Source organism: Arcanobacterium hippocoleae (genome assembly GCF_040360365.1).
Taxonomy (GTDB): Bacteria; Actinomycetota; Actinomycetes; order Actinomycetales; family Actinomycetaceae; genus Arcanobacterium_A; species Arcanobacterium_A hippocoleae_A.
Map to the genome: position 1 here is coordinate 1,268,776 of NZ_CP136412.1, position 115,343 is coordinate 1,384,118.

General features: G+C 48.6%; 103 protein-coding genes, 1 tRNA gene and 7 pseudogenes (2 of these 111 only partly in view). 55 read left to right on the forward strand and 56 right to left on the reverse strand.

What is annotated here, in order from left to right; all coding sequences use genetic code 11:
- The 8 genes in view from RQN30_RS06580 to RQN30_RS06615 are tightly spaced (at most 59 nt apart) and all read left to right on the forward strand, a layout consistent with a single transcriptional unit that may run on beyond the window.
- On the forward strand, positions 1–399 hold the end of the coding sequence (locus RQN30_RS06580; RefSeq protein WP_353059788.1) for an alpha-amylase family glycosyl hydrolase. Its footprint begins 642 nt before the window's first position; 399 of the gene's 1,041 nt are visible here — the last part of the coding sequence; its start codon lies off the left edge, out of view; it ends in the stop codon at positions 397–399.
- Positions 362–1,282 carry an alpha-amylase family glycosyl hydrolase gene (locus tag RQN30_RS06585; RefSeq protein WP_353059789.1) on the forward strand — a complete coding sequence of 307 codons (921 nt, stop codon included), beginning with the start codon at positions 362–364 and terminating at the stop codon, positions 1,280–1,282. Before RQN30_RS06580 ends, RQN30_RS06585 begins: the two co-directional genes overlap by 38 nt.
- Before the next feature lie 50 nt (positions 1,283–1,332).
- On the forward strand, positions 1,333–2,070 hold the full coding sequence (locus RQN30_RS06590) for an extracellular solute-binding protein (RefSeq protein ID WP_353059790.1): 738 nt from the start codon (positions 1,333–1,335) through the stop codon (positions 2,068–2,070).
- Between the two features lie 11 nt (positions 2,071–2,081).
- Positions 2,082–2,609 (forward strand): extracellular solute-binding protein, encoded by a 528-nt coding sequence (locus RQN30_RS06595; protein ID WP_353061793.1) that lies wholly within the window; start codon positions 2,082–2,084, stop codon positions 2,607–2,609.
- A gap of 4 nt (positions 2,610–2,613) precedes the next feature.
- Complete coding sequence (locus tag RQN30_RS06600; RefSeq protein WP_353059791.1) at positions 2,614–3,522, forward strand: carbohydrate ABC transporter permease; 909 nt, start codon at positions 2,614–2,616, stop codon at positions 3,520–3,522.
- Positions 3,519–4,343 carry a carbohydrate ABC transporter permease gene (locus RQN30_RS06605; protein ID WP_353059792.1) on the forward strand — a complete coding sequence of 275 codons (825 nt, stop codon included), beginning with the start codon at positions 3,519–3,521 and terminating at the stop codon, positions 4,341–4,343. The genes RQN30_RS06600 and RQN30_RS06605 overlap by 4 nt, the downstream gene beginning before the upstream one ends.
- Positions 4,344–4,381: 38 nt before the next feature.
- Positions 4,382–5,758: a glycoside hydrolase family 13 protein gene (locus RQN30_RS06610; protein ID WP_353059793.1), complete on the forward strand. Its 1,377-nt coding sequence runs from the start codon at positions 4,382–4,384 to the stop codon at positions 5,756–5,758.
- Between the two features lie 59 nt (positions 5,759–5,817).
- Positions 5,818–6,852 carry a LacI family DNA-binding transcriptional regulator gene (locus RQN30_RS06615; RefSeq protein WP_353061794.1) on the forward strand — a complete coding sequence of 345 codons (1,035 nt, stop codon included), beginning with the start codon at positions 5,818–5,820 and terminating at the stop codon, positions 6,850–6,852.
- 668 nt (positions 6,853–7,520) lie between these two features.
- Here the strand turns inward: RQN30_RS06615 and RQN30_RS06620 are convergent.
- The 10 genes from RQN30_RS06620 to RQN30_RS06665 form a co-directional block, all read right to left on the reverse strand.
- The gene (locus tag RQN30_RS06620) at positions 7,521–8,771 is read right to left on the reverse strand and encodes an ATP-binding protein (RefSeq protein ID WP_353059794.1); all 1,251 of its coding nucleotides are present in this window, start codon (positions 8,769–8,771) and stop codon (positions 7,521–7,523) included.
- Positions 8,772–9,476: 705 nt separating this feature from the next.
- Positions 9,477–10,472 carry a LacI family DNA-binding transcriptional regulator gene (locus tag RQN30_RS06625; RefSeq protein ID WP_353059795.1) on the reverse strand — a complete coding sequence of 332 codons (996 nt, stop codon included), beginning with the start codon at positions 10,470–10,472 and terminating at the stop codon, positions 9,477–9,479.
- The gene (locus RQN30_RS06630; protein WP_353061795.1) at positions 10,394–10,567 is read right to left on the reverse strand and encodes a LacI family DNA-binding transcriptional regulator; all 174 of its coding nucleotides are present in this window, start codon (positions 10,565–10,567) and stop codon (positions 10,394–10,396) included. The genes RQN30_RS06625 and RQN30_RS06630 overlap by 79 nt, the downstream gene beginning before the upstream one ends.
- 202 nt (positions 10,568–10,769) lie before the next feature.
- The gene (locus RQN30_RS06635) at positions 10,770–11,591 is read right to left on the reverse strand and encodes a glycerophosphodiester phosphodiesterase family protein (RefSeq protein ID WP_353061796.1); all 822 of its coding nucleotides are present in this window, start codon (positions 11,589–11,591) and stop codon (positions 10,770–10,772) included.
- Positions 11,592–11,676: 85 nt separating this feature from the next.
- Complete coding sequence (locus tag RQN30_RS06640) at positions 11,677–12,861, reverse strand: ABC transporter permease subunit (protein WP_353059796.1); 1,185 nt, start codon at positions 12,859–12,861, stop codon at positions 11,677–11,679.
- 8 nt (positions 12,862–12,869) lie between these two features.
- A complete protein-coding gene (locus RQN30_RS06645) occupies positions 12,870–13,211 on the reverse strand; it encodes a hypothetical protein (protein ID WP_353059797.1) in 342 nt (113 codons plus the stop codon).
- Between the two features lie 20 nt (positions 13,212–13,231).
- A complete protein-coding gene (locus RQN30_RS06650) occupies positions 13,232–13,390 on the reverse strand; it encodes a hypothetical protein (RefSeq protein ID WP_353059798.1) in 159 nt (52 codons plus the stop codon).
- A complete protein-coding gene (locus RQN30_RS06655) occupies positions 13,383–14,408 on the reverse strand; it encodes an ABC transporter ATP-binding protein (protein ID WP_353059799.1) in 1,026 nt (341 codons plus the stop codon). The genes RQN30_RS06650 and RQN30_RS06655 overlap by 8 nt, the downstream gene beginning before the upstream one ends.
- An 18-nt stretch (positions 14,409–14,426) precedes the next feature.
- Positions 14,427–15,329 (reverse strand): extracellular solute-binding protein, encoded by a 903-nt coding sequence (locus RQN30_RS06660; protein ID WP_353059800.1) that lies wholly within the window; start codon positions 15,327–15,329, stop codon positions 14,427–14,429.
- Entirely contained in the window at positions 15,290–15,472 is a 183-nt protein-coding gene (locus RQN30_RS06665; RefSeq protein WP_353059801.1) for a hypothetical protein, read from the reverse strand. Before RQN30_RS06665 ends, RQN30_RS06660 begins: the two co-directional genes overlap by 40 nt.
- A gap of 294 nt (positions 15,473–15,766) precedes the next feature.
- Here RQN30_RS06665 and RQN30_RS06670 point away from each other — a divergent pair.
- A pseudogene (locus RQN30_RS06670) lies at positions 15,767–16,470 on the forward strand (MgtC/SapB family protein).
- A 167-nt stretch (positions 16,471–16,637) separates the two neighbouring features.
- On the opposite strand, the gene RQN30_RS06675 reads toward RQN30_RS06670, so the two are convergent.
- Both RQN30_RS06675 and RQN30_RS06680 read right to left on the reverse strand, forming a co-directional pair.
- Entirely contained in the window at positions 16,638–17,243 is a 606-nt protein-coding gene (locus RQN30_RS06675; RefSeq protein WP_353059802.1) for a hypothetical protein, read from the reverse strand.
- A gap of 957 nt (positions 17,244–18,200) precedes the next feature.
- Positions 18,201–18,554 carry a biotin synthase gene (locus RQN30_RS06680; RefSeq protein ID WP_353059803.1) on the reverse strand — a complete coding sequence of 118 codons (354 nt, stop codon included), beginning with the start codon at positions 18,552–18,554 and terminating at the stop codon, positions 18,201–18,203.
- 360 nt (positions 18,555–18,914) lie between these two features.
- On the opposite strand from RQN30_RS06680, the gene RQN30_RS06685 reads away from it, so the two are divergent.
- Together RQN30_RS06685 and RQN30_RS06690 are read left to right on the forward strand one after the other, a co-directional pair.
- A complete protein-coding gene (locus RQN30_RS06685; RefSeq protein ID WP_353059804.1) occupies positions 18,915–20,297 on the forward strand; it encodes a bifunctional metallophosphatase/5'-nucleotidase in 1,383 nt (460 codons plus the stop codon).
- A complete protein-coding gene (locus tag RQN30_RS06690; RefSeq protein ID WP_353059805.1) occupies positions 20,258–21,172 on the forward strand; it encodes a 5'-nucleotidase C-terminal domain-containing protein in 915 nt (304 codons plus the stop codon). The genes RQN30_RS06685 and RQN30_RS06690 overlap by 40 nt, the downstream gene beginning before the upstream one ends.
- A 229-nt stretch (positions 21,173–21,401) precedes the next feature.
- Here the strand turns inward: RQN30_RS06690 and RQN30_RS06695 are convergent, their stop codons facing one another.
- The gene (locus RQN30_RS06695) at positions 21,402–21,557 is read right to left on the reverse strand and encodes an LPXTG cell wall anchor domain-containing protein (protein WP_353059806.1); all 156 of its coding nucleotides are present in this window, start codon (positions 21,555–21,557) and stop codon (positions 21,402–21,404) included.
- A 26-nt stretch (positions 21,558–21,583) separates the two neighbouring features.
- The gene (locus RQN30_RS06700) at positions 21,584–23,263 is read right to left on the reverse strand and encodes a hypothetical protein (RefSeq protein WP_353059807.1); all 1,680 of its coding nucleotides are present in this window, start codon (positions 23,261–23,263) and stop codon (positions 21,584–21,586) included.
- Between the two features lie 1,249 nt (positions 23,264–24,512).
- Between RQN30_RS06700 and RQN30_RS06705 the strand changes: the two genes are divergently transcribed.
- The 7 genes from RQN30_RS06705 to RQN30_RS06735 all read left to right on the forward strand — a co-directional run bounded on the left by RQN30_RS06705 (position 24,513) and on the right by RQN30_RS06735 (position 29,639).
- Positions 24,513–24,884 (forward strand): hypothetical protein, encoded by a 372-nt coding sequence (locus RQN30_RS06705; protein WP_353059808.1) that lies wholly within the window; start codon positions 24,513–24,515, stop codon positions 24,882–24,884.
- Positions 24,878–25,183, forward strand: a complete 306-nt coding sequence (locus RQN30_RS06710) for a hypothetical protein (protein WP_353059809.1) — start codon at positions 24,878–24,880, stop codon at positions 25,181–25,183. Before RQN30_RS06705 ends, RQN30_RS06710 begins: the two co-directional genes overlap by 7 nt.
- 290 nt (positions 25,184–25,473) lie before the next feature.
- Positions 25,474–26,412, forward strand: a complete 939-nt coding sequence (locus RQN30_RS06715; RefSeq protein ID WP_353059810.1) for an L-lactate dehydrogenase — start codon at positions 25,474–25,476, stop codon at positions 26,410–26,412.
- Between the two features lie 418 nt (positions 26,413–26,830).
- A complete protein-coding gene (locus tag RQN30_RS06720) occupies positions 26,831–27,397 on the forward strand; it encodes a MarR family winged helix-turn-helix transcriptional regulator (RefSeq protein WP_353059811.1) in 567 nt (188 codons plus the stop codon).
- A 162-nt stretch (positions 27,398–27,559) separates the two neighbouring features.
- Entirely contained in the window at positions 27,560–28,651 is a 1,092-nt protein-coding gene (locus RQN30_RS06725; RefSeq protein ID WP_353059812.1) for a DHA2 family efflux MFS transporter permease subunit, read from the forward strand.
- Positions 28,651–29,124 (forward strand): hypothetical protein, encoded by a 474-nt coding sequence (locus RQN30_RS06730; RefSeq protein ID WP_353059813.1) that lies wholly within the window; start codon positions 28,651–28,653, stop codon positions 29,122–29,124. The genes RQN30_RS06725 and RQN30_RS06730 overlap by 1 nt, the downstream gene beginning before the upstream one ends.
- Positions 29,079–29,639, forward strand: a complete 561-nt coding sequence (locus RQN30_RS06735; protein ID WP_353059814.1) for a CBS domain-containing protein — start codon at positions 29,079–29,081, stop codon at positions 29,637–29,639. Before RQN30_RS06730 ends, RQN30_RS06735 begins: the two co-directional genes overlap by 46 nt.
- Positions 29,640–30,475: 836 nt before the next feature.
- Here RQN30_RS06735 and RQN30_RS06740 read toward each other — a convergent pair.
- Positions 30,476–31,152: pseudogene (locus tag RQN30_RS06740) on the reverse strand (Crp/Fnr family transcriptional regulator).
- A 371-nt stretch (positions 31,153–31,523) separates the two neighbouring features.
- Here RQN30_RS06740 and nth point away from each other — a divergent pair.
- The gene (nth, locus tag RQN30_RS06745; RefSeq protein WP_353059815.1) at positions 31,524–32,282 is read left to right on the forward strand and encodes an endonuclease III; all 759 of its coding nucleotides are present in this window, start codon (positions 31,524–31,526) and stop codon (positions 32,280–32,282) included.
- Between the two features lie 351 nt (positions 32,283–32,633).
- Here nth and RQN30_RS06750 read toward each other — a convergent pair whose 3' ends face one another.
- Together RQN30_RS06750 and RQN30_RS06755 are read right to left on the reverse strand one after the other, a co-directional pair.
- Positions 32,634–33,095, reverse strand: a complete 462-nt coding sequence (locus RQN30_RS06750; RefSeq protein WP_353059816.1) for a hypothetical protein — start codon at positions 33,093–33,095, stop codon at positions 32,634–32,636.
- A 2-nt stretch (positions 33,096–33,097) separates the two neighbouring features.
- Complete coding sequence (locus tag RQN30_RS06755) at positions 33,098–33,925, reverse strand: hypothetical protein (protein WP_353059817.1); 828 nt, start codon at positions 33,923–33,925, stop codon at positions 33,098–33,100.
- Between the two features lie 249 nt (positions 33,926–34,174).
- On the opposite strand from RQN30_RS06755, the gene RQN30_RS06760 reads away from it, so the two are divergent.
- The 10 genes from RQN30_RS06760 (at position 34,175) to RQN30_RS06805 (ending at position 40,811) form a co-directional block, all read left to right on the forward strand.
- Positions 34,175–34,303, forward strand: a complete 129-nt coding sequence (locus RQN30_RS06760; RefSeq protein ID WP_353059818.1) for a hypothetical protein — start codon at positions 34,175–34,177, stop codon at positions 34,301–34,303.
- A 411-nt stretch (positions 34,304–34,714) separates the two neighbouring features.
- The gene (locus tag RQN30_RS06765) at positions 34,715–36,052 is read left to right on the forward strand and encodes a CpaE-like family protein (protein WP_353059819.1); all 1,338 of its coding nucleotides are present in this window, start codon (positions 34,715–34,717) and stop codon (positions 36,050–36,052) included.
- Positions 36,052–36,507, forward strand: coding sequence for a hypothetical protein (locus tag RQN30_RS06770; protein ID WP_353059820.1), 456 nt, complete (start codon positions 36,052–36,054; stop codon positions 36,505–36,507). Before RQN30_RS06765 ends, RQN30_RS06770 begins: the two co-directional genes overlap by 1 nt.
- Before the next feature lie 5 nt (positions 36,508–36,512).
- Complete coding sequence (locus RQN30_RS06775; protein ID WP_353061797.1) at positions 36,513–37,289, forward strand: TadA family conjugal transfer-associated ATPase; 777 nt, start codon at positions 36,513–36,515, stop codon at positions 37,287–37,289.
- Entirely contained in the window at positions 37,289–38,014 is a 726-nt protein-coding gene (locus tag RQN30_RS06780; RefSeq protein ID WP_353059821.1) for a hypothetical protein, read from the forward strand. Before RQN30_RS06775 ends, RQN30_RS06780 begins: the two co-directional genes overlap by 1 nt.
- Positions 38,015–38,311: 297 nt before the next feature.
- On the forward strand, positions 38,312–38,803 hold the full coding sequence (locus RQN30_RS06785) for a hypothetical protein (RefSeq protein WP_353059822.1): 492 nt from the start codon (positions 38,312–38,314) through the stop codon (positions 38,801–38,803).
- Entirely contained in the window at positions 38,776–39,030 is a 255-nt protein-coding gene (locus RQN30_RS06790) for a hypothetical protein (protein WP_353059823.1), read from the forward strand. Before RQN30_RS06785 ends, RQN30_RS06790 begins: the two co-directional genes overlap by 28 nt.
- 457 nt (positions 39,031–39,487) lie before the next feature.
- Entirely contained in the window at positions 39,488–39,718 is a 231-nt protein-coding gene (locus tag RQN30_RS06795; RefSeq protein ID WP_353059824.1) for a DUF4244 domain-containing protein, read from the forward strand.
- 260 nt (positions 39,719–39,978) lie between these two features.
- Positions 39,979–40,344 (forward strand): TadE/TadG family type IV pilus assembly protein, encoded by a 366-nt coding sequence (locus tag RQN30_RS06800; RefSeq protein WP_353059825.1) that lies wholly within the window; start codon positions 39,979–39,981, stop codon positions 40,342–40,344.
- Positions 40,345–40,469: 125 nt separating this feature from the next.
- The gene (locus RQN30_RS06805; protein WP_353059826.1) at positions 40,470–40,811 is read left to right on the forward strand and encodes a hypothetical protein; all 342 of its coding nucleotides are present in this window, start codon (positions 40,470–40,472) and stop codon (positions 40,809–40,811) included.
- Between the two features lie 108 nt (positions 40,812–40,919).
- Here the strand turns inward: RQN30_RS06805 and RQN30_RS06810 are convergent, their stop codons facing one another.
- Positions 40,920–43,448 (reverse strand): DEAD/DEAH box helicase, encoded by a 2,529-nt coding sequence (locus RQN30_RS06810; protein ID WP_353059827.1) that lies wholly within the window; start codon positions 43,446–43,448, stop codon positions 40,920–40,922.
- Between the two features lie 245 nt (positions 43,449–43,693).
- Between RQN30_RS06810 and topA the strand changes: the two are divergent.
- The 6 genes and pseudogenes from topA to RQN30_RS06840 all read left to right on the forward strand — a co-directional run bounded on the left by topA (position 43,694) and on the right by RQN30_RS06840 (position 51,245).
- A pseudogene (gene topA, locus RQN30_RS06815) lies at positions 43,694–46,527 on the forward strand (type I DNA topoisomerase).
- 313 nt (positions 46,528–46,840) lie between these two features.
- The gene (gene tmk, locus RQN30_RS06820) at positions 46,841–47,491 is read left to right on the forward strand and encodes a dTMP kinase (protein WP_353059828.1); all 651 of its coding nucleotides are present in this window, start codon (positions 46,841–46,843) and stop codon (positions 47,489–47,491) included.
- 225 nt (positions 47,492–47,716) lie between these two features.
- Positions 47,717–49,303: a DNA polymerase III subunit delta' gene (locus RQN30_RS06825; protein ID WP_353059829.1), complete on the forward strand. Its 1,587-nt coding sequence runs from the start codon at positions 47,717–47,719 to the stop codon at positions 49,301–49,303.
- 143 nt (positions 49,304–49,446) lie between these two features.
- Positions 49,447–49,767, forward strand: coding sequence for a hypothetical protein (locus tag RQN30_RS06830; protein ID WP_353059830.1), 321 nt, complete (start codon positions 49,447–49,449; stop codon positions 49,765–49,767).
- A gap of 26 nt (positions 49,768–49,793) precedes the next feature.
- Positions 49,794–51,038, forward strand: a complete 1,245-nt coding sequence (locus RQN30_RS06835) for an alpha/beta hydrolase (RefSeq protein ID WP_353061798.1) — start codon at positions 49,794–49,796, stop codon at positions 51,036–51,038.
- Positions 51,039–51,169: 131 nt separating this feature from the next.
- A tRNA-Thr gene (locus tag RQN30_RS06840) sits at positions 51,170–51,245 on the forward strand.
- A 376-nt stretch (positions 51,246–51,621) separates the two neighbouring features.
- Here the strand turns inward: RQN30_RS06840 and RQN30_RS06845 are convergent.
- The 14 genes and pseudogenes from RQN30_RS06845 to RQN30_RS06910 all read right to left on the reverse strand — a co-directional run bounded on the left by RQN30_RS06845 (position 51,622) and on the right by RQN30_RS06910 (position 67,717).
- Positions 51,622–51,810, reverse strand: a complete 189-nt coding sequence (locus RQN30_RS06845) for a helix-turn-helix domain-containing protein (protein ID WP_353059831.1) — start codon at positions 51,808–51,810, stop codon at positions 51,622–51,624.
- 380 nt (positions 51,811–52,190) lie between these two features.
- Entirely contained in the window at positions 52,191–52,559 is a 369-nt protein-coding gene (locus RQN30_RS06850) for a hypothetical protein (RefSeq protein WP_353059832.1), read from the reverse strand.
- A 285-nt stretch (positions 52,560–52,844) separates the two neighbouring features.
- Positions 52,845–53,792 (reverse strand): YcaO-like family protein, encoded by a 948-nt coding sequence (locus RQN30_RS06855; protein WP_353059833.1) that lies wholly within the window; start codon positions 53,790–53,792, stop codon positions 52,845–52,847.
- Between the two features lie 437 nt (positions 53,793–54,229).
- Positions 54,230–54,436 (reverse strand): hypothetical protein, encoded by a 207-nt coding sequence (locus RQN30_RS06860; protein ID WP_353059834.1) that lies wholly within the window; start codon positions 54,434–54,436, stop codon positions 54,230–54,232.
- A gap of 750 nt (positions 54,437–55,186) precedes the next feature.
- Positions 55,187–55,708 (reverse strand): nitroreductase family protein, encoded by a 522-nt coding sequence (locus RQN30_RS06865; RefSeq protein ID WP_353059835.1) that lies wholly within the window; start codon positions 55,706–55,708, stop codon positions 55,187–55,189.
- Between the two features lie 245 nt (positions 55,709–55,953).
- On the reverse strand, positions 55,954–56,778 hold the full coding sequence (locus tag RQN30_RS06870; RefSeq protein ID WP_353059836.1) for a lantibiotic dehydratase C-terminal domain-containing protein: 825 nt from the start codon (positions 56,776–56,778) through the stop codon (positions 55,954–55,956).
- A gap of 1,293 nt (positions 56,779–58,071) precedes the next feature.
- On the reverse strand, positions 58,072–59,223 hold the full coding sequence (locus RQN30_RS06875) for a YcaO-like family protein (RefSeq protein ID WP_353059837.1): 1,152 nt from the start codon (positions 59,221–59,223) through the stop codon (positions 58,072–58,074).
- A gap of 441 nt (positions 59,224–59,664) precedes the next feature.
- Entirely contained in the window at positions 59,665–61,866 is a 2,202-nt protein-coding gene (locus RQN30_RS06880; RefSeq protein WP_353059838.1) for a hypothetical protein, read from the reverse strand.
- Between the two features lie 355 nt (positions 61,867–62,221).
- The gene (locus tag RQN30_RS06885) at positions 62,222–63,472 is read right to left on the reverse strand and encodes a hypothetical protein (RefSeq protein WP_353059839.1); all 1,251 of its coding nucleotides are present in this window, start codon (positions 63,470–63,472) and stop codon (positions 62,222–62,224) included.
- Positions 63,469–64,263 carry a hypothetical protein gene (locus RQN30_RS06890; RefSeq protein WP_353059840.1) on the reverse strand — a complete coding sequence of 265 codons (795 nt, stop codon included), beginning with the start codon at positions 64,261–64,263 and terminating at the stop codon, positions 63,469–63,471. The genes RQN30_RS06885 and RQN30_RS06890 overlap by 4 nt, the downstream gene beginning before the upstream one ends.
- An 86-nt stretch (positions 64,264–64,349) precedes the next feature.
- Positions 64,350–65,090 carry an ABC transporter permease gene (locus tag RQN30_RS06895; RefSeq protein ID WP_353059841.1) on the reverse strand — a complete coding sequence of 247 codons (741 nt, stop codon included), beginning with the start codon at positions 65,088–65,090 and terminating at the stop codon, positions 64,350–64,352.
- Positions 65,065–65,789, reverse strand: a pseudogene (locus tag RQN30_RS06900) (ABC transporter ATP-binding protein). Before RQN30_RS06900 ends, RQN30_RS06895 begins: the two are co-directional and overlap by 26 nt.
- A gap of 70 nt (positions 65,790–65,859) precedes the next feature.
- Positions 65,860–66,072, reverse strand: a complete 213-nt coding sequence (locus RQN30_RS06905; protein ID WP_353059842.1) for a thiazolylpeptide-type bacteriocin — start codon at positions 66,070–66,072, stop codon at positions 65,860–65,862.
- Between the two features lie 397 nt (positions 66,073–66,469).
- Positions 66,470–67,717, reverse strand: a complete 1,248-nt coding sequence (locus RQN30_RS06910; RefSeq protein ID WP_353059843.1) for an IS30 family transposase — start codon at positions 67,715–67,717, stop codon at positions 66,470–66,472.
- A gap of 191 nt (positions 67,718–67,908) precedes the next feature.
- Between RQN30_RS06910 and RQN30_RS06915 the strand changes: the two are divergent.
- From RQN30_RS06915 to RQN30_RS06925, 3 genes and pseudogenes are all read left to right on the forward strand, one after another.
- A pseudogene (locus RQN30_RS06915) lies at positions 67,909–68,112 on the forward strand (ATP-binding cassette domain-containing protein); the annotation flags it as partial.
- A gap of 17 nt (positions 68,113–68,129) precedes the next feature.
- Positions 68,130–68,834: an ATP-binding cassette domain-containing protein gene (locus tag RQN30_RS06920; RefSeq protein WP_353061799.1), complete on the forward strand. Its 705-nt coding sequence runs from the start codon at positions 68,130–68,132 to the stop codon at positions 68,832–68,834.
- Complete coding sequence (locus RQN30_RS06925) at positions 68,831–69,634, forward strand: ABC transporter permease (RefSeq protein ID WP_353059844.1); 804 nt, start codon at positions 68,831–68,833, stop codon at positions 69,632–69,634. Before RQN30_RS06920 ends, RQN30_RS06925 begins: the two co-directional genes overlap by 4 nt.
- A gap of 746 nt (positions 69,635–70,380) precedes the next feature.
- Here RQN30_RS06925 and RQN30_RS06930 read toward each other — a convergent pair.
- The 3 genes from RQN30_RS06930 to RQN30_RS06940 all read right to left on the reverse strand — a co-directional run bounded on the left by RQN30_RS06930 (position 70,381) and on the right by RQN30_RS06940 (position 73,902).
- Positions 70,381–71,829, reverse strand: coding sequence for a cation:dicarboxylate symporter family transporter (locus RQN30_RS06930; RefSeq protein ID WP_353059845.1), 1,449 nt, complete (start codon positions 71,827–71,829; stop codon positions 70,381–70,383).
- 512 nt (positions 71,830–72,341) lie between these two features.
- The gene (locus RQN30_RS06935; protein WP_353059846.1) at positions 72,342–72,755 is read right to left on the reverse strand and encodes a hypothetical protein; all 414 of its coding nucleotides are present in this window, start codon (positions 72,753–72,755) and stop codon (positions 72,342–72,344) included.
- Positions 72,756–72,771: 16 nt separating this feature from the next.
- Positions 72,772–73,902 (reverse strand): ArsR/SmtB family transcription factor, encoded by a 1,131-nt coding sequence (locus tag RQN30_RS06940; RefSeq protein WP_353059847.1) that lies wholly within the window; start codon positions 73,900–73,902, stop codon positions 72,772–72,774.
- A 413-nt stretch (positions 73,903–74,315) separates the two neighbouring features.
- Between RQN30_RS06940 and RQN30_RS06945 the strand changes: the two genes are divergently transcribed.
- The 7 genes from RQN30_RS06945 (at position 74,316) to RQN30_RS06975 (ending at position 79,469) form a co-directional block, all read left to right on the forward strand.
- The gene (locus tag RQN30_RS06945; protein WP_353059848.1) at positions 74,316–75,518 is read left to right on the forward strand and encodes an ABC transporter substrate-binding protein; all 1,203 of its coding nucleotides are present in this window, start codon (positions 74,316–74,318) and stop codon (positions 75,516–75,518) included.
- A gap of 294 nt (positions 75,519–75,812) precedes the next feature.
- Positions 75,813–76,724, forward strand: coding sequence for a carbohydrate ABC transporter permease (locus RQN30_RS06950; protein WP_353059849.1), 912 nt, complete (start codon positions 75,813–75,815; stop codon positions 76,722–76,724).
- Positions 76,725–76,727: 3 nt separating this feature from the next.
- A complete protein-coding gene (locus RQN30_RS06955) occupies positions 76,728–76,919 on the forward strand; it encodes a hypothetical protein (protein ID WP_353059850.1) in 192 nt (63 codons plus the stop codon).
- A gap of 74 nt (positions 76,920–76,993) precedes the next feature.
- Positions 76,994–77,386 carry a carbohydrate ABC transporter permease gene (locus tag RQN30_RS06960; RefSeq protein WP_353059851.1) on the forward strand — a complete coding sequence of 131 codons (393 nt, stop codon included), beginning with the start codon at positions 76,994–76,996 and terminating at the stop codon, positions 77,384–77,386.
- Complete coding sequence (locus tag RQN30_RS06965) at positions 77,386–77,568, forward strand: ABC transporter permease family protein (RefSeq protein WP_353059852.1); 183 nt, start codon at positions 77,386–77,388, stop codon at positions 77,566–77,568. Before RQN30_RS06960 ends, RQN30_RS06965 begins: the two co-directional genes overlap by 1 nt.
- Before the next feature lie 81 nt (positions 77,569–77,649).
- Positions 77,650–78,342 carry a sugar-binding domain-containing protein gene (locus RQN30_RS06970; RefSeq protein ID WP_353059853.1) on the forward strand — a complete coding sequence of 231 codons (693 nt, stop codon included), beginning with the start codon at positions 77,650–77,652 and terminating at the stop codon, positions 78,340–78,342.
- A gap of 71 nt (positions 78,343–78,413) precedes the next feature.
- Complete coding sequence (locus RQN30_RS06975; protein WP_353059854.1) at positions 78,414–79,469, forward strand: glycoside hydrolase family 2 TIM barrel-domain containing protein; 1,056 nt, start codon at positions 78,414–78,416, stop codon at positions 79,467–79,469.
- An 89-nt stretch (positions 79,470–79,558) separates the two neighbouring features.
- Here RQN30_RS06975 and RQN30_RS06980 read toward each other — a convergent pair whose 3' ends face one another.
- Genes RQN30_RS06980 through RQN30_RS06995 form a run of 4 tightly spaced genes read right to left on the reverse strand, consistent with a single transcriptional unit; the run spans position 79,559 to position 81,169 of the window.
- Positions 79,559–79,870 carry a response regulator transcription factor gene (locus tag RQN30_RS06980; RefSeq protein WP_353059855.1) on the reverse strand — a complete coding sequence of 104 codons (312 nt, stop codon included), beginning with the start codon at positions 79,868–79,870 and terminating at the stop codon, positions 79,559–79,561.
- Positions 79,867–80,217, reverse strand: a complete 351-nt coding sequence (locus RQN30_RS06985) for a response regulator transcription factor (protein ID WP_353059856.1) — start codon at positions 80,215–80,217, stop codon at positions 79,867–79,869. Before RQN30_RS06985 ends, RQN30_RS06980 begins: the two co-directional genes overlap by 4 nt.
- Positions 80,214–80,720, reverse strand: coding sequence for a sensor histidine kinase (locus tag RQN30_RS06990; RefSeq protein WP_353059857.1), 507 nt, complete (start codon positions 80,718–80,720; stop codon positions 80,214–80,216). Before RQN30_RS06990 ends, RQN30_RS06985 begins: the two co-directional genes overlap by 4 nt.
- On the reverse strand, positions 80,690–81,169 hold the full coding sequence (locus RQN30_RS06995) for a hypothetical protein (protein ID WP_353059858.1): 480 nt from the start codon (positions 81,167–81,169) through the stop codon (positions 80,690–80,692). The genes RQN30_RS06990 and RQN30_RS06995 overlap by 31 nt, the downstream gene beginning before the upstream one ends.
- 695 nt (positions 81,170–81,864) lie before the next feature.
- On the opposite strand from RQN30_RS06995, the gene RQN30_RS07000 reads away from it, so the two are divergent.
- A complete protein-coding gene (locus RQN30_RS07000; RefSeq protein ID WP_353059859.1) occupies positions 81,865–82,242 on the forward strand; it encodes a hypothetical protein in 378 nt (125 codons plus the stop codon).
- Positions 82,243–82,585: 343 nt separating this feature from the next.
- Here RQN30_RS07000 and RQN30_RS07005 read toward each other — a convergent pair whose 3' ends face one another.
- From RQN30_RS07005 to RQN30_RS07070, 14 genes are all read right to left on the reverse strand, one after another.
- Positions 82,586–83,638 (reverse strand): phosphatidylinositol-specific phospholipase C, encoded by a 1,053-nt coding sequence (locus tag RQN30_RS07005; protein WP_353059860.1) that lies wholly within the window; start codon positions 83,636–83,638, stop codon positions 82,586–82,588.
- Positions 83,639–84,477: 839 nt separating this feature from the next.
- The gene (locus RQN30_RS07010; RefSeq protein ID WP_353059861.1) at positions 84,478–90,027 is read right to left on the reverse strand and encodes a SpaA isopeptide-forming pilin-related protein; all 5,550 of its coding nucleotides are present in this window, start codon (positions 90,025–90,027) and stop codon (positions 84,478–84,480) included.
- A gap of 98 nt (positions 90,028–90,125) precedes the next feature.
- Positions 90,126–90,767 (reverse strand): thioester domain-containing protein, encoded by a 642-nt coding sequence (locus tag RQN30_RS07015; RefSeq protein ID WP_353059862.1) that lies wholly within the window; start codon positions 90,765–90,767, stop codon positions 90,126–90,128.
- Between the two features lie 818 nt (positions 90,768–91,585).
- Positions 91,586–91,852, reverse strand: a complete 267-nt coding sequence (locus RQN30_RS07020) for a hypothetical protein (RefSeq protein WP_353059863.1) — start codon at positions 91,850–91,852, stop codon at positions 91,586–91,588.
- Between the two features lie 26 nt (positions 91,853–91,878).
- Complete coding sequence (locus tag RQN30_RS07025; RefSeq protein WP_353059864.1) at positions 91,879–92,202, reverse strand: hypothetical protein; 324 nt, start codon at positions 92,200–92,202, stop codon at positions 91,879–91,881.
- A gap of 34 nt (positions 92,203–92,236) precedes the next feature.
- Positions 92,237–92,845 carry a hypothetical protein gene (locus tag RQN30_RS07030; RefSeq protein ID WP_353059865.1) on the reverse strand — a complete coding sequence of 203 codons (609 nt, stop codon included), beginning with the start codon at positions 92,843–92,845 and terminating at the stop codon, positions 92,237–92,239.
- A gap of 206 nt (positions 92,846–93,051) precedes the next feature.
- Positions 93,052–93,570 (reverse strand): aspartate/glutamate racemase family protein, encoded by a 519-nt coding sequence (locus tag RQN30_RS07035; protein ID WP_353061800.1) that lies wholly within the window; start codon positions 93,568–93,570, stop codon positions 93,052–93,054.
- Positions 93,558–93,776: an aspartate/glutamate racemase family protein gene (locus RQN30_RS07040; protein WP_353059866.1), complete on the reverse strand. Its 219-nt coding sequence runs from the start codon at positions 93,774–93,776 to the stop codon at positions 93,558–93,560. Before RQN30_RS07040 ends, RQN30_RS07035 begins: the two co-directional genes overlap by 13 nt.
- Before the next feature lie 206 nt (positions 93,777–93,982).
- Positions 93,983–95,884 (reverse strand): asparagine synthase (glutamine-hydrolyzing), encoded by a 1,902-nt coding sequence (gene asnB, locus RQN30_RS07045; protein WP_353059867.1) that lies wholly within the window; start codon positions 95,882–95,884, stop codon positions 93,983–93,985.
- A gap of 450 nt (positions 95,885–96,334) precedes the next feature.
- Positions 96,335–97,264 (reverse strand): discoidin domain-containing protein, encoded by a 930-nt coding sequence (locus tag RQN30_RS07050; protein ID WP_353059868.1) that lies wholly within the window; start codon positions 97,262–97,264, stop codon positions 96,335–96,337.
- Positions 97,265–97,272: 8 nt separating this feature from the next.
- Positions 97,273–100,641, reverse strand: coding sequence for a glycoside hydrolase family 20 protein (locus RQN30_RS07055; RefSeq protein ID WP_353059869.1), 3,369 nt, complete (start codon positions 100,639–100,641; stop codon positions 97,273–97,275).
- Positions 100,642–101,799: 1,158 nt separating this feature from the next.
- The gene (locus tag RQN30_RS07060) at positions 101,800–102,009 is read right to left on the reverse strand and encodes a hypothetical protein (protein ID WP_353059870.1); all 210 of its coding nucleotides are present in this window, start codon (positions 102,007–102,009) and stop codon (positions 101,800–101,802) included.
- Complete coding sequence (locus RQN30_RS07065; protein WP_353059871.1) at positions 102,006–102,263, reverse strand: hypothetical protein; 258 nt, start codon at positions 102,261–102,263, stop codon at positions 102,006–102,008. The genes RQN30_RS07060 and RQN30_RS07065 overlap by 4 nt, the downstream gene beginning before the upstream one ends.
- Positions 102,264–103,154: 891 nt before the next feature.
- Positions 103,155–106,502: a TIGR03773 family transporter-associated surface protein gene (locus RQN30_RS07070; protein WP_353059872.1), complete on the reverse strand. Its 3,348-nt coding sequence runs from the start codon at positions 106,500–106,502 to the stop codon at positions 103,155–103,157.
- A gap of 265 nt (positions 106,503–106,767) precedes the next feature.
- Here RQN30_RS07070 and RQN30_RS07075 point away from each other — a divergent pair, with 265 nt between their 5' ends.
- Complete coding sequence (locus RQN30_RS07075; RefSeq protein WP_353059873.1) at positions 106,768–107,505, forward strand: phosphoglyceromutase; 738 nt, start codon at positions 106,768–106,770, stop codon at positions 107,503–107,505.
- A 386-nt stretch (positions 107,506–107,891) separates the two neighbouring features.
- Here RQN30_RS07075 and RQN30_RS07080 read toward each other — a convergent pair whose 3' ends face one another.
- Positions 107,892–108,629, reverse strand: a complete 738-nt coding sequence (locus tag RQN30_RS07080) for a LuxR C-terminal-related transcriptional regulator (RefSeq protein ID WP_353059874.1) — start codon at positions 108,627–108,629, stop codon at positions 107,892–107,894.
- The gene (locus RQN30_RS07085; RefSeq protein ID WP_353059875.1) at positions 108,619–109,503 is read right to left on the reverse strand and encodes a sensor histidine kinase; all 885 of its coding nucleotides are present in this window, start codon (positions 109,501–109,503) and stop codon (positions 108,619–108,621) included. Before RQN30_RS07085 ends, RQN30_RS07080 begins: the two co-directional genes overlap by 11 nt.
- Positions 109,504–109,800: 297 nt before the next feature.
- On the opposite strand from RQN30_RS07085, the pseudogene RQN30_RS07095 reads away from it, so the two are divergent.
- Positions 109,801–110,444 (forward strand): annotated as a pseudogene (locus RQN30_RS07095) (ABC transporter ATP-binding protein).
- The gene (locus RQN30_RS07100; RefSeq protein WP_353059878.1) at positions 110,444–111,862 is read left to right on the forward strand and encodes an FtsX-like permease family protein; all 1,419 of its coding nucleotides are present in this window, start codon (positions 110,444–110,446) and stop codon (positions 111,860–111,862) included. Before RQN30_RS07095 ends, RQN30_RS07100 begins: the two are co-directional and overlap by 1 nt.
- Before the next feature lie 16 nt (positions 111,863–111,878).
- On the opposite strand, the gene RQN30_RS07105 is transcribed toward RQN30_RS07100, so the two are convergent.
- On the reverse strand, positions 111,879–112,061 hold the full coding sequence (locus RQN30_RS07105) for a hypothetical protein (RefSeq protein ID WP_353059879.1): 183 nt from the start codon (positions 112,059–112,061) through the stop codon (positions 111,879–111,881).
- Between the two features lie 49 nt (positions 112,062–112,110).
- Between RQN30_RS07105 and purB the strand changes: the two are divergent.
- The 6 genes and pseudogenes from purB to RQN30_RS07135 all read left to right on the forward strand — a co-directional run.
- Positions 112,111–113,537, forward strand: a pseudogene (gene purB / locus RQN30_RS07110) (adenylosuccinate lyase).
- Between the two features lie 10 nt (positions 113,538–113,547).
- Entirely contained in the window at positions 113,548–113,808 is a 261-nt protein-coding gene (locus tag RQN30_RS07115) for a DedA family protein (protein ID WP_353059880.1), read from the forward strand.
- Between the two features lie 50 nt (positions 113,809–113,858).
- A complete protein-coding gene (locus tag RQN30_RS07120; protein WP_353061801.1) occupies positions 113,859–114,263 on the forward strand; it encodes a DedA family protein in 405 nt (134 codons plus the stop codon).
- A gap of 128 nt (positions 114,264–114,391) precedes the next feature.
- Positions 114,392–114,634 (forward strand): heavy-metal-associated domain-containing protein, encoded by a 243-nt coding sequence (locus tag RQN30_RS07125; protein WP_353059881.1) that lies wholly within the window; start codon positions 114,392–114,394, stop codon positions 114,632–114,634.
- A 134-nt stretch (positions 114,635–114,768) separates the two neighbouring features.
- Positions 114,769–114,996, forward strand: coding sequence for a hypothetical protein (locus tag RQN30_RS07130; RefSeq protein ID WP_353059882.1), 228 nt, complete (start codon positions 114,769–114,771; stop codon positions 114,994–114,996).
- Positions 114,951–115,343, forward strand: partial view of an HAD-IC family P-type ATPase gene (locus RQN30_RS07135; RefSeq protein WP_353059883.1) — the beginning only. The gene runs 1,221 nt beyond the window's last position; 393 of the gene's 1,614 nt are visible here — the first part of the coding sequence; it begins with the start codon at positions 114,951–114,953; its stop codon lies off the right edge, out of view. The genes RQN30_RS07130 and RQN30_RS07135 overlap by 46 nt, the downstream gene beginning before the upstream one ends.

The window sequence follows — 115,343 nt, forward strand, 5'->3', positions numbered from 1 at the left end:
TCATATTACCATCACGTTGGCGATTGCCTGTTTAACGGTTCCGAATCGCAAACACAGATTGAAAATTGCGATTTAGGCGGACTCGACGATCTTGATCAGTCAAATCCAGCAGTGTCGGATTATCTTATCAAAACCTATAAAGACTGGATTACGATGGGTTTCGACGGCATTCGAGTAGATGCTGCACGTTCCGTCCCCAAGCCTTGGCTGAAGTATTTTGAAGAGCAGATGGGCGTACCAACATTTGGAGAAATATTTGTTGGCGATATTGACTACGTTTCAGAATATCAGGATTACGAATGGGGAGTGTTGGACTTCCCTACTTTTTCACCGTGCGAGAAGCTTTTCAGCAGACACCGACATGCATCGCATCTCGGAACTTTTTGCGCAAGACGTTAAGTATCAGAATCCTAACCGTCTAGAAACTTTCCTTGACAATCATGACCGAGCCAGATTCTTAACCTGGGCAAATGACGATTACCAGAGACTGAGGTCTGCATTGACGTTTTTGCTCACTTCGCGCGGAGTTCCAGTAATTTATTACGGAACCGAACAAGCAGATGACGGCAACGGTAATGGGAATGAAGTGCCGATTGCAAACAAAGACAATCGCAAGGACATGGTTTCTTTTAATGAAAATGCACCGATTTATCAGCATATTAAACGGCTAACTGCGATTAAGGCTGCATTGCCGGCACTTCAGACAGGGACCCAAAGAGAAATGTGGGTTGACAAGAATGTGTATGCTTTCTCGCGTCGAATTGACACCACCAAGCAGGAAGCAATAACTATCTCTTCAAATAGCTTTGATACTCAAACGCGAACCATCCCTCTTCGCCAGGAAAGTACAATCCCGGTAGGAACGGTTTTGATTAACCAGCTGGACACCAATCAACGAATAACTGTTGAAGCTGGCGGAATTACAGGAAAGCAAATCACCGTCACTCTTGGCGAACACGAAAGCATCGTGCTGGCGCCGGAAAAATCTGCAGGCGATTACACACCAGCTGAACGCAATATAACCAAAATCCGTGTGCATACGAATGCGGGCTGGGGAAAATCTGTTACCGTTCGCGGCAGCGAATATCCGCTATCTTGGAATTCTGGAAGAGCAGCGCGAAATGTGAGCGACGACGTGTGGGAGTACTCTATGGAGCGCATTCCTGAAGGTGACGCATTTGAATTCAAAGTACTAATTAATGACCAGCAATGGTCTACAGGTGCAAACTATGTTGGGCAAGGAGGAAAAACTATAGAGGTGTATCCAAAGTTCGCGAAGTAAGCAATCTTTATTCTCGACACATTAACGAAAATTAGAAAAGGAAACTTGAGATGTTTAGACAAGCATGCAAAGGGGCAGCGGTCGTTTCTCTCGCACTTGTGGGACTAACAGCGTGCGGCAGCAGCTCTGAATCTAGCGAAGGGGCATCAGGCAGCCCTGTTGAAATATCAGTGTGGCATTACTGGGATGGGGTCAATGCAGACACTTTCGATAACATGATAAATGACTTTAATAAGAGTCACGCCAACATTAAAGTAACTACAACTTCAGTGCCTAACGCTGATTATTTAACGAAACTACGAGCTTCGGCTACATCAAAAACTCTGCCAGATATCTCGATTGGAGATTTAGTTTGGGTACCGCAAATTGCGCAAATGGGAGCATCTGCCAATTTGTCTCAGGTACTTCGTCCCGAGCTGCTTGATGACATTAATCCCGCTCTGGCATCATTCGGTTCTATCGACGGGAAGCAGGTGTCAGTTCCTGTTTCTGCAAACAATATTGCCTACATGTATAACCGCACGTTATTCAAAGAAGCTGGGCTTAACCCAGACACACCTCCTAAAACTTGGGAAGAGTTGAAGAAAGCCGGAAAAGCAATTCTTGAGAAAACTGGAAAACCGGGATACGATCTCCTCACCGAAGCTGGAGATAACGGCGAGGGTCTTACATGGAATTTCCAAGTAAATTTGTGGCAAGCGGGAGGAGAATTCCTAAATAAAGACAATTCAGCTGCCGCATTTAACACTCCAGAAGGTAAAAAGCTGCCCAATTCTGGGTTGATTTAATCCAATCAGGGATAAGCCCGTATGCTTCATGGGGAGAATTTGAAAAAGGCCAGGGCGGATCAGCTCAAGAGGGCTCTTGGATGGTCGGGATTTGGGCAGCCGATCCGCCGTTTGAGTTTGATGCAGCACAACTTCCAGTTCCCGACGGCGGTAAGCAGGCCACAAATCTTGGCGGAGAACACGCTGTCGTATTCGATAATTCATCGGAGAAAGTGAAAGCTGCAGGTGAATTTATCTCTTGGTTCCTCGAAGATAATCAAGTTATTAAATGGAACCAAACAACAGGGTTCATTCCAGTGAAAACCTCTACAGCGAAAAGCGCCGAATATCTGGCGTGGGTTAAAGAAAATGAGCCCCGCCTGATGCCGTATGTGGAACAAATGGAATTTGCTCATGCACGCCCAAATACTCCGCTTTATCCGCAGATTTCATTTGCGTTTGCTCAGGAAATGGAGAAAGCGTTTGCGGGTGAAGTGAGCGTAGACGACGCACTGTCTAACGCAGAAAAAGCCGTCAACGAGATTCTCACAGAAAGTTAAGACCGTGGCACAGAGGGCGCTGAAGAAGTCTAAATCCCGATACAGCAGAGAGCAGGTCGTAACTGCATATGCAGTATTGCTGCCGGCTATCATAATCCTGGGCGTGTTCGTTTTCTATCCGATTATCTCAGCTGCATATATAAGTTTGACAAATTGGGACGGTTTCAGCCCTGTTAAAGAATTTATCGGCTTTGATAATTTTACTCGGTTATTGCGTGATGACGAGTTCTGGAATTCTCTTCTCGTTACAGTCCTGTACGCGACCGGGGTTTCAGTGCTCTCTGTGTTCTCTGGCTTGTTGTTTGCTCTCCTGTTGGATGCCCCAATAGGAGGGCGGGGATTCTATCGAACTATCTATTTCCTTCCGGTGGTTACATCTTCTGTAGCTGTAGCTATTGTGTGGAAATATATGCTTGATCCGACGGGGCTAATTAACACTTCGCTCGCCCTCGTCGGGATTGAAGGGCCTGATTGGCTGCAAAATCGATGGTTGGCTTTGATTGCCCTCACGCTACTGACCGTGTGGAAAAACCTTGGTTTCAATATAGTTTTATATCTGACAGCGCTTCAGGCCCTCCCAAGATCCGTGTTCGAAGCTGCCAATCTTGACGGAGCAAGCCGACGGCAGCAAATTCGGCATATTACAATTCCGCTGCTTCGTCCAACAACTTTCTTTGTAGTAATACAAGCATTAATCAACAGTTTTCAAGCCTTTGATTTGGTTTATGTATTCACTGAAGGCGGACCGAGAGGCGGCACAGACGTACTTGGCATGTTTATGTACCGACAAGCATTCCGTTTAGGTGATTTTGGATATGGCACTGCGATTGCTTTGATATCTCTTGTGCTAGTTTTTGCAGTCACCTTTATCCAATGGCGAAGCGGAATGCGAGATAAAGGAGAGCACCGATGAAAACTCAAGACCGTAAATTTACTGCTGCCCGGCACGCCATTCTGATTCTTGGTGCTCTCACGATTCTCGTTCCGTTTATGTGGATGATTACGAAGTCTTTGCAGACTAAAGCTGAGACTTACACCAGCCAGTCAATCATCCCCACATCTTGGAATTGGGAGAACTATCTCCAAGCTTGGCAAGGAGCACCATTCGGACAATACTATTTCAATTCACTTATTATGGCAGCGGGAATTGTCGTAGGACATCTTATTTTTGATTCTTTAGCTGCTTTTGCTTTTTCCCGACTGGAATTTCCAGGAAAGAACACTATTTTTGTATTGCTTTTGACCGCTCTGATGGTGCCCACATTCGTCACAATCATTCCTGCCTATGCGATTGTGGCACAGCTGAAATGGATCGACACATTTGCCGCATTGATTGTGCCGCGTTTGGCCGATGTTTTTGGGATTATTTTACTGAGACAATATTTTTCGTCAATTCCAAAAGATTTGGACGAAGCCGCACGAATTGATGGGTGTTCAAGCTTTGGTATCTACTGGAGAATCATTATTCCGCTTTCCAAGCCTGCCCTGGCAACGTTAGCAATCTTTTCATTCCTATTTGCATGGAACGATTTTTTGTGGCCATTGTTGGTTACTAACTCAGAAGACATGAGAACTATTCAAATCGGACTCAACAGTTTCGTTGGAAGATATGGAACCTCGTGGAACTATCTCATGGCAGGTACTCTCACTGCTACTTTGCCGAGCGTCATGGTGTTTTTGCTGTTCCAAAAGGCGCTCGAAAGAGGAATTGCAAGCACTGGTCTTAAAGATTGATTGTGAAAATTATTCACCTACAAGTAAAGGAACATAAAATGCCGCAGCCAAGCTGGATTGCCGACGCAATCTTCTATCAAATATTTCCCGATCGTTTTGCCAACAACGATCCGAGTGTTAATCCGCCGCAAGTGGAACCATGGAATTCCATTCCGACACCTAATAACTTTCTGGGCGGCGACATCCGGGGAATTATTAATCATTTGCCGTACCTCTCCGATTTAGGCATTAACGCTATCTATCTCAATCCTATTTTTGCCGCGGATACTAACCACAGGTACGACGCAAATGATTATTTTAAAATTGATCCGCATCTCGGTTCAGAGCAAGATTTTGATGAGCTGATTAAAGCTGCTCACGCATTGGAGATGCGTATCATCCTTGACGGTGTGTTTAATCATTGCGGAAATGGTCATTATGCATTCCGTGATGTGATGGCGAACGGAGATCAGTCCGCATACGTGAACTGGTTTTTCATTGAAGATTTTCCTGTGCGGTCAGATTCCGCAGAGTTTAACTACAAGACGTGCACTGACTGCTACTATCTTCCGAAATGGAACGTCTACAACCCTGAAGTCAAAAAACATCACTTTGATGTCGCAAGGCACTGGCTTGATAAGGGAATCGACGGCTGGCGTCTGGACGTGCCCTATTTCGTAAATAAAAGATTCTGGCACGAGTTTAATCAAGTCGTAAAGTCATATGGCGACGATAAATATCTCGTGGCAGAAGATTGGAGAAATCCAAATCATTGGCTCAAAGACGGCCTAATGGATGGGGTAATGAATTATACACTCCGCGATTTAGTTTTAGCTTTTACAGCAGGCGAATTCGTGGATGCCTACCAGTTTGCCGACGGCATGAATAAATTAACCAACGAGATGCCGCTGGCGCACCGGAAAAGTATGCTCAATCTTATTGGCAGTCACGACACTGAGCGCGTACTGACGCATTTGCGCCACAAAACGGAGAAAGTAATTCAAGCTTTTGCCCTCATGTACGGGGCCGAGGGAGCACCGATGCTTTACTACGGCGACGAAAACGGCATGGCTGGAGATAATGACCCTGGGTGCAGAGCCGGAATGCAGTGGAAACAAAGTGACTGGAACACAAAGATTCATTCATCTGCAGCAGGCCTCATTAAAGCACGAAAGACATCCGAGATTCTCCGAAAAGGAGACCAGAAAATTACTGCACTTGACACAGATACGGTCATGATACAGCGTTGGATGGAAGATCAGGGAGCAGTAACCATAGTACATCGCGGGAAAGGCTGCAATATCGCAACAAATAACATTCCACTTAAATCTCCGAAAGCCATTTTCGGCACTCCGAGCATTATTGGAAATTCCTATCGCTTAGACTCCGAGCATCCACTAATGCTCGAGGGAGAGATTAACTCTGAAATATGGTGAAATAGAAGCTGTCCTACCCTTCTTTCCGAGAGGAATGATAGCGTGCCAAAAGAGTAACAATTAGAGACGTCGCTGAGCGTGCCGGCGTCTCTAAATCTGCTGTATCGTTCGCATTAAACGATCCCGGTAAACTCGCAGAATCCACAGTAACCCAGATTCTGCAGGCTGCTGCCGATTTGGGGTATGTACGCAATTCAGCAGCGAGGTCTATGCGGACAAACGCAACAAATTCTCTTGGCTTGCTGCTCCCGCAAGCGATTGATGAAATTGTGCAGAATCCGTACTATTCATCATTAATGCAGGGCATCGGACAGGTTTGCCAGGCAGAGGGTTATACTCTTCTCTTGGTTCCTCCGTTGCGGGGATCTATGCTGAAAGCAATTCCTACGGCATCCGTCGATGGTTTCATAATTTCCGGTCTTGAAGAAAAGCGCCGCGAGGTGATTGAAATTATAAATAAACATACTCCGATGGTCGTAGTAGATCCCACAACTGATATCGATGTGCCAACGGTAGAAATTGAAGACAATGCCGAGATAGAGCGTCTCGTTGCAAAAATAATTCAGCTTGGGCACCGAAACATCGGCATTGCTGCCATCGAAACTGCAACTCACTCAACATATAAAAATTGGCGGGGTGTTGTTGGCAAGCGAATGGCAGCAATAATGCGGGAGTTTGAATCCGCTGGAATGGACACTGATTCTGAAAATATAACTTTTGTGGAAGTACCAAGCACTTATCAGGGCGGGATTGAAGCTTTCCACGCCTTACGGAAAATACCAGTTCCGCCGACGGTGATTATTTGTTTTTCGGATGTTATTGCACTCGGAGTCTTGGAAGCCGCCCGTATGAGCGGCGTGCAGGTACCCGACGAGCTTTCAGTCACCGGTTATGACGATATCCCAATTTCTTCCATATCCGCCCCGAAGCTATCAACAATTCACCAACCAATCATTTCCAAAGGACGTTTAGCAGCACAGATGCTGATTGATGAAATTCGATCAGCAGGACATGCCGCACCTCACCTTCATCAAAAACTTGCTGCAAGCTTTATTTTTCGAGACTCGCTTGGAATGGCAAGAGATTCCGGGTGAAGAATGAAGCGGTCTGTTAGTCTTTTCGCGGCTGGGCTGAGGCGGGTTTTGTTCCGAAGAGTTTATTTTATTTTTTACACATGTGATTCAGGTGCGATTAGCTGGTAAACATTTTAACTCCTGCAAATGTCTGGTATCCATTTTCCAAGGAACCAATGGAAATAATGAACCAATGGAAATAATGAAAATGCCGCTTCAGGCAACTTGTTCAAACTATCAACTCTTTAGTTTTTATTGTTCGCAGGCTTAGGGTAACGACGGCACTCCCGTCGTTACGCAAAACCATCCATTTTGCCATCAGTTGCGTTAAAAAATACGGATTATGCCACCAGTTACGTATACTCACGCAAACTTTGCCGCCAGTTACGTGTGCCCGTGGGGATTATGCCGTCAGTTACGTAGGCTCATGCCCGTATCGCCGCCGACGGATACAGTCCCGCAACCCGAAAATGTAAAGCGCCTTTTTAGTTGAGTACATTTTAGCCGGGTCCAATTTACCCGGTTCCAATTTAGTTAGAGTCTAATTTACCCAGGTCCAATTTACCCAGGTTCAAGCGGTGTTTTTGCACAGCGGTCAGGCTTGATCTATGCAAAACACCGCACCCCCAAAAAACAAACATCAACCCCATCGCACCAACACAAACAAAATACAAAGCATCCTAAATTCGTTAGGCAAAATTTGGACCAAGAACACTCAAAGGAATTACATGTATTCCGCTTGGCAAGGTAAACACTCCTGTTCCTCCAGTAACAATGGCAAGAAATTCGGGAGGAGTAACCATGCGGCTATCCCGCAGACGTAAAAGGTTTCGCTCAGCAAGCGCAAGAGTTTGCGGAGATTCACCAAGCTTCACTTCAATTCCCGCCCACGCACCTTCAGCAAACTCGATAAGCAAATCTACTTCCAAACCAGAATTATCACGATAACTAAAACACGAAGCGTCGATTTGCTCCGAATAAGTGCGAATATCACGGACGGCCATTGATTCAAAGACTTGTCCAAAATATTCTGGATTATTTGCCAAACTATCATCAGTGACACGCAATGCAGCACACGCTAACGACGGATCACAAAAATGCAGTTTCGCCTGTTTACGCAGGCGAGATTTAGAACGAAGCGAACCATCCCATGCCGAAAGTTCTTCGAAAACAAAAATCCGCGTCAGCGCATCTAAATAAACCCTTACCGTAGCAGCACTAAGCATACCGCCGTCAGCCGAAACATCAGCTGAAAGAGTAGCAGCAGTGGCTTCCGAAGAAATATTTCGCGCGACACTACGCAAAAGGCGGCGAACCCGCTCCGGCGCAAAATCGTTGCCTGCCTGTGCAAGATCAACATGCGCAATATTTTCGAGATAATTCCGCACCCAACGGATATAGCCTGATTGCTGTGTAGATATAAGAACGGGCCAACCGCCGCGAACTGCTTCCGTCGCCAAATCCCGATAGCTAAGCTTTCCCATCCGCGGCGGAAGATTCGTTAATGTCCGCAAGTTTGTAAGCGTAATATTGCCCTCATCTGGATACACTTCACCGAGAGCCATTGGCCGCATCCGGATACGCGAAATTCGCCCAGCTCCCGTGTGGCGAGAAACCTCATCCGAAGGAGAAGCCGACCCAGAAAGAATGAACTGACCTGGGATTCGACGCACGTCTATCTCATGACGCACCTCATTCCATATCTGCGGAACAAGCTGCCACTCATCAATCAAGCGCGGAGTTTCACCCACCAAAGCTGACGCAGGATTCAATTCTGCCAGCTGCTTGTTTTGATTACGGTCCAACCGAAACTGGGAGTGAGAATTTTGAATACCAGTTTCAGTTTTCCCTGAACCGCGCGCTCCCTCTATCAGCACAGCACCCATGGAAGCAAGTTCTTCTTGCACTGTTAAATCAATAGCTCTTTTGCGGTAACTCATACTAACAATAATAGCAGGTCAAGCAAGTTAAATATCACTTTTGCAAGATTTCAACTATCACTTTTGCAATATTCTGACTTTCACTTTCACAATATTTGAACTGCCATTTTGCAAACTTTTCACCATCACTTTTGCAAGATTTCAACTATCACTTTTGCAAAATTTGCATTGCAATCTCTACCGGGCGATAACAGCGAGTTTTATCGGACATAAAAACCGCAAAGAACGCGCACCTTTTTAGCTTCCCCAAATACACCTCAAAGCAAAGCAGCGAAAACAGCGTGCACGAGCCACGCAAGACATATCTCCTCACACAACCGTTAGTAAGAACTCGATTTCATCACGTAACTGATGGCAAAAACTTAATTTCATTAAATAAATTAACGACGGACATGCCAACACCACGTGAGTGATGTAAAAGAAGAAAACTTCCCGCAAATGATGGCAGGAACTTAATTTCTTCACGTAACTGGTGGCGGGAACTTATTTTTATTACGTAAGTGGTGGCAGGAACTTAATTTCTTCACGCAAGTGGTGGCAAGAACTCAGACTGCATTTTTCACCGGCGAAAGTGTTTGCGTTTGCGCTGATCACAGGCTCGCGATAACGACGGCATTTCCGTCGTTAATCAAAACCATCCATTTTGCCACCAGTTACGTTAAAAAATACGAATTATGCCACCACTTACGTGAGCCAGAGCAGATTTCACCACCAGTTACGTAAGTCAAACCCAATCCCGCCGCCGCTTGACCCAATTGACGCCGCTTGACACCAATTAGCACCAATTGGCATTAATCGACACCAATTAGCACTAAACAGTTTCCCTCCCTGCAGCACCCCCGAATAACTGATGCGAATTAAATCTGCCGGATCATGCACTTTTGTAATTACGCGCAGCATTGCCTCTGCAGCAGCAGAACAAACATTTTCGAGGGGCATCCGGACAGTTAGCAAACCCGAAAGTTCACTCGCACGCCCTAATCCGTCGCAGCCGCTCACACCAATATCGCCAGGCACGCGCATCCCAATATTTTTTGCGTCCTGCATAAAATTTAACGCCCGCACATCATTCGGAAACATTACCGCTGTGGCTTTTCTATCTTTCATAAGTTCACGAACTTTTTGCAAAAGCAGTTCCCGGCTGCGAATAATATTATCTTCCGTTATCGGCAGCACTTCAGCACCATGCTCGTGCAGCCGATTAATCATCGTTACCGCACGCAGATGTTCAGTATGCGACCTGGTGTCATCTGTTACAACCACGATTATCCGCCGATGCCCGGCAGCCGCTACCGCATCGGCAAGCATATTTCCATGCGCAATTTCGTTATAGCTAACCGCATGCAAACCGTCAATATCCGTCATCCGGCCAAGCACGATCGTCGGAACCTGCGAAGCAAAAGGTGCGATATCATCACTTTGAATCAGACCGGACGCTACATAAATACCTGCCGGCCGAAGCTGCATTAGGCGCGACATTCGAATTAGTTCGCCGCGGTCATGATAGTAGTCTCCTGCCGACATCGTTACCACGAACAAATTCCGTTTAAAAGATTCCGCGAGAATCTGGTCATACAAATATCCATAAGCGGGATTGCGCGTCTCACGCAAAAGCAATCCGATCATATCCGACGATTTCCGTGCCAGCTGCGTGGCTGCCTCGTTACGCACATATCCAAGCTTTTGCGCACTTGCAAGCACTTTTTGCGCGTAAGCTTATTTACAATATCCGGATTAGAAAAGACGCGAGAGGCAGTTGCCCGTGATACTCCTGCATCCTGGGCAACTGCCTGCATCGTCACATTAAGAGAAACAGGCTTATTCACCGCTTACCACCTAGCTGAAAATTTATAAATTATTTTACCTAGCGTAGCATGGTGATTCTTACAAACCCATCACTAAATAAGATCTGAAGTGCAGCTGTTTACACCCATTCGAATTGCCGTTCCGCAGCTAAAACTGCTTAAATTCAAATTCTCGCGTCAAATCAATATTTAATTACCTGCGCAATGTGTCAAGATACGAGCGCAGCAGCCACGGCCAGTCCGTCTGGATAATATCCGCACCGCGCCTGACCAGCTCACCCCAACTTTCATGCATATCGCCGCGGACCGCAGTGAAATCGTCATATCCGGCGCACAGCTTAACTCCATTCTCAAGATTAATCGCATTTAACCAAACCATAAACCCTTGCGAATGAAGTTTTTCGAGAAAACTCGGACTTATTACAGGATCATGCGGAACGGCAGCAAGAATCTCAAATCCGACCAAATTGATATTATTTCCTTTTGCTGCCGTGATAATCGATTCGATTTCGCCGCTATTCCGCACTACCCCCATGAACGGAAACTTTGTACTGCATGCCGCAGCACTTTCAAGATATTCAGGATCAGCATCAGATTTGATTAAAAGATGCTCCGGGTTCCCCCACCGCGCCAGCTGATCCAAAAATCCGTCTTTCCAGTATCTGTACGATCTATCCACATTAACGAGCACCCCAGACAAGCCGGCAAGCGTTTCTGCGAATTTTTCTACACCGCCGCCGGCTAAACCGTGCGCTTTGTGATAAACGAGATTTTCGATTTCAGCAGAAGTCATCTCGCCGATTCGCCTGGATTCTCCTAAAAGAAACGGCTCATAGGTGTCATGAAAGGTAAAATAGACCCCATCTTTACTGCGTGCAACATCTAACTCCACCATATCGCCGCCGCTTGCAATACTGGCTTTTGCCGCATTTGCAGTATTCGAAAAGATTGTTCCGCCAGCTGTGCCGCGATGAACTGCGATTAACGGAATCCGACTAGAACGCGCCCGCGCGATTGCTTCTTTACCGTTTCAGCCATATTTTAATTCTCTTTCTCCGTAAGTGAATACTTACAATTCCGTCGTTTTCCAATAAATGCTTTTAGTTTTTATGTTCCCCGTAAACAGCCCACAGGATAATGGAACCAATAATCATCAGGATTACCGTGTAAACGAAAATCAGTGCCGTTGAGTCTTTAACCGTATCCCCCTGCGTCACTTGCCGAATTACTACCCCCAGAGGCTGCAGCACCGGATGCGAAAGAAAAGTAGACACATTAAAATCTTCAAGCAGCGAGTTAAAGTTCAGCGCACCGACGGCAAGTGCCGTCGGCAATACCATTGGAACTAGAATCTTTCGCGTGATATAGAAAGTTGAAGCGCCAAGCATTGCCGCCGCCTCTTCAAGACTTTCATGAATACCGGCAAACGATGCTTTCAAAAGCCGGAAGCTAAATGGAATCTTTTCCGCAATATAACCGACCAACAGCAGCACCGTCGTACCAGTAAGCACCAATCCGCCGACAATTGCACGGCTGCGCGAGTACGTAACGATTAAACCAAGCGCAATCAGCACCGACGGCAGCACCCATGGAATATGCAGCAGGTATTCAATAAGTACAGTTATCGGATTACGGAACTTGTTCACGATCCGCGCTGTAAACAGAATCATGATAACGACGATTATTGCCGCAAGCGCACTGTAAATTACTGAAACAATTAACGGCTGCAAACCACTCGCTTCTGTGAGCGCGTAACGATAATTCTCAAAAGTAAACGATTCGGAAGTGATATTAGCGGTCTGAATTGCTTTCGCATCGGTAAAAGAAAAAATCGTAATCATTACCGGCGGAATAATATAGATTAAGAACAGGACGTAAGCTGCTATGTGTACGAGCACATTTGCGATTGGATTTTCAATCTTTTGTTTTTTAATTGCTGAAGGAACTTTGGATACCGAGAAATACTGGCCATTGCGCTGAATCTTGTTCAAAACTGCCACCAAAATCAGCGTTGCCGCACCAAGAAACAGTGCCAGTCCCGCAGCTAAATCGCGAGAACCGGATGTGTTCGCAAAGGTGAGCATCATTGGAGCAACAGTCTGAAATTCTTCACCGCCCAAAATCAGCGGGGCAGTCATTGCCCCCAGCCCGCTAAGGAAAGTGAGAGTGGTGATGGCAAAAATCATCGGTTTAAGAGTCGGAATCACCACCCTGAACAGCGTCTTCCATGCAGACGCTCCCATCATTCGCGCAGCTTCAATGGTTTGATAATCCACTCCCGCCATCGAGTTCCCTAAAAGAGCATATGGTTTCCAGTGGTCGCAAAAGTCATTACAAAGACCACTGCAAGCATTCCTGAGAACCATGCAGCATCCATTCCCGGAAATACTTTCAGCATCAGCTGTGTCAAATAGCCGTTTTGCCCATAAATAAACTTATATCCGGAGACGAGTGTTATCCCGCCGTACACGAGCGATGTGGCATAGCCAATCCACAGAATTTTCGCACCTTTGATTGCAAAATAACGAGTAACTAAAACGATAAAAATCCCTGTTATATTAACTGTCACCGAGAGGACTGCCGCAAGCAGAAAACTGTTTTTGAGCGAATTAATCGCTTTCTCGGATGCAAACAAACGGTTAAATACCCGAAATGTTACATCCCCTCCACGGTAAATGCTGAAATTAATACGTTTATCGCCGGCAGAAGCAAAAAGGCGGCAATGAACCACATGACCAGTGCAAGCACAACTGCATTAAACGGGTTCCGCAGCATTCTTCGCATCGAGCGCATCATTTCACTGCGTTTATCCATTATTTTTTCCTTCATAGAAGAGAATATCGTCCCGCTTGATACTCACAGCGCATGAGTCGCCAATCTGGAACGGAGAGGAACCGTCTTCGTTAATAATGGTTTGCATCGGTTCCGGTGCGCCATAATCTATCAGGTAAGTGCTGCTCGTCCCCTCATAGCGCGAACTGACGATTTTTCCTTCAAAAACTATCCGCTCTTTCGGTAAGACGGCATTCATCTCATGTAAAGACACCCGCTCCACACGCGCATACGCCGTATCCCCTGCTGCAGCCATTCCTTGTCTGCGCAGCAGTTCAACCGGAAGTAGATTAGCTTCACCAATGAATGTACACACGAATTCAGTTTTCGACGCAGAATAAACTTCACGCGGCGTCCCAACCTGTTCAATGCGTCCGTGATTCATGACGGCAATACCGTCGCTCATCGTTAACGCTTCTGTCTGGTCATGCGTCACATATACCGACGTAATTCCAAAGTGGCGCTGCATATCTTTAATCTGGACACGTAACTGCTGACGCAGTTTTGCATCAAGATTCGAAAGCGGTTCATCGAGAAGCAGAATCTTCGGCCGCATTACAAGAGAACGGGCAATAGCGACGCGCTGCTGCTGGCCGCCAGAAAGCTCACCAATATTACGCTGCAGCTGCCGCCCGCTAAGTTCAACTTCTTTGGCGATGGCTTTCACCCGATCATCTATTTCATCACGGGACATTTTCTTTACTTTCAAGCCGAATGCAATATTGTCGTACACGCTCATCGTTGGGAAAAGTGCATAGTTTTGAAATACCATTCCGACTTGCCGCTTGTCAGAGGGAAGTTTCGTAACGTCTTCACCGTCGATGTAAATCTTCCCCTTAGTTGGTTCAATCAGCCCGGCTAAAGCCCGAAGGGCGGTAGTTTTCCCGCAGCCCGAGGGACCGAGGAAAGTAAAGAATTCTCCTTCTTTGATTTCCAGGCTGAAATCAGGAATTGCAACGAAGTCCGCGTATGCAACCTCAATGTTCTCAAACTTAATCATGGATTCTGTTCCTAAATATCACTTCACGTAATTGAGTTCAATTTCTTCAATCCAGGAGCCGAGATTTTCCGCAACAAAAGCCCAATCAATATTCTGCGCGGTAAACGAGTCGGTGTATGCAACTACTGCCGGATCACCCTTTGCGTTCATATTGGCAGGAGCCGTACCGAATTCTTTGCTCCACTCGCCCTGCATCTGCGCACTGCCGAACCAGTCGATAAACTTTTCCGCAGCCTTTTCATTCTTTGAACCTTTGACGATACCAAGGAACTGATGCACCATTGGAACACCAATTTCCGGACGCACGGCCTCAGTTTTTACATCGAACTGTTTTTCACGGACGATTTTACCGGCGAGCCACATTTGCCCGCAGTCTACTTCACCTTGCGAAATACGCGCATATAAATCAGTTCCGTCGACCTGACGCGAACCGTGCTCATAATATGCTTTTACCGCTTCCCACCCTGCATTAGAAATACCCAGTTTTCCTTTTGGATCAGGATAGCGGGAAAGAATACCTGAGATTACAAGCTGTGTGGTACCGCCGCCAAGCGAACCGCTGAACTCGTATCTGCCGTTAAATTTCGGTTTTGTCCATAAATCCGTCCAATCTTGCGGCATATCGGCAGCAGTCGGGTAGACGTTTGTGCTGCACACAAGCATGATTGGTTCGCGGATGATGGGCCAATACGTTTTCGCATCACCGGCACCATTGGTATCCACTTCGTCTGCCCATGCCGGCCGATATTCCGCGAGCAGCCCTTGAGCTGCAAGATTATGACCGTAGATATCATTCAATCCAAAAAATACATCTGCAACAGGATTCTCTTTTTCGGCAACTAGTTTGTTGTAAACATCTCCGCCGCCGATATCGACAAGGTTTAGCTCAAACCCGGCTTTTTCGCCTGTTCTTTCAGCCAATCTCCCCGACCGTCTGAAATTGAGTTGGAATAAACGGTAATTGCTCCTTCCGCAGTTGGATCTAGGATGTTAGAACAAGCAGTCATTCCCATAGCTGCCAGTGTGAATGCGGAAATTGCGGCGATAGTTTTGCGGACTTTCATATTGGCTCCTTCGTAACCAATACTGCTTCTTCGCAGTTAAACAGTTTTCTATTTTTGAACGATAAACGTACACTATTACTTAATGAACGCGCGTTCATTATGATTAGAACACACCAGATTTCAAAAGTCAATCATTTAACACCGACATGAAAACTAGAAAAAATAAAATCCCTGCGATTAAAAACCGCCCGCAAAACCTACCGCGGCCGCAGCAACCGCACACTCCCGCCCTGCTCACAAATCTGCCGTAAACACCGCATTCAACAAAGATTCAACAAAGCCAGGAGAGCCAAAATGCCAATATTTGCCGACCTATCCCCAATCGCCCAACAATTCACCGCACTCACAATCTGCTTTACCCTCTGCACGTTTCTCGGTATCGAACGCCAAATACACCATAAAAATGCCGGCGTAAAAACACACATACTTGTCGGTGTAGGCGCATGCCTTTTACCCTTATTTCCGCATACGGATTTACCCCCGCACAAAACACATCAGTTCCCACAGACCCTTCACGCATTGCCGCGCAGATAGTCTCCGGTATCGGTTTTATCGGAGCAGGTGTAATTTTCGTGAATAAAGACGCCGTACGCGGGCTCACTACCGCAGCAACCGTCTGGCTCTCAGCCGCCTTAGGCGTATCATGCGGAGCATCAATGTTCGGCATCGCCTGCTATGCGCTATTCCTGCACTACCTCACCGTGTTCGCAATCGGCCCGCTCACAAACAAGATACCGAGTAAACGGCAAGATATGCGCACCGTAATCGAATACAAATCCGGGCACGGAATCATGCATCGAATTCTTGAAATCGCCTCAGCTCAAGGATACAAAGCAGCTATCACCTCAACCGCCGCTATTAAAACAGAAGAAGGCGACGGAATGCGGATAATCATGAAGTTTGTTGGCCGCCACCCGCAGCACGAGCTGCTTCGCTCAATTTCCCAGATTCCAAAAGTGTATGCGGTAGACCAGATTGACCGCAACGAGCTGGATTAACCCCATTAAAATATTTCCAAAAATATCCCAAAAATATTTCCAAACCCGAAGAACTTATACTTACCGGCAAAATCTGCGCCGACTGCCTGCAGCCTGCTTGCTGCCTGCTGACTATTTTTCCGCTAACCATTAACCCGCCGTCGGCATTGCGTAAGAGACGGCAGATATCACAATTGAATTTCCGGCAGAGCGGCACCGCTGCGAGTACGAATCATCTCAATCCAGCCGTCGTATTCACCGCCGTCATTTTTCCGGATAAAATCCCAACGCACATTTACTTCATATCCGTACTGCGCATACAGCTGCCCAAGCCCTTCGCCGGAGCGGAACTGCAAATGCAGAAATTCTACTTCCGCCGGCAGTAAGGAAAGCACTTCAGGAGAGTGAACATAGTCCAAAAGCAGGCGGCCGAGTTTTTCACCACGCCGATTCCGATCCACCTGCAGCCGCTTCACCGTCGCAATATGGCGCGGTTTACCTTCGGGAATTCCGAGAATCCACCACGCAAAACCGAGAACTGTGCCGAATCCGTCTGCGCCGGCATCATTATTCGAATCTGCGCCGGCATCCGCCATCACAATAAGCAGCCCATTCCCTGAACTCATTGCAAGCTCATGAGCTGCCAGCATTTCTTCATACCGCGAAAGCGGATCGCCCTGGCGCGCACCTAAAGCTGCACCCGCTTCGACATTCCCCTGCCAGATACGGACAATCTGGTTTCGTAAATTTTCCGACGGAATTTCCGTTAAAATCTGAAATCGTACATTTACCACGACAACCATTTTACCTTTCCACAAGTCATAACGAATACCGATACCACAACGCCAAGATTAAAACCGAACTCAGCAGACCAAAAACGCTGCGTAACTAGCAGCGGGAACTTAGTTTTTCTACGTAACCGGCGGCGGAAAGTCAGGTTCGTTACATATATTAACGACGGAGATACCAACACCACGCAACTGGTGACGGGAAGTCAGGCGCACTACGTAACTGGTGACGGGAAGTCAGGCGCACTACGTAAGTGGCGGCAAGAACTCGGGTTGAAATTATTGCCGTCGGAAGCGATTGCATTTCCGCAGGTCACAGGCTCACGATAACGACGGTACTCCCGTCGTTACGCAAAACCATCCATTTTGCCACCAATTACGTATGCTCACAGAGATTATGCCATCACTTACGTTGAAAACTACACATTTTGCCATCACTTACCTAATATCACGGGAATTATGCCATCAGTTATGTGAGATCACGAGCGCTTTGCCGCCGCATACGTAATGCCCGGATTGATTCTGCCGCCACTTACGTGAGTCTGGATTGATTCTGCCACTAGTTACGTGAGCTTGCGGGTACTTTGCCCTCACTTAGGTCAGCCGATACTCGCGGTACAAACAAAATATGCAGCGCCTTTTTAGTTGGGTCCAAGTTTGGCCGGTTCCAGTTTAGCCGGGTTCCGAGCGGTGTTTTTGCACAGCGGTCAGGCTTGATCTATGCAAAAACACCACTTTCCATCCGAACAAACACCAGCTTCATTGCATTAACACAAAGAAAAATGAAGCGCCGCCAAAGCCGATCCCGCCGGTCAGCTCCTAAAAACAAAACACACCAAATCTGCTGCTGATTTCAAGTCCTTCAGCAATACTGCTTCACAACTTTCCCGCCTACAACTTCACCGCATACCACTTCAAAACTTACCTGCAGCTTCACCGCTTCCCGCCTACAACTTCACCACTTCACCGCTTTTTAAAGCACCAAATCAAATACCCGATTATCATACCGACGGTACCGAAACCGGAATATATAACACCATAAATTAAGCCAGAATCGTTATAAAAAATGTACAGTGCGGAAAAGAAAAACAAGAACGGAGCCGCAATCCACCACCAGCAAAATCCATGTCGGATTCCGTCGCTAATTGCGAGAACCGCGGTAAGCAGCGGGAAAACTATCAGCAAAAACAGGAAGATATGTTTCGAATGCGAGTCAACATAACGCGCCCAGGCAATACATGGTATCGGCAGCAGCCAAAAAGCCGCCGCGAGAACCGTAAGGCGCTTTAACGAGTCTTTCTCCGGATAATATCTCATATCTAATTGTCTCACAGCGGATTTGCACGGTAAACCGAAAAATTAATCGAAATTAAACATTGCCGTACGCGAACCATATCTAACAGCAATATCTAATAAACAATAACCAAAAACCACACACGAAAATAAAATCTGCGCAGGTATGCAGCAGCATTAAAGAACCGGATTAAACACACTCAAACCACGCTTGGAATTACCGCCCGACGACGCAAACGAAAACATTTTTTAAACAATCAGGAAACATCATTGCAAATCGCAATTTTCGGTATCTCCGGCACGGAAAAAGGATTAGAATTTTAGCGACACTTGCACTAGCGTCAAAACTTTAGACATAGACCGAAAACAAAACTAGGAAGAGCAATGACGATTTCAATGAAGCGGCTATCTGTTTCAACAGCAGCAGCACTTTCCTTGATCTTGGCGCCATCGGCAGCACTAGCAGCAGAAACAAGCACACCAGGCACTGCTGCCGAGCCGCCAACGGCCGCTGAAACTAATACCAGCACCGATCAAGTAACCATCGACCTATACAATCTTACCGATATCCACGGGCATATTGAGAAAGTAACAAATTCAAAGACCGGAGCTGTTACAGAAGCTGGTCTCGCCGCAACATCCTGCTATATCAACAAGGCAAAAGAAAAGAATCCCGATTCCCAATTTCTCCTGTTGGGAGACAACATCGGCGCTTCCCCATTCACCTCCGGAAGCCAGAATGACAACCCGACAATCGAAGCACTCAATAAGATGGGAGTTTTTGCTTCCACAATTGGCAATCACGAATTCGACAAAGGAATCCAAGCCCTGAAAGACCGCTTCGAAGGAAAGAACGGTTTTTCACGTATCGATTTCAGATACCTTGGAGCAAACGTTGAAGGGCTGAAACCTTACCTTGACGACTACGCGATTTGGACTGCACCATCAGGCGTGAAAATTGCTTTCATCGGGGCAATCGAAGATGATGTGGCAACCAAGCTTGCCCCGGGAACCGTCGATTCGCTGACTTTCAACAAGCCGGCACCGGTTATTAATAAAATTGCCGAGCAATTAAAGACCGAAAAGAAAGCCGATATCGTAGTGGCAATGTTCGATAATGATGTCGAACGCTCCTACCCGCTCATGGGGAAGTACGTGGATGGAATCATGGGCGGCGACACCCACAAGCCATACTACTTCACCCAAGTAAAGGCGAACGACGGGCATGTGCTTTCAGCAACTGCTTCCGGATCCTTTACCGATAATCTTTCAAACCTGCAATTTGTTTACAACAAAAAAGAGGGCAAAATAGTCGCTTCGAAAGCAATTCAGATTCCTGCAGCTGACGTAGCCGCATGCGGTGAAGATGAAGCCGTAAAGAAAGTAGTTGACGCCGCGGCAGCGAAAGCGAAAGAAAAGAAAGCAGAAGTAGTTTCCACAGGCACCGGCTCTTTCTACCGCGGAATCCAGAAAGGCGGCGGTGAGAACCGCGGTACTGAATCCACTATCGGCGGTTTGATTGGCGATTCGATGAAGAATACTTTCAAGGATCTCGACGGAAATCCAATCGATATTGGGATTATCAATGCTGGCGGGATTCGCGCAGACCTTGTATCTGCCGGCGGTAAGCTCACGGTGGGAGACGTCTTCGCTGCCCAGCCTTTCTCAAATGAGGTCGGATATGTGAAGATGACGGGCGCACAGTTTAAGACTTTGCTTGAGCAGCAGTGGAAGCAGCTCGGAAAAATTCTTCCCGCCCAATGCTGAAGCTTGGTCTTTCCGCTAATGTGAAATACACTTTTGATCCGGCCAAGAAAATGGGCGAACGGATTACCTCAATTTTGATTGACGGCAAGCCAATCAATCCGGATAAACTCTACTCAGTCGGTTCAGTTACTTTCCTGCTCGCCGGCGGCGATTCCTTTGACATTCTGAAAGATCCGTCGATTGCAAAGACGCTAACCACTATTTCAGAGGGTCTTGACCGTGAATGGCTCCAGAAGTATTTGACCAATAATCCAACCGTGCAGCCGCGGACAGCCGTTTCTTCCGTCGGTGTAACTCTCGATTCAAATATCGACGGCACTAAGGTGAACGCAAATGTACACCTGCGCGGGCTATCGTTCTCACAAGATGGAGAAGCAAAAACGCAAAAAGTTACGGTTAAACTTGCTGATGCTGCAGTAAGCGCTGATGTGAACAATACTCTTGAAGACGCAAATGCTTCGAAAGAGAATGCGATTGTAACTGCCGACGGCGTCGGATATCTCGATAAGCCGGTTGCAATACATGCAAATGCAAAGTGTGAGAATGGGGCAAAGTCCGCATTCCTGCCGCTTACCGTGCTTAACGAAAAGGGTGCCGAACTTGTGTCTGCTGCAGCCGGACTTGGTGTAACAGTCCCTTGTGCAAACACTTCAGATCCTGCCGCAGCCGGCAAAACTCCTGCCGTTTCGGGTGCAGACCAAAAGGCAGGACCAGTGAATACAGCTAAAACTGCCGCAGCTCCCGCAACTCCGCTGCTTGCGAAAACTGGTGCAGACGCAGCAGGTTTCGCCGGATTTGCCGCAATCGCACTTGTTATCGGCATGGTATCGCTTGCTGCAACCCGGCGTTACAAGATGGAAAATGCATCAGCATAATGCGGAAGCAAGCAGCTAGGCGAAACTTTTCAGAATCTTGTTTATCCTCACGGCAGCTGATTAGGCAGCCAGCCGCCAGCGATTAGATGATGATTCTGGCAAGAACCTGAATATTGTGAAAGCCTCGGCGGTTTAAAACCTGCGAGGCTTTCACAATTCAGGGCAGCGATTAGCTTTCGAAACAGCAATCAGCTTTTGAAACAGCAATCAGCTTTCGCGGCAGCGATTTTTAGATATTTTCACGACGGCGCCGCATTGCCAGACCAACTATTCCCAGTAAAACTGCTGCGGCTGAAACTAGCCCGAGAGAACTGCCGGTTTGCGCCAGCTTACCCGAATATTTACCCGAATATTTCTTTTCAGACTCAACCGAATCATCAAGCAAAATCGGAGTATGCGGTTTTTGTATTCCTAAATTCTTACTGCCCGCAGCAGCATAATCTGAGCCGTCAGAAGATTCTGCATCTTTTTCTCTCCCGACTCCGCAGCAGCTCCTCCAGACTCTTCCGCTTCCGCAATCCCGTCCGAAAGGGAAAGCACGCGATTGTCAACACCGGAAGCATAGCGTACAACCAGTGAACCAACACCATCAGAATTTGCTGCAGAAGCACGGAATGCAAGCATATTCTTTCCATTCGGCAGAACAAAAACCCGCGCAAAGCGATGGGAGCCGTCGTCAGAATTTAGATGGAATGATACCGGAGCGAATCCAGCGAATTTTTTAATCAGCGGATGAGTTAGCGGGATTCTCACTTCTTCACCATCACGCACGCTGAGTATTTCCTCAACAACCTCTCCTTGATTGCCGCGAAAATTTTCATGAATCAAATCAGACACAGCGTCCCACATTGGGTGCTGATACGAAACTTTAATCTTGATTTCCTTACCCAAATTCACTTCCTGCAGGGCATCACGAGCACGTGATAATGCATTAAACTGCGCACTTACAGATTCTGGTGTTGCATAAACTGTGTCAACTAAAAATTCTTTTACATTCTCAAGAACCCGCATAAACGCTTCACGGGAATCGGCAGCAAATCCATTTCCTTTCGCCGGCATCAGCATAATTGCCGAGTTATATGCCGCCTGCAGCGCACTTACGTCTGCGGATTTGAAGGATTCAGTAGGTAAATCAACCAATACACTACGCAGCTTATCTGCCGCACTGCGGAAATCTTTATGCGTAATTTGCGGTTTACCATGTCCGGAAACTTGAATCGAATCATAGTCAGGCGTCTGCACAATGCGAACCGCTTCTTTATAAGCAGAGGAAAGTTTTTCATAAGCAGCTGGCAGATACCGCTTTCCGCCTTTGCCGTTTTGCGCAAATTTCGCATTAGCTTGCGCAATGAGTTCATTCAGTTCGGTACGATCAAACGGCTTCGGCTTCAGCTCACTTGCCGCGATATTCAGCTTTTTGCGTGCTTCGTCTGCCTGTGCCTGACTCGGTTTATTCTCCGTTGCAGCATTCGCAATTAGCGCCCGCGCAATATCAAGTGTTTCCATAAAAGTACGCAAAGTGTCAGCGGTGAATTCCATTCCACGGCTTTGCGCAGCCGAGTAAATATTGAAGTGCTCTGTTACGGCACTTTCGAGCGGTTCCAAATTCAAACCCGCTTCTGCCGCATCCGGTACTTTCAGCTCAACTTCATTTCCGGCGACGACTAATTTAAAAGTGTCTTTGGCAGAGCGAAGCACAGTGTTACTCTTGAACACGCGACTATCCCACTTATTTCCCACTGTCTGCCATGCAAGCCAAGTACGGAGAGCTCCATTAGTAAGTACATAATTACTGTCAAATGGAAGATAGAATTTTCCGCTCTCCTCGGCAACACCTAGTTCTTGCGCAGTATGCGGCAACGCAGTCTCCCCAAAAATAACAAATTCCCGAGAATTATTAAGCTCATATGAACCCGTAGCTAAAATCCAGATTTTAATTTGATATTCGCCAAAGCTTAGAGTCTGCGGTTTCACGTGCTCTTTTGCATATTCAAAAGTCGCTTTCTCAAATTCGACTGCAAAAGCTGCAGGGGAAAAAGCCGTAATCGGGACGAGTCCGCCAACGGATGCAAGCAATCCGAAAACAAGCACACTCAAAAAATTCGTGCCCGAAAACAAGCGCGCCGAAAAAATCGTTCCTTATTTTGTTTCATATGTTTTCCTTTAATGAAAGTTAAGACGCAAAGTCAATACATGACATTATCCAAAATTAGGGTACCCTAACTTATGCATACTACCACACATAGTCGCAAACACAAGAAGACGTAAAACGTAATTACCAGCAGTTTTACAATCACGACATTTTAAAGCAGCAGTTACGTCGCTATCTTTCGGAACTGACGCAAATTCCGCTCACAATCGGCGCATATTTTGCATACAGCCGGAGCACACCCTACTTACAATCAGCACACATAACCTTTCGGACCTATGTAACTAGTGGCAAAGCGTTTGCGGGTTTACGTAAGTGGTGGCAAAACACTTGCGGGGTTCACGTAACTGGTGGCGAAATGCTCGCGATCTCAAGTGGTGGCAAAATGCCCTGTACGGTTACGTAACTGGTGGCGAAATGTACAGTTTTATGTAGCGACGGGAGAGCCGTCGTTATCACAAGCCCGTGACCTGCGGAAATGCAAGTACTTTCGACGGCAATAATAACAGCCCGAGTTCTTGCCACCACTTACGTAAAATTTTCTGCTCCCCGCCACCAGTTACGTAACAGAAAGCTTGGTCTTACCGTCGAATATGCGGCATGACTGGAGTTTGACAGCATGAAATGGTCTGGGTTTCTTCTCAGGTGTTTTACCCTAGTTTCCATTTTCTCTGATGCATTGGCGATGCGCCGGTAGTCGTTTTCAACTTCGAGCGGAGTCGATATTTGAGTACCTGGTAAATACGGGCGGCATCTCATCAGTTCACCCATCCAAAAGCAGCCGTCTCAAACCTCAAAAACATCACGCCACTTACGGATGGACAAGCGAGTTCTTATATCAACCATTAAACTTCCCCGCAAATACATTGCCGCAGGAATCCCAACCACCCACAGGAACGCCATATTCGACGTTAAATAAAAGTCTTGAAAGGCGCTAGAAATGCATTATTGCGGTGAAAAATTCTCTTACTTTCATGCAGGCATGTCTTGAAATACCCACTTTGAAAAAATATAATGATTATTGTTATCAATACTGGTAGGTGTTTTACATTTTTCATTGACATATTCCATAAGGAGTTTCACCCATGAACACCGCTCATAAATTAACCGGGATTGCACTCGTAAGCGGTCTTTTCTTTTCATTTACTTCACCTTCTTCCGCTCTTCCTTTTAGTGCCTCAGCAGCCGACTATGCAGGCACAGGCACAAACAACACTTTTTTCCACGGTTCAAAATAAACCAGACGTGACTGAAACATTTACAGATGGTGCACATTCGTACACTGTTACTTTCAATGCTTCTACTAGAATGTTTGCTTCATATTTAGATGGAGTTTTAGTTAAAGAAATTTCTTATAATGAGCTTAAATCTAAAATTGAAAAAGCCCAGCAAAGCGCTTTGGAAAATCGTGCTGCTAATAAATGCTCGGTAGGAATGGGAGTAGTCAGCATTATTAACGGTGCTTTGCGGACAGCAGCTGGGATTGCTACGGGCGGCGCCGCAGTTCCTGTGGCCGGACTTGTTACGAGTCTTATCCCCACTATTGGAGGTATGTTTTGCTAGTTGAAAAGAAATTAGATGGCGGCTTACGGGGTGGATTATTAGCTGGAGGAATGAGCTTAGCTGGTAGTGCATTAGGTTTCTTTATTGTCTTTCTCGCGAAAGGAATACAAGGAAACCCCGTATTTGAGTGGTATGTAATTACAGTCTTGTTCACTGTTGCATCAGCTATTTTTTTAGTTACATGGTATGCGATTAAGAAAGGTTCAGAGCAGGTAAAACTAACGTTTATAGTAACTGCGGTTGCTGGTATTTTATCAGCTGCAGCTTCTATCATTGTTGGATTTTTATTTATACCTTAAAGTTGCATCCCGAACATTTTAGAGGGGCTGTATCAAAAGCCCCCTCTTACACCTTTGAGTGATTAGATTTTATCAGGTCTGGACGGGTATCTTTCTGCCTCCCTTGACGAGTCGTGATTGGGAATTGGTCTTTACCTTTATCTGACACTCCCGCTAGGCACATGATTCTGCCAGTCTATTCCCTACCCAATTTCGACCCCAGCCCGGAAAATCAAAAAGTTCAATTCATTTTTAAAAAATGAAGGCAAAAGACTCTAGCGCTATTGGAAAAGCAGTGAAATAATAAGAATATGACTGATAAAACATCTCGAAAATTAACCGTGGTTGGCGCCGGATCCGTCGGCACTGCCACCGCATATGCCGCCCTGATTCGCGGATCAGCATCCACAGTTTCTCTCTACGACATTAATAAGCCGAAAGTTGAAGCCGAAGTACTTGATCTCGCACACGGTTCACAGTTCATGCTTGCCTCAAAAGTTATGGGCGGAGCCGATATTGCGGTAACCGAGAACTCTGACGTTATTGTGATTACCGCCGGTGCGAAGCAAAATCCAGGTCAGACTCGCTTAGATTTAGCCGAAAAGAACGTCGCAATCCTTGAGAGTATGCTCTTACCGCTTGCCGAGCGCTCTCCGAACGCGGTGTTTGTATTACTAACCAACCCTGTTGACGTCCTTACTTATGTTGCCACTAAAATTCTCGACCTTCCAAAAGGCCGTATTTTCGGTTCGGGCACAGTTCTCGATTCCTCGCGATTACGTTGGCTAATCGGCAAACATGTCGGAGTGTCAGCCCGTTCGGTTCACTCAATGATTGTCGGCGAACACGGCGATTCTGAATTTGCGCTGTGGTCTTCAGCAACTATCGGTCAAGTACCGATTCGTGAATGGCGCAGCGAAGACGGCACACTCACTTTCCCAGAAGAGAAACTTGACACTATCGAAAAAGAAGTAATCAATGCTGCCTATCGCATTATTGAAGGCAAAGGAGCGACGAATTACGCAATCGGTGTTTCTGCTGCACGTATTGTCGAAGCAATTCTCGGAAACCATAATGCGGTCCTCCCTGTTTCTTCCGTCGAAGACGGCGTATCCATTTCCGTCCCATCGCTTATTGGCCGCTCTGGCGTTACCCGACGTCTTAACATCGCTTTCGACGCCGCTGAGCAGGAACGTTTAGATCACTCAATTGCAACATTGAAAGACTCGATTAAAACTGTTGGATATTAAGTTTTAATCGGCTGTTTTCGCAGCTTGCACCGCATAATTTCCGCACCGCAAACTTTTGCCGGTTAACGTAATTTTTAACCAATTTCGGAAGGCTCGGTTCCTGGGAAACAATTCCAGATACCGGGCCTTCGCTCTTGGCAGCCGCACCTCTGCGTTTCAGTTCACCAAATCAGCGTTATGGAAACCAACCGTTATGGTTTTATAAAATTTCAGATAAACCGCAGAAAATAAAAGCATTACAGCCAAATTAGTTAAATTACTTAACTGTTAATATAATTAACAGTATGACGAGACAGCAACCGGATAAATATCGCGAAACCGCTAGACAACAGCTTCTGCAAAAATTCAAAAAGAACGAATTCTGCGAAAAGATGTAATTTTCGAATTTCACTATCTTTTACAAGAATCGCAACGTGTAATGGGAAGCTACGCACATAACCTCGGGCTTTCACAGCGAGATACCGAAGCAGTGATGCTGATTTGGCGTTCATCCCGCGATAATAAACCCATCACTCCCTCCAAACTCGCAAACTTACTGAATATTACCCGCGCAGCGGCCACATACCTGGTGGAACGCCTTACAGCACAAGGTTACCTAGAACGAATCCCAGATCCGAAAGATCGCCGACGGACATTGCTTTACCTTTCACAGAAAAGCGAATTAGCAGCTCACAATTTTGCTCACCCGTTCAGACTGTCCGCCGATTCAGATTTTGCCAAACACAGCAATGCGGAACTAATTCTTTTCATCAAAATGTTACGCGAACTGACCGCAGCAGTCGTGGAATCAGTACAAAACAACGGACAAGCCGAATATGCGGAATCACAACCTGCACATCCGCATACTAGTAAATCTGCCCACCCGCATACTCGGACATCCGCACACCCGCACACTTCAGCAAAATCCCATCCGTTCCCAGCAGAAACAAAACTAATACACTTCCAGAAACCCCCAGAACATTCCGAAAATACCGGCCGCGGATAATACCGGCTCCCGCACAATCTACAAATTCACATTGCCTGATTCCTCCGCATTTCCACAGTGCAGACTAGAGTAGGCAAGTATCAAATTTTAATGAACACTAGAGCACGCTGAAATCCTTCCTAGCTTTTGTACGTATCGGCGCGCTTAAAAAGAGAGGTTAGCGTGCAGATTACAAAAGAGCAGAAAAGAATGGTCGGCGTACTAATTCTGGCTGCATTTGTGACGATCTTGAACCAGACCGTCGTTAATCCAGCAATTCCGTCGGTGATGCGAGATATGCATGTTGGCGCAGCTACCACACAGTGGCTCGTCTCCGGATTTACGCTTGTAAATTCCATTCTCGTGCCGGTCACTGCCTACTTCTCTGACCGCTTTCCAGTCCGCGGACTCTACATTTTCTCCGTTGCGTCATTCATCCTCGGTTCAGCATTATGCGGATGGGCAGTAAATTTCCCAATGCTCCTCACCGGCCGCATCACTCAGGCAATCGGCGCAGGAATTTTAATGCCGCTCACAATGACGGTGATGATGCTCGTTTTTCCGATTGAAAAACGCGGCACAGCAATGGGATTCTTTGGTTTAGTTATTTCTTTCGCGCCAGCCATCGGCCCAACCGTCAGCGGAATCGTAATCGACGCAGCCTCATGGCGCTGGCTCTTCCGCGGAATTTTTGTTTTGGCGTTGATTATCCTCGCAGCTTCTGGCTTTGTCACCAATAAAACTGCAGGCGGACGAAAGAATCAACGGCTCGACATCCCCTCAGTTATCCTTTCCACACTCGGCTTCGGCGGTGTACTTTACGTTCTTTCTTCCGTAACCGGCACGCCGCTTTCATGGATTGAGCTTGCAGTTGCACTAGTCGGCATCATTTCACTGGTCTCGTTTTTCCTCAGACAGTTACGTCTCGAAACGCCCTTACTGCAAATTCGCGTGCTGAAAATTCGTTCGTTTACTATCAGCACGATAATCGGAATGCTTGTACAGGCATCTTTAATGAGCGGCGTCGTACTGATTCCAATCTACGTTCAGCAGATGCGCGGAATGCCAGCGACAGTTTCCGGTTTATTGCTTCTCCCCGGAGCGCTGCTCTCTGCTGTGATTAATCCGATTGCCGGACGTTTTTCGATCGAAACGGCGCGCGGCGTCTTGCCGTCGGCGGTACAATCGCACTCACACTCACCAGTATTTTCTTCTGTTTCCTCGACGAAAACACCCCGATTCTGCTTATCGGTACCGTATTCGCGATTCGGATGATGGCATTAAATACGGTGAACATGCCGGTAACAACTTGGGGAATGAATGCGTTAGACAACCGCATCATCAATCACGGCACTTCGGTAAACAACACTTTCCGCCAAGTTGCCGGCTCACTCGGAACAGGTTTAATTGTTTCACTTTCTGAGCTAATCACCCGTTCAGCTTCCGCTGCGCAAACTACATCCGAAGCCCATGTGCATGCCCAAATTCTCGGCGTGAATGGTGCGTTTATATTTTCGGCCGTACTTGCCGGAATCTCAGCAATACTTGCAATTATTTATGTTCGCGACAACGAAAGTGCGGCACGAATCGATTCGACGAAACTTCCCGCCGACGCACACGAACTCCCTACACGCCAATCCCGGCAGAGATTCTCTTGCGGGAAGTATATACAGTTCCGGATACAGCGACGGTTGCCGAAGCAGTGCAAATTTTTGACGAAAAACATATTTCTTCAGCACCAATCGTAAATTCCACCGGTCATGCCGTCGGATTGATTACTGAAAGCGACGTTGTCCGCGCACTTTCCAACCGCCACCACCAATATCTTGATCCGATTGCGGCAGTAATCCGTTCCGGTGTTGACGACCGTAAAATCACTGAAAAGCTTGAACATGTGTTGAAGCTGAATGTGCTGGAATTAGGGCGGCGCCATATTATTACCGTGCCGGATAGAGCATCTTTAGAGGATGTGGCCCGAATAATGAGTGAGGATCGATTAACGAAGCTTTATGTCCGCGCAACCGGAAATACGAATAACGGCGCAGACAGCGGCACGGAGAATGGTGCAGACGACCGCGGCGGAAATAAAGAAAGTCGCATTGCAGCCGCAGCCAACGCAGCCAACTCGCCAGTGCCGTCGCCGGCAATAGCGCGCGAACAGGCGGCGAATTCCCGCGGAGTAATCTGCGGGGTAATTAACCGTTCAGACTTAATCCGTTTTGCACTGCTAAAGTCGCATAGCACCGAAGTGCTATCCGGCTGAACCTGCCGCATTTTCATCCGATAGTGGTGCGCGCCGCAATACGCACACCTCTTATCAGCGCTCATAATCTCTTATAGCGCATTGTCTGCCAGTAAGATCGCACACTCAGGATAAAATAGGCTCTGCACATTTTGTTCGGCTGCGGGACTGTATCCGTCGGCACTGAGATGAGTACGAGCACACGTAACTAGTGGCGGGATCTCTGCAGGTTTACGTAACTGATGGCAAGATTTACTTTGACGGCTTATCGAATTTTGTTCGGCTTAGCGGAATAAAAAGCTGGTGTCTGTTCGGGTGGAAAGCGGTGCTTTTGCATAGATCAAGCCTGACCGCTGTGCAAAAACACCGCTTGGAACCCGGCCAAACCAGACCCAACTAACACAACTCGCGGCAAAATGATTGCAAGTCTACGTAACTGGCGGCGGGATCTCCGCGAGCATACGTAAGTGGCGGCAAAATACCCGAGGGATTACGTAACTGATGGCATAATCCGCATTTTTCAACGTAACTGATGGCGAAATGTACGGTTTAACGTAACGACGGGAGAGCCGTCGTTATCACGAGCCTATGACCAGCACAAACGCAATCGCTTCCGCCGGCAATAATTGCAGCCTGAGTTCTTGCCGCCAGTTACGTAACGAAAACAAGTTCCCGCAATCAGTTACGTAAAATTTTCCACTTCCCGCCGCCACTTACGTCACGAACCTGAGTTCTTGCCGTCAGTTTTAATCCGAATATGAAAAGCGGCGGCCGCACCCTCAGAGCACAGCCGCCGCCAAATAAATAGGCAGCTTGCTTTCGCGTTTTATCAGCCTGCTTTTATTAGCATGCTTTTATCAGTGTGCACGGCGCTGCAGACGCGCAACCTGAATCAGCAATACTGCACGGCCTTCGAGACGAATCCAGCCGCGGGAAGTAAAGTCAGCAAGCGACTTGTTTACCGTCTCGCGAGAAGCACCGACAAGATGTGCAAGTTCTTCCTGAGTCAGATCATGCGCAACATAAATACCCTCTGGAGTCCGCTCCCCAAAGCGCTCAGCCAAATCAAGAAGCGCTTTCGCCACACGCCCAGGCACGTCAGAAAAACCAAATCAGCCATCTGCTGATTTGTGTTGCGCAGTCTGAAAGCGAGTTGACGGAGCATTGAGATTGCAAGCTTTGGATGATTCTCAATATATTCACGCATTTCAGCATGAGAGAGAGTAAATAACCTGGTTGGCGCAATAGCCGTCACAGTAGAGGAACGCGGTTCAAGATCAAACAGTGAAAGTTCACCAATAATCTCTCCTGGACCAAGCACTGCAATCAGGTTTTCCCGACCGTCATCTGCCGTATGTGAGAGCTTTACCTTGCCTTCCACTACGAGATAGAGCCGGTCTCCGTCGTCGCCCTCCTGGAAAAGCGATTCGCCGCGCTTCAAAGATGTCTCGTCCATAAGCGCCGCGAGAGCCACGCGATCGTCGTCAGTCAATCCTTTAAATAGTTCGACGTTTGCGAGCACATTGGAATCCATTGGAATTCCTCTCTTCCTAATTACTTTCCGAAATTATTTGTCTCGATTTTCACGATTATTCCGACCTTAAGCCGCTTGCCAATTTTCCATGATTTCCGGAAACATGCACACCTGTGCTTGAGGTCATATCATTTTCAATAATGCCATGTTATTACGGTTTTAGCACGTTGTTAGCACAGCATTTTGCGATAGCCTGAGAGAAGAATCTGAATATTATGTATTTCTGTGGGACTTAAGCTGGAGAATAAAAGCATCTGCACGCACTCATATTCAGATAAAACCCACCCGGCAATAATGAAAACTACGCATATTTTAACAAATCACACCGCAAAGGAAACTAATGGCAATTTCGAGCAGCGACATGGATAATAGTGCCGATAATAAGGAGGAAACCCAAAACTACCAGCACACAGCACTCCTCCCCGCAAAAACTCTCCGGAAAAACCTCGCAGAACCGCAGCAAAAAACTACCGCAGCGGCCGCGTTCACTGAAAGACCGCCGCGCCGCAGCAAAACTGCTCACGGACAGACTCGCAACGGTTTACCCAAACTCAAAGTGTGCCCTAAATCACCGCAACGCTTTTGAATTGCTGGTTGCGACGGTCCTCTCAGCACAAACCACAGACGAACGAGTAAATTCTGTAACCCCAAACCTTTTCACACATTTTCCCACCCCTGAAACAATGGCCGGCGCAAGCCTCGAAACACTCGAAACAATTTTACGGCCGCTTGGGTTCTTCCGGTCAAAAGCAAAATCTGCAAAAGCACTTTCGATTGCCTTAGTTGAAGATTTTGCTGGCGAAGTCCCCAGAACTCTTGAAGAGCTCGTGACTTTACGCGGAGTGGGCAGAAAAACGGCAAATGTGGTCCTGGGAAATGTTTTTGATACGCCCGGAATTACCGTCGATACACATGTTGGCCGGATTGCACGGCGTTGGGCCTGGACTCGTGAAACTGATCCGGTGAAAGCCGAGCTGGAGCTGAACAAACTTCTTCCGCCGGAAATCTGGACTGTAACGTGTCACCGAATTATCGACCACGGGAGAGCAATCTGCCATTCACGCAAACCTGAATGTACACTGTGCCCAATGCGCGATATTTGCCCCTCATTCGAAATACTCACCGCTTAGTTGCGCCGCCGAATTTTGCCGGCCTTAATTAGTTTTCGAAATTTTGCTATTTTTCCGGTCCGGCCTGTTTCCGCTTTTACAGATTTTTGCAGCTTTCATGGCTTTCACAACTTTCAAAGCTTTCAAAGTGTCAAAGATTTCAAGCAAATTGCGCCGGTGTAAAATTTACGGCGAAACTTTTCAAAAATTCGGATTTTCAAACATACGGATTTTCAAAAACTCAAAATATTTAATTCCAAAAATATTGGCGACGGAACCGCACTTCACGAAACCGCCGCCAATACCGTCGTTAATAAACAGTAATTTGCGCTGAACCCGCCTTTTAATACAGACGAACTTCACCCGCCAAGTTTAATCGTCGAGACCGAGAGCTTTCCGACGCTCATACACAGTGGCACGCTCAGCACCGGAACGCCGCGCGAAATGTATTGTGATTCCGCCAGCCAAAAGCACCATCCCAAAAATCGCAATACGTCCGGATCCGAAATCGATTCCGAGATGATGGACCACATTTCCCGTAAACGCATTCAAACTGCCGAATGTCTCATCAAGATTCAGAAGCCATCCTTTAACAGTATTGGGAACAAATAACGCCGTAATTCCCGTAACCGTCAGCACGAAACCAAAAACCTGCAGCCCAAGTGACGAAGCACGGGCAATCAGCATCAAGAGCAGCAGCGATACTAATCCGCCAAAAAGTTCAAGCAGTGCAGCAAAGGAAACAACGCCGGTATCCCACGGGTTATTCTCTACAAGAATCAAACGCACAGAAGCATCAGAAAGCAAATACCATGTAACTGGAACGAGCAGCAATGTCAGGAAAAAATCCCAACATGCGCCCAAATTCGCGAACCTGGAGCTTCAAGATCTATTTCGTCTTCATCCACATATGCCGACGGACCTTGCGCCCAGCGTGCGCGGCGTTCTGCATCAGCATCCGCCGAAACATCCGGATGCATAAATCCGGCAGTTTGAGCCTGCGGCGACTGCCCTGTTTCGGTGCCGAGCGGGGCTGCAATCGAAACTGCAGGCGCGTTCGGGGCGCCGTCGAACATTTGATACCCGGCATTCACATTTCCGGATTCTTGGTTCGGATTGTTTGCAGCTGCGGAAGTATCAAAACGAGCTTCGTCAGCAGAGTGCGCAGAAAGCACGTCTCCGAGATTTGCGTTCGCCCGCTGTCCGGCTGGGATTACGTTAAATCCTGTTTCCGCATTGACTTGATTAACTTTATTTTCCTGATAATTCCGCGGCTCGTGAGATTCAGAAAAGAGCGGCGCCGAATCATTTTCCAACTTCGCCGGATATCCGCCTTGCGAAAGTTCATTTTGCCCCGCAGGCATTTCCGCAGCACGATTCGCTGCAGGTGCATTTTCCTGCTGCGAGTCAGAATCTCCATCCGTTTCTCCCGCTTCCGGCTGTACAAAATCCGGTGCAGCGGCAGCGGCAGCACTTTCAGCCGTAAACACCTTTTCCCACGCAAGCGCTTCCGCACTGCCATAGGAAAGTGACTCATCAGCTTCACTCCGAAAATCTTGCGTATTTGCAGCATTTTCGTCTATTTCGATTGGCGCAAGCACTTCAGCGTCGTCGTCAAACGGCGGACGTGAAGCGGAATTATATGGATCAGTTGGTGTCTGCAAAGTAGTCTCCTAAAGTTATTCCTGTCTAAAACGCTACTTTATTTATCTACCTATTTGGCTCTTTTTTGGGGCGTTTCGCTATTTTTGATATTGCATTACACAATTTCTGATACTGTGCTGCATATTTTTGATACTGTATTACACAGTTTTTGATACTGTATTACACAGTTTTCCAGACACGATACGTGTTTTAGCGGCTCTGCGTTTTTGTTTGCGTTTTTGTTTGTTTGTGTTTTTGTTTGCGCAGGCGTGGCGGGTGTTGCGGGTTTACTGGGGGCTGTGGGTGTGCGGGCAGGCTGCAATTATTACCGTCGGAAGTGCTTGCGTTTGTGCTGGTCACAGGATCGCGATAACGACGGCACTCCCGTCGTTACATAAAACCACCCATTTCGCCACCAGTTACGTCAGCTGATGCCCGCAGCACAAGCAAAATATGCGGCACCTTTTTACTTGGGTCTGGTTTGGCCGGTTCCAAGCGGTGTTTACGCGGCAGTCAAACGTAACCCGCACAAAACACCGCCCCCCCAAAAAAATAAACACCAGCTCCATCACATAAACACGAAAAAATATGAAGAACCGCTTTAATCACCATCCCAAATCCTCTTAACCGTTACTTAACCACTATCTGAAAATTAACCGTTGCTTAGCTACTGTCGGAAAATTAACCGTTGCTTAACTGCTGTCCGAAAAATATTTTCGTTTGGCAAAAACATGTGGAGAAATTTAGACCATCCACATTTTCTTGGCATTTCTAGCGCAAACTTGACTTATTGCGAAATACTCGCACACATGAATGAGTTTTTACGAAAAAATCCGCAGCAAGTACAGCAAATGCAGCAAGTTCAGCAAGTTCGCTGCAGCACCCCAAATACTGCAGCACAGAGCAGTATCGGCCGGCAGAATCATGAATTTTTCACAATAGCGCAAAGCGCAAGCAGAAATCAGCAGCACCGCGCCGAATTCGAACCTAATAGCGAATTATTTCCCCGCGAGCCGCTTGCGTCGGCTGCATATTACGGCACAGAACCGCATCTTTATCAAGAGCTGAGCGATCTGGCTGAGCTAATTGGGGTTGAGATTATTTCGGCACGGAAAAATCGCATGAGCGGAACACAACCGGCAGCAGTCCTAAATTTCACGCAAGAAAACTGTGCTGAAGATTGTGTCCGTGCAAGCTTCCATCCAAGTTTCGCTCCCTATTTTGCCAGCGGCAGTGTGGAGTTAAACGTAAAAACTGACTCCGCAGAAATTCTTGAATTACTTGCCGCCGTCGGCGCTACCCTGCGCGGACAAGTTCTTGGCCTAATCGGCACCCAAGGCGGGATTGGCACAAGTACGACGGCAGTATGGATTGCACGGGAATTTGCACGGCGGCACCATTCAGCAGCGGTAATTGATCTCAACCCATCTTCTGCCGGAATTGATTTAATTTTTTCCGGTGTCGGACTTTCCGGTAAACGCTGGCACGATATCCGCGGTTCAGGCTCCATGCTCGCCAATCGACTCACCAACTCTCTTCCAAGCTGGAAAGGAGTACGTTTTCTTTCTGCAGATTTACGCGGAGGTGTGGATTTAGCTTCCGGAAACGGCGAGAAAGCAATTGCCGCGCTTTCACAAGTACATGAATGGACAGTGCTTGATTTACCTACGCGGGCATTAGATCCAGCAGATTCGACACATAAATGGCTGGAATGGTGCGACGCCCTGCTGATACTCTCCGGAGTGAACACTGTAAGTCTTGCCTGCACCCAGGCAAGACTGGCGGATTTCGGCAGCTGCGCAAATTTTGCGGTTGTTGCCGTAGGAGCGAAAACCCGCGGCCATCTCGCAGATATTTCCGCACAGCTTGGATTAAATACAATTTTCGGTTTACGCCGGCAAAAGAGTCTTCCGGCGGATCTTGATCACGGACTTACACCGGGAGATAAAAACCGCAGCGGAACCGCAAAAGATATTCGCACAATTTGTTCAGCTTTGATTGAGTCCTCCGAGATTGACGAAACCCAGAGCGGATTTCGCGAACCGGAAACAGCGGTAAAAAGTAACGGCAGCGGTTTGGCGGGGAATAGTGCGGAAAGAGATTCGCAGAAAATCCGCAATAAACAATATTCGATTGGGGTAAAATAATGACTCCCGCCTCTGCCCTAACTGCAAGCCCGACTCCTGCTCTGCGCCAAATTCGGAGACGAATCGCTGCAGGAGAAACACTTGCAAAATCTTTTGAGAGCGACCAGCTTATTTACACTTCACAGCTTGCAGCATTAAAATCGACGGTTGCGAACGTGATTTTCGGCGCCGGTGAGACTATCGCACCTTTACTCGATGACCCGGGCGTAACCGATGTGCTTGTAAACGGCAGTGCCGGAATCTGGGTAGACCGCGGAAACGGTCTGGTCCGGATTCCTGATTCCGAAGTAGAACCCGAACTAAAAACTGACGACGGCGTGCGGGCACTAGCGGTACGGTTAGCAGCAACTTGCGGTCAGCGGCTTGACGATGCGTCACCAATTGTTGATGGAACTTTCGAATCAGGTTTACGCCTGCACGCCGTGCTGCCCCGCTTTCTGCGGAAGGGCCGCTGATTTCACTGCGCACTCACCGCCGCAAATCCTTAACTCTTGAACAGCTCATTTCCGGAGGTTCCGTACATCCAAAATTTGCCGCGATTTTACAGGAATTTGTAGAGCAAAAAGCAAATGTGATTATTTCCGGCGCAACCGGAGCCGGTAAAACAACCTTTCTGAACGCAATGCTGCAGCTTGTTCCGCAAAATGAGCGAATCTTAGTAATTGAAGAATCTGCAGAACTTCGGCCGGCACATCCGCACGTAATTCACCTCCAAATCCGTCGTGCAAACGTCCAAGGAGCGGGCGAAGTATCGATGAGCGAATTAGTGCGTGCAGCAATGCGGATGCGGCCAGACCGAATCGTACTTGGCGAATGCCGCGGCAGCGAAGTGCGCGATGTACTTTCCGCACTGAACACTGGTCATGAAGGCGGTTGGGCAACAATCCACGCTAACTCGGCAGCAGACGTTCCAGCTCGGCTGATTGCGCTTGGCGCATTAGCCGGAATGCATGAAGAAGCTGTAGCAGCACAAGCTGTATCGGCGCTGGATGCCGTAGTGCATATTCGGCGCCGCGACGGAATCCGATACGTGAGCGAGATTGGGGTATTACAACGAGTTCACGGAGAATTACAGTGCCGTGAAGCTTGGCGGCTTGCTGATTCGGAAATTGGCGGGGGCACAAGTGAACGCAAAATTCCGGCACATCAGCAATTGCAAAAATCGTCTGTGCGAAACCTGCAGGTTTTGGAGCTGCCTGCAGCTGCGCAACTATCGTTGAAGTTTGGTGTTTCATAATGTTAATTGCACTGATTCCGGTATTCGCCGGCATTTTCATTTTGCAGTATCGTCCGCAGAGCAAATTTGCCTGCGGTAAACGCCGCAAAGAAAATCGCCGTATCTTTCACCGCATACGAAAAAATCAATCACGGCTGCACAGCTTTCGGGTACTCGATATTGGAATGTTGCTGACGGAAGTTTCTACACGTCTCAGGTCTGGGGCAATGCTTGAATCTGCATGGAATCAAACGCTGATCCGATACAAGCTGATTCATCAAATCTCTGATTCTGATGCAGAAAATAAGGATTTTTCCGCATTAAATAACCGAAAAACTCCGCATATACCGCAACAGATGCGCACTCGCCAGGTTCGAGTGCTTGATGACGACGGCGTACCGCTGGCATTGCGGAAAATCTGGCAGGCAAATCGGATTACCCGCATGCGGATGCGGATTCCAGAACATCTCGTGCAGGCACTGCCGGCAGCATTCGCTGTCTGCCGGCTCGGCTATTGCGCTGGAGCACCGATGGCGGAAGTACTTGATTCGTGCGCCCGCGGGGTAACCGAAGCAAACGAAGCGCGTGCTGCACGCAAAACTGCGCTTGCCGGTCCGATTGCTTCCGCGCGAATGTTAGCAGCACTGCCGATTATTGGAATCATTTTCGGCATGGCATTAGGAGCGAATGCAGTAGATTTTTGCTGTATTCTTTTGCCGGAAATATCTGCCTTTGGCTCGGGTTGATTTTTGAACTCAGCGGGATTGTGTATGTCCGACTTTTAGTTCTGCAAGCAATGCGCGATGAGCATTGAATACTGAGCAGCGAATACTCCGAGCAGTGTGTGCTGAGATCCGCACATTAAACATTGGGCGCTGCATATTAAACGCTGATTGCTGTGTAATAAGAGCTGAACGCGGCGCCCCGAAAAATAAGCACTGCCGGAAGCTGCACATTCTAACTGTGCACTCTAACTGCGCATTGCACACTGTACACCGCACAGAATTTAACGCGATAACCGAGAACACTACAGGATTAAGCCCATGCCAAACAGCCTTTTTACTCTTGCCGTAATCTTACTGACCGCGCTCCTCTTCGCACCGCCGATTACGTTAACATATCTTGATGAAATCCGGACACGTTTTTGGGAGACCCGATTTGGTCAGTTATTTCTCCCAAAACCAGAACGGGATTCAATTGAGCAGGTCACGATCCTGGATTTAATGGCAGCAGCATTAAACACCGGCATGGCTATTCCCGCTGCTCTCCGTGCGGTAGAAGTTAGTCTCGGTTCACCTCACAGAAACCGAAAAAATAAGCATGATTCGGGATACGGCAGGAACAAACTGGGATACAATGTTCAGAATAAATCTCAACCAAATATAAGGATCTCCCGCATACAGAATCTCCCAACGCAGGCTGCACGAGTCCGGAAAAACCGCGTCCCCAGCCGCGATTTAAACCAGGTAGCCGCAAGCTTACTAATGGGAGCAAGCTGGAGTGAAGCTTGGGAAGGTGTTTCAAAAAGAATCTGATTCTCTCCGAGATTCTCGCTCCGGCCTGGCAGGATGGCGCCGCACCAGTGCCGTTACTCGAACGCGCCTGCGCCACTCTCCGGTTAACACAGCAGAGCCGCGCAAATGCAGCTGCAGCACGGCTTGGCGCACGGCTCGTCGCTCCGCTTGCACTCTGCTTCTTACCGGCTTTCATGCTAATTGGGGTAGTACCAATTGTGGCAATCGCTGCACAGCAAATCTTTTAAGGTAAAACTTAATCCGGATTTTAGATTAAATTACTCATCCTGGGCAGATTTTTGCTGAAATCGGATTCAAATTTGCCTGACCGAATTTCAGATAACCGGCAGGAAAACAATTCGCCGTCGGGAAGAAACGGCAATTCCGGCGCTCCTTAAATCCGATGAGCAGCAAAAACACAAAGTCCAGTAAGACATATTAATCCGAGGAGCGAGTTTTGCCGCCGCTTTCTGAAAAGTACCGCAGCTAAACCGAATCTTCATGCACACAAAATAGCATTTTGCGAAAGCAGAGTTTACCCACAAGAGCAAAAAATGCACATCCTATCCACAGCAAGACAATTGATTCAGCCGGAGAGTTGCAATTTGCGGGATTCTTGTTTTGTCATCACCGATGACAGCCGAAAATCGGCAAGAAACAAAGAAACAGAACTCAGCAAATGAGTCGGAAAGAAGGAGAAAAACTATGTCTATTCGCAAGTTCCGCAGCTTCGCCCGCCGGCTGCAAGTGAAACCGCAAACCACCAGCAATATGCCTGGAAATCGATTTGAACACGGCATGGTCACCGCAGAATATGCGCTCGGGACCGTTGCCACCACTGGAATTGCCGGAATTATCATCTGGCTTTCGCAACAAGAATGGTTACGTGATTTAATTGCCAACATCTTCAAGCAGCTGCTTTCAAGCTTCCTCTAAGCAGCGTATCCGTCGGAGCGGGTAGATAAATCTTATTCAAAGATAACTCGGCTGCGAGTTTCGTCAGACATGCTCCCTATCGGCGTGCGCTAACGAGCTCGCAGCAGCTCCAACTTTCATCATCAGCAAAGTCAAAATCGATTTTTTCAACTATCATCTGCCTATCATCTGCGCAAACTAAAACTAAAAATCAACACCGTAAACAGAAACTGCACAATACCCAGAATTCAAAACCAGTAAAAGCCAAGAAAAGAAATGAGATGTTTGCAATGAAGCAAGGATTAATCCGAAATCTACGCGAAGCAGGAATGGTGACGATGGAATTCGCACTCACAATCCCTTTCCTCATCGCCGTAGTACTGTTTGCAATCAGCGCCGTCATCCAAACCTCAAATAATGCTTTAGTTAGCGACGGTGCACGCGAAGCTGCTCGCGCCTACTCACTTGGGCAGCCGGAGAAGGAAGCAATCAAAATTGCAAAGAAAATCGCTGGCGAGAACACCGAAGTGAAAATAACTCAGCACGGCGAAACAGCAAAAGTAGAAGTAACAAAAGCGGGAACTGGCGTATTTGCGCTGGTTAACTACGATTTTTCCGCAACACATTCGGTGGTGCTTGAGCCATGAACAAGCGAAATAAAGCCGAAAAATTAAATTTGCACATATTTTATCCGCCATCCCGGAAACAATTTTCCTGGAGAGTACTCCGCCGGAAATCAGAAACTCGAAACTGCAGCCGATTCGAACCGGGAATGGCAACAATATCCGTCGCTGCAGCAATGATTACCGTAGCTCTGCTTGCATTGATTACCGTCCAATATCTAAATTTACCGAACCAGATTTCACGAACCCAGAACTATGCTGATTTAGCAGCTATTTCCGCTGCGCAGCTAATCCAAAACGGAACTGAAATGAAAAAGATCTGCAAACATGTTGGCACCCAAGTATCGCAAGATTCTGCCGGGAAAGTATATGTGAAAGAATGCGGGATTGAAGGTGAAAACGTGCGGATTAAAGTAAAATACGCAAAAATTCTTTCATTCCTGGAACATGAAATTACTGCCGAGGCACGAGCCGGCCCCGCATCCGGATAAACAGAAACACGACGGGCAAACATAATACTCATCCAAACCGGCCGGCCTCACATCCGGATAAACAGAAATCTAATTTTATAACGAAAATTAAAACGTTTTCATGGAATGCTAAAGCTCAGCCGATTCGATTTGCGTGAGTAAAATTTCAAGCAAACGCTTCGCCGCAGATTTCGAAAGCGGTTCATTATTATTTCCGCATTTCGGAGACTGGACACATCGCGGACATCCGCGTTGGCAAGAGCATTTACCGAGCACATCGAGAGCAGCCCGCACCCAATCCGGAAAAACTGTAAAACCGTGCAGCGCACATCCTGAACCGCCTGGAGCAGAATCATGAATAATCACCGTCGGAGCGCCAGTGTCTGGATGCAATATTGCGGAGAGCCCGCCCAAATCCCAGCGGTCGCAAACAGCAAAAAGCGGCAGCAAACCAATCAAAGTGTGCTCAGCAGCATGCAAAGCTCCCGGCAGTTCGGCAGTCGACACTCCGCTTTCACTGAGGAGTTTTGCGTCAAGAGAAAACCATGTGCCTCCCGTCGAAAATTCCCGAATCGGCATTTCGAGCGGCACGTATCCAAGATACATTCCATCACGGAAACGCCGCACATCATAGCCAACAACCTGGTTTTCCACACGCACAGCTCCGGTGCGCAGAATTCCGTTTGCGAAAATCTGCTGCGCATCGATGCGTTCAATCCGTACCGCAGTGCGCTCGCGGGCATAGGTCCGGATTTCTTCCTCACGATGCGGATGCACAAGCGCCGCATCCGGCTCAAGCATATCTACTTTGAACGGTTTGCCTTGATGCAGATAGATTGCACCCGGATAAACAGTAGTATCTGCTTGCCCTTGGGAGACGGTTCCAAGTAAAACGCCCGATTCATGATCAATAATTGAGAGGGTGTTCGCTTCTCCGCGGATATCCGCCAGATCATGTGCACGAACTTTCAATGAAGTATTCCAATACCAGCCTTTTGGACGCTGTTTCAGCAAATCCTGACTTGCGAGCTGCTGAAACAGTTTCGTATTTTCCAAGTCAAAAACAAAAATATCCTGTTCGGTAAGCGGAAGTTCAGCCGCGGCAGCACAAAGATGAGAAGGGAGAATCCATGGATTATGCGGATCGAATACGTTGGTTTCCGCCGGGGTTTGGATAAGCAGCTGCGGATTTTCAAGAATATACTGATCCAGCGGGTTATCGCGTCCGATAAATACAGCAACACCGTTTGCCCCAGACCGTCCGGACCGCCCAATCTGCTGCTGAAATGAAGCATTCGTACCCGGCCAGCCGGTAACCACCACTGCGTCAAGACCAGAAATATCAATCCCTAACTCTAACGCAGAAGTAGTTGCTAACCCGCGAATATCTCCATCACGCAGCCCAGCTTCAAGCGCGCGCCGTTCCTCAGGCAAATATCCGCCGCGGTAAGCGCCGACGGCTCCGGCTAAATGCGAAGCTCCCTGATTGAGATGCTGCCGTGCGATCTCCGCTACTCGTTCGGCAGCTGCACGCGAACGGACAAAAGTAAGTATTTGCGCGCCGGCAGTCACAAGCTCGGCGGTGAGTTCTCCGGCTTCACTCACCGCTGAGCGGCGTTTCGGATCTTCTGCTGCTGAATCGGGATTCTGCTTCCCAAGAGTTTCTGAATTATCACCGCCGCCAGCGGCAGCATAAACTTCGATTCCATCGGAGCTTTCCAGAGCGGCAATACTGCCAAGAGCTTCGGCTTCCGGATCTGCAAAATCAATCTCCCATTGTGATTTTGCAGCTTGGGCGCTCTCAGACACCTCTGGAATCTCACGGCGAAGTATTGTGAAAATATCACGCCGCCCGCGCGGAGAGCCGTCTTCACTCACCCCAAAGACTTTCCCGAAACCACCGCCGAGAAAACGCTGTGCGGTATCTTCCGGATTTGGGGAAGTTGCAGAAAGAAATACAACTTTCGGTACCGCACCATAATGGTGTGCTAAACGTAAGAGTCTGCGGAGGATTAGTGAAACATTCGATCCGAAGTTTCCCCGATAATGATGAAACTCGTCGACCACAATCACTGAAAGTGAACGTAAAAATCGGGCCCACTGCTCATGATTTGAAAGGAGTGCATAATGCACAAAATCTGGATTTGAAAAGATAATATCAGCGTAATCACGTCCCCATGCACGCAGCACAGAATCAGTATCTCCATCGACGGCAGCAAACAACGGCAAGTTTGCCCGCTGCTGTGTAACCGCAAATATTTGTTCACAAATCCGTGTGAGCACATTTTCCTGGTCTTTACTCAACGCTTTTGTCGGGGCAAGATAAAGTGTACTCGGGCGGCGGTTAATATTTTTTAACGAAGTTCTTTCATGAGAAAAACGGAAAAGTTCACTGATTACCGGCAGCCATACGGCAAGCGACTTCCCCGATCCGGTACCGGTAGCCAATACTGCATGCTGCCCCAGCTGTAAAAGTTCGCCAATAAGTACCTGGTGGGTCCACGGCTTTTCGATTCCTTCGGATTGCAATGCGTGCCGAATTTCCGGCGGCACCCATTCCGGCCAGTTTGCATGGCTCCCGGACCGTGCTTCAACTACGATATGTCCAGTAATCTGCCTGGCAGCATATCGATGAATCAAATCCGCTAAATCGACCATTATTGACCTTACTGGGAGTTGCAAATACAGCAATTGCAGCTATCCGTTTTCAAAACTGCGCGAAAACGGGTATGTTTGCTTTTCGAGAAACACCTTTATATTAATAAGGTATAGGTATATTCCATATAACTTCATGAGATGTAATGAAAAAACCGAATAAAATCACGCTTTCCCAGCTCAGGAAAGCAATAACATCAACCCAAGAGTATTAAAACCGTAAATATCGAAGAAACAAGGAAAACAACGTGAGTAAGTTAGTGATAGTGGAGTCCCCTGCGAAGGCTCGCACAATCTCAAATTACCTGGGAAAAGAGTACAAGGTTGAAGCGAGTATTGGGCATATTCGCGATTTGCCGAAACCTTCAGATCTCCCTGCCGAGATGAAAAAGGGGCCGTTCGGAAAGTTTGCCGTCAATATTGAAGACGGTTTCGAACCTTACTACGTGGTTTCGCCGGATAAGAAAAAGAAAGTCACTGAACTGAAAGCACTTCTGAAAGAAGCTGACACACTTTTCTTAGCAACTGATGAGGACCGCGAGGGGAAGCTATTGCCTGGCACCTTCTCGCGGCTTTAAAACCAAAAGTTCCAGTAAAGCGGATGGTTTTCCATGAAATCACGAAAGAAGCAATCAGCAGGGCATTAGAAAATACTCGTGAACTTGACACACAGCTGGTGGATGCGCAAGAATCCCGCAGAATTCTTGACCGGCTCTTTGGGTATGAAGTATCTCCCGTACTTTGGCGAAAAATTGCACCATCGCTTTCAGCAGGGCGCGTACAGTCAGTTACCACCCGTCTCGTGGTAGAACGCGAGCGCGAGCGCATGGCTTTCGTATCCGCAAACTACTGGGATGTGACAGCTAACTTCAGGAAAGACGATACCGACTTTGCTGCGAAGCTAACGGCATTGAGCGACGGTGCTGCAGCCGGGAAGATTTTGCGTATCGCCGTCGGAAAAGACTTTGATGATACCGGAAAATTGAACGAAAAGGCCGCGAACGGCAGCATAGTTGTTCTTGACCGGGAACTTGCCCAAGCTATTGCCGGCGCATTATCCGGCGCTGCCGCAAGAGTCACTTCCGTGGAGACTAAACCTTATCGCCGCCGTCCGGCGACACCGTTTACCACATCTACACTCCAGCAGGAAGCTTCACGCAAGCTGCGGATGAGCTCACGTGACACAATGCGTGTGGCGCAAAGTCTGTACGAAAACGGGTACATCACATATATGCGTACCGATTCGGTAAACCTTTCGACGCAGGCAATTGCGGCTGCCCGTACGCAGATTAAAGAACTCTACGGAGCAGATTATCTGCCGAATAAACCGCGGGTTTATACCACTAAATCTAAAGGGGCGCAGGAAGCGCACGAAGCTATTCGCCCTGCAGGAGACCATTTCCGCACTCCGCAGGAAGTAAAAGGACTGCTGAATCCGCGCGAGTTTGATCTTTACGAGCTGATTTGGAAGCGTACCGTCGCTTCACAGATGGAAGACGCTATCGGCGTAACGGCGTCAGTGAAAATTTCGGCCGATATTTCGGCTGCTGATATTTCGGCCGACTTACATGAAAACACCGCCGGATCTGCGTTGCGAAATGCGATTTTCGCAGCTTCCGGTACGGTAATTACTTTCCCAGGTTTCCTTGCCGCATATGAAGAAGGCAAAGATGTGAAACGTTATGAGGAGAAAGCAGAATCGCGTCTGCCGCAGCTAACACCGGAAGAAGAGATTACTGCGACGGCAGGTGAAGCTGAAGGGCATGAAACTGCGCCTCCGCCGCGTTATACTGAAGCTTCGCTTGTGAAGACGCTCGAAGAACGCGGGATTGGCCGGCCTTCGACTTACGCTTCAACGATTTCGACAATTACTGACCGCGGATATGTGAATCGCAGAGGGCAGGCACTCGTACCCACTTGGCTGGCTTTCTCTGTGGTGCGGCTGCTTGAAGAAAATCTTCCCGAACTTGTAGATTATGACTTCACTGCAGATATGGAACATGATTTAGATCGGGTGGCAGCCGGAGAGTTAGATCGTGAATCTTATCTGCGCGGATTCTATTTCGGGGCGAATGCCGACGGAGAAGTCGTTGGCGCGGGGCTGGCAAAACAGGTTGAAAATTTGGGAGATATCGACGCCCGCGCCTTAAATACCATCAAAATCGGCGCCGGTATCGCCGTCCGCAATGGCCGGTACGGGCCGTACCTTTCCGAAACAACAGCTGACGGGAGTGAGGGGCGGCGCGCATCGCTTCCCGAAGATATCGCTCCAGATGAGCTGACTGCGGAGAAAGCTGCAGAGATTCTCAGCTCTGCAGCACAAGAAGATCGGATTCTCGGTAAAGATCCGGCAACCGGATATGATCTTGCGGTGAAAGACGGACGTTTCGGACCTTATATTTCTGAAGTGCTTCCGGATGACGCGGTGCAGCTTACCCCAACGGGAAAGATTTCCAAGACGAAACCGAAACCGCGCACAGCTTCCCTTTTCAAGAATATGAGTATACAAACTGTGACGCTGGAAGAGGCGCTAAAACTGCTTGCCCTGCCGCGGGAAGTCGGCGAGTCTGAAGGTGAGATGATTACCGCGCAAAATGGCCGTTACGGCCCGTATCTGAAACGAGGTTCTGACTCGCGTTCACTCGAAACTGAAGCGCAGATTTTTGAAATCACTCTTGAACAGGCTGAAGAAATATTCAAACAGCCGAAGCAGCGCGGGAGAGCAGCTGCGAAACCGCCGCTTGCCGAATTCGGGGTTGACCCGGTTTCTGAAAAACTGATTGTTTTGAAAGACGGCAGATTTGGCCCATACGTGACCGACGGAATCACGAATGCTTCCGTGCCGCGTGCGGATGATATAAATCAGCTTACTGCTGAGCGGGCACAGGAATTGCTTGCTGCCCGGCGGATGAAACTCGCGGCACAGGGCGGACCGAAAAAACGCAGTACCGCCAAACGCACGGCAAAAGCAGGTACGCGAAAGAAAACGGCAGCTAAAACGGCAGCTAAAACAACGAAGCAGCCGAAGAATTCGAAGAAGCCGAAGAATTCGAAGAAGCCAGCTGCGAAGAAATCTGATTAAGGTTCTGATTAAAACGAATCTGATTAAGGTTGCTGCGAAAAAGCCGGCCGGCACGAAAAATCTATCGCATAACCTGCTCTTAAAGGAGTTAAGAACTTGTTGTGAGTAAGGAACTTATTAAGTTAAGAACTTACCGCGTTAAAGGCTTACCGAGTTGAGGAGCGCGGAGTAATGCAAAAGCGGATAAATGTACCGCACAAAAGAATCGTGCCGGATGGCAAAATATTTTGCATACAGATTCAGAAATTGAATTAAACTGCAGATTTCAGTACAGATTTCAGTAACAAATACTAAATATTAGATGCGGCAATAATTGACGGGATACAAGATGGCGGGATTGTTCATTTCTTTCGAAGGCGGCGACGGCGCCGGAAAATCTACGCAAGTGCGCGCACTTGCCCAATGGATTGCAGCGCAAGGCTTCGCCGTCACCACTACCCGCGAACCGGGCGGCACCGAACTCGGCGCGCAAATCCGGAAAATGCTCCTCCACGGAGGAGCCGTCTCTGCGCGCGCCGAGGCGCTGCTCTACGCAGCCGACCGCGCCCACCACATCGCCGCAAAAGTCCGGCCGGCTCTTGGGCGCGGCGGCGTGGTGATTTCTGACCGCTACCTTGATTCTTCCGTGGCATATCAGGGTGCCGCCCGCTCTCTGCCGAAAGAGCAAGTGCGCGCACTTTCGCTCTGGGCAGTGGAAGATCTTCTTCCAGACATCACCATCCTGCTGGATGTGCCAGCGGAGCACGGAAAGCGGCGTGTGGGTGAAAATCAAGATCGTCTCGAAGCTGAAGGATTGCAGTTTCATCAGCGCGTCCGGGAAGAATTCCTGAATCTTGCTGCGGAAAATCCGCAGCGGATTAAAGTAATTGACGGCAGTTTGAGTATTACAGAAATTTCGCTGCAGATTCAGGAACTCACCGCGCCTTTTCTGGCAGCCCTGAAACTTCAAACACCGAAAACTTAACGCACCTAAAACTTTAAGCAAAAGCGTAAAGTTTGCAAAAACTAAGCAAACTATCAAATACTGCAGCGAACACATTATCAACTGCATTTGATCGGAGCAGCACAATGAGCAAAACCCGCCTCTGGAACACACCCCTTTGCCATATCCTCCCCCGTAATATCTGCCCCGGCAATACCTCCCTTGCCGTATCCGCCGGAACTCCGCATGAGAATTGGAGTTAGTACTATGAATGAGAATGTTTTTTCCGAACTGGTCGGTCAGGAAACGGCGATCGCCGAAATTCAGCGTGCAGCACATGCCGCACGGCTCATCACCCATCCGCAGTCTGCAAACGCTGCGAATCTGAAAAATACGCCGAATCTGAAAAATAGCGCAACCGAAGATAATACCAGCACCGGCGTTAAACCTGAGACTGAAACCAGAACCAACACTGAAACCAACATTAACGCCGCAACCGCAGCAGCAGCCGAAACCGCAACCGAACCTGAGTATAAATTCAACACTGAAACTAATACCGACGCCAACCATTCAACTGCAGAAAATACCGTATCGTCCAAGATTACGGCTGCCGCAATGAGCCATGCCTGGCTGATTACCGGTCCGCCCGGATCCGGGCGTTCTCTGGCTGCGCGGGCTTTCGCAGCAGCACTCGAATGCACATCCGCCGCGGCTCCCGGCTGCGGGCAATGCAGCGCCTGTAAAGCCGTAATGGCCGGCAATCACCCCGATGTGGAGATTAAGTCAACGCAAACCGTAACCATTAGTGCGCAGGAAGTACGAAACCTGGTAGCACAGGCATATCTTGCTCCGTCGTCCGGAAATTGGCGGATTTTTATTATTGAAGATGCCGACAGAATGCTTTCACGCACAACCAATGTGCTGCTGAAAGCAATCGAAGAACCAGCCGAGCATACCGTTTGGATACTTTGCACTACCGCACCTGCTGACGTGCTGCCAACGATTCGTTCACGCTGCCGAAATATAAATCTTACAACACCCAGTCCGGAATCCGTCGCAAAACTTCTCGAAATTCGCGATGGAGCAAACCCGAAAGAAGCTCTTATTGCAGCACAAGCCGCGCAATCCCATATCGGCGTTGCCCGCGCATTAATCAACGATCCGCATGCAAAAGCATTACGCCAGCGCACTCTCGAAGCTCTCGTCTCGATTCACGGAGTTGGAGATGCGGTAATTGCAGCGAAAGCACTAACGGATGCGAACTATATGTTTACACCCGTCGAAGCTAATAAAACCGAAACTAATAAAACCGGAACCGGTATTCACACCGGCGCTGCCGACGATGCCGCCAATACCAGCGCCGATATCAGCGCTCCCGGAAAATCCGCTGCCCCTGCGCAAAACACTGCACAAAATCCGAAAAAATCGAAAGCTGCCTCGAAAGAGAGCGAAGTAGAAGCTGGCGAAAAAGCACGTATTGCGAAAATGGAAGCACTCGGGCTTGATCCAAACGGAAAAATTCCCGCGGCTCTGCGTGCACAGATTAACGAATCCGCTGACGAAGAAAAACGCCGCAAGACTCGTGCCCAACACGATATGATTGACCGCGAATTAATTTATCTCACCGGTTATTTCCGCGATGTGCTAATGATCCAAACAGGTGCAGGAACCGCATTAATCAACCCCGATTTCCGCAATTCAATTGAACAGCGAGCCGGAGAAACAAAAGCAGTCCAAACACTGAAAGTACTCGCTGCGATTACCGAAGCCCGCTCCCGGCTTGCAGCAAATGTGACGCCGCAGCTGCTGCTGGAATCCGTGCTGATAGAAACGCACCTTTATCTACAAACATAGGTTTACTCACAAGCATCGGCAGGAAAAGAAAATATCAGTGTAAAAGCTAACCGCAGATAATAGAATTAAGATTCAGCAGAAAAGCAAAACTAACATCCGGCAGAAATATAAATAGAGAAATATAAATAAATAGAAATATAAACATGAAGAAGTTATCACAAACTAAACGTCTTACCCGCAATCTTGCACAAGCTGTGCTTGCTGCCGGGCTTATTTGCATTTCACTCAGCGCATGTACTCCCAGTACCGATACTTCCAACAATACGGCTAACACGGAAAGCGAACTCGCCGTCGGCGCGCCGAAAGCAATTTCCGCCGCAATGCCTGCCGTACCGAAAGATCTCGAAACTTTCTATACTCAAACCGCGAACTGGGAAGAATGTAAAAAGGCGCACAGTGTACAAAAATTAAAGTCCCGCTCGACTATCAGAATCCAGCCAAAAAATCGATTGAAATTGCGTTAAAGAAACATCCCGCTGAACACAAACCAATCGGCACGCTCCTCGTTAATCCCGGCGGTCCCGGCGGGTCTGGTCTGGAAATGATTGATGCGGCAAAATATTATTTTCCAAAGCCGATTTTAGAAAACTTCGACATTATCGGTTTTGATCCGCGCGGCGTAGGCGAATCCACCCCGATTAACTGCCTTGACGACGCTGAACTCGCACGAATGCTTGAAGCTTCCTACCCGGACACGGCTGAGGGAGATGCAAAATCACAAGAAAATACTAAGAAAATCGCCGACGGCTGCAACGCCGAATCAGGTGAGCTGCTGCCGTACGTCGGGACCGAGAACGCGGCACGGGATATGGATGTGATTCGCCATCTTGCCGGAGATCCGAAACTCTATTATCTCGGATATTCTTACGGCACGTCGCTCGGCGGAATGTATGCGGAGCTTTTCCCGAAAAATACGGGAAGAATGGTTCTCGACGGAGCCGTATCATCAAAGGCTTCCAATTTTGAGCAAAGTCTTGCACAGATGAAAGGTTTCGAAAAATCTTTAGACGCATATCTGAAAAATTGCATCAATAAAAATAAAAAGTGTCCGTTCAAGGGAAGTCTCGACGAAGCCCGCAAACAGATTTCCTACATCTTGAAACAAACTCTTGCACAACCTGTTGCACAGCCGGATACCAACCGTGAGCTGACGCAGGCAGGTCTGATTTATGGAATTGTGACGGCGCTTTATGACGACGAGACCTGGCCGATACTTACGCAGGCGTTCACTTTACTTTCAAATAAACAGGATCCTTCAATCTTCTTAGCGCTCTTTGATTCTTATATTGGACGCAGCAAAGATAAATTCATCAATAATACGATGGAAGCAAATTGGGCGATTAACTGCGCCGATTATCGGGTAGATGGCGACGAAGCCCAGTGGAAGACGCAGAGTGATCAAATGGCGAAAGAATCACCAATATTCGGAGCCACTATGAAATATTCTGACGCGCTCTGTGCAGCCTGGGCATATCAGCCGGAAAGAAAGATTGGCCCGTTCATTGCTGCCGGATCAGCGCCAATCGTTGTTGTCGGAACGACGGGCGACCCGGCAACTCCTTATGAATGGGCGAAAGATTTTGCGCAAACACTCGATAACGGGCATCTCGTAACTTGGGAAGGTGAAGGGCATACGGCATATGGTCATTCAACCGATTGCGTAAACGACGCAATTAACGCCTACCTGTTAAACGGAGCTGTACCGCAGGAAAATCTTATTTGCCCGGCAAAATGACGGATAGTTGTGACGACTTTCGCGCTTAATCATTTGATATTCAAGCGCATTATCCGATACATTTATGAAGTTGGCTATCTTTCCGCAGTTGCTGATTTTTCTTTACACTGAATTGAAAGCTGCTAACATGCGCCGCCTTAGCTCAGTCGGCAGAGCGTCTCACTCGTAATGAGAAGGTCGTGGGTTCGATTCCCACAGGCGGCTCCATGTGATGTCCCGCGACATAGGTCCGCCTGTGTCGCGGGATTTTCTTTGTTTTTGCGCTGGGGTGTCTCGCGTCATGTGTCCGTTTTTGAGGGTTGTTTTGTTTGGTAGTTGCGGGTCGGGTCGATGGTGAATTCGGCGAGGATTTCTCCGGGTCCGTGTGTGATGATGGTGAGGTGTGGGCCTTTGATGAGTGCGATGACTGGTGTGTTTTTGTGTGCTCGTCCGATGCCTAGGTGGCGGATTTTTCCTGCGTAGCGGATGGTGATTTTTCCGGTTGCGTCGATGATGTCGTAGCGGATGCGCCATTGTTCGTTGTTTATGGTCAGTGTTGGGCTGTCCTTTGGTTGAGCGTTGTAGACCTGTGCGGGTGTTTTGTTTATGAAGCGAACAAAACCCAGTACGCTTCAGATTGGGGCTCAAGCGCTTTGAGTCCTCCTTGGCGGTAACGCGCCATGATGCGTCGGATTTGCCGGTCGCTGACATTGAAACGTAATGCGGCTTGCGTGGTGGTCAATGAACCTTGTGAGATAGCTAAAGCGATAGCTCTATTTCGTGAGTAAGACATGCTTCATGATCATCCTTGGCGGACATATCACGTGAGACATAAACGGACATATCACGTGAGACATAAACGGACACATGTCATGAAACCACACACCGCAGGCGGCTCCATGCGCCGACGTGACTGGAACTGTGAGTTTCCAATCCAAATGCATGTGACGGCCCTCGCGGTTCGAGCGAATCTACTGTTGCCGGCGCTAGGCACGCACAGCTCGGCTCCCCATCTATCGAGTATGAGGTGCCTATGTATGACTAAGGCAGGATGGAGACATCACCAGTTTCATCGCACTCGAGCGCAATTCCACATCCTCACCGCATGGATACAAGCTACGATGGCCATGATAGTAGCAAGAACTACCAACCCAGACTCAAAAGCATCTACACTTAATGTGGTTCTTTTTCAAGTAGCGCGCTCACCGATGAAGAGAAGATTTTCCCTTGCTGCGCCATCACGGACAAAGCTATAGAAGGAACAAACGCTGCAATGCAGTGAACGATAATCAAGATTCTTGAGCCAGCCCCACTCGCCTGCTCCAATATAGCCACAACAACCCACACTGCCAGCACCGGAAGCATTACCAGAACCACATTAGAGTCTAGAACTGACCATCGAGATTCTCCCCATCCGATGAATCGGTCAAGACTGAGTGCTAAAGCAATACTTGAGGCAGCTATCATCGAACCGAAAAATTCATCGCGCTCACTCGATTGGGGCGAGCTTGCTGAAAGGAAATGTTCATCGCCGACCTCCAAATGACCCGACTTGCTCAGCATTACGAAGCATCTCGAGCTCTGCTCGCACCTTCTCGCAACGGCACTCTCCCTGTGAGCAGAACGCCTCATCTCGAAGCGAGGGAAGTTGAAGCACCTTATTGCAGAAGAGCTCGACCAGCATTCGCAGTTCGCGCGGGCCAGCATCTCCAACATTCGTGATTACCATCCTCATCGCCCGTATCACACCGGGGTCGTAGGACGGGTGAGATGCATAGCCCTGAGCCAAGTCTTGCATCGCTACCCGGTCACCCTTAAGAGTAGCGCTTAAGAAAGCCAGGACTCGAGGTGTGACAACACGGTAACGAGAGTATGCCGGCAAGGCATGCGGCAACATGGGAAGGAGCGAAACCATATCATGCTCGCAGTTCCGCTCGACGAAATCCAGAATTGAGTCCACTTCGTTGGACGGAAGAGACCCGAAGTCAGGAGGCGCTTGCGCACCCAGTCAAGCTCACACCTCCATCGTATTTTGTCATGCCCGTTTAGGTTCAGTTCGCTGACGCTCGGGACTAGATAGCGAACCACATACCCCGGGTCAGTCAAGTAGACCCGCTTGAGAACATCGCCACCGATGCATCCTAGAATCGACTGCATGTATTGAACAGCTTCATCATTACTTTTCAGGTATAGCGGCCATGTTGAGGAGGGGTCTACCCCAACTTGAACTAAATACTCCGGTGGGTAATAGCCGTCCCCATTGTGAAGAATTGAGTCGAGGTTACGGTCTTGCCAGTAGACTTCCTCAACGTACGCACGTTCTCGCAAGAAACTGAGATCATCAGTGGGACGCCCCTGGAAGAGTTCTGTCAGGCACCGCTCCGTGGCCACGGATGGGTCGAAATGGGATCCAAACTTCACGAAATACCGACCACTCACCGGGTCCTCCAGCAGCGTTGAAATCACAGGCAATCCATAACCCAAGGATGCGTCACGAATGCGAATGACCAAACCAAGCCGCTCCTCAAGTTCCTCGATGACCAGTCTTAGACGTGGATCTAGAGCTTGGCGCGGGAATTCAGGGAGGGCAAGCCGTTCTGTAATCACGATGCGGTTCGCAAAACGCTCGCACAACTCTGCCAGAGCTTGCTGATCCGCCTCAGATTCATCGTTGCCATATGCCATACCATTGGTGCCAATCAGCACGTCGGCCAGACTAACAGGGACCAGACGTTCTTCACCAGTCTGAACCGAAGTGAACGTCTCGCACCGCACGCCGCTCGTGTCCAACGGAAAAAGGTCGACTGAGTTGCCAGCGCCTCCTCGTAATCGAACGTGTCACATCCAAAGTGTCGGTGCACATGATTCGATGTGAAAGATTCGCTAGATAATAAGACGCAATCAGATACGAGCGCCGGTGAGACATCTGTGCGCTCATCCACGAAGCGGAACCGATGCAGGGCACGGCTCGCTATTCTCTCCATGAGCTCTCCATAAGCGCTGGCCCAGCAGTAATCTTCCGAACCTCCTTTGCCATTAACGAAGAGATAACCCCCGCCTAGCGTTAAGGTCGACGCGACACATCCGCCGGTGTGTGTCGCCGCTGATTCGTTAACCTTGAGCCCGACGCTCTCAAGCCAGGCCTTGATTCGCTCGACAGTCTCGACCGGTGCACACGTCTTCCAGCGAGATGCATAGTTCATATTATCCTCCTACTCTTGTGTGAAAAGTTGTTCGATCTGTTCGGCAACGACCGGGATTGAATTCGTACGAACGCCTGGAAGCATCTCAATCTGATGACCAGCCATTGATCTCAAGTCGAGACAAAACATACTTCCGACGGCAAGAGTGATATCCCGCTTCTGAGCTTCGACAATACGGCGTAGCGTAAAGGGGAGTTCCGATTCCACTAGTCCCATGGCAATCCTTTGACCCCAGATAGGCAACAAGGGGCGAAGAATTTCTGTAGGGAATCCTTCAAGCAAGCCCTGAATATTCCACGTGTCACAAGGGAAGAGTGTTGGCCCCACGATAAGGCTTCGACCCGTAGTCCACACCGGCAGCACTGTGCCCCCTCGGCTGGACACAAGTTCGAGCGCAGACCTAGCCCTTGCCGCCCCCGCCTCTGTAAGGTCAATGACAACTACGACATCTGTGCCTCGGTCATCGAAGTATGCCTCCAGTTTCGGGGGCATTTCATTCTGTTCAATTGGCCAATGAATGCAGCGGAAATTCCATCCGACGAAGTCATACGGCTGGGCGCTGTCCCACATCGATCCGATGAATAGGAATCGGGACGAGGCAACGGCCTGCCGGACAAGAGAGATGAGCGCCCCCGGGCCCATGTTTGTAGACCCCTCGAGACGTTGAATGACTTCTCGAATCCGTAAGGCACGTTCTTTCACTTCCCGGGCGGCTACGGAGTCCTCAGGGATGGTACGAAAGAATGCGGACATATGCTCAGCGAAGGGTACTGACCTCAAAAAACGTCGAGCACGGAATTAGTCCCCACTGTATATGGAAAGTTCAGCGCAATTAGCCTGCGAGCTAGGCTAGGACTCCTTAGTCGAAGCATCACCTCATATCTGTGGCTTTTCTCCGAATATATCCCTAAAGAATACTCCTCAGCAATTACAGTGAAATCTTCATCCAGATAGACGATGGTCCCGTCAGCCAATGGGGATTGCATATATACACACCTCTTCAGGAGAAAGCGCCAGAGACGCACTGATAATGTCGTCGAAAAACCCACCCCAAGGGATTGCTGCCCTGCCCTCCGCGCAAGCAGTGAGAAGTAGGTTTTGAGCAAGATGGCCAGCCTCTAAGTGCCCCAGCCGGTAGGCCCGAGCGCCGTACTTGATGCTGAGCACGTTGAGGCGCAGCGTAAGGAAGCACATAAGAGAGATACGGTCGAGACTAAGAGCACCAGAGTAAGTTACAGCGAAACCTCGTTCAATTTCCTTCAATGTTAAGGGGCGACGGTCGGTGAGCCCATGGTACTGAGGTATATAGCGCCAGAGGGCACCATCGAGTTCCGAGCCTGTTCCTTGGACCCAGACGTGCAATGAAACTGCACCTGCTGCCCCTGCGCTGGGATAAGCCAGCTGGCTAACTTCCTGTCCGGCGAAGGTTGTGCGGTTCGTCTCCCCAGCTGCAAGGCGCAGCAGGCCCCCAATCTCTTCTTGGGTCATCCCACCGTGAAAATCAGTGCTCGATCGACGTTTCTGCAAAACCTGACATAGAGATACTCCCACGGCCGTGTTGCTTGGTTCTGGCAGTGCTATGAGCTTCCCCTCAGCTTGGTGTGGGGCAGAAACTGAACGCACTCCGACGAATGACATAGTGGTTGGCGAGTGGCTTGAAACTCCGTGGAAATCCAGCGTAGTCTCCAAATCCCAATATGCTCGTCGTGTCGGGAACCATGTCTGCCGTGCCTTCATAAGCCATCCCTCTCCAATACTCGTACGAACCCGTATGCCAGAGCTGCCTCAGCGGCAGGCAACACGGATAGTCGGTTGTTTGTCATGTGCATATGCGAAGCAATGAGCAACGTCGCCTCAGTTGGTGTTATGTCCGCTATAACTGGGGCGAGTTTCCCCGTCATCGCTGATACACATCGGTCTACACGAGCGAGACGTGTTTGGCCTGAAACAATCCGGGAACATATGGTGTTAGCCGACTTTGGAGACAAAATCCTGTCTGTTTCTTTACCGGCAATATGATTCCAGAACTCCGCGTACCGCTGGAAAAAATCGGCGGTCGCTATATCATGCGCTTGGGCTAGACCCCATAATGTGAGTCCGCCTAGGGCTACACGAGCGGAAGGAGAATGAGGTGTAGCAAAAGCAGCCACTGCGAGTGCGGAGGAGTGTTGGAAGGCCCTTTCTGAAGCAGTAATATGGTTGAGCCCCATGTACCGATCTAGCTCCGGGTAATAAGGCATTTCGAGTACTGTGCCGCTGGGGAACCATGGAAGCTCATCTACATCGTCGATATCCTCACCGAACAAATTCACACGCGAATAGAATTCGTTACGATCGAGCGACGGAACTTCCTCGCGATCTAACCATTCCTGAGCTTTCCGAAGTAAGGCTTCGTGCACTCGTTGACTTCTGGTCCTCACTCGCAGGTGCGGACCACCGACCCAGTACTTGATGAAGAACCAATCGGAGTCAAGTTTATGCCCTCCAAATAGGTGAACTGCAAGCCGTTCCTGTGCCTCAATGGAGTGGCACCAGGCGTGGAAAGCGTGCCATTCCATTAGCACTCCTCCCTAGCCGCTGCCGCGAGACTGTTAGAGGCCGGATAGCCTGCAACAATCATATGCATAGGGACGCGGCTCTCTGCCAAGGTTTCCATGATACGGCGCTCATCGAGATCCTTAAGTGGCCGAGTACATAAGCCTGCTCCGGCTGTCGAGATGGAAATAGCCTGTGCCACCTCCCCAGCGCGTATGATACTTGCGGCCACCGCAGCCGCCCCCTGGCGGCGAAGGGTCTCGACATCGACCATGACTAATGCGGCTAAAATCATGTCCTCAAAGGCGATACTCTCCCCGGATGCCGGAGCAGGGCAGAGGGAGCAAGGGGCCATATCCCTATCTTCCGGGTGCCAGAGGCGTCTAAGTCCAAGACGGAGTACTCTTTACCTTCGCGGACCACCAACACCACAGTTACGGCTTCATCCCCTTCCCACCATTTCGCAGTCTGTACTAGGTCTCCTAGGAGTTCTTCCGGGAGCGGTCTCAAAATGAAAGCGAGCCCTTGGTCGGTGTGGCCTGATCCCCGAGAGCGCCGGGCAACAGACCGCCCACTGGCAGGCAGGGGCACCGATGTAGCAGAGCTACGCGGTCCCCTCCGGAGATGGCCTCGACAAGGGCGCGCGCCTCGGGCCCGAGACACCACATATTTGTCACATCAGGTCCCGAAACAGTATGCGGAACGGGACATGGGGAGTCAATATCCGACATAAGCGGTGTCCCTTGCTTAACTAGAGGTGTTAGGTCAATCTGTACAAGCTGAACACAACGGAACCCCTGATTCTGACGTGTGCCCGGCAGATAGGTCACCCGGAGATCATACCCGAGTTCCTGCGCAACTTCACGCACCCCTGGACAAGGTGCCCTGCGTCTAGAAGTGCCAGTGTAATTGCGAACTCTCCGTAAATCGGTCCCAAAACAAGAAAATCACTTTCAACTAGTAGTAGGGTACGGTCGCCGTGTACAGAATCTGGGAGAGGATTGATTACCTTATGCCATGCCGTGGTGACGGGACAGTAGCGCCAAGCGCTTTCTGCGTCCACCAATATCAGATGATTAGCCATACGTCCACGGACGGAAGGAACCGCCGTGTGCAACACATAGGGATTCTCTGGTTCGATTCGTATGGGCGCTATGGTCTCAGCCACCAAGAAGCGCAGGGGAAACTGCTTCTCATGAAGCTCACGCACAGAATCGCCAGGCGAGCTCGTAGGGGCTTGCTTGGGTAATAACTCATCCACGTACGCCGTGTACCTGTCGTAAATGAATCGATGGACGTAGGCATCAATGAAAGATTCATGCGTAGGGGTGGACAATGGGTACCTCCTGTCCTTCTGACAACGAGCCGTTGTAGCCAGCGGCACGCAGACGTGTACGGAGTGCCCGTTCATTGACGCGCCTGTGCTGAAAACCGAACCACATAGGGGATACGTCTGGTGAAATGACCCGCCAAACTCTGCAGCCGATGCTCTCTGATAAGGGGGTGGACAGGTTGACCCCAATGAAGTTAAGGTCAGCGAGCGGGTCAGACAGCAGACCGTCGAGGAGCTCACGTGCGGATAACGCGGATGCGCAGCTCGGTATAACAACAGAACCAGTGACATGGTCGAAGTCTACGGAGTCTGCTTCAGCCAGTGCCCAGTCGTAGATGTGCTCTTGGCGACGATGCGCTGCCCACCTAATATGGTCGTTGAGATCCGTGACTTCTTCTGGCTGGAGTGCTAGACCCGGGATTTCCGGGTTGCGCTCATACACACGAAAACCGACGAGGGCTTCGTCTAGGGCGTTGTGGAGTGCCTTGACGGGGTCGGGGTGTGCGGCTGTGCTCTGAAAAGTCGCCACAGTGGAATTACGCCCCAACACCACTACCATGATGACGGCCAAACCGGGGAGAACGGAGAGGTCTAACACATGCACCTCATTCCCATGATCTGTCATCTCCGTAATGCGAAGGTGTGCATCAGAAGGCAGTGACGCTATATCCACTTTCCTCGGAGTCCGTCTACCGAACCAAAACGTCATGAAGGCGTCCCGTTCAACGAGCTCCGCAAGAGCAAAGAGCTGAGCCTCGGCATCTGTTGCACCCAGTGCCACGCCATTTGAAGTCTCCAGCGCCCATGCGGACTCACCTTCCACGGTCAAGTAAGCGAGTTGCGCAGGTAACCACAACTCGTTGCCTTTCCGTAGGTCCATCCCGCCAACCCAACAAACCTCAGCGCGAGGGTCGAACGGGTGTCGGGATCCGGGCACGAAGTCGACGACGTAATGTAAAATATCATCAGGGTGTAGGATGCGGTATTGGGACTCCATAGCAGCCATAGTGGACTGCAGCAAAGGACGGTGTGGTGTATACATAGCATGGCGCTCCACCAGCTCCAAGAGGCAAAGCCGCTCGGCCTCCTCAAAATTTGCCCCCTCCCATACGCTGTTATCCGGTGCCCTTGACATGCAAATTCCGCCCCCACAAGAGCATCGGAGGTGGACGTGAGATCCCGATAAACATTGGTCACCAGGCCATATCGAGGGTCTAGAAGACCGCGAATTGAGCCGGTATCAGGACGGGGCACCACGCGGTATCCTTGTGTGAACGGAGCATCGGATATGCCTCCTACCGCAACTTCATCGTCCAACTTACACGCTCTCTGGGCCGCCGATAGCCGTCGTACTGAAAGATTTGCGTGCCACAGCTCGCGTGGGCACGTGTCCTGTTGTTGAACAAGCCGGGCAATCGAGTCAAGAACCGGGTCGTCCGAGGGTGAAATCTCCTTCGGTAAGGACGACGCGAAAGTGTGCCCAGTATTACGTGCGTACGCATAGTCTAGGGCCCCCACGTCAGCAGGACCGCACAGAGTCCGATCCGAAAACTGCTTGACTTGTGTAGACAATGTTCTAGTCATCGGCTTGGAGCGAGGAGTTGGGAACAAGAGCTAGTCCCGACTGGGACAATGCATGAATAGGCCAGTGTTCTGTTGGATGGATATCTGCTCCGGCAACCACTCTGGCATCTGTTCCTAGCGCAGCGCCGAGCCTCATAAACGCCTCTGAGACCGCAGCAAGAACAGAAGTCCCAAGATCAGCTCCTTGCCCTGTTGCAGTGACCATAGCCCGAGGGGTGGCTAAGCGGATCTCAACTTTAGTCCCATTAGAAAAATAATTGGGTTCAATTAAAATTCCTGTTGAGCCATTTCTGTTTTTCATAAGGGCGTCGACGCTCTCGTGAACCGATAAACCCGTTAGAGTTTCACTGGGGTAATCCCTCACAGGTTTAGCACAGAACGGCGGCTGCTCCAGACAGAGAGGTGCCACCTCGAGATCGGGAGAAACGGCGTATGCTCGGGACAAACGAGGTGCAACAGAGAGCGAATCAATCCACATCAAAAGGAGATAAAAAGCCACAAGCCTACTGACGTGAGGGCGTCCAAGTGCTGCCCGCGCAAGAACAGGCTCAGGCGAGGAATCACGAAACTCGTGGAATTCCGAGTAATCTTCACTTCCGAGAAGGAGAATTTCTCCCGGATAGCGCCAAGACGGGCAAGCCATCGTATAGAACGCATTAGAGAGTGTCCTCTTACCGCATTTTTGGGCATTATCATCCACTAGAGTTAGAATAGGGCCTGCCGAGCTGGGAACAGCAGGAGGCAGAAGCTCGTGCATCAAAGCCCAAAGATCCCGGGCGAGCCGGCTGCTGTCGGGCGCGAACTGAGGACAGCGAGATCGTAGCAACACATCAATCTTCGCAGGATCTGGATAGTTGCGGATCAGGTAGGTTGCCACCGGACTTGCTGTCGGCAGTGGGCCACGATACACGCTACCACCTGCTGAGAGGAGTTTGAGAGCACGTGGAGACAAATCACGCAGCCCACCGTCCGTGGCTGGACGAGGAGTAGCCAGAAAACTGAGAACAGCCCGAATCTCTTCTTCAGAGACGAGGCCGGCGGGAACGTTGAACTGCCGTCCTCCAGTTCGCAGAAGAGTACCTGCCGATGTCGTGGTGACGAAAGTGTTCTGTCGTGAGACAAACCACACCTGTCCTTCAACGCTACAGTTTTTCGACATTGATTTCCCCTCCATCAATGCGGTAAGGATATAACTTGCCTGCACCCGCTTTCGCGAACTAACACCCATTGCTGGGAGAAGTAGATAGACAAAGTTCACGAGCATACGGAATGTCGAAAACTCCACCCCGTCCATCAAATGTGATTTCTTCGAGAAGGCCTCCCTATGAAAAGCACTCATTCCCCGAAAACGGCGCCGCGCCATTCCGTAGCGCATAGCCCGATAGGGGTTCACCCAAAATCCGCTGGCGCGAGCACGTTGATGTTCATCGAAAATCTTCGAGAATTCAACTTCCCAGCGCTGCAACAGCTCAATCATAGGATCGTTTTTGCTATTCTTTCCGCTTCCGAGACGATTCAAAAACGAGGTAAACATGTCACGATTTAAATCAAAATAACGAGAAAAATCTCGAGCGTACAGTTTCATGTCAGCATGTTCGTAAGAAAGGAAACCAATCATGTGAGACTTAAACGACTGGTATCCCCTTAGCGCACATCTGCGATCTAGCTGAATGCTCGCCACATAAAAGAGACCAACAAGGAAGGGTATCTCCAATGATGACCCTCCCATTGTGAGAAGCCGTAGCGATTCCTCAACGAGAGGCTGCACGCGATACAGCTGTTCGTTATAGAGGTCTCGTTCGATTTGGGCAATATACTCCCCTCGGCGGGGAATTCCCGCAATCTGGTGCCACGTCACCTGGAAGTTGTTCGGGGTATCTCCTGTCTCTCGAAGACTATTCATTTTGCGCAGGTCGTCCCAGCGTTCAGTATATACAGCGCTCCCCTGCAACTCTTGCTCGTTGAGTGTCGAACAGTAGTCATCTACCTGTTGCTGAAGCGCTGTTACTAGAGCTTGAGTCTGTCTCAGGGAGCCGACCGTATACACCACAAGGCAAGGAATAGAACGCACCTGCCAGGTAAAGTAATACCGAGACGGAATTAACTGATGCAGCGTTGATACAAGACGTTCAACAACGAAACGTCTTTTCGCTGGACTAGAAATATTCAGGGCCATCGAAATCTCAACTATCACAATCCATCCTCCTGTCCGGAAACGCATGCCATGACCTCAGTCAAGAACTCTGGTGCGTATGCATTGGGTAGCTCCTCCGAGATCAGCACCTCTGTTGCATGCATTACTTCGCTATAAGCTAGCTGTGTCAGCCAGAGATCGTTGACATCAAAGAACTGTGGCTTCTTGAACTCCTGAGGGATGTTGTGTACGGGACCAGAGAAGGCAGACCTCCGTACTTGCAGATAGAACCGGGAAGGCAAGTCGTGACTGTAGAGCCAGGATGCTACGGCAAGAGGCGCATTTGGCCCTCCCAATGCTGCTCGGAACGCGCTGGTAGCCGAGCGACCTAGTAACCACCGACGACGTTCAAGAATCAAAGATTGGAAACGCACTCGGGGGATAGGACTATATCTTTATTTCCTTCCTCACTAAGGAAAAGTCCTGCTAAATTATTGATAAATGAAATGTTGTCAAAAAGCGAAGCGAAGAAGGCCACCTGACCTGGATAGAGAACTCGAATTAACGAACTCGGAAGGATGGGTACGCGAGTCAGACCATCATACCCTTTGAGTCCGATTCCCGAACCTCGTGGGACGAGCCGACATTGACCCAGGGGAATCTGCCGAATGAATCGACCACCATCACTCCGGTCCCTGCTGGCATCAAACAGAAGCCGTTCTTCATAACAGGGACGATGTATATTGGCATTAAACCCCATCGTCTCGTAAATCTCAATCGGGACTTGGCCGGCCCTGTGGTAGAAAGCGCGAAGCCGGTTGTTGATTTCATCCCCTAAATCTAAGTGGCGCGTGTAGCGGTGCATAAAACTCATGTGGCCCGGATAGAAATTATTTACGACGAGCTTTCCATCAGGGCAGTGCTGTCCGAACACTGAGTAAACATACCCGTGGGCAGTAACCCCGTCCGGAAGCATTCCTTGAAGACGATTGACATCTTCAGAAAGAATCTCAACTTCGGACGTCACGCCGGCCGTAAACCGCCCACGAATTATTTCTATGAATTCCTGCTTAACGCGCTGCAATGCATCCACATTAGGGCATTGACTAGCGAAGTGTTCGAAAGGGTCACTCCAGTAGTGCGCATAAGCAAGGTTGACTTCTGTTAACAGTCTGAAGAAAGCACCATCCGCTAAGTCTTGCTGCTCGAGTTGATCATATCCTCCTAAGCGATATATGAGCTCTTGCTGGATAAGGGTGTTGACGTCAAAGGCGGGGGCTAAAACTAAAAGAGTATCAAGATCGTCAAGCTGGTGTTTGGTTAGACCATCTTCGCTGCCGGTGGCAGACACCTGATCAAGGAAAAGAGCATCACGTGTATCGAATCCGAGTATACCCAGTCTTTCGTTAATACATTCAAAGTAAGTAACGTAATCCTGATGGTCGCTCTCTGAATAACGGTCCACCAATCGCATCCACAAAGCATGCATGGTCCGCAAATCTGCAATTGTTTCGGCAACAGGCCCTTCTACCGGTAGCGCGTAACTTTCCATTCTTTCGAGAAGGGCGGACATACCATCGAGCCGTTCCGTCAAGTGTTCTTCTATGTTGACTAGACCCAGACCAACCATCGTGCGCATGGCATCACGCGCGTCACTGACGCTCATGCCCAGTCGGCACTGTAAGTAGGCAACGTCGATGACAGAGTCCCCGCGGAGAGTACCGCCCTGATTGGTGCGTTGATAGTGGCGCGGAATAAGCGGTCACGGTGCCTGAACACCTTGCGGTTGACAGAATCAGTGGCTTGAGCTACCACATGCAGGGTATGCCCATCGTCCCAATAATTTGAATTGAGCTGAAAATGCACCTGATCGATAATGGCATCATTCAAGACCAGCGCCTCAAATACACACAGCTGATGAACTGTATTCGGCGTAATAGCTGTCACAAGCTGTACAGGAAGACGCCCGTCCACCTTAACCTCAACTTCATTGAGCATAGCAAACGGACTGCTCTTGGTATTGCTTCGTAGGAGCACGCGCCCCAAACCGCGTGTCATCTTTCGTGTCTTTTTTCCAGTCAAGTCAAATTTATTGCTTCTTTTGACAGCCCGAGATAAGTCCGGCGAAACAAAGTTAAGCGATATTCCCAACGGACCAAAGGAGCGAAAAAGCTCGATGGCTGCCTTTTGATGGGTTGCGCATTTCTTCGTGACCTCTTCTATGTAATTTTCAGCGAAAGTGTGATGGTCTTTGAGATTCTGTAAGAAATCTTTGTATGAAGCGTTCCACGACCCATCGGCACAACTCCACGCTTCCCAGTCTTCGAGATTCAACTGACGTAGATGTCGAATAAATTTTTTCCGTTTATTGTCTCGAATGCGTTCGGTTCTGCCAAGCCAATCCGCAAGTTGCGATGCACGCCGGCGCAAATCTTCTTCGGCGGTGGCGAGCTGCATCGTGTCGGGGCCACGAAAGTCCCATACTCCCCAGCACGCGCCAAATGAGAGCTTCTTACGAACTATAGTAATGGGGTGTTTGCGAATCACCGGGGCGCCCTCCAGCGCAGGTATGCTGCAGTCGATGCCACCATCAGAAGTAGCGCCAAGACCGCTATCGACTCCAACAGAGAGCCACTGGAAACAGCGTGAGACGCTGGATCCCAAGCTGCTCTGAGTAGGAGATTGAGTCGGTAGAGAGGGTTTACCTGAGCAATTGTCTTAAGATATCCAGGCATTACTTGCAGAGGAAGTGTTGCATCACTCAAAAGTATCAGTGGAGTAAATATTGCCATTCCTGCTGCTGAGAATTGGTTGGTCTTGTCGAATAGCGCTCCGAAGGTGAATCCGAATACGAGGGCAACGAGTACTGTTGCCAAGAAAGCTGGCACAAAGAACCACAGGGCTGGAGGGGTAATATCAAAAACAAAAAAGGCTAAGAGCAGTATTAGAATGAAAGAAAGCACAGAAACGAGAAACACTTTAAGGACAACAACACACATCACTCTTAGCATGCTAACTGGCGTGACTGACAGCCGACGGTATATTCCATGCTCTCGTTCCGAAACTACCTGATTGGCAACATTGAATACACCGGTAGCAAACAAAATAATTACACAAAAACCTGGAATATAGGCAGCAAAGAAGTCTAGTCCACCATATGAAGCATCTTTGTAAATTGACCCAAATATCCCGAAGCTCACAGCAGGCATTACAACGCTAAACAAGAGGTAAAGCGGTTGCCGAAGGTAAATCTTCAGTTCAATCTTGAGCTGCTCGAGAAGCACGAGTGGACCTCGATTCCTTTGCTATACGTATGTAGAGACTATTCAAATCTGGCACCCCGGCTTGCTCAAGTAGAGGATCAATCTGACCCGCGTAACGAAGCCTTCCGCGGTCTAAATGCACTAAATGTGTACAATTCTCTTGAATCTCAGACATGTAATGAGACGAGACCAAAACCAACCGCCCGACGCAGAGGTCACGTAGCGTGGCCCAGAAATCCAGACGGGCAAGCGGATCCAGACCCGTAGTGGGCTCGTCAAGAACCACTACGGCGGGGTTGTTTAGAAAGGCGAGGGCAAGGTTAACCTTCTGTTGCATACCTCCAGATAGTGAGCCGTATCGTTTATTGATGAACGGACTCAGGTCAAGGAGATTGACGAGATCATCAATAGGAAGCACCGGACCTGAATAGTAGGTGGAGAAAAGACGCAAAAGCTCCAAAGCTGTGGCTGATTCGTAGAAGTTATTTTTCTGCAGGACGACACCGATTTTTCCTTTAGCGGAGCGCCTGACAACTCCGCAGAGAGATCGATTTTCCCCTCGCTTGGGTGCTGAATCCCCATTATTGTCTCAAGAAGCGTCGTTTTTCCGCTGCCGTTATGCCCGATCACCGCGACAGTCGCATCGGTAGGCGTTGTGAAAGAGACTGAGTCCAGCGCCTTGACGGAGCCGAAGTTTTTCGATAAGTTTTGAACGTCCATTCGACCAGTAATCTCTCAAAGTCTGGCCGCCGACGGAAAAGAAGGCAGACCGGACAGTTGTGCTGTGGTATCAACCGCCGATGTGAACGCTACAGCAAGAAGTCGAGACGCAGCACGAGCAACTATTACAAGAAGAAATGCCCGATGAAGCAGCAGTTTCGGAGAGCGTCATAGTCTCGTCAAGTTCCACGACCTCGATACCGTCGAAAGCATCAGATAGGTCTTGGAAGTCTAAATCAGAGAAATCCTGAAAGTCTATGTCGGTGGTAGTTGGAGAACTCATGGCAGTTTCCCTTAGCTAGGTTTGAATATTACTAAGGTGCATTTACGCCCCCAAAGAGTGTCCCTACTTGCGACCAACGCCGGATAATCTTTCGAGTACATGGTAGCGCCTGTGGTCATTAGAATAACTCACTATCTTGGCTTTGTCAAATCGTCGGCGTACCTTACATATATTGAGCGCGTAAACATGGTGGTGCCTCATGTTGTTTGAGCGCGAAAAAATGTTGGTATGAGTGATCGGATTATTTCTATGGGTACGCGTGTGGAGGTGGCGAGCCGGTTGCGTAAGGCGTACCGGAACGCTACAAAGGGTGAAAAAGGCCTGGTGTTGGATAGTTTTTGCGAGGCTACGGGTATGTCACGTTCTTCAGCGCGGCGTTACCTGACCAGGGTGGCTTCTAGGGGTGGTTGCAATAGTTGTTGTTGATTAGTTCGATTATATGCTCGCTTGATTTGTGCCAGTTGAGGGTTTTCTTGGTCTGTCGCCCCCGTTCTTCAGCGACGGTGTCGAGGTAGGTTTCGGAAAATTGGGATAGGTCGATACTCTTGGGGAAGTATTGACGTAAGAGTCCGTTGGTGTTTTCGTTGGTGCCGCGTTGCCAGAGCGAGTGCGGGTCATAAAAATACACATCAATGTCTAGCTCGGTAGAGATTTTCGTATGGAGTGCCATTTCCGAGCCTTGATCCCAGGTAAGAGAATTACGTAAAAGTTTAGGAAGGTGCTGCATTTTCTTCACGATAGCTTCTTGCACGCTACCAGCGTCATGACGATCAGGAAGATGTAAGAAAATAGTGAACCGTGTTGTGTGTTCTATGAGTGTGCCGATAGCACTCTTGTTGCCAGCACCAAGGATAAGATCGCCTTCCCAATGCCCTGGAATCATACGTGTTTCTATATCGTCTGGGCGGTCATGAATCAACACCATTGCTTCACGCAAACGAGGCTTACGCGTTGATATATCAGAGCGTGTTTTACGCACGGCTCGACCGCTTCGCAGAGCGTTTTTAACCTCAAGTTTGAGGCTGCCGCGAGCATGAACATAGATCGCTTGATATATTGTCTCGGCACACACATACATCGACTCATCATCAGGGAACATCTGTTTTAGTCTGCCACTGATCTGTTGCGGCGACCAATGCTTACCCAAGCACTTTTTAACCAGAGTGAACAAGACAGGATAAGCAAGTATTTTCGCTATCTTGGGGTGTTTGAGACGGCAATGAGATAGTTGATGAGCCCGATACGGCTCACATACCCCGTTATCTGGATTCGTATTAGCTCTTATTTCACGGCTAATACTCGATGGAGCACGTCCTAGATACCGAGAAATACTAGGGATAGCCTGCCCGTGATGAAGTATGTCGGCAATTGCGATGCGTTCGTCTTGCGAAAGATAACGAGAAGAAATCGGCTGGGGCTTATCCATATCAACACGGTACCAATCCGCGCTCGGTTTCTCGTTACGCCCACTGTTTCTGGTCCGCCCATTACTCCAGACCTTGCCCGTACGTTTCGAAACCCCAACAGCCCTGGCTGCTTGCGTGAAATTCAATCCCTCGTTTAATAACTGAACATAATAAACACGACGAGCAGCACACATCAACGAACGCGACGCATACGCAACACCCCGATACTCCCGCAACACCCGAAAACACTCCCTCACACATCAGGTGCTGCAACGATCCCCAGATTCCAAGCTGGTGTTTATTTTTTTGGGGGGGCAGTGCCAGGGATATTATTTTTCCAGACGGACTTAAAGTCCTTGCGAGAACCAATTTTGGACGAATTCAAAATTGATATTTCTGAATGTTGCGGAGCTGAGCGGGGTGAATAGTTGTGAATAATACTGGCATTTTTCTTAAACTTGAGCATGTTTCTGTTGATTATGGCGGTACACGCCCGGCCTTGTCGGAGATCACGGTAAACTTGCACGGCGGCCGCGTTATTGGTTTGCTCGGGGCGAATGGTGCAGGTAAAACCACGTTGATTAACGTGAGTGCAGGTGTGCGCACGCCAACCTCTGGGAGTGTCACAGTAAAGGGAGGGCCGCTAGGTTGGTGTGCCCAACAACTGATGATCGATTGGTTCGTGAGTATTCGCACCAATGTGTGGATGGGAGCCTCCTCGCCGGTTTACGCGGAGCTGAAGCCTGGAAACGAGCTGATGAGGCGTTGGCAAGTGTCGGGCTCGAAAATGAACCGATTCATGAAACTCCCGAAATTTTGTCTGGCGGTCAGCAGCAGCGCCTCATGATCGCGCGAGTGCTCGCAATGCGTCCGCAGATTATGCTGCTTGATGAACCAACAGTTGGTTTGGACTTGGGGCACATCGCACGTTTGTCGCAAGCGATACATGCCAGCCGTGACCAAGGGAACCTGGTCGTGATTTCTTCGCATGATTTTACTGCGATTGAGTCTCTGATCGATGACGTGTTGCTATTGGATGGCGGCATCTTACGCTTTATGGGGACTAAACAAGAATTCGTGACACGGTTTGCGCAGCATGAAAACATCGCGATCGAGCTGGCAGATCCGGTAGCAGATCTTTTCCACCTCGCTCTTCCTCATGATTACAACATCACTATTGATGATGACGGGCGGCACCTCACACTCACAGTTCCGACTGGGACTCCTTTCGGCGGTTTGCTGCGCAGTATCGAAGCCGAAGGAGGCATTGTGAAAGATGCGGTACGCCGCGGAGTGACCTTGGGCGAAGCATTTTTAGCAGCGACCGCAGGCGAGCAGAAGGAGCAGAGCCGATGAGCCAGCGTGCATATAAATCTGAAACCAATGCTGATTCGCGATCCGCGGCATCTTGGTTCCACTCGCTCGCGATTATGATGCGGCTGGAATGGCTCGGAGCCGAACTGCACACCTGGCAGCGTTGGGTGTCCCTGGCGGTATTGCCGATGACATATCTTGGACTGCTCGGTGTTGGGCTTGCCTCCGCCTTTGGGGACGGCACCTACCTCAATTTCGTTGTTCCTGGCGCAATCGTCATGCAAGCTCTCAGCGGTCTGAATAGAGTTGTGGCGCGGACGGTCACTGAACGGCGCTGGGGTCTTGCCGCATTCAAACTGCAATCAGGCGTTCCTAAGTCGGCTTATCTGTTTGGTCTGATTTTTCCTGGAATCGCGATATTTACGGTGCAAGCTCTCATCTTATTGGTCTTTGCAGCGATTCTCGGGGTGCGTTACAGTCTGCTGACTATTGCGGTGATGATGTTCGCTGCCGTGCTGGGCGCGCTCACGTGGAGTCTGCTGAGTTTCGTAGTGGCGTCTGCAGTGCGTAATTATCAGACTCGCGATTTCATTCTGACCATCACGATCATGCCGCTCACTTTTGCGGCTCCCGTATTCTATCCCCTTGATAGTGCGCCGCTTGTACTCAAGATGTTGGCGCTCATCAATCCGCTCACATATCAGGTTCACTTGGTACGCGGCGCCGCCTACGGGCAGATCGAAATGCTCCCAGTATTCGTCTGCCTTGGCACTCTTGTGGTGGCTGCAGTAATGGCATTATTTGCCGCCCGGAAAATGCAGGAACTATCTTTCGAAGGATAGAATCCCTCCAGTCCGCAAGGTGCCGATCCATTCTTGCCCCAAAATAAAATCACGTAACTGGCGGCAAAGTTCACGTGATTTCACGTAACTGATGGCAAAATTCCCTATATGGTTACGTAACTGGCGGCGAAATGCGCGATTTTATTTCCCAACGGGGAATCGTCGTTACTTTGAACTCGTGACCAGCATAAACACAAATGCTTCTGACGGTGAAAACCACAGCCTGAGTTCTTGCCGCCGCTTACGTAACAAAACCGAGTTCCCGCCGCACAGGGCATATTTTATCGCGGTTTTCTTAACTCTCCGCAGATGAAATGTCCGACATACGGAATAACGACGGCAAGCCGCGAACTAGCGCATAAATCTCACAAAATCAGAAAGTATGCGAAGAACGGCGTGCTGCCGGCGTTTTATTAAGTTTTATTAAACCGAAAATCGTCGTGATTAAGGAAATAATGTTGGGATTAAGGAAATAATGTTGGGATTAAGGAAATAATGCAGCAAGCTAATTCCAGCAATCAGAAACTATACTGGTAAGCCTGCATCTAATCCCAAAGTGTGCCAAATAGCAGATCAAACAACGCTGTGAGAAAAATAAGTACGCTCAGAAATGATTATCTTTCTGAGCGTACTTTTAGAGAAATTTAGGGAGATTTCGGAAAATTTTGAAAGACCGCGCGGCCTTAACCTCCGCCCGAAACCACCATACCAACCGCTGCCCGAACCGGATCCCGGTTCTTTATGCTTTATTTATCCGCTGGCAAAACCGGCATCGGGGTTGGAGTGAGACGATCGGCTGGATTAACAGGAGCCGGCGGCACGCCTACAGACACCTTTGTGTCTTCACCGGAAATACCGTGAGCATCATCGGTCATCTTAGCGTAATCGAACTTATCGCTGCCATTCAGCACAGCATTCGCCTTATCGTAATCGATTGTGCCGGTCCATTTACCGACGATTAATGTCGCTACAGCGTTTCCCGTAAAGTTGGTCAGCGCACGGGCCTCGCTCATAAAGCGGTCAATACCAACAATCACACCCACACCGTCAAGCATCTCAGGGCGGAAGCTTTGCAAGCCGCCGGCGAGAGTGGCAAGCCCAGCACCGGAAACACCGGCTGCACCTTTGGAAGCAATAATCATAAAGATCAGCAACCCCATCTGCTCGGGAATACTCATCGGCATATGCATTGCCTCGGAGATAAACACAGCACTCATCGTCAGGTAAATCGCTGTGCCGTCGAGATTAAACGAATATCCCGTCGGCACCACAATACCGACAGTAGATTTATCCACACCCGCATGCTCCATTTTTGCCATCAGATTCGGCAAAGCAGATTCGGAAGAAGATGTGGCAACAATCAGCAAATATTCACGCGCCAGATACTTAATCACCTTGAAAATATTAAGCCGCGCAAAGAACGCAAGCGCCCCGCCCATTATAATCACGATAAACAGTACGCACGTGATGTAGAAAGCAAGCATCACTAGACCGAGCGACGCTAATGCCGCAGCTCCCGTTCCGCCAACCACAGCAGCGATAGCACCGAATGCGCCGATTGGCGCCACCCAGAGAATCATGATGAGCACCCGGAAAACAAGTTTCTGGAAAGCGGCGACAGCGCCCAGGATTGGTTCGCCTTGTTTCCCCATACGCTGTACCGCAAATCCTACCAGTAAGGCGATAAACAGTGCCTTGAGGACGTCGCCTTGAGTGAGGGCAGAGACAATGGTGGTCGGGATAATGCTCATCACCAGCCCTTGCAGCCCGGCAGAGCTTTTATCTGCGGAGCTTGCATACTCGTCGCCGCTGCCCGGAGTGATCACGAGCCCTTCGCCCGGCTGAATCAGATTTCCGACGGCAAGACCGATGAAAAGTGCAAGTGTAGACATCACGATAAAGTAGGCCAGAGCCATACCGCCGGCTTTCCCGACGGATGCAGCGGCTTTAACAGAGCCGATCCCAAGCACAATGGTGCAGAAAATCACGGGTGCAATCATCATTTTGACGAGTCCGACAAATGCTGTGCCGAGCCATTTCATTTCTTTTGCAGTCTCAGGAGCGGCAAGCCCAAGCCAAATTCCAGCTGCGACAGCGATAATGACCATAATGTAGAGCCAGTGGGTCCGGTCGCGGCGGGGCTTTTTCGGCTCTACCACCACAGGGTGTTGATCCTTATAAATCATTGCAGCCATTGTTTCCTCTCATCGTTTAGCGTGCAGCATCTTCACGGATGCGGTACAGTGAGTGTTTTACACGGGGGGCTTAGCGGTGCGGTAGCTATAATCTACGGGCGTCATTACCCATAGATTTACATTCGTTACCGTAACACTAAGATATTGCTCTCAAGCCAGGCGTGACTTTCAAACTAATCGGCTTTCAAGCTGGGAAGCGCAGTAGAACTAAACTGCCGCAGCAGAACCAGGTTCCGGTTGCGACGGTTGTACTAAACCGTAATCATCAAATGTGAAACTTGCTCTGCTGTGTGCTGTTGCTACTGGTTGGGGGCACAGTATGCCGGGTGCGAACCGCTGTGCCCGGCTTGCAACGCCGTACAGCGACACACATTAAAGCATACATATAGGTACTATAGTCCTATAATCTGATTTTGTACAGCGATTTTGTGGCATATTTTGCTGATTTTGTGCTGAAATTACAGATAGCCTGTATCGATTCGCTGCACAGTTAATAGTTAGTTGATAGTCGGTTAATAGTTACCGCCGAGATCTTTTAAGACATTGGAAATATCGCTGTAACGGAATGTATCCGATTTTGAACCAATTGACACTACGAGAAATTCTTCCGCTCCGACGGAATATAACACGATGAGGTTATAGTCCGATCCGAGGGAACCATTTTTCACTCCGCGTACACCGGGGTTGAAAAATCCGCTTTCCGGGTCGAGAAACTTGTTCGTGTTTGCCCAGGTTTGGCTCTCTCCGCCAGGCAGCACGGCAGTGTAGGAAGATTGGGAAACAATATTGCGGATCCATTGCTGTTTCAGAAGTTTCTCACACACGCTTCCCAAATCTACGACGGATGCGGAACCGATAAAATCATAACCGCTTGGATCGTGAATTTTTGCCGCATTCCATCCCTGCACCTGCACAAATTCATTCAAATCTTCAAGGAAAAATCTATGCGCTGTGCCGTGTCTGAAACTTCAGGATGCGCTCGGGAAGCCACAAAATCAGCCAACACATAGGCAGCATCATTCCCGGAAGGAACCAGCATTGCCGCAACCAAATTCTCCACCGTATATTCGGATAAACACAGAAAGCGTGAATCAATCCGAGAATACAACCAATCACAACGAAAGAATCAAGCGTAAAAATCAGGCTGCTTTTCCCCGCCCGGTGTATGCGAATAATAGAGCGTGACGACGACGTCTTGCGGATGATTGCCGAATTTTTGCCGAAAATCGTCACTCCGCCATTGTTTCGTGCTTTTGGCGCTACACCGATCCGAAGATTAATGAAAGGCGATTTTTCAAGATGTAAATCGTCAATAGTCACTAACGACACTTCCTCACCATCCACACCCGTACCTTTCTTATTAATCCGAACATGTTTCAGCAACCCGTACTGACTGAAATTTTCACTCCACCAATCTGGGGTGAGCCTGCCGCGAACATCAGAAAAATTTCCCGGGCACGTCCACGCGGCAGCGTCCACACCGTTCACGCTAAAAGCAATATCGCTTTTCCATTCATTATTTGATTCCGGAAATTCACTCGATAGCTCCACTGATATTTCAAGCATTTCCGGGCGAAAACCCGGATTAATCGGATTCGGAATACGGTATTCCACAAAACCGTCGTTAAACCATAAAAGCGATGCGTGAACGCGCTCATTTTCTCCAAACGAGCGCGGCTCATCAATTTTTCCAATAATCCTCTTCTCCGTCAGCAGCCCGCATGTTGGCTCCACATGAAAATCAGAATAAAATCCGACGGGGATTTCTTGCCGTACAGATTCAAAAGGCACATATATTTTCCGCGGGAAAATTATTTCCGCACGATCCACATTCATTGAATAATATCGCCGCCGTAAATCTGAATCATCCCCGCTCCGATCTTCCCGAATCAGACCGCTTTCTTCGAGTTGAGCTAAATGGCGCGACATCACAGCTTTACTTAAATGCAGCTTGCATGAAAGCTCGGTAGCCGTCAGGGATCCAGCTGCAAGCGATGTCAAAATATCAAGCCGCGGCTGGGACGCTAAAGCCTTGTAAACATTCAGCGATTTTTCGTCAAAGCTCAATTCCATGCTGTCTCCATACTGGTGATAATTTTTATTGGCGGCAGTTTCTGTTCGCGCCGGTGAAAAAGTTTCACCGCCGAAAAACTTTGCTTTTCAGACTGCCCGGCCCGCCAATCGGCAGACTCTCCAGTCGGCGCAGCCTGCAACTGCCGCGTTTAAGATTCGCAGCCACCACATAAATCTAGTTGCTAACTCACGCAACTATCTTACGTGATACAAGCAACTATCTATCAATATTTGCAGAAAATTGCACATATATCCGGCAAATATCCATTGTTTAGTACACATAAGAGTGAAACAATTTCAATATGTGAAAGCCTTGCAAGGCACATCGCACACCCACTACACATTCCGCATCGATTCAACGGAGAAGAAATGTATCAGGAAATTAAAAATTTGCACTCCGATGCACAGCAGGAGTGCTGGCTCTCGGATTGGCGGCTTGCGGGGCACAACCGTCGTCAAACGCCGATATCGCAGAAATCATTATCTGGACACAAACATCAGGCCCTGACGCTGAAGCGCAGCAGGCAACTTTCAAAGCCTACAACGCTGCTAACCCGCAATATAAAGTGAAGATGATTTCGATGAAGAAAGAAACCTTCAATGCCAAACTCGCAACCGCCGCACGAAGCAGCAAAGACGTGCCGGATATTGCAGTAGTCGCTTCGGAAGAAGTTCCCACCTGGCAAGCCCAAGGAATCCTGGTTCCGTGGGGAGAATCTTTGCACGGAACGAAAGTAACCGCAGACGCATACGTACCAGCAGCATGGAAAGTCGGAGAAATTGCTGGTGAACGCTATGGAATTCCCGGAACTATGCCCACATGGATTTCCTATTACAACAAGAAGCTCATAGACAAATACGTTCCTGGAGCTTTAGACGACGGAATCATAACTTTCGACGAGATTGACACCGCCGCACCGAAAGCGAAAGCAGATGGGGTTTACGTTTACGCAAATGCCTGGCCGTTCCAGAATTACGATAATCTCTATCTGCAAATGGGCGGAAAATGGCAAAACGATCAAGGAAATATTTCCGTCGCCAATAACATTTCAACAGCAGTATTTAAAAAGCTTCAGCAGCTGAACCGCGGCGGATACATGGTTCCGCACGGCAAAGATGCCGACAAGGAATTCTTAAACGGCAAACTAATGGTTATTCCGCAAGGAACATGGATGCTGAATACTTTCAAAAAAGCAAAATTTGAATGGGGTGAATCTCTCGTACCGCAGTGGGATATAAATAATCTTGTGCAAGCCTCAGGCACAGATCAATACGTGGTGATTAAATCTGCGCAGGAACGCCCCGCAGAGAAACTGAAAAGCATGGCAAACCTGATGGAATGGCTGCAAAGCAATCAGCTGGAAATGTTGAAATCCGGAGCAAATCCCTCAGCTGTTGCAATGCTGGAGAATGAAGAATACTCCCGGATGCCGCAGTCTTTTCTGTTGAAAGACCCCAAAATGTTTAACGCAATCAGTATTATCACCACTCCCGGGCTGAGCTATGTGAATACAGAAATCGATGCTCGAAGCTGGGATATGATCGACGGAAAAGCAGATATTGCCAAAACGCTGAAAACTATCCAGAAAACTGTCGAGCAGAAACTGCAGCAGTAGTTTCCCAACGCTCCTTTGTGTTCCTTTCAATTCATTATTCCCTTTCGATTTTCTCCTTTAAAAAATGCGGGTTTTGCAGGCGCATCCGCGGTAAATTCGCTTGCCCCGCAAAACTCGCATGAACTTAAAATCGCCGGCGCAAGAGATACACGAGAGGTAAGAGCCGTAAGCAATGTAAGAACACCGAAAAATATAAGAAACGGAAGAGCGCAGATACCGGCAATGCAATCAGAAAACTTTCGAGATTGAAACAAATAAAAGTCACTTAAATCGGAAAAACAGGCAGGTACGGAGATGAATTCACCAATGAAAAAGAAAAAGCTGCGGCGTTCGGGGTATCGTCCGACACTGTGGCCGGCTCTCTTTGTAGGGCCGCACGCAATTATTTTCGTACTTTTCTTCCTCATTCCGGCTCTCTTCGGAATTTATATTTCTTTTACCCGATGGACCTTGTTCGACACTCCGCAATGGGTTGGGTTTGCTAATTTTCACGAGCTGCTTTTCGACACCGATTCCATCTATCACCAGCAGCTTGTCAGCGGTCTGGGCGCCACAGTATTTTTCGCCGCACTCACAGTGCCGTTGTGTATTGCTATTCCACTGTTTATCGCAGCACTCCTGCAAAAAGTATCCCGGATCCAAAAATTTTTCCAGGCAATTTTCTATCTTCCAACTCTGTTCGCCGTATCTGCCGTCATGCTGATATGGGTATTCTTGCTCAGCCTTTCTTACGGACCGCTTCCGGCATGGTTCGGGCTTAGTATCAATATTTCTTCCACGCAGCCCTGGGCGTGGGCAGCTATTATCGGAATTACAGTGTGGTGGTGTATCGGCCAAAACCTCATTATTTATGCGGCTGCTTTCGGAAGTGTACCGCGAGAACATATCGAGGCAGCCCTCTTGGATGGAGCAAATTCGCGGCAAACGTTTTGGCACGTCCAGATTCCCGCTATTCGTTTTCCGCTGTTTTTCACGATTGTAACGACAGTTATCGCCCAGTTTAACGTCTATGGCCAACCGCTGATGTTCACAGCGGGAGGACCTAACAATTCAACAAAAGTTTTGCTGATGAATATTCAGGAAAATGCTTTTGGAGCAGGGATTCCGGCAGCCGGAATGAGCTGCGCAATGGCCGTCATTTTAGGAGCGTTCATCATTGCAGTCTCAGCAATCCAATTTGCAATTCTCAGGCGGAAAGGTGATTAAAAAATGATTAGCATAAAGAAAAATCCGGCAGCTCGCATCCTTGCGCTAATACTTCTTATATTTCTTGGCATACTGTGGATTTTCCCGCTTGTGTGGGCATTTTTCACGGCTTTCAAATCAAATAACGAGATTGCAACTTCTGATTTTCAGCTTCTCCCCAGCAATGGTCTGCCGAAAATTTTTCAATTCTGCTAAATAATAGTGAACAGACACCAGTGCTGCGCTGGTTTGTTAATTCATTTATCATCGCTTCCGGGCAAACAATTCTCGTGACGGTTTTAGTTGCGCTCGCATCTTACGGCTACACCAGATTACAGTTTCGCGGACGAGATGCTTTATTCACATTTTTACTCGGAACCATGATGTTTCCAACCGTTTTGAACCTTATTCCAAACTATAAAATCGTGGATATGCTCGGCTGGATAAATACCCCGCTCGCCGTCGTTATTCCAGGAGCGGCCGGGGTTTACAACATTTTTCTTGTGCAGCAGTTCGTCAAAGGAATTCCGTTGGAACTTGATGAAGCTGCCCGCGTTGACGGCGCGAATCATTGGCAAATTTTTACCAGAATTATTCTCCCTTTGATTAAACCGGCTTTAACGGTTGTGGCTCTTTTACGTTCACAGGAGCATGGAATGATTTCCTCTGGCCGTCCATCGTGATGACAGACGTAAATACTATGCCGATCACTCCCGGATTACAGCTTTTACAAGGGCAATATGAAACATTCCCCGGCATCGCAATAGCGGGCGCCATAATTGCGCTAGTTCCGATGTTTCTCATGTTCATTTTTGCCCAAAAATATTTCATGCAGGCACTGGCGCTTACCAGCGGAATTAAATAAAAATCCGACGCACTTACTCATTCTCCGCCCCCGCCCTTATCCGGCATTGGATACCAGCGAAACTACAAAGAAGGTTATTTTATGAAACGTAATGAATATCCGCGCCCCCGATTTCGCCGCGGCAACTGGATTAATCTCAACGGCCAATGGCATTTCGCATTTGACGACGGCAATATTGGATTGACAAACAAATGGTATACCGGTTCAGTAGATTTTCCGCTGCGGATTAATGTTCCATTCGTTTACGAGTCTCCGCTGAGCGGAATCAACAATCAAGACCGCCACGATACAGTGTGGTACAAACGCGAATTTACCTGCCCGCATATTGACGATACAGAGATTGTCTTGCTGCATTTCGGCGCGGCAGACTATCACACTCAAGTATTTATCAACGGCCATATGGCGGCTGAACATCATGGCGGAGAAACTCCTTTTTCCGCAAATATCACCCCATATTTATCTGGCATATCGGATAACAATTCCCAAATTCTTACAGTCCGAATTGCAGACAGATTAGATGATGAGACTCTTCCGCGCGGCAAGCAGTTTTGGCAAACTAAATCAGATGGGATTTGGTACACCCGCAGCACGGGAATTTGGCAAACTGTGTGGATTGAAATAGTTCACAAGAAACATATAGATTCAGCTGATTTCCAATGCGATATTGACCGCGGATACGTTGAAATGGAGGTAGTGAGCGAATCTGCACGAGCAGGCGATAATTTACGCTACACCGTCAGGAAAAAGATATTTTCGTCGCCCAAGGCGTTCTAACATGGCCCGATTCTGCTTCAAGTCTGCGCTGGCAGATTGATTATGCTCAAGAACATGTCTTTAATCTTGGGGTGCATGGCGAAGGAAACTATCTGTGGAGTCCGGAATACCCAAATCTTTTCGAGGTCACTCTTGAATTAACCGACGGCGAATCACAAAACATTATTGATACTGTACATACCTATTTTGGTCTGCGGAAAATTGAAGCAAAAAACGGCATGATTTATCTCAATAACCGTCCTTACTATCAAAAACTCGTGTTAGATCAGGGATATTGGCCGCAGGGTTTGTTAACAGCCGCTCATGATGATGATTATCGGAAAGATATTGAACTCGCGAAAGCAATGGGATTTAATGGCTGCAGGAAACATCAGAAACTCGAAGATCCGCGCTTTCTTTACTGGGCTGATACTCTCGGGTTTTTAGTGTGGGAAGAAGGATCTTCAGCTCCCCTGTTTTCTCCGCGTTCTGTACAGCGTGTCAGTCAGGAATGGACGGAAATCATTCAACGCGATAAATCACACCCGTCAATCATCGTCTGGGTTCCGCTTAACGAAAGTTGGGGAGTTCCGTCGATAAATAACAGTTCCAGCCAGCAGCATTATTCGCAGGCTCTCTATCATCTGGTGAAATCGCTTGACTCCACCAGGCTTGTTGATTCTAACGACGGCTGGGAGCAGACAGTGACGGATATTTGTGCGGTTCATAATTATTGCCACGGGGAAGTGGGAGACATAAAGCAGTATGCGGAGTTTGCGCACTCAATCTCTGATGCGCATGCGCTCGTTAATTATTCGCTTAATGGCCGTGAAATTTTTGCTTCCGGATTCAGCTATATGGGGCAGCCGATTATTCTGAGCGAATGCGGCGGAATTGCTTCTGCCGAGGATACGGACGGTTGGGGATATACAACAGTGGCAACAGCGGAAGCATTCTTGGAAGAATATCGGCGGCTTATTGGGGCGATTTATTCCTCGCAAAGTCTTTGGGGATTTTGCTATACCCAGTTGACGGACGTTGAACAGGAAAAGAATGGACTATTGAACTACGATCGGCAGCCAAAATGTTCTTTAGAAGAACTTAAGAAAATTAACACAGCTCACCATCCGCACTCTTTAGGGCGGTAAGAGGTGCCGCGGCAGCTGCTGCAGGCTCCTGCCGTCGCCGTTATAAAGAGAAAGAAGATTATTGCGCTCCTATCGGTGAACAGCCCTAGTTAGTATCCGGCTTTGATTGCGGTAACTGTAAGTTCCGCCCTGCTGCTGAAGCCGGTGGCGCTGAATATATCGCTAACATATGAGCGGATGGTTGTTTCGCTCAAGCCGAGTTCTCCGGCGATGGTTTTGTTTGTTTTCGCTTTGATAATTCGGTCAAATACGATTCGCAGATGGGATGGAAGCTGCTCTACTGCGTCGATAAAATCCTGATAGTTTTCGTGATTAATCTGCGCTTTCAGATAGATGTCTGCGACTAGTTGCGCAGGTCTGGGACTCATAACATTAATACCGGTGTAAACTTGCTTAATCAACAGGGCAAGCTGTTCTCCAGAAATGTCTTTAGTGAGGAAACCTTCACATTCGCCGCAAGAGATTGCGCCAACGATTCTTCATGTTCAAAAGCGGTAAGCATAACGACGGCGATGTACGGATAGTCGCGCCCTAATATTTTTGCAACAGCTATTCCATCCAATACCGGCATATCCACGTCGATAAGCGCCACATCTACGAGGTTGCGTTCAACAGCAGCGAGAGCTTCTACCCCGTTAGCGGCAGTAGCGCTTACAGTAATCCCGTCTTGATAATTAAAAATAGCAGCCAGCCCATCACGAACAATTGGATCGTCGTCAGCTATCAGCAGGTTAATTGCGCCGCTCATAATTCTTCTCCTTGCGCGATGGCAGCGATAATTATCCACTCGTCGTTGTCACCGAAAAACGTTAATTCTGCGCCGCTGGATTGGAATCGCTGCTGGAGATTTACCAGCCCGAAACCACCGGTAATACCTGAAATATGGTCGCGTTTTATAATGTCGTTACGCATCGTTAAGCGCAGGATACGGGAATCTTCTTCCACAATGAGGTCTACCGTGCTTGAGTCTGGCGCGTATTTGAGAGCGTTTGCGGCAGCTTCGCGAATAAACAACGAGGCCAGTATAATACTGTGACGGTCAAGGCGCTGATCAAGGAAGGTATCAGCTTCAACATTGAGTGTAATGTTGCGGGTGGTGAGCATAGTTGCGGACATGCTAATGGCTTCATCGAGGCTTGGATGAGATTCGCGCGAATCAAGATTCAGAATCATCGGACGAATCCGCCGTGAAGCAGTTTGCGCCATCTGCGCTAGCGGGCTTAACTCATCTTGCAGTTCAGGATGCCCCAAAGCGATTTTTGCGCCGTGATTGCCACTTGAGATAAATCTTTCGCGATTGTGTCATGCAGTTGGACTGCCAATTCTGAACGGATTCGCGCACTGGATTCCTCAGCGCGATTCAAATCCGCAGCTGCGGTACGTAAACGGGTTTCTAACACACGCAATGCAGCACCTATTGACGCAACAATAACTAGTACAATCAAAGATCCCAATGCTTGCCTGGCAAAATCATCACTCGTCACAAGATGCACAATTTCGCACATCAACAAAGCACTTGCCGCAGGAAGAAACCAGCCGCGCATCCACCAGATTACGCATACAAGATATACGCCAAAGACGTGGAAATTAAGCATATTGCCAAACGGCGTCAAATACAGCACTATATACAAGACCGTGTACACAATTTCGCATGGACGCACAAAACCTGCAGCAATCAAAACGCCTGCAAACACCAGCAACAGCAATAACTGCGAGCTGCTGAAACTCACGCTTTCAAGTGTTACAAGCAGCTCAAAGAGCAGGATAATGCCAGCGCACACAAAATATACACATCGATATATTGGTATCAGTATTGAGATATCTCGCCGTATCGGAAGCAGTATTTTTACAGTCATCGGCTATTGGGCCGGTTTAAGACTCTCCATGCTTACATATTGGCATGAATGGCAGGATTATACATAGCAGGTCCATACTTTCCGGCAGAGCTGTCTCGGATATTTGACTAGCCGGTACGCTTCGCTCAGCTGTAACCGGCAGTACAGGTGCGGGCATTATCAGTACAGCAGAAGCAGTCAATGCTGATACCGCAATTTTCCTTAGACGTGTTAAAACAACCATATTCTCTACATCCGATCCGTTCATACAGCAGCAATAACGACAGTGCAGCAACCATAGTGCAGCTAGATAGCATTCTCAGATTAGCAAACACTCCTGCTTCCAGATACCGATATTTGTCAGGGTAGGATACCGACATTTGTCAGGGTTGCCAAGATACTTTCATTTGATATGTTCAATAAGAACTCTCTGAATAAGCTTTTGAGAGTTACACCAACAAGAAAGCGAGAAATACTATGGGAGTATTTTCTGAGATACGGCAAACACATATCGAAGCACTGCTGAAAAACGCGGTATCGATACTGGTCAAACGTATGTAGTGGCTCGCCGTCATAACTCGTGGTGGAAAGGTCTCCTGAAGCTGCTTGCCTCAAATCTGTATTACGCAATGGATGGCGCAGTGATTCGTGTTGTTGCCGCTACTGATCAGGGGCTGTTTATCGCTAATCCATACTTTCAGGTAAGCAACACGCAGTTTGCGGATCTTGATGACAAATACATCCAGATTATTCCGTGGGAACAAGCTCTTCCCGTAACAATAGACCGCAATTGGCGAATAGCCACTTTGAGCTGGATGGACGGCGGTAAACGAAAAACTTGGGTAGTGGATTTAGACAACCCCGGTATCTGGAGTTTCAACCCCGCCAACCTCGACCGGTTCCAAAAAGCAATTCAAGAAAAAGGACAACAACAATGAAAACTAGACTCACAACCCTGCTTTTATCGGCATTATTAACACTCGGCATATTTAGAATTTCGCCCGCAGCGAATGCGACGGGGTTGTGATAACTAGGAAGTCTTGACAGCCAGGAAAGCGGCATAACCATCAGCGCGGTGTTTATGCCGCTTCTGGTGTTTATACCGCTTCTTGCTAACTTGCAGGCAAGGCTGGATTAGCATAAGCGCTTATGCGGCGTTCCCAGCATTTGCTTTTTTGCTGGTGCACTGGCGAAAACTTAGCAGGTAAGAGCATTACAAGTCATTACAAAATCTCACCCGCTAAGCCGGTCTTCACATTTACACCAGTTACGCGAATCTGGCTACCGATAGTTGCATTGAATAACAGCGTCGATAAGGCGTTCTCCTGGGAAGTCTGCAATAACAACCCCTGCCTGAGAAATACTATTCTGCTGCAAATAATCAGCGGCGAGTGTGTTTGTTCCTTCGAACGAAATTGTTGCAATCCCGAGGAATACCGCAGTTCTTGGAAAATCCGGATACATGTGTCTAAACCCTGGGGTGGTGTATCCGGTGGAAAGCCGCGAAGCATTTGTTTCCGGATTGGAGTGTCCGCTAGCCACGAAATACGGGAATGCACCGCCGGATCCAGATAAATGATTCAAATGGATCTTCCCGCTTCGATCTGAATTGGCACGATAAATTTCTTGTTTCACATCCGACCATTTGCTGTATAAATCCCAATTTGTGGTCAAATGATAGTTGTCTTGTTTCGGCAGTCTTGCATAAGAAATCCCCTGCGAAAGTCCCCAAATATCGGATAAAACCACTACTTTTCCCCGCACCTGCCCAAGCGTCGGATTATCAGTGTTGTTAAGTGAACGATTCCAAAACAGCCCCGGATATGCTTGATCGTATTTAGCAAACAAATCCCACATGGATTTATCAGGTACACGCGAATGTTCTTGTTTCACGCGCATTAAAATGGTCTCCGTCGGAAACTGGGTTAAATATTGCGAGATCGTTTCAAGCACATCATTAAAAGAGACCCCAAGATAAACACTGCCATGATAAATTTTGAAAACATCACCCTCATGGCTCAGGCGAATGTCAAGATAGCGAATTCCAGAATCAAGCTGCTGGCGGAGATTCATTGTCTGCGTGCGCACGATATCTTTGAACGGTAAAGTTGCCGAGTAAGCCATTGTGTCATGCGTGCCGGGAATCGAAATATCACTTAGCCGACGGTTGTCTGGAATCGTGATCATCCAATCTTGATATTGTTCAATGAACTGGGATGCAGCAGATTCCTCATGCCAATATGCTCGGTCATAATGGGCAAACGCTTGCGTTGGAAGCAGAAGAAATATTAAACCAGCACCGACGGCACACATTTTACGTAAAATTTTAAACATTTTAATTTCACCTTTGAAAAATTCGATTAAAAATAGTGCAGGAAACGGTGTGTACAAACCCAAACCCGGACTCGTGTACAGACCCGAATCTGGATCCACGTATACAAACCAGGATTCATATACAGACCCAAACCCGGACTCACACACCGAGCTACCACTGCACTAAACTGCGTTAGCACTGCGCGGTTGCCGCGCTATCGCTGCGTAATGTTAATTATAAAACTATTCAGCAGACCATGCTTTATTCTGCGCTCCTCGTTTTCTTCTAGTTCTTCTAATTATCGTTTCTTCTAGTTATTACTTATTACAGCGCCGACGGATGCAATCTCTCAGCGCGAAAATGCGGAAAGTCCTTATTATTCGGGTTCAGTTTATTTGAGTTCAGTTTGGACGATTTCAAGCGGTGTTTTTGCACAGCGGTCACGCTTGATCTATGCAAAAACACCGCTTTCCATCCGACAGTCACCGGTTTTTTCTTCCACTAAGACAAACAAAAATATGAAGAGCCGTCAAAGTCGATTTCGCCATCAGTTACGTGTGTTCATAGGCTTTTTGCCATCAGTTACGTAACCTTGCAGGGACTTTGTCGCCAGTTGTCTGAGATTTGATGGATTTTGCCGCCAGTTTCGTCGCTTTGGACAAATTCTGTAGGTACTTACACAAACCCGCATACACTCTGCCACCGGATGGAAGAAAATAAGCGCGGGCATGGCGTATGTTTTGAGCGCAAAATAATTGTTCGCCATGAATACGGATACGGATCCCAAAATGGGTGCGTATGGAAGTTAGAAAACACTACCTCCACACGCACCCATCAGGTAACTTAGTGCTTATAGCTGCTATGCATTACGCTGACGCCGCCGGAGCACAAGCACCCCAACACCGAGCAAACTCAGCATACCGGCAGCACCCAGCAAACCAGCTGTCTGCGCACCAGTCTTCGGCATCTCGTCTAACGACGGCGTTTCCGGATCCTTCGGATTTTCTGAATTTGGTTCTTCAGGATCTTCTGGCTTCGGCGTTTCCGGAGTTTCAGGCTTAGTTGGAGAATTCGTCACGACCAGCTTCCCGCCATCAACACGAACCTCACCATTAGTCACAGCAGAAGTCACTTTCACCACACCAGCAGCATCAACTGTAAACGTGAATACTGACTCAAGCTTGTCAAAACCTTCCGGAGCAGCAGTCTCAACCAGCACATACGTACCAGGCAAAAGCTCTACAGATTCATCAACCGTCTTAGACTTCCAAGCCTTAACCAACTCACCATCAGCACGATCCTTGTGAATCTCTAAATCAGCACCAGCCAACGGATCGCCACCAATATCAACCTTCGAAACCTTCAAAACCGGATCCGGAACCTTGTTATCAGTAACAACCAATACACCATCTGGATTAACCACAGCATTACCATCAGTCACAGCACTCGTAACTTTAACACTGCCATCCTTACCAAGAGTGAAATTAAAATCAGAAACCGTAAGGAACCCATCAGGAGCAGACTCCTCATGGAACACATAAGCACCAGCAGGCAAAGACTCTTGATGAACCTGATCAGTAGACTCCCAAGCCTTCACAACCCGACCATCTTGCTTAATCTGAATCTGAGCACCAACAACCGGATCGCCACCAATATCAACCTTCGAAACCTTCAAAACCGGATCCGGAACCTTGTTATCAGTAACAACCAATACACCATCTGGATTAACCACAGCATTACCATCAGTCACAGCACTCGTAACTTTAACACTGCCATCCTTACCAAGAGTGAAATTAAAATCAGAAACCGTAAGGAACCCATCAGGAGCAGACTCCTCATGGAACACATAAGCACCAGCAGGCAAAGACTCTTGATGAACCTGATCAGTAGACTCCCAAGCCTTCACAACCCGACCATCTTGCTTAATCTGAATCTGAGCACCAACAACCGGATCGCCACCAATATCAACCTTCGAAACCTTCAAAACCGGATCCGGAACCTTGTTATCAGTAACAACCAATACACCATCTGGATTAACCACAGCATTACCATCAGTCACAGCACTCGTAACTTTAACACTGCCATCCTTACCAAGAGTGAAATTAAAATCAGAAACCGTAAGGAACCCATCAGGAGCAGACTCCTCATGGAACACATAAGCACCAGCAGGCAAAGACTCTTGATGAACCTGATCAGTAGACTCCCAAGCCTTCACAACCCGACCATCTTGCTTAATCTGAATCTGAGCACCAACAACCGGATCGCCACCAATATCAACCTTCGAAACCTTCAAAACCGGATCCGGAACCTTGTTATCAGTAACAACCAATACACCATCTGGATTAACCACAGCATTACCATCAGTCACAGCACTCGTAACTTTAACACTGCCATCCTTACCAAGAGTGAAATTAAAATCAGAAACCGTAAGGAACCCATCAGGAGCAGACTCCTCATGGAACACATAAGCACCAGCAGGCAAAGACTCTTGATGAACCTGATCAGTAGACTCCCAAGCCTTCACAACCCGACCATCTTGCTTAATCTGAATCTGAGCACCAACAACCGGATCGCCACCAATATCAACCTTCGAAACCTTCAAAACCGGATCCGGAACCTTGTTATCAGTAACAACCAATACACCATCTGGATTAACCACAGCATTACCATCAGTCACAGCACTCGTAACTTTAACACTGCCATCCTTACCAAGAGTGAAATTAAAATCAGAAACCGTAAGGAACCCATCAGGAGCAGACTCCTCATGGAACACATAAGCACCAGCAGGCAAAGACTCTTGATGAACCTGATCAGTAGACTCCCAAGCCTTCACAACCCGACCATCTTGCTTAATCTGAATCTGAGCACCAACAACCGGATCGCCACCAATATCAACCTTCGAAACCTTCAAAACCGGATCCGGAACCTTGTTATCAGTAACAACCAATACACCATCTGGATTAACCACAGCATTACCATCAGTCACAGCACTCGTAACTTTAACACTGCCATCCTTACCAAGAGTGAAATTAAAATCAGAAACCGTAAGGAACCCATCAGGAGCAGACTCCTCATGGAACACATAAGCACCAGCAGGCAAAGACTCTTGATGAACCTGATCAGTAGACTCCCAAGCCTTCACAACCCGACCATCTTGCTTAATCTGAATCTGAGCACCAACAACCGGATCGCCACCAATATCAACCTTCGAAACCTTCAAAACCGGATCCGGAACCTTGTTATCAGTAACAACCAATACACCATCTGGATTAACCACAGCATTACCATCAGTCACAGCACTCGTAACTTTAACACTGCCATCCTTACCAAGAGTGAAATTAAAATCAGAAACCGTAAGGAACCCATCAGGAGCAGACTCCTCATGGAACACATAAGCACCAGCAGGCAAAGACTCTTGATGAACCTGATCAGTAGACTCCCAAGCCTTCACAACCCGACCATCTTGCTTAATCTGAATCTGAGCACCAACAACCGGATCGCCACCAATATCAACCTTCGAAACCTTCACAGTCTTCGGAGCAGGCTTAGTTGGAGAATTCGTCACGACCAGCTTCCCGCCATCAACACGAACCTCACCATTAGTCACAGCAGAAGTCACTTTCACCACGCCAGCAGAATCAACCGTAAACGTAAATACCGACTCAAGCTTGTCAAAACCTTCCGGCGCAGCAGTCTCAACCAACACATACGTACCAGGCAAAAGCTCTACAGACTCATCAACCGTCTTAGACTTCCAACCCTTAACCAACTCACCATCAGCACGATCCTTACGAATCTCTAAATCAGCACCAGCCAACGGATCGCCACCAATATCAACCTTCGAAACCTTCACAGTCTTCGGAGCAGGCTTAGTTGGAGAATTCGTCACGACCAGCTTCCCGCCATCAACACGAACCTCACCATTAGTCACAGCAGAAGTCACTTTCACCACGCCAGCAGAATCAACCGTAAACGTAAATACCGACTCAAGCTTGTCAAAACCTTCCGGCGCAGCAGTCTCAACCAACACATACGTACCAGGCAAAAGCTCTACAGACTCATCAACCGTCTTAGACTTCCAACCCTTAACCAACTCACCATCAGCACGATCCTTACGAATCTCTAAATCAGCACCAGCCAACGGATCGCCACCAATATCAACCTTCGAAACCTTCACAGTCTTCGGAGCAGGCTTAGTTGGAGAATTCGTCACGACCAGCTTCCCGCCATCAACACGAACCTCACCATTAGTCACAGCAGAAGTCACTTTCACCACGCCAGCAGAATCAACCGTAAACGTAAATACCGACTCAAGCTTGTCAAAACCTTCCGGCGCAGCAGTCTCAACCAACACATACGTACCAGGCAAAAGCTCTACAGACTCATCAACCGTCTTAGACTTCCAACCCTTAACCAACTCACCATCAGCACGATCCTTACGAATCTCTAAATCAGCACCAGCCAACGGATCGCCACCAATATCAACCTTCGAAACCTTCACAGTCTTCGGAGCAGGCTTAGTTGGAGAATTCGTCACGACCAGCTTCCCGCCATCAACACGAACCTCACCATTAGTCACAGCAGAAGTCACTTTCACCACGCCAGCAGAATCAACCGTAAACGTAAATACCGACTCAAGCTTGTCAAAACCTTCCGGCGCAGCAGTCTCAACCAACACATACGTACCAGGCAAAAGCTCTACAGACTCATCAACCGTCTTAGACTTCCAACCCTTAACCAACTCACCATCAGCACGATCCTTACGAATCTCTAAATCAGCACCAGCCAACGGATCGCCACCAATATCAACCTTCGAAACCTTCACAGTCTTCGGAGCAGGCTTAGTTGGAGAATTCGTCACGACCAGCTTCCCGCCATCAACACGAACCTCACCATTAGTCACAGCAGAAGTCACTTTCACCACGCCAGCAGAATCAACCGTAAACGTAAATACCGACTCAAGCTTGTCAAAACCTTCCGGCGCAGCAGTCTCAACCAACACATACGTACCAGGCAAAAGCTCTACAGACTCATCAACCGTCTTAGACTTCCAACCCTTAACCAACTCACCATCAGCACGATCCTTACGAATCTCTAAATCAGCACCAGCCAACGGATCGCCACCAATATCAACCTTCGAAACCTTCACAGCATAAACTTGTGGCTTTTCGACAACAATAGTCTGACTCTGAGCTTTCGCATTTTCATGCCTTGCATACTGTCTTGAGTCAGGTATGCTATCAAAATTCGTGTCAATAACTTCATTTATAGAAACTGCAGTTTCAAACACTACATAAGACTTGCCTGGTTCAAGCTGAATCGACTCGAAATCAATTACCCATTTCCCAGATCCATGTTTGCCTGCAGTCTTTTCTTCAATTTTGGTCTTAATTGGCTGACCAACAGCTTGACCATCTTTGACCTCAAATAAGCGACCAGTAACTGTGTACTTCTCATTTTCTTCAAGACCGGAATAGGTAATACTATCAGTAACTCTTACGGGTTTGGCGGCATCTTTAGCCAAGATTGTTACCGGCTTGTAATATCCAGCAGTCTGTCCATTAGCTGAGACAGTAGTTGCCATAATCGGAATTTTGACTCCTGGAATATTTTGAACTACGACAGTCTGAGATACATCATCAGGATTCTCATGGACAGCAACTTGGGTAGTTTCCTTGATATTGTCACCGTCTAAATCAAGAACATTCTCGACTGAGGTGGCGTTCTCGTACACGACATATGTCTTACCCGGTTCCAGGTTCTTTACCTGCCCGAAATTAATTTCCCACTCACCGTTACCACTAGAATTAGTCATCTTTCTTTCACGCTGTGTCGCCAATGGAGCACCAAAGATAGATCCAGCAGAAACTTCATAAAGATTTGCAGTAACAATATACTCAGCATCGGCTGCAAAATTAGAATATGTGACTTTATCTTTAACCTCAACACCATTTACTGACGTAGCCTTAATCCCAGAAACGTTTACCGGAGCTTTATCTGATGCCTGCTTACCGTCAGCGGACACAGTTGTACGCAGTTCACCCTGTGGAATTGGGACATCTGCCATAGTAATTGTATTCCCGGTAATTAACTCGAATTTTCCGTCTTTTTTGATTTCAAGTTTCGGTTCGAGCAGCTCTTCCGCACTTTCATGAGCAACACGGAACGTAATTGGATGGGCTATTTGATAGCCACCTGGGGCTTTATCTTCAACAAGAGTATAAATACCAGGAGCAAGCTCGAAAGTCTTCGGTTCACTCCCAGACTCCCACTTCTTAACAATCTCGCCATCAACAGACTCACCAGAAACAATCTTTAACGACGCTCCAGCAAGCTCGGTGTCCAATCCAGCAATAACTTTCGAGAAAACAACACTTACATTTTGCGGAGTAGGTGGCTCGAACCACATAACTCGCTGGACGCGATCATTATCTTTATGCGGCTTCCCTACGTAAAAGCTGCCGTGTATCAGACTTAAAGTTTCCTCAACTGTAGTTTGTTTGTTAACTAGATCGAAAAAACTTGATTTGCATTTGGATTCGTGAGGTTATGTAAGCCAGCAATTCCCATATGTCCTTGAACGTCCGAATCAGTCCAAAAGTGCACTGCATACTGCGTGAGTGCATAGAACTCCCAGTCACTTAGATTATATTTTGCTTTGAGCCCAAAGCCGTCGTTTGGGAAACCTCTGTAGAGAGCGTGCGCAACACCCATTTGGGCTTCAAAAGTTGGGGCAGTAGTTACGTCATCATGCGGATTCGCGAAATACATATCTCTAATCCAGCGCAAATCAGTTACATTGTATTTAAATACAGTGTATGGATGAGGAAGATTTGAACTCACCGTTTCTTTGTCTGCAATCGCTTCACCATTATCCGGAGCCGGAATATGTGAGTTAATGCAGTACACCCAATGAGTCGCAAAACCAGATAATTTGTATCGAATTTTAATTGGATCAACGTTTGCTGTTGCAACTTCTTGTTCAGATAATGCAAAGTAGGGATACCACGATCCCGCTTCTCCAACAATCACTCCGTGTTTCTCATCAGCAGCCGTAGCTGTGCTTGGCAAACCAGCAATCGCCAGCAACGCTGCCAGCAAAATTGTAAATATTCTAGCTATACGCCTAGAAAATGCCCTTAAAGGCACCCCCCCGCAGGGTAAGAGTCGGCGGAATGCGTGGTAGGTTTAGTATGCAAAGCACCCTCCAAAATATTAAATTTCACATGCCATCTCAACAAAACCAATAGAGATAACAATTTTCAATTTCAATCTTTACCTTTCAAAATCTATCGCAACCGCAACAACCATCGCCACCAATTTACCAATTTTCTATTGATATACAGCTCACAGAATTTTTATAACATAAACAGCAGACACACAAAGCCACCCATCCACACAGCCAACAGCAAGACACAGCTTCCCTCTTACATAACTGATGGCAAGAAGAAAACTTTACGCAACTGGTGGCAAGAACTCGGGCTGTAATTATTGCCGGAGAAAGTGCTTGCGTTTGTGCTGGTCATGGGCTTAAAGTTCCGACGGCTCTCCCGTCGTTACATAAAACCACGCATTTCGCCACCAGTTACGTAAGCCCGCATCGACCCCGCCACCAGTTACGTTTAAAAATGCCGATCCCGCCATCAGTTACGTAAACCAGCAGGGATTATGCCACCACTTACGTAAACCAGCACCTGCCCCGCTGCCAACGGACACAATCCAGCAACCTGAAAACTTAGCTACCGACGGACACAATCTCGCAGCCCGGCCAAAAACACCCTAACCGCACAACCGCAACCAGAACCAGCTGCATGAGCAACCGCACCGCACAATCACAACAGCACGACCAGCCACACAGCACAACCACCAGCACCGCATAGTCAATAAAAATGCAGCGAACGCTAATCAGATAACTTTCTCCCCTGCATCCCGCCCCGGTTTTCGGCAGGGGCAGCTTTTCACGCTAATCAGATAACTTTCTTCCCCGCATCCCACAGATACTTCTTAAATTTTGAAATCTGGTGATAATAGTTCACACGCGCCCAAAATTTCTGCGCCAAAGATTCTTTTTTCCAATTCAGCGGGAAATCCGCAATCCCGCGCTTAAACCCAGCAAGCACAATCGCTTTCAGCTTCTCATCAGCAATCGACCGCTTTACCACATACGGCGGAACAGTGGTGTACACAAACGGCGCACTAGCTGCAATGAACTCCATTTCCTTCCCCAGCACCACGTCTTCCACCTGCACTTGCGCAAAATTTACCCCTGCCTGGAACGGGAAGAAAGAACTGCGCCCAGGGCGGGTATTGATTTCAAAAAACGATAGGTGCCGTCGCGCTCATCAAATTTCACATCGAAATTTGCCATCCCATGGTATCCGACATGCTTCATAAAACGCAGCGCGTCAGCAAGCACTTTCTCATTTTGCTCCGGAATAATGACGGCAGGATTACCAATCGCACCCGGCGCATGGTCTTCAAGCACCACACGCCCGCCGACAGCAAAAACCGGGTCAGAATTTTTGTCAGTGTACACCGAAAGAATCCGAATTTGCGTATCGTCGCCCGGAACAAATTCTTGCACGATCAGCGAACGGTCATAACTCGACTTTTGTAAATCAGAAAAATCTGCTCCAATTCCGCGCGAGTCTCCACCAAAAAACTTTCTTTTTATTCGGAATCTTCGCATAATGATATGCTGCCGAGTTCGACGGCTTCGCAATCAGCGGATAAGAAAACCCGCCGTCGCTGCACTTCGCCTCCGGATCATTACAATCCAGGAAAACTGTCCGCGGATACGGAATCCCGATTTCGTCGCAAATCTTGTAGAAATTCTCTTTCTGCGTTAATTCATCAAGCAGGTCAAAATCAATATAAGGAACGTAAAAATATTCTTCGAGCTGCGGTTTTAGGTGTGAAATAATTCGGGCATAATGATCACCGCACCCAACTAAAAACGGTACTTTTCCTTGCTCTGCAAGTTCTTTTCCAAGTTCGCGGGTGTGTTTGAGGAGAATTTCTTCCGTATCAAGCCCTTCCACCACCCGATAATCAACAAATTTACTTTGCGAAACAGCTTTTATTTCTGAAGAACCAAGCACAATCGAATGTATTCCGTACGCTTCCCAGAAACAGCGCACATACGCATATCCGGAAAAGTCCGCGCCAACAATCACCGGTTGGAGCAGTCGGGGAAGTTCTTTCTCAGCACTAACTTCGATGCGCATCTTATCTACTTTCTTTGCGAACTAACTATAAATACTCTATTGCACGCTGCCGTACTTTGCATCAGATCTGAAAATTCGACGGAATTTACCGGAATCCGCAGGCTCCGCGCACATTACCTGCACTACGCGCATTGCCTGCGCCATGCACATACTTGCACCACACGAACTACCTGCACTACGCACATCACGGATAATACCTGCACACGTTACTTACCGGCTTTAATCGGCAGCCCGCATTCACGAAGCGCAGCTTTCGCTAATACTTTCAGCGAATCAGAAATATACATTCCAGCATATTTTCCATCTGCGTCAAGCTCAAGACGCATCAACGGCAACTCGGTGCATCCAAGCACAAGACTATCGCATCCCTGCGCTTTCATTGCGCAGATAATCTCCTGTACTTTTTGCGGATCCGCAGTTTTCCCAGCTTTTATATCATCGTAAATCACACTATCAACACACGATTGAATCTGCGGATCAGGAATAACCGCACAAAGCCCGGAATTCTCCATTACCCGCTGTAAAAACCCCGTCTTGACTGTGCCGGAAGTCGCCAAAATCCCGATATTCACACAGCCGCGATTTTTTACATCTTGTGCAATCTCCTGCGGAAAATCAATCACTTGCGCCGGATTCGCAGCCGTAAGCATTGCCGCATATGCAGCATGCGAAGTTACACAAGGCACACACACAACCTCGCAGTCTAACTTCACTAACGTCCGCAGCGCTTCACAGACAGCAGGCGTAAAATCTTTATCACTTTTCCCGAGTAAAAAGCAGTACGGTCAGGTATTTGCGGCCGGTTCAGTAAAACAAAATCGAGATGTTCCTGATCGCTGGATGCATCCGTCAGCTGCACAATCTGATCTGTCAGATAGACACTTGCTGCAGGGCCAAGCCCGCCGAGAATCCCGAGACGTTTCCGTTCCACTGTTTTCACCTGCCTGATTATTTTGCAAATACTACGCAATTATTAGCGACGGAGCTGCCGCCGCGCAAAACATCCATCTAAACGTTGTCGAAACGCTTGTGCAAAGCACCTGCGAAAACACCGTCGAAATATCCGTTTTATTCAGCGCCCAATCACGCTCAATATCTGTTTCCATCCGCACCTGACATTCACTTAAACATCTCTGCTTAAACCGTGCGCGAAGCGGAATCTTCCCCGCGAGCTGCGTCAATCGGTTCATCAATAAAGAAACGCTTATACCAGATTAAAAACACCAATGGAGTATAAATTTTCCGCTGATTATTTTCTTTCCCGGCATAATGCGCATCAAGCAGCCGCATTAGCAAATCAAGATTAAAGAACTCGGCAGCCCAAGGTGCTGTGAAATATTCTTTCACATACTTGTACCAGCGTTCTTCACGCAGCCAATAAATTAACGGAACCGGGAAACCGACCTTCGGGCGGGTGGCCCATTCTTCAGGCAGGTTCCGGTTTGCCGCATGCCGCAGAACCTGTTTATTTCCATGCGAATTTACGCGGTAACGATCCGGAATATGTTCTGCAAATTCCATCACTTTCCGGTCAAGAAACGGCACACGCAGCTCAAGCGAGTGCGCCATACACATTTTATCTGCTTTCAGGAGAATATCTCCCGGAAGCCACATATTCATATCTAAATATTGTTTCTTCACCAGTGTCGGAGAATTCTTTACCCGCGCATAAACCGGCGCTGCAAGTTCAAATGCTCCTGCCCCGTTTTGATAATCCGGTTTCAATAAATCGTCAGTTTCGTGTTCCGGCCAGACAAGCGCCTGCCCAACAAAGCTTTTCTCCGGAATTTCCCCGCCTTTTACCAAAAAATTGCGCCCCTTAAAGTAAGGCAGTTTTAACGCAAGATGCCCCAGCGCACGACGGATCGGACGCGGCACGATGCGGATATATTTCCGTACCGGAGCTGTATCTTCATAGTAGGCATATCCGCCGAAAAGCTCGTCTGCTCCCTCGCCGGAAAGCACTACCGTCACATGCTCAGACGCCATTTTTGCCAAAAAGTAAAGCGGTACCGACGAAAGGTTCGATTGCGGCTCATCCATATGATATTGAATCGTCTCCAATGCGGAGAAAAATTCTTCTGCCGTAATCATTTTCCGGTAATTCTTGATTCCAAATTGTTCCGAAAGCTGCGCCGCATAGTTCGTCTCATTAAATTTTGCGAAATCAAAACCGACGGAGAACGTTTCATCAGGGCGCTGACATGCGGTGATATAGCTCGAATCCACTCCTCCAGAGAGGAATGCTCCCACTTTTACATCTGCAATCCGATGTGCTGCTACACTTTCATGCACTACCTGATCCAGCTCTTGCACATACGTTTCATACGGTTTTTCGATTGCCTGATAGTCACAATCCCAGTAGCGTTTTACCTGCATTTCGCCGGTATTCACATCGAAAGTGAAACTGTGAGCCGGCGGGAGCTTGTAAACACCTTGGAAGAAAGTCTCTGCCGTTGCCGAATATTGCAATGTGACATACGGCCGCAGTGCGTCTTTATTCATTCTTTTCACAAAGTGCGGCTGGTCAAGGAAACTTTTAATTTCGCTGCCAAAAATCAGCCCCGACTTGCCGTCGGCATTTTTTGGCAGCCGTGCATAATATAACGGCTTAATCCCGAAAATATCGCGTGCACCAAAGAGCCGCTGGCGTTTCCGATCCCAAATTACGAAACCATACATCCCGCGAAGCTTATCGAGCAGTTTCTCACCCCAAGCCTCATATCCGTGCAGCAGAGATTCAGTGTCGGCGGCGGAATGGAACTCATAACCGAGATCCTCCAACTCTTTGCGAAGCTCCTGGAAATTATAGATTTCACCGTTAAACACGATAGTTACGGTTCCATCTGCATTACTCATCGGCTGTTTTCCAGCTTCAGAAAGATCAAGAATCGAAAGCCTGCGGAACCCGAGCGCCACTTTTCCGTCGAAAAACTGCCCGCCCATATCCGGCCCGCGATGCACAATCCGATTCATCATGGATTCGAGCACGGTTTCGCGGTTTTCCACCTCGTCAACAAATCCAACAAAACCGCACATACCGACTCCTTCCGAAAGTCTGAAAATAAATAATACAAACTAGAAATCACACTAGAACTACTCAGTACATCATACATAGCCCACGGAAGCCACTTCGAGATATGAGCAGAGAACAATTACGCTATGCGCATTATATCTGCTGCAGGCAAAATCATCCGTGTTTATTATCTCGATAACCGCCCGCAAATCCCGATAACACCGAATCCCGTTCCGTATTTAAAAGCATCATATCCGCAGTTCCCGCATAAAAACTAGTGCCGGAGTTATTACATGAACTAGTGCCCGAGTTGCTGCCGGAACTAGTGCTGGGAGTTATTACAGGGACGATTTGCGGAAAATACACCGGAAATGCAGGCTTGGGTGCCGAGTGCAAGGTATTTCTCCCAGCAGCTCGGCACCCAATATTTCCCGGTCAGAATTTCAATTCCGCACTTCTGACCAGATTTCCAGCTATTCTTCGCGGGCAGTGTTCCGACGGCGGGCAACTAACACCGCACCTGCTGCCGTAAACACCCCAGCAATAACAAGCACCCCAAGCACACTTGCACCGGTCTGTGCGAGGTTCTTGGCTTTCCCCTGTACCGCAGCTGCAGCACCTGCAGTCGGGTTATCGAGTATTGGAGCAGCAGGAGAATCCGGATTAGCCGGATTCACCGGATTCGGCACATCCGGCTGCGGTTCGCCCGGCTCACTCGGTTCGCTCGGTTCGCTCGGGGTGCCTGGCTCGCTCGGCACATCCGGCACTACTGGAGCTTTTAACTTCATACCAGCTAACGCACCGCGCAACGCTGCAATCGCCGCATTCACAGCCTCAGCATCTGCACGATCCGCACCTGCTGCAGCTGCAAAAGCATCCTGCAAAGCCGCCGCACTATCAGCAGTATAAAAATCAGACTTCAATAAACCAGCGGCCTGTTTTTGCAATACATCCAACGTATCCGTATCAGGATTCGCCGGAACTGCATTAAGCTTCACTTCCGCAGCCGAACCGTTCTTATTAGCCGGATCGCCATAAGAACTGTTCCACGTAATCTTCACATTCCGCGTAGTCACACTGCGGTCAAAAGAAATCACCTGCGGTTCAGCTGTGTTCTGCAAATTCTTCCCATTTGCGGCAGTCCCCTCAGCAACTTTCTCCCAAGTTTGCCCATCATCAGAAACTTCGACCACATACCCATTGAGTCTGCCATTAGTGCCGGACTTACGCCCCTGCACTGTCACACCATTAATCTCAACTGGCTGACTTGCACGCACCATAAACCAATGCGGCATTTTCGCAATCGACCACTTCGAATGCCACATTGTATCGCCGTCGCCATCAAGCGCTTTCTCCGGAGCAGAACCGGCGTCTTGGAAAGAACTTGCACTCGCGGTAAGCAATGCCGAATCTACATAGGTAACGTCATCTTTTTCAGCACCAATCCAGCAATTGCCTGCGCCAGCCCAGCTTCATATCCGGCAACAACTGCCTGCATCCGCTTCGGCAAACCGCGGACAACACGTGCTTTCGCGGTTTCAAAAGCAGCAGCAGACTCGGCAGTATACCCGGACAAATCAGCAGGAACCACGGCAAGCAATGCCTCCACCCGGCGATAATCAGCACCCGGAGCTTTCACTTTCGCAGCTGCAGCCCGCAGCGAAGCAATCGCATCTTCAACCGCAGCTGCAGTAAGCTCGCCGTCGGCTTTCACCGCAACCTTTTCCGCAGCCGCAATCGCATCTTGCAATGCTTTCTTATCTGCTGCGGCAGTATCCGCAAATGCGTCAGCAAGAATTGATTTCGCCGTAACAACCGCGCGTTCGAGCGCCATCGTCGAAACAAACGGCTGCTCCGGCACTGCATCTATCCGCACATCTTTTACAAAACCATTAAAAGCATTCGCTTTCGCGCCGACGGCAGCAAACGGAATCATCATCGTTGCCTTGAGCTTAGTCCGCTCCGGGGAACCAAGAGTTCCAACTTCCACGCCGTCAACAAAAAGTTTCGCCGTCGTGAAAGCGTTTCGAATCTCAAGTTCTGCCCACTCCTGCAGCGGCAATGCATAATCAAACGAATAATCAAACCCTTCACGGCTGAATCCGACTTTTCCAGTTCCGCCCTGCACAGCTTTAATTGTGCCGTAAGGACTTTCGAAAAGAATCTGATCAGCTGGAGTGCCGTCGTTATTCTTCACCAGTTCCGTAAGTTTCACTTTCACCCGCAGCGAATGGCCGAGTCCGATAGTTTCCGGCACACCTTCGCCGCCGATTTCTGCATAAGACTCACCGCCATTTAAGCGCAGCGCCTTGGTGAAATCTGCTTCCGCAATTGCCGCATTTTTCTTCACGCCAAGATTAAAGCCGTTTCCAGTTACGTCTTTATCATTTTGCAGCGGAAGATTCGCCACTTGCTCACCCGCCGGCACACCGTCGGTGTAATGGAAATTAGTATTTGGTGCTTCCCCAAGTTTTCCGGCACGAGCTTTCGCCCCAGCCAAATCAAGTGCAGACGCCGGCTTGCCCCACATACGCGCACCATGCAGCGGCAAAGCTTTCGCCGTACGATCGAAAATATCGTATTCCGAAATGCCGGTATCTTTCTGATCAATCATGTCGTTCCACACAGCAAACGCAGCACCGATCATCTTCGGATCACCAGCTGGAATTACCACCCCGCCCATATTATTCACGGCGGATTCATACATTGTGCTTTCGTTTAAATAGTCATAGTAATAATTTGCATTCGGCACAATATAGTAAGAACCATCGATTGTGTTAATCAGCTCGAAACCAAGGTTATACATTTCTTTCGCATTAGCCCATCCGGTATTCCAGATGTTAATTTCGCGCCCGGCACCAGAAACTGCTTCACCATTGTGCAGCTGAGTAAGCGAACCCCAAATACGCGCCTTATGCCCAGTGTTTTCAACATGCTCGAAAATATTGTTTACAAACTTTCGATAAGACTGCTGGGAAGCTTCATATTCGTCAGCACCCACATGAACCGTCTTCGCTCCGGCAAAAGTCGGGTTATCGCCTTTCAGATACTCGTCCCAAACACCAGTAATAAACGAATACGCTTCATCATATTGATTTGCTAAATCAAGATGATCAGCACCGCGTTTAATACCAGGAGTACGCAAATCAGGCCGAACCTTAGTGAATGCAAGCGAATGCGCCGGCATATCAAATTCAGGAATAATATTCACCCCAAGCGCAGCTGAATCGGTAATAAACTCGGCGAACTCTGCCTTGGTATAGAACATGTCTTTGCTGGTCAAATCAGCCTTGTTCTTCCCGCCGTTTCCGCCAGCCTTGACCGCAGATTCAAGCCGGAAACCTGAGTAGGCATTATTTACCGAATCACCCTTATAATCCTCAACCCAAATATAGTTATCGTTAAGATGAATATGGAAATCGTTCAGCTTATACCAAGCCATCTCTTTGACCATCTGTTTTAGATAGTCAAGGCTGAACGGCTTCCGCCCAACATCAAGCATGAAACCGCGCACCTTATAGAGCGGGTAATCACGTGCCGTACCCTGCGGAATCGTCCCGCCTGCAGCTTTTGCTGCCTGGAGAATCGTACGGGTAGCCCAGTATGCACCGGCTGCCGTCTCAGCCGCAGCGACGGTTTTACCGCTCACTTCAAGCCGGTACCCTTCATCTTGCAGCCCGAGAGTTTTATCGGCAGTCTTGACAAGCACAATATCGCCTGCTTTTGCCGAATCAGCACTGCCTTTCATTACCGAAAGTGCTTTTCCGCCAAAAATATCGGCATAATCTGCAGCCAGCGCATTTGCCGCCGCCGCAAAAGAAGCGTCAGTGTAAATTACACGCGCACTATTCCGCAGCGTGAACTCACCTGTTCCGCCTTTCCACTCGCGCAGCTCCGGAAGGACCTGCGGAGCAGCATTATCGCCGTCGGCAACGGTTTCCTTACCCGGAATCGTAACTGGAATCTCCTTGAAAACATAGGAATTATCAGATTTTTTCGTCACCTTAAAAGCAAGCTTTACCGGCGTAGAAACTATTGGTTTGAAGATTGTAAAATCAGCCCCCACGACCTGCTCATAATCAGCACCCAGGAATTCAGTTTTATAAGTATCGTTGTTAGTTAAACCAGTTACTGCCAGTTTCGCGGTATCCGCTTCCGGCGCGGCGACGGAAATCTTATTTGCTACGGTATCGAGACTTTCCGGAATGTCCCCGGCATAAACTTCCATTTCAAAAACAGAGACCGTACCCCATGCAACCCCGCCGTCGGGATCATTAAAAGTATTATGGTCAATATACAAGCGGACAAACCGTGCCTGCTCTGCTTGGCCGAAAGTAATTACATCGGTTAAAGCCTGCGGATGCGAATCGAACGATTTTACTGTTTTCCAAGCATCACTGGCCGCTTCTGGCGCAGTATCGCCGGAAGCAACTTGAATTTTATACCCTTTCGCCTTGCGCTGCTCCCAGAAAATCCGCACATTCTTCACATTCTGCACCGATTCAAGATCGACATAAATCCAATGCGGTCCTCCATCTTTTCCTGCAGCAGCGTCGGCAGCGCTTGCCCATCGCGAATCTCTGCCGCTGGTATCGCCGTCGAAAGCTTTCGCTGCATTGAATTTATCTGCTTCCTTATCGGAAGCCGCAGCAGTTTTTCCTTGCGCAAGATTCGCTTCAGCAGCAAGCGCCGGCGGCATTGGGAGAAAACTCAAAAATGCGAGCGCGAAAATGCTGAAGAGTGCAAGATAACTATTTATTCGTTTTTTAATTGCAGTCATAAAACTTGCCCTATTCGTAATTATTTATGGCCTATCACCTTGCACAACGGTACTTCCTGCTCCGCATTTTCGAGACAAAAAGCTTTCTGTGTTGAGATTTCTGCGTTGAGCTTCTGCGTTGAGCTTCTGCGTAAAAAGCTTTCCATTTGAAAGCTGCTTATACAAAGCCGCCTTTATGAAGCTGCATGTATGAAGCTGTTTGCATGAAGCTGTTTGTATGAAGCTGTTTGCATGAAATCCGTCCGCAAAAAGCAGAAAACTTTTTTGAACGAAAATTTGAAAAGTTCAGCAACATTTGCGCAAACATTTGCAAAAACATTTGCGGAACTTTCCCGGACGTTTCACCGAAAAGATATCCGTCGAAAAAATACTCCGCAAGCAGTTTTCGAAAGAAGTTCTTCCGGAAATCTCCTTCAAATCCCGGAAGAATTTTCTGAGATTTTCTGAGATATGCCGAAGATTTTCGAAAAGCAGAACCCTGAAAGTTAAATTCTCGGCTGTGAGCATATCTTAGAATCGGCAAACCTTTCACCACTAAATCAAATCAGCAAATCAACTTTGATTAGCAATTTCGATTCACGATTTGCAGTAGGTTTCTCGTTGTGCAAGCCAGTTATGCCTGAGCGACCCCAGTAACACCTAGTACATCCGAGTATACCTACCAAGATTTTTTCAGACAATCTTTCACTGTAATTTACTAAGAGTCCATTTTGCTAAGTGCTCACTTTGCCAAGACTTCACTTTTCTAAGCGTTCACTTAAAACCAGCAGCACCGCAACCGCTGGCAAAACACAGATTCCCGTTACGCAAATGGAGGCAAGAACTCAGTTTCATTACGTAGCTGATGGCGGGAAGTCAGGTTTGTTACGTAACTAGTGGCAAGAACTTAATTTCGTTACGTAACTGGTGGCAAGAACTCAGGCTGCGGTTTTCACCGTCGAAAGCGCTTGTGTTTCCGCAGGTCACAGGCTCGCAATAACGACGGCACTCCCGTCGGAAAACAAAACCACCCATTTCGCCACCACTTACGTAACCTCGCGGCGATTATACCTATCTCATTGCTAATGGATATCGTCCTTGCAACCCGAAAATGTAAAGCGCCTTTAGCCTAAGACTTCTTTTGCGAGAGCAGTTCGGACGAATTCGGAAATGTTTTGATTATTTTCTCTCGCTTTTTCTCCACTGCTTCCCATAAAGCAACTGGCGCTCGAAAGGTTTTAGCTTCCATTGGCGGGAGTTCAGTTTCCCATGCACGTGGAGCAGTTTTCTCGAAATAGGTATTAGGGAATCCCGAATCAATTTCGTTAATCCATGCTTGAACTTCTTCTTCTCCAAAGGGACACCGTTAATGCCGACGTATTCGCTCATTTCATCACCTCATTTTTGAATCTCGTTGTTAAATAATTCGCGTGAAAGATTAGATGCTGCTCAAGACCGCTGGCAAAGATTATTTCGATAGGCCGCCCCTCATAATCAAAACCGATACTTGCCCATCGTGGCGGATACTTTCCTTGGTCTTTGCTCCGAAGCTTTGCCGTGTTGTGTCCTGTGGAGTAAGCGGAAAGAATTTGTTCACGAGTGAGACCATGTTTCAACGCATTGGGATGGATAACAATCTTCATTTGCAACTTTCATACAATATACTACATCGTAATACGTCTAATAATACAGGCAAGCAATACTGTACGTCATACAACTAGTTGGAGAATTTTTCTTTACCGCACATAACCGCAAATAAAAATTATCTGCGGTGTCTTCTGCTTTTATTGCACGTCTATTTTTTATTCATGCTCGTTTGTTGCAAAAGAAAATCTTTTATCTTCCGATGCGGTGTTTGTTCTGATTTCACAGGATATGTCTTAGTATGGCGGCACCCGCGGAATATCCTGCGAAAGCTCCCCGCTAAGGCGGATACTCACAGCAAGATGTACGAAGCGTCCGTACAAACATGCTATAGCGCTTTTGCACCTTCACTTCCATCTTGCTCTGCGCGGCTTGTTTTCCCGTTTCGAGGGTCACGGTTATTTGCGGCTCTTCGAGAACATTTTATGAGGCAGGACGAGATGAAACAGGTTGGCAATACCGGATATACCGACCGCGGTTTTAATGAATAGTGGCGGCACTGCTAATTAAGTGTGTTCGTGGGGATTTCACCGTCAGTTACGTGTGTTCGAAGAGATTTTGCCACCAGTTACGTTAGCCAAAGCAGATTTCACCACACTTACGTAATCTCTCGGGAATTTTGCCGCTACTTACGCACCCCGCACCTACCTCACCGTCGACGGACTCACTCCCTCCATACCCCCCGCAGCTCTGAAATTCATCATGCTGCGGATGCGATAAATAATAACGGCGGGTGTGAACTGCACCTGCAGCAAACACCCGCCGTTTGTTAAATTTTAGTTCATGCAAGGCAGCCGTATCGGCTTGCCATCTACACTAGCCGCGCAAAAACCAACCGCACACAAACCGCACACAAACTAATTGCACCGAATCATGTTAATTGCACCGAATCATGCTGCCGCCTTGCGCGCCTGCAATACGCGGACGGTCATCAAAGCCGCATTTACAAGCAGCAGTGCGATAACGATCCCGAGGAGAATCCCGCTATTCCACCACGATCCGTTCCCGTCGGCATCCAAACCGCTATTGGAACTTGCACTGGTATTCTTTGCGCTTGACCCGCTCAGTTTCTTGGCGCCATTTTCATCATCGAGCGGATTTCCATTAGCGTCGAGAGCTTCCTCTCCGGCATTCAAGCTATCCGCACTCCCTGCAGCTACATTTTGCCCGCGGCTGCCAAGAGCAGCGCCAACACCGCCGGAAGCATTAGTTGTTCCGCGGGAGCCAGCGAGAGCTTTCCCGATTTCAGCACCGAGATCAAAGTGTCCGTTGGTTATCCCGCTGCCGGAACCGACATTGAAAGTAAGGACAGTACTGTTTGAAACGTTACGTCCGTTTTTCAGAGTCACCGTAGTGGTGATTCCAACTTTATATGTTCCCGGTTGTGAAAAAATCCAGTTCGGATGGGCGTGCACGTTCGGGTTGAGCACAATAGCGCCGGCAGGATGACCGTTTACACCTGAAAAGATTCGCTGTCCCGCTCCGCCAAAGTTATTCGAGTAGAAAACTTCCATCGCGCCCGGTCCGGAGAAAGAGGTCAGCGCAAGCTTCAAATATCCAGTGGTTTTCTCACGAATCGTCGGGTGCTGCGAATTTACACCGAGCCATGGTACTCCGCTGACCTGACTGCTGGAAATCATCCATACCGGACTGCCCGCCGGAATCCGCCCGACTGATTCCGCCGTAGTTGCTTTGCCGGCGCTGCCGATTGCGAAAACTAGCGTGCTCGGGTCAACCCATTTTGCCGGCTGGGTACGGTCGTCTTTAATCCGCGGATAGATTGCGTCAACATATTTTTGCTTGTTTACAGCAGGGGCAGGGGATATACTTCCTCCGGTGTATCCGCCTGCAGTTCCGTTTCCGGAGTTTCCATTCGCTGCCGACGGCGGAGCACTCGGGGCGCTCGGGGCACTCGGACTACCCGGCAAATCCGTGTTGGATCCGCCAGACGCCGACGGATTATCTGCCTGCGGATTATTCACCGGCGGTACACTTGGCTGAGAATTTTGCTTCTCATCCATAGTGTTAGTTCCCACTAGCCATGTAAAGACAGCCGTGTTTGAGGTTTGTCCAGCTACTCTTGCACGAACTTTCATTGTATATTTGCCTGGTTTTTCAAAAAGCCAATTGGCGTGTACATGCCCTGGTTCTTTTTGAATAATCTTTTCTCCAGCTGCAAGGATATAACTTCCTGAATCAAGAGCCGGGGCTGTTCCGCCAAGTCTTCCCGTATCAAACAGGAACATTTTTCCTGGTCCTTTTACTTCCAGGAAATCATATTCGACCGGACCGAAGCTTTTTGGAACAAAGGATGTATCCCACCCCGGGAACGGAATTTCGTGCTGCCTTAAACCATTCTTTCCGAGCAAATATCCGCTGGGACCAAATTTGTCACGCATATTTTCTGGAATATTAGTAAGCGCAGTGTCTTTCACACGTAGAGTTACGGAGTTTGGATCACGTAAAATTTCTCTGCCAGCGGTGTCATCTTTCGTATTGAGAATCAATTTTCCGTTACGCACAACCACGTTCAGTAAATCGATGTGCCCATGATCAAGTTCGACGGGAACAGCGATATCGCCAGTTGGTGTAATTTCAGATGCATCTGGAGAAGTGTTTTGCTTATTCGGGTCATAAATCCAGGGAGTATCTGTATCTTCCGAACCTGCAGGTTGGTCTGACTCAGGATTTTCTGTTTCTGGCTGATTCTCCTCTGCAGCGTTCTTTTCCACCTTCCACCGATAGGCGGCAACGTCAGAGCGAATCGTCTCACCGTTAGCGAGTTTTCCAACTGCCTGGACTTTAAAAGTGTAGTCACCAGGCTTTGTAAAGAGCCAATGTCCGTGAGTGTGCGAAGCGGATTCAAGCGCCAGCTTCGAACCGGTTTTTACTAAGTATCCATCTTTCAATACTTGGGAAATCTCGCCTTTTAAATTTGGCGGATAGAATAATACAACTTTCCCTGGTGCATTAACTTCCACAAATTCAAGTTCTACCGATTTAATACCGAAAGATTCATAGTCCTGGCTTGACCATCCCGGAGAAAAGCTGGTGTAGTAAGTTGTATATCCGCTTGTTATTTTTTCCGGCAGCTCGAATCCGATATCTTTTTGATAGGTGCGTGCTTCCAAAACTAAGAGTGCCGATTCCGGTGTCCGAATCACACCGCGCCCAGTGATGTCTTCACGCATTAACAGCTGCAGCTTATTTTGCGCAGCAGTCAGGTAAAACGCATCAAGGTGCCCTTTGCTGCGAAACTCGGCAGGAGTGTTAACAACTTCGTCTTGCGGTTCACCAGGCTGGACTGAAGATTCCGGCAATTCATCTTCCGATTCCGGAGATTCCGGCAAATCCTGCTCGGATTCTAAATCAGTTTCCGGATCATCCTCAAGATTATCCTCAGGATCAGCTTCTGCCTCCGGTTCTGGTTCTAGGCTTGGATCAGCTTCTGCCTCCGGTTCTGGTTCCAGGCTTGGATCAGCTTCCGATTCAGCAGCTGCAGCCGCTGTTTCTGCCGGATTTTTCTCAACCTCAAAAGTCGATGTGAAAGGCTGAGATTTTACACTTTCCCCGCTGTCTTTCACACCAACAACTTCACCGGTAAGCCGATATGTACCAGAACGATCAAAGAACCAGTGTGCATGCTGATGCCCGGTAATTGGCAGAGAAGTTCCTGCTGTAACAAACAATTTGTTATCGTTTAAAAACGGAATCGGATCTGCTTCACCCAAATCGCCTAAGCTAAAAAGCGACACCTTTCCTGGTCCAGTTACTTTTGTGAAATTAATCGTGAGCGATTTGAACCCGTTATCACGAAATTTCGGGGCGTTCCAGCCTGGCTCAAACCAAACTTCCGCATCATCTCTGCTGGTGTAGTACCCGGATTTATTTGCCGAATCCAAGTGCGTAAACGGGTAATTGGTATCGAATGTACTAGCACCAATTCGAAATACAACTTTGTTCGGATCATAGTATTTAGGCCGAAAAGTACCGTTTGCAACTTGTACTACAGGCGTGCCGGTATCTGTAGTGATATAAAACGCGTCTGTATGATCTTGTTCAATTACGATTTGATCGCTCGCATTCGCTGTCAGCGGCATAAATACCACAGCGACGGCAGCAATCATGGAAATTAGAATTTTCCAGATAGCCGATTCGGATTTTTCTCCCAAGAGCGCGTTGTATGCGCTTTGCAGATATTCATTTACAATAACTCTTCCTAGTTGCAGTGCGAACAATATATAAAGCGTTACTTCCAATTTAAATTTAACGGGAATTATTCTCAATAGGGAAGAGTGTGGGATGTCTTTCACTTTTGATAACTATTCTCACTTAAGAGCGCTTCACCGCACTGACCGTCGAACCGCTCCAAAATACAGCAACTAATCACCGCAATAAATCCATTCGTCCTTTAACTCATCGGTTTAATCACGGTAGAATGAATGCAAGTGCGCCGAAAACGCGGCGCATTCCCCGAAACCACACGAATCAAGGGAAGTGAATATGACGTATAAACTCGTGCTTCTTCGCCACGGACAAAGCGAATGGAATGCAAAGAATCTTTTCACCGGCTGGGTGGATGTGCCGCTTTCAGAAACTGGGCGCGCCGAAGCCGCACACGGCGGCGAGTTAATGAAGGAAGCTGGCGTATTCCCAGATCTGCTTTTCACCTCAATGCTGCGCCGCGCAATCATGACCGCAAATCTCGCACTTGACGCAGCCGACCGGCATTGGATCCCCGTCGAGCGCGATTGGCGTTTAAACGAACGTCACTACGGCGCCCTTCAGGGGAAGAACAAGAAAGAAATTCGCGACGAATACGGTGAAGATCAGTTCATGCAGTGGCGTCGTTCCTACGATGTTCCACCGCCAGCAATCGAAGCTGGCAGCGAATTCTCGCAAGATTCCGATCCACGCTATGCAGGCGAACCAATCCCAGCTACCGAATGCTTGAAAGACGTACTGGAGCGCCTCCTCCCTTACTGGGAAGAAACCATCGTACCGGCAATTAAGACCGGCAAGACGGTAATGATTGCTGCTCATGGTAATTCACTGCGCGCAATTGTCAAGCACCTCGACGAGATTTCCGACGACGATATCGCTGGCGTAAACATCCCAACCGGCGTACCGCTCGTATATGAACTAGATGAAGAAACCCTCAAGCCAGTCAAAAAGGGCGGCACCTATCTCGATCCGGAAGCTGAAGCAAAGATTGCTGCAGTTGCCAATCAAGGTAAGTAAATTAAATAAGTCACGATGAGTAATCATCGCAATATCCAGAGTGCTGCTGATAGCTAAAACTATCGGCAGCACTCTGTTTTATCGGCTCTTCGTATTACATATACCCGCAGCTCGAACAAAATGTGCGGAACCTTTTAGTTGGCTCCGGTTTAGCCGGGTCCAATTTAGTTAGAGTCCAATTTAGTTGGGTCGATTTTGGCCGGTTCCAAGCGGTGTTTTTGCACAGCGGTCAAGCTTGATCTATGCAAAAACACCGCTTTCCACCGAACAATCACCGGTTTCATTACACAAAAATAAGAAAAATGCGCAGCGTCATTTTATCCAGGCACCACACACTACCCAGTTCACACACACTACCCAGTTCACACACGCTGCAGCTGCACAGATTAGACCACGCCGCTCGCTGTAAGATATGCAAGCACAGCGCGCACCCGCCGATTTTCTTCTCCCGGAGCAAGTCCCAACTTGAGGAATACGTTCGCCACATGTTTTGAAACAGCAGCTCCGGAAAGATAAAGCTGCTCAGCAATATCAGTATTGGAAAGCCCCTGCGCCATCAACTCCAACACCTCACGTTCACGCGGAGAAAGCTTTCCCAAAACACCGCTTTTCCCCTGCACCAATCCTGCAGCAATTTCCGGATCAACAACCACCCCGCCAGCAGCCACAATCCCCAGAGATCTGATAAAGTCTCCGACGCGCGCCACGCGGTCTTTCAGCAAATATCCCAGTCCGCCTTGCGCACCATACGGAAAAGATCCAGGAAAACGCGAAAACTGCTGCTTCCCCTGCTCCCCTGCCGAACTTATTCCGTCATGAAAAAGCACACTCGCATATGCCGGAGCAACATATTGTGAAAGAACCATCACTCCCAACTGCGGAAAATCACGACGGATATCCGCTGCAGCCCGCAGTCCGTCATCCCGCATTTCCGGCGGCATCCGCACATCGGTAACCAACACATCAATCTCTTCACCAGCGTTCAGCAGTGCGCCAATCCGCGAGCGCAGCTGCACCGCATCTTGCGCATGTCCAACAACCTCATGTCCCGTCCGCTCAAGAATTCCGCTCAAACCCTCACGAATCAGAGCCGCATCATCTGCAATAAAAGCTTCACCGTACAATCCCGCTTTCTCCCGGTTCAAGTAATAGCGGAATTGATGCCGCCACTGTGGTCGGTCCGCCCTGCGGGGAATCACAGCGTAAATCTCCGCCGAAAGCAGCTAAACGCTCACGCAAACCAGCAAGACCATGCCCCGGCGAGATTTTCGCTCCGCCCGGTCCGTCATCAACCACGGAAACATGCAAAGTTTTATCTGCAGCAAGCAGAATCGTTGCGCGGGCCGAAGGAGCATATTTCGCAACATTAGTAAGAGCTTCACAAACAAAGAAATAAGCAGCCGCAGCTACCCCGTCGGGCATTAACGGCAGCGGATGCGGTGCAACCACCTGCGCCGCCGCCGGACTCGATTCTGCTGCCGCACGTACCGCCGCTTCAAGCCCAACATTCGATAACACATGCGGATGAATATTGTTCACAGCAGCCCGCAGGCTCCGCAAACCTTCTTCGCCAGCATCCTGCGCCCGGAACAAAATACGTGAAAGCTCATGCAATTGCGCATTAACCGCATCAACCGCATTAACCGAATCACCAGAAGAATCTGGAACAGTACCGGAATCAGCCAGCACTTTCTCCGTCTTTTCCAGACACATTTGCAAGATTAGCTGCGCCTCCCCCAATGCCATATTCGCCGCTACAATGTACTGCTGTGCTCCGTCGTGCAAATCACGTTCGATACGGCGGCGTTCAATCTCAAAAGCACGCACTATTTCCCTCCGTGAAGCACGAAGTTCACTAATCTGCTCTGCTGTTGTTTTCCGTTGAAAAAGCATATCGCACTCTGTATCTACTACATCTAATATATTTACTGCATCTAACACATCTGCTGCATTGAAACGCGAGGAGAAACGCGAGGAGATCGGCCCCTTTGTCTGCAAGTACTTTATCCGCAAGCACCCGCGGCTGCCAATCCAAGTTTATCCGCATCCGTATCTCTTCGGCACTGCAATAAACAGTGCGGATACAAAAGGTAGACCCAGCTCTACCCAAATTCGGGAGACAGCACCAGCATTATCACCAAATCAACACGGTTAAATAGAAGTATGAACGATTCAATACAGGTAAACAGTATTCATAATTCAGATGCAAACTCTGCTGCAGAAAATTCTGCCGTCGGCAATCATGAAACATCTTCCGTGCTCCTGCAAGCTGTTGGTGTGACAAAAAATTTCGGTATGGTGCACGCACTTGCCGGGATTGACTTATCGATTCGCAAAGGGGAACAAGTGGCGATTATGGGGCCGTCCGGCTCTGGAAAATCTACACTTCTCCACACTCTTTCCGGAATTTTAACTCCCAGTTCCGGAAGAGTTTCTTTAACGGAACCGCCATCAGTTCCCTCCGCGATAGCGCCCGTTCCCGAATCCGGATGCAGCATTTCGGTTTCGTTTTCCAAGACGGACAGCTTGTACCAGAGCTGACAGCGCGCGAAAATGCCGCACTTCCGCTGCTGTTAAACGGCGCAAACAGAAATTCCGCAAACAAAACGGCTGCCGATTGGTTAAACCGCCTCGGAGTGGGCGAGCAAAGCAGAAAACGCCCTGGTGAAATGAGCGGCGGGCAAGCGCAGCGTGTGGCTATTGCCCGCGCTTTAGCATGTTCTCCAGCCGTAGTTTTCGCCGATGAACCGACGGGCGCCCTCGATCAGGCTACCGGGCATGAAGTAATGCAGATTCTCACCACCGCTGCCAAAATGAGCGGCGCCACTCTGATCGTTATTACACACGATATTAAAGTGGCCGCATGGTGCCAGCGCCTAGTGGAGATTCGTGATGGTTTAGTACACACCGACCGCCCAATGAATGAGGTGACGGCTTAATGAAGACGATTGGTTTTGCTGCTCAGCTCACCGCAGCTCGGCTGCGGATGCACCAAGGCGCCGCCCTGCTTGATTCCTTTGCAGTAATCGCTTTTGCCGCGGCAAGCTTGCTCACACTGACTACTTTTGGCGGCATGTGGATGTTTTGGCAGCGGATGCCGTCTGCCAATCACAGTATCGCCCAGGCACTAGACATCCCGAACAGCACAATAAGCGGTATCGGGGAAACATATGTACTTTTGTCCTGTATTGCCTTTGGGCTGTTAGTCGTACCGCTTCTTTCACTCGGCATGGATGCAGCCCGCCTTGGCGCACAAGGCCGCGTAAAACGTTTAGCATCATTGCGCCTGATTGGAATGTCGGCATGGCGAATCCAGAAACTCTCACTCATTGAGACGATGGTGCAATACTTAATCGGTTTCACGATTGGCTTCGCAATATATTTAGCTACACTGCCGGCATGGCATTTAATTTCTTTCCAAGGTAAACATATTGGCACATTTGAGATGCTGCTTCCCTGGTGGGGAATCTTTGCCACTTTATTTTTCTTAGCACTTCTTGCGGCTCTTTCCACCTTTCTTGGTTTAGTGCGCGTATCCATTTCTCCGCTCGGTGTGGCCCGCCGTTTTTCTCCCCGCAGTTTGCGCTGGTGGCGGTTCGGGGTACTGGCTGCCGCATTAGCTTTTGCAATTACTGTGTTTATGAGCATAAACACCAGATATTTGGCCAATACCAGAGACATTATTCTCGCCATCGCTGCCGCAATGGTTTTGATAATCGTCGGCGTGAGCGTGGCTGGGCCGCTTTTCATTCAGCTCACGGCACGTTTCGGTCTGCTCACAAAACGGGCAGCGAAACTCCTTGCTGCCCGTCGGATAATTGATGACCCGCGTGCCGCATGGCGCAATGTGAGCGCCGTATCGCTAATTGGATTAGTGACTGCACTCGTAGTATCCGGAGGTTTTATTTCACTGGAAGCTTCGAACATCACAGACAACACGATGAAAACAATGGCAGCATTGGCGAAACATGATATAACTATCGGAATTTTAATCGTCTTTGTTTTCACTCTCCTGCTGGGAGCGGTAAGCACATTGATTCAGCAAGCTTCCGATGTATTTGACCGCGCCCCGGAACAGCGGGCACTGATAAATACCGGCGTACCGTTTGGGGTTTTTGCAGCAGCCCGTCTCCGTCAAGTTATCTGGCCGTACACAGTTACTACACTGCTCGGAGTTGCGGTTGGAATCTTGCCGGGTTTCAGTTATCGGCTCATGAATAACCAGCAAATCGGCAGCGATATGATTATCCTGCTTGTGATGGTCGGGCTGGGCACTGCAATTACCTTTGCCGCCGCCGCACTAACCATCCCAATTGAACGGCAGGTACTCACAGCGCAAAGCCGACGCAACGATTAACCACGGCGTTAAACGATTAACCACGGCGCCGACCAGCCGCAACGATACTTATTCCGCGGTAAAACCAAACAATCCCGGCAGCTGGCAGCGGCATATATTCCATTCCGGTGAAACATGCCGCTGCTTTCGCCGCCAACTGCAGCGAAGCGCTAATTACCGCCGGATATCTCCGACTGGTATTGAACCAAATTTCCAACACAGACCAAACTCACACTTCTTCACAGAGCGATTCGTGCAAGAATAGAAGCATGGAAAATCTTGCACAAATCACACCCCAAATTGCTCTCGGTCCGCTCGATGGCCGCTATCGGAAAACGACGGAACCTCTCGTGAACTACTTCTCCGAAGCCGCACTCAACCGCGCCCGAATTAAGGTTGAAGTTGAATGGCTGATTTTCCTCTCCCGCAACCAAATTTTGCCTGGCGCCCCGAAATTAACGGACGCAGAAATTACCTATTTACGCGCACTGCCGGAAAACTTTAATGCTGCGGATATCGCGGAACTGGCAGAAATCGAAGCTGAAACCCGCCACGATGTGAAAGCCGTGGAATACTATATTAAACGCCGGCTCGATAGCGCCGAAGAAAATCTTGGTACACCCACAGAGCTGCCCAAAATGCATGAAATCGTGCACATCTTCTGCACTTCCGAAGATATTAACAATCTCGCCTACGGGATCACCGTAAAGGAAGCCGCCGCCGAAGTCTGGCTCCCGCAGGCGCAGGAGTTCTGCACACAGCTGAACGAACTTGCCCATGCTCAGGCAAAGCAGCCAATGCTTTCCCGCACCCATGGGCAAACCGCCAGCCCAACCACACTCGGGAAAGAAATCGCTGTTTTCGCATGGCGCTTATCCCGCCAAATCAAACGAATTGCGCAAACCGAATATCTCGGCAAGTTCAGCGGCGCTACCGGCACTTTCGGCGCACATCTTGCAGCTTTACCCGATGCAGATTGGCCCGCAATCTCAAAACAGTTCGTAGAGAGTATTGGACTCACATGGAATCCGCTCACGACACAGATCGAATCACACGATTGGGCAGCCGAGCTTTTCAGCGCCGTCGCCCATTTCAATCGGATTGCACACAATCTCGCCACTGATTTTTGGACTTATATCTCACTAGGCTATTTCAAGCAGAACCTTTCCGCACAAGGATCCACCGGTTCTTCCACAATGCCGCACAAGGTAAACCCGATTCGTTTCGAGAATGCCGAAGCTAATCTCGAAATTTCCTGCGCCTTGTTTGACACTCTCACCGCTACCCTGGTTACGTCCCGCCTGCAGCGCGATCTCACCGATTCAACCACACAACGCAATATCGGCGTAGCTTTCGGGCACTCACTGCTTGCGCTTGATAATCTCCAACGCGGCGTAGCTGGGCTGGATGCAGACCCGGAACGAATGGCGGAAGATCTTGATAATGCCTGGGAAGTGCTTGGAGAGCCGATTCAGCAGGCAATGCGCGCAGCTGAAATTGCCGGAGTAAAAGGTATGGAGAATCCGTACGAACGCCTGAAAGCGCTAACTCGCGGTCATCGTGTTAATGCTGCAGCAATGCGAAACTTCATTTCTGAGTTAAATCTTCCCCGGAACTAGAGGCTCGAATGCTTGCTCTTTCGCCAGCAGATTACACCGGACTTGCCAGCAAGCTAATCTCCTACCTTCCAAACTAATCTTGATTCCATGAATAAAATTTTCTTCTTCACAACGGTACCTGGATCACTGCTCCAACTCTCTGCTGCGGTAAACAGTGCCGGCAGCACGGACAGCGGTTCGGGTATCGTCGGAAGAATCACCGATTTCACAGTTTCCGTGATGGAAGCGGTCGGCGGTTTCGGAATCGCACTCCTGATTGCATTGGAAAATATTTTTCCGCCGATTCCCTCAGAAGTAATTCTTCCGCTTGCCGGTTTCACTGCAGCAAAGGCGAACGCTTCAACATAATTGAAGCAATCCTGTGGGCGACGGCCGGATCAGTAATTGGCGCACTCGCGCTGTATAGTATTGCGCGGCTTTTTGGCCGCGAACGCACTCGCTGGTTTCTTGCGAAACTCCCGTTTATGGAAACTTCCGATATCGATAAGACTGAAGCTTTCTTTGAAAAACATGAGCGTGCCGCAGTATTTTTCGGCAGATTGCTTCCGATTTTCCGATCCCTGATTTCGCTGCCGGCAGGCGTAATCAAAATGAATCTTCCGCTCTTTATCGCCTTCACCGCACTCGGATCAGCAGTTTGGAATACGGCGCTGATTTATGCCGGATATATACTTGGCGAAAATTGGGGCGAGGTGGAGGTGTATATCAGCCTGATTTCGAAAATCATAATCGGAGCCGCAGTTCTTGCGGTCCTTGTCTGGGCGGCGCACAAGTTTTGGCTCCGGAAGAAGTCAAACCCGTAACCCGGAACTAAGATCCAGAACCGCAACCCGGAACTGCAAACCGGAAAGCCTGTCGGCTGCGCCGCAATCAAATACGAACAAATTTAAAAACAAACACATTAACCAATAAAAACTAGAAAGAATCGATCATGGAAAACAATGCAATTAAACTTAAAATTTCTGGAATGACCTGCGGGAACTGCGCACACCACGTCACAGAGGAACTGAAAGCCGTCGAGGGTGTAGACCGTGTGAGCGTGATTTTGAAGCCGGAAGATCTTTCCACCGTCGATATTTTCGTCAGCAAAGAGATTCCCGATGCAGCATTGCGCGAAGCAGTTGACGAAGCCGGAGATTATGAAGTTGCAGAAATCCAGCGGTACGGAAACTAGGAATTACCAGACTAGATTCCTGGATTTACTGGCTCCTTAGCTCCCTAGCTTCCCGGATTCCTGCCCCTGCCCCTGGCTCCCACTGGATTGCAAGAAATTTTTTACCGAAGTTTCGCAAATTAATGAGGTTTAGTTTGTCCCAAAATCAGCATAAACACGAACCCGCAAATCCGCCGGCAGATACGGCAATGCCGCCGATTTCAGAAATGCCGCCGCGCAAAGCTGCGGAAAATCCGGCAGAAGTCTCTGCCGAAGATACACTGCCGGCTGCAGTTGCAGAAGTTGATTTTGTGATTACTGGGATGACCTGCGCCTCTTGCGCAGCACGGGTGGAGAAAAACTCAACAAGCTTCCGGGTGTGAATGCAGCAGTAAATCTCGCTACGGAACGCGCACATATAGAACTCACTGCCGCAGCAGCACAGTTGAGCGATACCGATTTGATTCAAACTGTCGAAAAAGCGGGCTATGGGGCAAACCTGCTCGGGCGCACCGAAATCAGCACCGACGGCAGCCGCAGCGCCGCGAGCGATATTGATTTTGCTTCCGTCGAAGCAGCTGCGAAAGCAGCCGGAGCAAAGCGTGTGCGCGAATTGCGGGCAAAATTTTGGGCGGCGCTCGTTCTGGGAATACCGATTGTTGCACTGTCAATGTTTCCTAATCTGCAGTTTACCGGATGGCAGTGGCTGATTGGCGCACTTGCGTTTCCG

Excerpts from the sequence above, each read along its gene's own strand:
- RQN30_RS06730 (WP_353059813.1), top strand. The coding sequence starts at position 28,651 with ATGGCATTAAATACGGTGAACATGCCGGTAACAACTTGGGGAATGAAT.
- RQN30_RS06885 (WP_353059839.1), bottom strand. The coding sequence starts at position 63,472 with ATGAGCGTCAGTGACGCGCGTGATGCCATGCGCACGATGGTTGGTCTG.
- RQN30_RS06655 (WP_353059799.1), bottom strand. The coding sequence starts at position 14,408 with ATGATTAAGTTTGAGAACATTGAGGTTGCATACGCGGACTTCGTTGCA.
- RQN30_RS07055 (WP_353059869.1), bottom strand. The coding sequence starts at position 100,641 with ATGACTGCAATTAAAAAACGAATAAATAGTTATCTTGCACTCTTCAGC.
- RQN30_RS06665 (WP_353059801.1), bottom strand. The coding sequence starts at position 15,472 with ATGAAAGTCCGCAAAACTATCGCCGCAATTTCCGCATTCACACTGGCA.
- RQN30_RS06590 (WP_353059790.1), top strand. The coding sequence starts at position 1,333 with ATGTTTAGACAAGCATGCAAAGGGGCAGCGGTCGTTTCTCTCGCACTT.
- RQN30_RS06650 (WP_353059798.1), bottom strand. The coding sequence starts at position 13,390 with ATGGATAAACGCAGTGAAATGATGCGCTCGATGCGAAGAATGCTGCGG.
- RQN30_RS07125 (WP_353059881.1), top strand. The coding sequence starts at position 114,392 with ATGGAAAACAATGCAATTAAACTTAAAATTTCTGGAATGACCTGCGGG.
- RQN30_RS06810 (WP_353059827.1), bottom strand. The coding sequence starts at position 43,448 with ATGGTCGATTTAGCGGATTTGATTCATCGATATGCTGCCAGGCAGATT.
- RQN30_RS07010 (WP_353059861.1), bottom strand. The coding sequence starts at position 90,027 with ATGTGGTTCGAGCCACCTACTCCGCAAAATGTAAGTGTTGTTTTCTCG.
- RQN30_RS07075 (WP_353059873.1), top strand. The coding sequence starts at position 106,768 with ATGACGTATAAACTCGTGCTTCTTCGCCACGGACAAAGCGAATGGAAT.
- RQN30_RS06930 (WP_353059845.1), bottom strand. The coding sequence starts at position 71,829 with ATGGCTGCAATGATTTATAAGGATCAACACCCTGTGGTGGTAGAGCCG.
- RQN30_RS06765 (WP_353059819.1), top strand. The coding sequence starts at position 34,715 with ATGAATGAGTTTTTACGAAAAAATCCGCAGCAAGTACAGCAAATGCAG.
- RQN30_RS07005 (WP_353059860.1), bottom strand. The coding sequence starts at position 83,638 with ATGTTTAAAATTTTACGTAAAATGTGTGCCGTCGGTGCTGGTTTAATA.
- RQN30_RS06955 (WP_353059850.1), top strand. The coding sequence starts at position 76,728 with ATGATTAGCATAAAGAAAAATCCGGCAGCTCGCATCCTTGCGCTAATA.
- RQN30_RS07100 (WP_353059878.1), top strand. The coding sequence starts at position 110,444 with ATGAAGACGATTGGTTTTGCTGCTCAGCTCACCGCAGCTCGGCTGCGG.
- RQN30_RS06925 (WP_353059844.1), top strand. The coding sequence starts at position 68,831 with ATGAGCCAGCGTGCATATAAATCTGAAACCAATGCTGATTCGCGATCC.
- RQN30_RS06860 (WP_353059834.1), bottom strand. The coding sequence starts at position 54,436 with ATGGGACTAGTGGAATCGGAACTCCCCTTTACGCTACGCCGTATTGTC.
- RQN30_RS07060 (WP_353059870.1), bottom strand. The coding sequence starts at position 102,009 with ATGAGCGAATACGTCGGCATTAACGGTGTCCCTTTGGAGAAGAAGAAG.
- RQN30_RS06950 (WP_353059849.1), top strand. The coding sequence starts at position 75,813 with ATGAATTCACCAATGAAAAAGAAAAAGCTGCGGCGTTCGGGGTATCGT.
- RQN30_RS06720 (WP_353059811.1), top strand. The coding sequence starts at position 26,831 with ATGGGAAGCTACGCACATAACCTCGGGCTTTCACAGCGAGATACCGAA.
- RQN30_RS07115 (WP_353059880.1), top strand. The coding sequence starts at position 113,548 with ATGAATAAAATTTTCTTCTTCACAACGGTACCTGGATCACTGCTCCAA.
- RQN30_RS06685 (WP_353059804.1), top strand. The coding sequence starts at position 18,915 with ATGACGATTTCAATGAAGCGGCTATCTGTTTCAACAGCAGCAGCACTT.
- RQN30_RS06715 (WP_353059810.1), top strand. The coding sequence starts at position 25,474 with ATGACTGATAAAACATCTCGAAAATTAACCGTGGTTGGCGCCGGATCC.
- RQN30_RS06970 (WP_353059853.1), top strand. The coding sequence starts at position 77,650 with ATGAAACGTAATGAATATCCGCGCCCCCGATTTCGCCGCGGCAACTGG.
- RQN30_RS06705 (WP_353059808.1), top strand. The coding sequence starts at position 24,513 with ATGCAGGCACAGGCACAAACAACACTTTTTTCCACGGTTCAAAATAAA.
- RQN30_RS06890 (WP_353059840.1), bottom strand. The coding sequence starts at position 64,263 with ATGCAGCTCGCCACCGCCGAAGAAGATTTGCGCCGGCGTGCATCGCAA.
- RQN30_RS06905 (WP_353059842.1), bottom strand. The coding sequence starts at position 66,072 with ATGAGTTCTCCAACTACCACCGACATAGACTTTCAGGATTTCTCTGAT.
- RQN30_RS06620 (WP_353059794.1), bottom strand. The coding sequence starts at position 8,771 with ATGAGTTACCGCAAAAGAGCTATTGATTTAACAGTGCAAGAAGAACTT.
- RQN30_RS06770 (WP_353059820.1), top strand. The coding sequence starts at position 36,052 with ATGACTCCCGCCTCTGCCCTAACTGCAAGCCCGACTCCTGCTCTGCGC.
- RQN30_RS07030 (WP_353059865.1), bottom strand. The coding sequence starts at position 92,845 with ATGCGCATCGAAGTTAGTGCTGAGAAAGAACTTCCCCGACTGCTCCAA.
- RQN30_RS06630 (WP_353061795.1), bottom strand. The coding sequence starts at position 10,567 with ATGCAGGCAGTTGCCCAGGATGCAGGAGTATCACGGGCAACTGCCTCT.
- RQN30_RS06800 (WP_353059825.1), top strand. The coding sequence starts at position 39,979 with ATGTTTGCAATGAAGCAAGGATTAATCCGAAATCTACGCGAAGCAGGA.
- RQN30_RS06585 (WP_353059789.1), top strand. The coding sequence starts at position 362 with ATGCATCGCATCTCGGAACTTTTTGCGCAAGACGTTAAGTATCAGAAT.
- RQN30_RS06875 (WP_353059837.1), bottom strand. The coding sequence starts at position 59,223 with ATGTCAAGGGCACCGGATAACAGCGTATGGGAGGGGGCAAATTTTGAG.
- RQN30_RS06985 (WP_353059856.1), bottom strand. The coding sequence starts at position 80,217 with ATGAGCGGCGCAATTAACCTGCTGATAGCTGACGACGATCCAATTGTT.
- RQN30_RS06825 (WP_353059829.1), top strand. The coding sequence starts at position 47,717 with ATGAATGAGAATGTTTTTTCCGAACTGGTCGGTCAGGAAACGGCGATC.
- RQN30_RS06605 (WP_353059792.1), top strand. The coding sequence starts at position 3,519 with ATGAAAACTCAAGACCGTAAATTTACTGCTGCCCGGCACGCCATTCTG.
- RQN30_RS06870 (WP_353059836.1), bottom strand. The coding sequence starts at position 56,778 with ATGGAATGGCACGCTTTCCACGCCTGGTGCCACTCCATTGAGGCACAG.
- RQN30_RS06830 (WP_353059830.1), top strand. The coding sequence starts at position 49,447 with ATGAAGAAGTTATCACAAACTAAACGTCTTACCCGCAATCTTGCACAA.
- RQN30_RS06845 (WP_353059831.1), bottom strand. The coding sequence starts at position 51,810 with ATGTCTTACTCACGAAATAGAGCTATCGCTTTAGCTATCTCACAAGGT.
- RQN30_RS06640 (WP_353059796.1), bottom strand. The coding sequence starts at position 12,861 with ATGGCGGGAGTGGATTATCAAACCATTGAAGCTGCGCGAATGATGGGA.
- RQN30_RS06680 (WP_353059803.1), bottom strand. The coding sequence starts at position 18,554 with ATGAGATATTATCCGGAGAAAGACTCGTTAAAGCGCCTTACGGTTCTC.
- RQN30_RS06785 (WP_353059822.1), top strand. The coding sequence starts at position 38,312 with ATGCCAAACAGCCTTTTTACTCTTGCCGTAATCTTACTGACCGCGCTC.
- RQN30_RS06865 (WP_353059835.1), bottom strand. The coding sequence starts at position 55,708 with ATGACCCAAGAAGAGATTGGGGGCCTGCTGCGCCTTGCAGCTGGGGAG.
- RQN30_RS06780 (WP_353059821.1), top strand. The coding sequence starts at position 37,289 with ATGTTAATTGCACTGATTCCGGTATTCGCCGGCATTTTCATTTTGCAG.
- RQN30_RS06940 (WP_353059847.1), bottom strand. The coding sequence starts at position 73,902 with ATGGAATTGAGCTTTGACGAAAAATCGCTGAATGTTTACAAGGCTTTA.
- RQN30_RS06610 (WP_353059793.1), top strand. The coding sequence starts at position 4,382 with ATGCCGCAGCCAAGCTGGATTGCCGACGCAATCTTCTATCAAATATTT.
- RQN30_RS06805 (WP_353059826.1), top strand. The coding sequence starts at position 40,470 with ATGGCAACAATATCCGTCGCTGCAGCAATGATTACCGTAGCTCTGCTT.
- RQN30_RS07065 (WP_353059871.1), bottom strand. The coding sequence starts at position 102,263 with ATGAAGATTGTTATCCATCCCAATGCGTTGAAACATGGTCTCACTCGT.
- RQN30_RS06795 (WP_353059824.1), top strand. The coding sequence starts at position 39,488 with ATGTCTATTCGCAAGTTCCGCAGCTTCGCCCGCCGGCTGCAAGTGAAA.
- asnB (WP_353059867.1), bottom strand. The coding sequence starts at position 95,884 with ATGTGCGGTTTTGTTGGATTTGTTGACGAGGTGGAAAACCGCGAAACC.
- RQN30_RS06965 (WP_353059852.1), top strand. The coding sequence starts at position 77,386 with ATGACAGACGTAAATACTATGCCGATCACTCCCGGATTACAGCTTTTA.